This window comes from Streptomyces sp. NPDC023157 (assembly GCF_055560575.1).
Genome location: NZ_JBVHIL010000002.1, coordinates 168,999 through 284,341 on the forward strand (window position 1 = coordinate 168,999; position 115,343 = coordinate 284,341).

Below are 115,343 nucleotides of genomic sequence, written 5' to 3' on the forward strand. Positions count from 1 at the left end.
GGGGTTGAGGTGCGTGAGGAGGACCGGGATGTCCGCCGACGTGAAGTCCTGGCGCAGTGCGCCGCTCCGATGGGCGGCGCCCACCAGGTCGTCGAGAACCCGCTGGAGGCGCTGGGCGCCGGGCGTTCTTTCCCTCCGAGCGCGGATGCGGACGCTGATGACGGGGGTCACATGCAGCCGTCCGACTGTTTCACCCGGTCGTCGGCCCACCGGTGATCCGTACCTAGGCCATCCAGAAGAAGACGGCCGTCATGCGCTTGTCGTCCAGGGTGGTGCCCGTGTAGCCGGTCGCGGTGTGGATGAGGTTGGCCGAGTACAGCAGCAGACGGTTGTAGCGGGGCGGGACGCGCAGGTCCTCGGTGAAGGAGTCCTCCCGCACGAAGCGGGTGCCGAGCGCGTCGACCAGGTTGTTGTGCGGGGCGAGCACCTGGTTGCCGCCGAGGACGCCGCCGGACAGGCTCTGCCGGTAGAAGCTGGTGCCGCAGTCCTTGGGCAGGTCCGGGCTGAGGTACAGCACCGCCGCGTAGCGGCACAGGCTGCGGGAGTCGGTGTGGGGGCGCGGTTCGCACTCGTCCTTGCCGACGACCTGGACGCAGTTGTGGTTGAAGGTGCCCCCGCCGGTGGGGTCCACGGCCCAGATCCGCTGCGCTCCCGTGGTCGTGCGCACCAGCTTCTCCACATGGGCCAGTTCGGCCGGTTCGAGGCCGGGCATCGTACGCAGCCCCGGCCACGGCTCGGGCTTGTGCGGGTACCCCTCCACCCAGTCGTCCCGCTCCAGCATGCGCGCCCGAACGGCGTCGGGGTCGGGCAGGACATCGTCCAGGATCCAGTAGTCCCGGCCGCGGGTGGGCTTGCGGTACGGAAGGAGCCGGGGCGTGCCGGGGCGTGGGGGGTACGAAGGCGAAGACGGCATGACGGGAACGCTAGGCGCCAGGGCGGATGCCACCCGCCAAAGCGCCGCCAAGACTGCGGCAAGAGATCGCCATCTAGGCAAGCCGGAGGAAAAGAAGGCCTCGGGACCGGCAACGCGCTCCCGTCATGCCGCCCTGGGGGACGAGCAGAGGACGAGCGGAATTGCTCAGCGGCCGGCGTACGGCAGCAGGGCCATCTCCCGGGCGTTCTTCACGGCGGTGGCGAGGGCGCGCTGCTGCTGGGCCGTCACCCGGGTGACGCGTCGGCTGCGGATCTTGCCGCGGTCGGAGACGAACTTCCGGAGCAGGTCGGTGTCCTTGTAGTCGACGTACGTGATGCCGGCCGCGTCGAGCGGGTTCGGGCGGGACTTCGCGGGCTTGCGGGGGTCGGGGCGTCGGGCCATGTCGCGGCTCCTTCGATTGAGCGGTTCAGTGGGGTCGTACGAGGTCAGGCGGCGTCGAGAAGGGAGTCGAAGGCGGCGGGCAGGTGCTTCCAGGCCTCGCGGCCCACCTGGTACTCGGCGTCCGTCAGCAGGCAGGAGTCGAGGAGTTCCTCGAGCCCCTCCCGGTCGAGGCCGGGCGAGGTGAACACGAGGTGCTGGCAGCAGTCACCGTGCTCGGGGTGCCAGTCGAGGGCGGCGGCCGCCCGGCGTACGGGCGGGACCATCTCCCAGGCTGCGTCGGGCAGGGACGCCAGCCACGGGCCGGCGTTCTCCACGCACAGCGCTCCGCCGGCCGCGTCCCAGGCGAGCAGGGCGTCGGGACGGTCGGCGAGCCAGAACCGCCCGCGGCTGCGGGCGGCGGCGCAGCACAGGTCTTCGAGCGCCTGGTAGAGCCGTTCCGGGTGGAACGGCCTGTGGCGGCGCCAGACGAAGGTGGTGACACCGGCCTCGTCGGCGTCCTGGGGCAGCAGCGCGCACGCGGGGTGCTGGGCGGCGGCCGCCGCCTCGACGTCGAAGCCCGCGAACGCGGCTTCGACGAGCTCGCCGGAGTCGGCCGGCACGCGCCGGGCGGTGGGATGGAGCTGTGCCAGGAGGGCGTGGTCCTCGTCGTCGGCCACGGCGCTGTCGACGACGGCGAGGACGGGTGCGTACTCCAGCTGGCGGGCCCAGGTGTCGCCGACGGTCCGCCGGTCGGTGGGGGCGGCGGCCAGGCCGGCGTCGGCGAGGTCGTCGCCGTTGCCCAGGCAGGGCAGGACGAGCGCCGGGTCCACGGCGGTGATCACGTTCGTCAGGGCCAGGCGGGTGCCGCCGTGGGCGGCGATGACCTCGGCCATGCCCTTCGGTTCGACCGACTCCCACAGCTCGACCACGGCGAGCCGGGTCAGCCCGCCGTCCGCCAGCCGCTCCAGCTCCGGGACGAGGTCTTCGCGGAGCGCGCAGCAGGCGCAGTCGTTGACCAGGGGCGTGGTGCCGGAGGAGAGGGTGCCGGAGGCGTCGCGGATCAACCGCAGGACACTGCCGCCGGGCGCTCCGGCGAGGTCGTGGTGCAGGGCCACGCTGCCGGGAACGGTCTTCAGGAGTCGTTCGACGACCTCCCTGCGGGCGTCGGCGTGGAGCCCGGCGACGATCACGACGGGCATCGGGTGTCCCTGGTGCATCAACGGGCTCCGTAGCGGCGCTGGAACTTCTCGACGCGGCCGGCCGTGTCGAGGACGCGAGCGGTGCCCGTGTAGAAGGGGTGGCTCGCCGAGGAGATCTCGACGTCGACGACCGGGTAGGTGTTGCCGTCCTCCCACTCGACGATCTTGTCACTGGTCATCGTGGAGCGGGTGAGGAAAGCGGTGCCGGAGGCGGAGTCGCGGAAGACGACGGGCTCGTAGGCGGGGTGGATTCCGGGCTTCATGGCAGGACCTTTCGATGGTCGGGGGCGGGGGGGAGGCGGAGTGGTCAGCGCTCTTCGCGGAAGTCAACGTGTCGGCCGACCACGGGGTCGTACTTGCGGAGCACCAGGCGGTCGGGGTCGTTGCGCCGGTTCTTGCGCGTCACATAGGTGAACCCGGTGCCCGCCGTGGAGCGGAGCTTGATGATCGGGCGGATCTCGTTGCGTGCCATGCCGAGGAGTATATGGGAACGATTTTCATTTCCAATACTGTACCGTGACCATCACTCCAAGCCAGCAGGAAAGGTGGCCACAGCCATGTCAGCCCACTGCCAACTCACCGGCGCCCAGCCGGGATTCGGCAACACCATCTCCCACTCCCACCGACGCACCTCGCGTCGCTTCGACCCGAACATCCAGCGCAAGCGCTACTGGCTGCCCGGTGAGGGCCGGTACGTCCGCCTCACGCTCAGCGCCAAGGCGATCAAGACGGTGGACGCGATCGGCATCGAGGCCGCCGTGGCACGCATCCGCGCACGAGGCGGGAAGGTCTGATGGCCAAGCGCAGCAAGATCGCGAAGAACGAGAAGCGCAGGGAGATCGTCGAGCGGTACGCCGCCCGGCGGGCCGAACTCAAGGGGATCATCCGCCGCCCGTCCTCCGCGACGGCCGAACGGGACGCCGCACTCGCCGAGTTGCGACGCCAGCCGCGTGACGCGAGTGCCACGCGGGTACGCAACCGCGACAGCGTGGACGGCCGCCCCCGCGGCTACCTGCGCAAGTTCGGCCTCTCCCGCGTACGGGCACGCCAACAGGCGCACGCCGGGTTCCTGCCAGGAGTCACCAAGTCCTCCTGGTAGGAAGCCGGCGCGGCGGGCTAGCGGTCAGCGGGCCGTCCGGGCGAGCGCCGCGAGCACCGGCACGACACCGTCCTCCGCGGCCAGGCGGTCGGCCAGCGCGCGGGCGCGCGCACGGTGGGAGCCGTCCCCCGTCGCCCGGCGCAGGGCCACGGCCAGGGCCTCGGAGGTGAGGCGGCGCAGCGGCACCACCCCGGGAGCGGTGCCCAGCGCGGTCAGCCGGGCCGCCCAGAACGCCGCGTCGAACTGGACCGGCACCGGAACGCTGGGCACCCCGGCCCGCAGGACGGCGCCGGTCGTGCCCGCTCCCGCGTGGTGGACGACGGCGGCCGTACGGGGGAACAGCAGGGAATGCGGCACCTCGTCGACGGTCAGGATGTCGTCGCCCCGGGCCTCCAGCCCCGCCCAGCCCCGCTGGACGATCCCGCGCACCTTCGCCGCGCGCAGCGCCGCGACGATCTCACGGCTCACCCGCTCGGGATCGGGGACGGTGGCGCTGCCCAGACCGACGAAGACCGGCGGGGGCCCGGCGGCGAGGAAGTCCTCCAGTTCCGGGGACAGCTGCCCGGTCTCGTGCGGCCACCAGTACCCGGACACCTCCAGCCCCGCGGGCCAGTCCCGGGGCCGGGGGACGACCAGCTCGCTGTAGCCGTGCAGCACCGGCCACGTCCGGGACCGGCCCGCCGTCGCGAGCCCGTGCCGCCGCAGCGACCGTACGGCGTCGGAGAACAGCAGCTCCACCGACGCCATCACGGCCCGCCCGCTCAGCCGGTTCCCCAGCCTGCCCAGGGACCGCGTCCCCAGGACCGGGGCGGGAAACTCCCGGGTCGGATGCAGGGGCTGGAGGTGCAGGCCCAGGGCGGGCACCGACAGGCCCTCGGCGATGGCGTACCCGAGCGGCCCCAACGCCCCGCCGACCAGCAGGACCTCGCCCTCCCGCGCCGCCTCCACCAGAGCGGCCGTCATCTCGTCGGCCGCCCCCCGGGCCATGGACGCCAGCCGTACGAGTTTCCCCGCGCCGGTCCTCGCGTCATGGAGCCGCCGGCCCCGCGCTGAACGCAGCTCGGCACGCGGATCCACCGGCAGCGGCCGGAACCGCACCCCCGAGCCCGCCACCAGCGGCTCGAACACCCCGTGCGCCGCCAACGTCACCTCATGCCCGGCCCGTACGAGGCCGGCACCCAGACCCGTGTACGGCGCGACGTCACCCCGCGACCCCGCCGTCATCATCACGATGCGCACCCCGCCAGTGTGCCCCACCCGGACGTGGCACCACGGCGGACACCCGGATGACGGAAGTCTTACGGTCCGGCGTGGACGCCACCTGGTCGAGGCGTCGGTCCGTAGCGTCGTCTCCATGCGTGTACTCGTCACCGGAGGAGCCGGATTCATCGGCTCGCACATCGTCAGCGCCCTCACGGAGGCCCGGCACGAGGTGGTGGTGCTCGACGCTCTGCTGCCCAGTGCGCACCGGGTGGCCCCCGAGGTGCCGCCCGTGGAGTTCCTCCACGCGGACGTCAGGGATCCGGTGGCGGTCGGCGCGGCGCTGCGCGGTGTCGACGCGGTGTGCCACCAGGCCGCCATGGTCGGGCTCGGGAAGGACTTCGCCGACGCCCCCGAGTACGTGGGCTGCAACGACCTCGGCACGGCCGTCCTGCTCGCCGCCATGGCGGAGGCCGGGCTGCGGCGACTCGTCCTCGCCGGGTCGATGGTCGTCTACGGAGAGGGCCGGTACGAGTGCCCCGCGCACGGTGTCGTGCGCCCCGGCGCCCGGCTCTCCCGGGACCTCGCCGCCGGGCGGTTCGAACCGCGCTGCCCCGCCTGCGAGACCGAGCTCGCACCCGGTCTTGTCGTTGAGGACGCCCCCGCCGACCCCCGCAACGTGTACGCCACGACGAAGCTGGCGCAGGAGCACCTGGCGGCGGCGTGGGCTCGTGCGGTCGGGGGCACGGCGGTCTCGTTGCGCTACCACAACGTGTACGGGCCCGGAATGCCCCGCGACACCCCGTACGCGGGCGTGGCGTCGTTCTTCCGCTCGGCCCTCGCCCGGGGCGAGGCGCCCCGCGTGTTCGAGGACGGGGGGCAGCGGCGGGACTTCGTGCACGTACGGGATGTGGCGGCGGCCAACCGGGTCGCGCTGGAGGCCGCGGACGGGCTGCCGGCCGGCGCGCTCACGGCGTACAACACCGGCAGCGGCGAGCCGCGCACCGTGGGCGAGATGGCCACCGCGCTGGCGCGGGCGTGCGGCGGTCCCGAGCCCGTGGTGACGGGCGAGTACCGGCTCGGCGACGTCCGGCACGTCACCGCCGACTCGTCCCTGCTGCGCAGGGAGCTGGGCTGGCGACCGGAGGTCGGCTTCACCGAGGGCATGACGGAGTTCGCCGGTGCAGGGCAGCGGGCGTCGGCGGCTGTCGTCTGATCGCGGTCAGCTCACCGCCTCCGGCAAGGTGACCTCGAAGCGGCAGCCGCCCGGGACGTTGCGGACTTCGGCGCGGCCCGCGTGGGCCTCGACGATGCCTCGGACGATGGCGAGTCCGAGCCCGGCGCCGGCCGGCGGGGTGCGGGCTTCGGTGCCGCGCCAGCCGGTGTCGAAGACGCGGGTGAGGTTCTCGTCGGGGATGCCGCCGCAGCCGTCGGTGACGGACAGGACGACGGCGTCGTCCCGGCGTTCGGCCGCGACCGCGACGGTGCCGTCGGCCGGGGTGTGGCGGATGGCGTTGACGAGGAGGTTGGCGAGGACCCGGGTCATCTCCTTGCCGTCGACCTCGACGGGGATCGCCGCGACCTCCTCCCCCACGAGGCGCACGCCGTGCTCGCGCGCGAGCGGGTCGGCGCCGCTCAGGGCGTCGCCGACCAGGTCGTACACGGACATGCGGCTCGGGCTGAGGGTCAGGGCGCCGGCGTGGATGCGGGAGAGTTCGAAGAGGTCGGTGACCATGGCCGTCAGGCGTTCGACCTCGGTGCGGATCTGCCGGTGGTAGCGGGCGGGGTCGGCGGCCATGCCGTCCTCCAGGGCCTCGGCCATGGCCCGCAGCCCCGCCAGCGGGGTGCGCAGGTCGTGGGAGATCCAGGCGACGAGCTCGCGGCGGGAGGCTTCCAGGGAGAGTTCGCGTGTGCGGGAGGCGTCGAGTTTGGCGCTGGTCGCCGCCAGTTCGCGGCTGAGCGCGGCGAGTTCGGCGGTGGCGGCGCCGTCGGGGGCGGAGAAGCTGCCGTCGTCGCCGAAGTCGCGGGCGGCGCGGGCGAGGGCCCGGCTGCGGGCCACGACCCAGCGGCCGAGGACGAGGGCGGTGCCGAGTGAGACGAGGGACGCCATGGCGACGACGAGGGTCACCACCCACAGGTCGTGCGCGGACAGGAACATCGCCCGCGCGACGGCGAGCGTCCCGGCGAGCATCGCGGTCACCGTGACGGCCGCGACCACGGTCAGGGAGACCGCGACGGAACGGTGCCGTACGAGGCGGAGGACGAGCGCCCCGGCAAGACCGGCGCACACGGCTCCCGCCAGGGCGAAAACGGCGATCAGCAGGATGTCTCTCATGCCGCTCCCCCACCCGTGCCCTCGCAGTCGGGTGCGAAGCGGTAGCCGACGCCCCAGACCGTCCGGATGAGCCGGGGGTGCGCCGGGTCGTCCTCGATCTTGGCGCGCAGGCGCCGGACATGGACCGTGACGGTGGACAGGTCGCCGAAGTCCCAGCCCCACACGCGGCGCATCAGGTCTTCTCTGCTGTGGGCGGCGTCGGGGCGCTCCATGAAGTACGCCAGGAGGTCGAACTCCCTCAGCGTGAGAGCTAGTTCTGTGCCCGCGCGGGTTGCTGTCCGGGTGACCGGGTCGACGGTGAGGCCCGCGCTGCGCAGGACCGTCCGGGTGGCCGTCGGCCCGGTGGCGGCGCGGCTGCGGCGCAGCACGGACTCGACGCGCAGGACGAGTTCGCGTGGACTGAAGGGCTTGGTGACGTAGTCGTCGGCACCCACCTCCAGGCCTGTGATCCGGTCCTCCTCGTCGCCCCGCGCGGTCAGCATGATCACTGGCACGGGCCTGGTCTCCCGCAGGCGCCGGCACACCTCAAGACCGTCCGGACCGGGCAGCATCAGGTCGAGCACGACGAGGTCCGGCGGCCGCTCCCCCGCCCGCAGGAGGGCGTCGGAGCCGTCCGCCGCGTGCTCCACGGCGAACCCGGATCTGCCGAGGTATCCGGCCACCACCTCGGCCACGGTCGGATCGTCGTCCACCACCAGGATCCGGGCCGGGGGCGGCGGGGCGCTGTGCTCGTTCATGCCGCACAGCGTGGCATCCGTCCCGGCGGGCGGTCACGGCCACTCGGGCGTACGCCGGAGGACGTCCGCGATTCGTAAGGAGTGCAGCGCCCCCGGGAGGCCCTTCGGTTCCTACGGTGAGACATGTGACCTCCCTGACCGTAGATGTCGTCCTTCCCTGTCTCGACGAGGCGGATGCCCTGCCCTGGGTCCTGGCCCGTGTGCCGGCCGGATGGCGGGCGATCGTCGTCGACAACGGCTCCTCCGACGGCTCGGCGGCCCTGGCCGCCTCGCTCGGCGCCACCGTCGTCCACGAGCCGAGGCGCGGCTTCGGCGCCGCCTGCCATGCCGGACTGCTCGCCTCCGACGCCGAGTTCGTGTGCTTCTGCGACTGTGACGCCTCCCTGGACCCCGGCCTGCTGACCGGTCTCGTCGGGGCGGTGGCCGACGGCTCCGCCGATCTCCGGCTGGGCCGCCGGCGCCCCACCGGGCGCGGCGCGTGGCCGGCCCACGCGAGGGCAGGGAACCTCGCCCTGTCCTGGCTGCTGCGCCGGCGCACCGGGCTGCGGCTGCGCGATCTCGGCCCCATGCGGGCGGCCCGCCGCGAGGCGCTGCTCGGTCTCGCCCTCGACGACCGGCGCAGCGGCTACCCGCTGCAGATGGTCGTCCGGGCGGCCGACGCCGGCTGGCGGGTGTCCGAGGTCGACGTCCCGTACCTGCCCCGGACGGGCCGGTCCAAGGTCACGGGTACGTGGAAGGGCACCTGGCAGGCGGTCCACGACATGCGCAGGGTGCTCGACGAGCCGGCGCCGGCGGGCGGTGGCCGCGCGTGACCACCCTCCTCGTCATCGCCAAGGAGCCCTGTCCCGGCCGGGTGAAGACCCGGCTCACTCCTCCCTTCACCCCCGAGGAGGCCGCCGCGCTCGCCGAGGCCGCCCTCGCCGACACGCTCGCGGTCGCGGCCCGCGTCCCCGCGGACCGGCACGTCCTCGTGCTCGACGGGCGGCCGGGGCCCTGGCTTCCCCCGGGCTTCGAGATCGTTACCCAGGTGAGCGGCGGGCTGGACGTGCGGCTGGCCGCCGCGTTCGCCGGCTGCGGGGGACCGGCCCTGCTCATCGGCATGGACACCCCGCACGTGACACCGCAGCTCCTGGCCCCCGCGTTGCGCTGGGACGCGTACGACGCCTGGTTCGGCGCCGCCGCCGACGGCGGGTTCTGGGCCCTCGGCCTCGCCCGCCCCGCCCCTTCCCTCCTGCTCGGGGTGCCCATGTCCACGCCCGACACCGGCGCCGTCCAGTACGCCCGGCTGCGCGCGGCCGGGCTGCGCGTCGGCGAGCTGCCCGTCCTGCGGGACGTGGACACCGCGTCGGACGCCCGGCAGGTGGCCGCCGCCGCGCCCGGGACCCGCTTCGCCGCCCGGTACACCCGGCTCACCGCCGCGGCCGCGGGAACGGGCCGTTGACCGCGACCACGGCGTGGCGGGCCGACCCGTACGACTGCGCCCTGCGCACCGGTAGGGGCCCGCTCTTCCTGCGCCGGCACGACGGCTGGCTCCTGCCCCTGGAGATCGAGCGCTGGTGCAGGGCACCCGACCGGGGCGACCTCTCCGTGCTCGACCGCTGCCGGGGCACCGTCCTCGACATCGGCTGCGGACCGGGGCGGCTCGTCGCCGCGCTGGCCGCCGAGGGCCGGCGGGCGCTGGGCATCGACATCAGCCCCGAGGCCGTCGCCCGCACCCTGCGGCTGGGCGGGGCGGCCCTGTGCCGGTCCGTCTTCGAGCCGCTGCCCGCCGAAGGGCGCTGGGACACCGCGCTGCTGATCGACGGCAACATAGGGATCGGGGGCGACCCGGCCGCCCTGCTGCGCCGGCTGCGCCAGGTCGTGTCGCCGGCCGGGCGGCTCCTCGTGGAGTGCGCGCCCGTGGACATCGACGAGTGCTGCGAGGTACGGGTCGACGACGGCCGGGGCGGACGCGGGACGCCGTTCCCCTGGGCCCGGGTCGGCGTCCGTGCGCTGGCCGGATACGCGGACGGCGCCGGGTGGGACGTCGCCGACCGGTGGGACCTGGAGGGGCGTCCGTTCCTGTCCCTCGCCTCTCAGTCACCTCCTGCGACAGGGCCCTGACTGTCCCTTCCGGCCTTCCCGGCCCTCCCGTCCTTTCCGGCCCTCCCGTCCGTCCCGGCCCGCCCGTCCGTCCCGGCCTTCCGGTCGCTCCCGGCCCTCCCGTCCCTCCCCGCCCTCCACCGTCGTACGGCGGCCAGCCCAACCGTCACGACCGCCACCGCCGCCAGCACGATCGCGAGGTTCCGCCCGTACGGGAGGGGCAGCGCCGACGGGTTGGGCGGCTCTCCCGGGCGTACGAGGAGGGGGAGCGTCACCAGCACCACGCTGCCCGCCACCGTCAACGCCCCGCGCAGCACACCCCGCTGCCGCCGTCCCACCAGGAGCAGCCCCACGGCCAGCACCAGCGGGGCGAGGATCCCGTCGTGCAGGACGAGCGCGCCGGCGAACCACAGCGCCACCCCCAGCGGTTCGGGCTCGGTCACCACCAGCCAGGTCCCCAGTCCCACGAGGGCGACTCCGAGCGCCCCGACTCCGTACCGCAGCACATCGGCCGTCCTCACAGCACCTCCAGCCGGTGGACCCACTTGGTCTGCAGGACGCCCGGCCGGCCGGGGGCGATGATCCGGGCCGGGAAGCCGTGGTCGAGCGTGAGCGGCTGCCCGTTGAGGGCCAGGGCGAGGAGGGTCAGCGGATCCTCCGCGTACCGCGCGCCCATCTCCATCACCCGGTAGGCGCCGTTCGTCTCCAGCGACGTCACCCGCACCGCGTCCCGGCCCGGCCGTCCTCCGGCCCGTTCGACCAGGTCCCGGACGCGCACGCCACCCCAGTCGGCGTCGACGGACCAGCCCTCGACGCAGGCGATCGGCAGGCGTGCCGCGACCTGCGGCAGTCCCCGCAAGGCATCGAGCGTGAGGACGTACGGACGGGGGCCGGTGACCTCCAGCCGCCAGTCCCGCAGGGCCGGCACCGTCACACCCGCCGCGGCGGCCGTGCGGTTCACCGGCAGCCCCTGCGGGCCGTGGTCCGGGTGACGGGGTGCGAGCAGGTCGAACGCCTTCAACGGGGTGAAGGCCTGCCCGACGGTCGTCAGCGTCACCACGCCCACGGCCACGCCCGTGCCGAGGAGCAGGGAACGCCGGTCGACGGCGTCCTCGGCCGGCAGCGTGAGCGTTCCGGCCGAGCGGCGGCTCCAGTGCGCCCCGATCTCGGGGGCCTTGACCGCGACGTGGAGCAGCAGGGAACCGGTCACCACCCAGGCCACGGCGAAGTGGGTCTGCACGAAGCCGAAGGGCCACGGGTACCACTCGACGATGTTCAGCAGCCCCGTCAGCACCTCGAAGACCGCCGAGGCCACGAGCAGCGCGACCGACAGCCGCTCAAGGGCGTGCCGGGGCGAGGTCACCGGCGGCCACACGAACAGGCGCGGGTAGACGGCCCACAGCTTGACCAGGAGCAGCACGATCGCCGCGAGCCCGGTGGCGACGTGCAGGCCCTGGGTGAACGCGTAGACCCACACCGGCCGGGTGGGCAGGCGGGTGGCCAGCCAGTCCGGCGGCTGTTGCAGGTAGTGGCTGATGAGGCCGGTCACCAGGCACACGGCGAACGCGGCGCCGAGCCACCGGCCGACGGCGGTGGCCGTTCTCGGGTCGTGGAGCCGGCCACGGAACGCGGGGGGCCGGAACGCGGGCCGGGCGGGTCCTGCCCGCTTGGGCGTAGGGGAAGCCATACCGTCCATGACACCGTCACGAGGGGCCGCGCGGACGATCCGACACCTTACGAAACCCGAACGCCCCGCCCGGACTCCCCCTCGTCCGGCAGACGCGCTGCCAGGCTGCGCCCATGACCCGCCACCGCCGCCTCCCGCCACCCGTCGTCGTCATCACCTCACTCCTGCTCTCGCTCCTGACCGCCGCGCTGACCCTCCTGCTCCGCGCGGGCGCGCAGGGGTCCGGCTTCCTGGCCGGGTACGCGGGCGTGTGGGCGGTGTTCGCGGCGGCAGCGGTCGCCCTGTGGCGGGTCCCCCGCCGGTACGTCGTCCCGCTCGTCCTCGCCGGGACGGTCGCGGTGACGGCGACGGGCCTGGTGGCGGCCCCGCGGACGAGCACGGACTCCTACCGGTACGCGTGGGACGGGCGCGTGCAGGCCTCCGGGTTCTCTCCGTACGACCACGCCCCCGCGGACCCGGCGCTCGCCGGACTCCGGGACGACTGGCTCTTTCCCCGTGGCGCGGACTGCGCGCGGGACGGCGCCGGTCTCGCGCCGCTCGGCGACGGCCGGTGCACCCGCATCAACCGGCCCGCTGTGCACACGATCTACCCTCCGGTGGCGGAGGGCTGGTTCGTCGTCGTCCACGCCCTGTCGCCGGAAGGCGTCCGGCACAAGGGGCTTCAGGTGGGTGCGGCCGTTCTCGCGCTCGCCGTCACCGGCCTCCTGCTCGGCGTGCTGCGCCGGCGGGGGGACCCGCGCCAGGCCGCCCTGTGGGCGTGGTGCCCGGCCGTGCCCGTCGAGGCGGTCGACAACGCCCACGTCGACGTCCTTGCGGTGCTCCTGTCGGTCGGCGCGCTCGCGCTCGTGGCCCGCCGCCGCCACGTGACGGGCGGGGTGGTGCTCGGTCTCGCGGTCGCCGCCAAGCTGCTGCCGGTCGTGCTCCTGCCCGGCGCGCTGTCCGGCGTCCGGCGGCCTCGCACCGTCGTGGCCGTGACGCTGCCGGCCGCGGCGACGGTGGCACTGACGTACCTGCCGTACGTCCTCCTCTCCGACCGGTCCGTCCTCGGCTACCTGAGCGGATACGCCCGGGAGGAGGGCTACGACGACGCGGGCGCGGGCGGCCGCTACGCCCTGCTCCGCCTGGTGCTGCCCGACACCTGGGCACTGCCGGCGGCGATGCTGGGCCTGGCGGGGGTGTCGGTGGCGGTGTGGTGGCGCGGGGACCCCGAACGCCCGTGGCGTGGGGCCCTGTCGACCACCGGCGCGGCGTTCCTGCTGCTGACGCCGGGCTACTCCTGGTACGCCCTGCTGCTGATCGCCCTGGTCGCCCTGGACGGGCGCTGGGAGTGGCTCGGAGTCGCCCTGGCCGGTGCGGTGGCGTATCTCGTCGGTCCGGTCGTCGGCACCGAGGGGGTGACCGCCGCCTACGGCGCGGCGGGGGGCGTGGTCTGCGCGATGGGGTGGGCGCGGCGATGGCGCGGCGCGCGATCCGCCGGGACGTGGAGGGACCTCACCGCCCGGACGAGAGCAACTGGCGAAGCCGACACGTGAGGAGAGCGTTCTACGCGCGTCCGTATCGGCGCCGGTATATCGGAAAACACCATGCGGAATACGCCTCATTGGATCTATGCCCATAACTCACCAGTAGGGGGCGCGATATTCCCCCGGGCCAGGAGAGAATTCCGGACGCACTGTCCAAAAAGATCCAGAGGAAAACTCCGTGCGACCACGACTCTTCGGCATGACCGCCTCCATGGCCGCATTCGGACTACTGGGATCCCTCGTCACCGCCTGTGGCTCGTCCGGGAGCGAAGGGACGACGCTCCGCATGGTGGTCCCCGAGTACGGCGACAGCCGGGCGACGAGCTCCAAGGCGTACTGGGACAAGCTGACCGCCGCCTTCACCGCCGCCCACCCCGGGAAGACGGTCGAGGTGACGCTCTACCCCTGGGCCGACGTCGACCGCGAGGTCACGCGCATGGTCAGGGAGAACCGCGCCCCGGACGTGGCCCTGATGGGCGCGTACTCCGACTTCGCCGCGCAGGACCTCCTGTATTCCGCCGACGAGGTGCTGTCGGTCCGGTCGGAGGCGAACTTCCTTCCTCCGCTCCGGGAGGCGGGCTCGGTCGACTACACCCTCTACGGCCTGCCTTTCGTGGCCAGCAGCCGCCTGCTCTTCTACAACAAGGAGCTGTTCGACAAGGCCGGAACGGAACCCCCCAGGACCTGGTCGGAGCTGAAGGACTCGGCCAGGGCGCTGAAGAAGGAGGGCGTGCTCTACCCGTACGCCCTGCCGCTCGGTCCTGAGGAGGCGCACGCCGAAGCGCTGATCTGGGAGCTGAGCAACGGCGGCGGGTACACCGACAACAGCGGCAGCTACAGCATCGCGTCCGCGCAGAACACGCAGACGTTCCGCTGGATCAGGGACAACCTGGTCGAGCCGGCCCTCACCGGCCCGGTCCCGCCCGCCCGGCTCGACCGGCGGGACGCCTTCGCCGCCTTCCTCCGGGGCGACGTCGGCATGGTCAACGGCTACCCGTCCCTTCTCCACGAGGCGAGGGCGAAGGGCATGAAGGTCGGCACGCTGACCATGCCGGTGTCGGACGCGCTGAGCGACCGGGAGACCCCGCCGTCAGTGGGGGTCGCCGACTGGATGATGGCGTTCAAGCACGACGGCAACCGCGAACTGGTGGGCTCCTTCCTGGACTTCGTCTACGAGGACAAGAACCTCAACGAGTTCGCCGGGCGCTACCACCTGCTGCCCTCGACGGTGTCCGCCACCCAGACCTCCCGGGACGCCGCGACGGACCCCAGCGCCGAGCAGTTCCTGACCGCACTGCGCACCGCCCGGCTCTACCCGGTCGACGACCCCTCCTGGCTGCGGGCCAGCGACGCCATCAAGCGGAACATCGGCAAGGCCGTCGCGCCGTCCGCCGACCCGAAGGCCGTGCTGGAGGACATCGCCGAGCAGGTCCGGGACGCGGCGCAACAGAGGTGACGGCCTCCCCCGGCGCGTACGCGCCCATGGACCCGCCGTCTGCTCCCCCTGGGATAAATCCGCGTGCGCCCGAGCGCGCCCCGTTATGATCGATCGCATGAACGTCATCGGCCGAATCACCACCGCGACCGCGCGAGCGACCAGCTCGCCGGTTGCCGCCGCCTGACCTTCTCTTCTCCCACCGGCGACCGGAAACGGTCCGCCGGTGTTCTCCTGTGGTGTCCCAGCCCCGGGTGCGACGCCCGAGCCGGTCCGTTCTCCGGTGCCTCCCTCGCCCGCACGCGCAGGAGTCATCCCATGAAGACCGAACACATCGTCCGTACCTTCGTCGAGTACTTCGAGGAGCGCGGCCATCGCCGCGTCACCGGCTCGACGCTGCTGCCGCCACCCGGTGACCCCGTGCTGTTCACCACCTCCGGGATGCATCCGCTCACCCCGTACCTGGAGGGGCGCCCTCATCCGCTGGGCGGGCGGCTGGTCAACGTACAGCGCTGTCTGCGCACGACGGATCTGGAGGAGGTCGGCGATCCCACCCATCTGACCGTCTTCGAGATGCTGGGCACGTGGTCGCTCGGCGACTACGAGGGCCCACAGAGCCTCGACTGGGGGTACGGGCTGCTCACCGAGGGGCTCGGCGTCGACCCGGGGCTCCTGCACGCCACGGTCCACGGAGGGGACGACCGGACCGGCCCGGACACAACCTCCCTGGAGTTCTGGCAGAGCCGGGGCGTCCCGGTGGAGCTCACCGTGGAGGACAACTGGTGGTCCAACGGGCCGACCGGCCCGTGCGGCCCCGACTCGGAGATCTTCCTGTGGAGCGGCGACACCCCGCCCCGGTCGACACCCACCCGGGACGACCGCTGGGTCGAGGTGTGGAACCACGTGATGATGCGTCACCGGCGCCTCGACGACGGCTCCCTCGTGCCGCTGCCCCAGCGCAACATCGACACGGGGCTCGGTCTGGAGCGGCTGGCCTCGTTGCTCCAGGGCGGATCGTCCGTGTACGAGGGCGACGTCTTCGACCCCTGGCGCCGCCTCGTGCCCCCGATGTGGCCCTTGGAGGAGTCCTCGCTGCGCCTGGTCTACGACCACCTGCGCTCGGCCGTGGTGATCCTCGGCGACGGGGTGCGCCCGAGCAACACCGGGCAGGGGTACGTGCCGCGCCGCCTGCTGCGCAGGGTGCTCACCGTGCTCTGGCGGGGCGATCCGTCACGGAGCCTGGAGGAGCTGCCGGTCGAGCTGGTCGAGCACACCCTCGACCACTTCCGTCAGCCGATGGACCCCGGCGAAGTCCGTGGCGTGCTGCTCGACGAGCAGCGGCGGTTCGGGCGGCTCCTCGACCGCGGCCGGCAGGTGCTGACCCGCCCCCGCTTCCGGGGCCCGCTCGGCGAGGACGACTTCCACTACCTCCACGACACCCACGGCCTGCCCCGGGAACTCGTCATGAGCCTGCGGCAGGAGCAGCGGGGGTGATGCCCCCGGGCGTCCGGGGCGCCCCCTGAGGTCAGGGCGCCCCGGACAGCCGTCCGGCGGGGAGGCGGGAAGCGGTCAGTCCCGGTCCAGGACCGCCGTGAGGACCTGCCGCAGGGCCTCTTCGGGATCCGCGACCGCGCCTTCGGACCGCCAGGCGACGAATCCGTCGGGGCGGACGAGGACCGCGCCGTCCGTGGTCACGCCGTGGAGTGCCGCCCAGTCCGTCTCGCCCTCCGGGGAGAGCTCCGCGTCGGGACCGGCGCCGATGCGGTACGTGTCGACCGGTACGGCGAGCCGCGCCGCGACGTTCCGCGCCGCGGTGTGCCAGCTTCCGGCGCCGTCCGCGGTGCCGTCCGCGGAGCTCAGGAGCACCATCGACCGCTCGTACAGGTCGAGGGTGGAGACCCGGTCTCCGCCGCGGTGCAGCCACAGGTGGGGTGCCCGGGTGCCGGGCTCGCCGGTCAGCCGCAGGCCGTCGGGGACGACCGGAACCTGCTGGTCGGCGCCCTGGACCGCGCCCCGGGGGTAGCGGTAGCCGAGCGCCGCGTTGAGGATCCCGCCCTTGCGTCCCCCGGCGCCGGGGCCGGCGGCTTCGGGAGCGGGGGTGTATCCGGGGTGGCTGTGCTCGACCGAGCGTGCCGAGGCGCGGGAGCTGGTCGCCTCGGCGACGGGCCGGCGCTCCGCGTCGTAGGTCTCCAGCAGGCCGGGGCCGGCCCATCCGCCGAGGACGGCGGCCAGTTTCCAGGCCAGGTTGTGCGCGTCCTGGATACCGGTGTTGGAGCCGAACGCCCCGGTGGGCGACATCTCGTGGGCCGAGTCGCCGGCGAGGAACACCCGGCCGTCCGCGTACCGTTCGGCGACCCGCTCGGCCGCGTGCCAGGGCGCTCGGCCCGTGATCTCCACGTCGAGATCGGGCACTCCCACGGCCCGCCGGATGTGGTCCCGGCAGCGTTCGTCGGTGAACGCCTCCTCGGACTCGCCGTTCTCGGGGTGCCAGGGCGCGTGGAACACCCAGCGCTCCTGGTTGTCGACCGGCAGCAGGGCCCCGTCGGCGTCCGGGTTCGTCAGGTAGCAGACGACGAATCGCCGGTCGCCGACGACGTCCGCGAGGCCCCGGGACACGAAGGTGACGCTCACGTTGTGGAACAGGTCGCCCGGGCCGTTGTGCCCGATGCCGAGCCGTTCGCGGACGGGGCTGCGCGGACCGTCCGCCGCGACGAGGTAGTCCGCGCGGATCGTGTGGTGCTCGCCCGTGTCACGGCTCTTGACCTGGGCGGTCACCCCCTCGGCGTCCTGCTCGAACGACATCAGCTCGGTGGAGTACCGCAGGTCTCCGCCGAGCTCGCGGGCGCTGTCGAGGAGTACCGGTTCGAGGTCGTTCTGGCTGCAGAGGCACCATCCGGCGGGGCTGAACCGGGCGACCCCGCCACCGGGGTCGATCTCCTTGAACAGCCACTCGCCCACGTCGCCCACCAGGCTCGGGGTCTGCAGGATGCCGTTGTTGCGCGCCAGGACGGCCGCGGCGTCGTGGATGCGCTCCTCGACACCGGCGCCGCGGAACAGTTCCATCGTGCGCACGTTGTTGCCGCGCCCGCGGGGGTGGAACGAGGTGCCCCGATGCCGTTCGACGAGCGTGTGCGGCACCCCGAGACGCCCCAGGAACAGGGAGGTGGCGAGGCCCACCAGCGAGCCGCCGACGATGAGGACGGGCGTGCGGTGACCGGCGTCGCCGGCCTTTTCGATTCGGTTCATTGAGCGCCTCCAGCGTCGCCTGCGACGCAAGCCAGGGGTGGACTGCAGATGCCTGCCCTCTACGGGCCGGATCGCGCCTCCGGGGCACCTGAATGAACCAGGAGTTCACTCAGGTGCCCCGTGGGGCTCGCGCGGATCGCGCCCTCACCCAACGATCGGCACATGACGACTCCGGGCCTTCGGGCCCGACGGTCCTCCCCGCCCCTCCCCCGCGGAAGAGAAAGTGGTGCGCTGGATGTCCATCCCCGGACGTATTTCGCAGTCGGCGTTCGACGGCTCGAGGCTGCGGGTGATCCTGCTGCTCGATCTGTACGAAGGTGCTCAGCAGCAGTTCCTGGACGCGTACGAGCTCATGTGCAAGCAGGTCGCGTCCGTACCCGGTCACATCAGTGACCAGCTCTGCCAGTCGATCGAGAACCCCTCGCAGTGGCTCATCACCAGCGAGTGGGAGAGCGCTCCGCCGTTCCTCGCCTGGGTGAACAGCGAAGAGCACGTGGAAACCGTCAAGCCGATGCACAGCTGCGTCCGGGACACCCGGTCGATGCGCTACAGCATCCTCAGGGAGACCGGCCCCAGCCAGCCGCTCAAGCCCGAGTCTGCGGCGTCGCGCCGACAGGTGTCCGCCCGCGTCGGTGACGGGGCGGCGCGCCACGCCCTCACGTTCACCGTCAAGCCGGGCTCCGAGTCGAAGGTCGCGGAGCTCCTGGCCGGGTACGAGTCGCCCGAGGCGCAGGTCGACGAGAACACCCGGCTGCGCCGCACCTCGCTGTTCATGCACGGCAACCGCGTCGTGCGGGCCGTGGAGGTGGAGGGCGACCTCCTGGCGGCGCTGCGCCACGTCGCCCGCCAGCCCGAGGTGCGCGCGGTCGAGGAGGCGATCAACCCGTACCTGGAGCAGGACCGGGACCTCACCGACCCCGAGTCGGCGCGCGTCTTCTTCACCCGGGCCGCGCTCCCGGCCGTGCACCACGTGGTGTCCGGCCGGCCGGCGCCGGGCGACGTGCGGCGTCACGCGCTGTACTACCCGGCCAAAGAAGGCCTCGGGATGGAGCTGGCCAGGCTGCTCGCCCATCAGGACGCGGCCGCCGCGGACGACCCGACGAGCCCGGTGTACGGCAGCACCGTCTTCCAGCGCGACGACATCGTGGTGCGCCTCGTCGACCTCACCGGCGAGCTCGACGCCGACCCGGTCGCCTCGCTGGGCCTCAAGGGCCCCGGGACCGCCGCCGAGCTGGAACGACTCCTCGACGGTGCCGCGATCGGCGTCGAGGGCTCCCTGGAGACGGAGCGCAACATCAACCGTCTCCTGTCGCACGCCGACATGCTGCCCGTCACCGACCGCAGCTCGGCGGTTTCCTGACGTGCGGCCCCGGCCGCGGCCCCGGCCGCGGCCGTTCACCCCGCACGCCACTTCCCCACCGGAGGTAACAACCATGCTCAAGCAGCGTCCTCGCATCGTTTCCCTGAGCGAGACGGAACCCAACCGCAGGCGCGGGGGTGACCTGCGGGCCATGCTCACGCCGGCCACCGTGGGTTCCACCAGCGGCTTCATGGGCCTGGCGATCGTCGCGCCCGGAGAGCGCATCGGTGAGCACTACCACCCGTACTCCGAGGAGTTCGTGTACGTCGTCTCGGGCGCGCTCGAAGTGGACCTGGACGGCGAGACGTTCGGGCTGCAGACCGACCAGGGCCTCCTGATCCCCATCGACATGCGGCACCGGTTCCGCAACGTCGGTGACGTGGAGGCCCGCATGGTCTTCCACCTGGGCCCGCTCGCCCCACGGCCGAGCCTCGGCCACGTCGACACCGAGGTCGCCGAGGACGGCGAGCTCGCCGCGGCGGGGCCGCACCTGACCGTGCACGACCCGGTCCAGGTGTCCGAGCGAAGCGGGGCCATCGAGTGACCCGGCGAGTGGCCGTCACCGGCATCGGTGTGGTCGCTCCGGGCGGCACCGGAGCGAAGGCGTTCTGGGACCTCCTCGCCGCCGGCCGCACCTCGACCCGCGGCATCACCCTGTTCGACCCGGCCGGCCTGCGCTCACGCATAGCCGCCGAGTGCGACTTCGATCCGGCGGCCCACGGCCTGGACCCGGAGGTGAGCCGGCACGCCGACCGGTACATCCAGTTCGCCCTGGTCGCCGCCGGGGAAGCCGTACAGGACTCCGGGCTCGACACCGACACGGAGGACCCCTGGCGCGTCGCCGTCTCCCTGGGCAGCGCCGTCGGCGGCACCACCCGGCTCGAACACGACTACGTGCTGGTCAGCGAGGGCGGGCAGCGGTGGGACGTGGACCACCGCGCTGCCGAGCCGAAGCTGCACATGGCGTTCTCGCCGAGCACGCTCGCCTCGCTCGTGGCCGAACAGTTCGGCGCCCGAGGCCCGGTGCAGACCGTCTCCACCGGCTGCACCTCCGGCCTCGACGCCGTCGGCTACGCCTTCCACACCATCCAGGAGGGCCGGGCGGACGTCTGCATCGCCGGCGCGTCGGACTCTCCGATATCCCCGATCACCATGGCCTGCTTCGACGCCATCAAGGCGACGTCGCCCGACAACGACGACCCCGAGCACGCCTCCCGGCCCTTCGACGACCGCCGCAACGGGTTCGTCATGGGCGAGGGCGCGGCGGTCCTCGTCCTGGAGGAGTACGAACACGCCAGGGCCCGCGGTGCGCACATCTACTGCGAGATCGGCGGCTACGCCACCTTCGGCAACGCGTACCACATGACCGGGCTGACCGGTGAGGGGCTGGAGATGGCCCGGGCGATCGACTCCGCGCTCGACCAGTCCCGGCTCGACCCGACGCTGATCGACTACGTCAACGCGCACGGCTCGGGCACCCGGCAGAACGACCGGCACGAGACCGCCGCCGTGAAGCGCTCCCTGGGCGCCCACGCCTACGACACCCCCATGAGCTCCATCAAGTCCATGGTGGGGCACTCGCTCGGCGCGATCGGCGCGATAGAGGTCGTCGCCTGCGTCCTGGCGCTGAAGCACCAGGTGGTGCCGCCGACGGCGAACTACGAGACCCCCGACCCCGAGTGCGACCTGGACTACGTGCCGCGCACCGCCCGCTCGCGGAAGCTGAGGAACGTGCTCTCCGTGGGCAGCGGATTCGGCGGCTTCCAGTCCGCGGTCCTCCTGACCGGGCCGGGAGGGAGGTCACGATGAGCAGTCACCGACCACGGCGCGCGGTCGTCACCGGCATCGGTGTGATCGCCCCCAACGGGCTGAGCTCCGAGGCGTACTGGAAGTCGGTACGGGAAGGGGTCGGCGTTCTGGACCGGATCACCCGCGAGGGGTGCGAGCACCTGCCCCTGAAGGTCGCGGGCGAGGTCCGGGGCTTCGAGGCCGCGTCCCTCATCGAGGAGCGCTTCGTCGTCCAGACCGACCGGTTCAGCCACTACGCGATGGCCGCGGCCTCGATGGCCCTCGACGACGCCGGCCTCGGCGACGACCCCGAGGAGCCCTTCGACGTCGGGGTGGTCACGGCCGCCGGGTCCGGCGGCGGCGAGTTCGGCCAGCGCGAGCTGCAGAAGCTGTGGGGGCAGGGGTCCAAGTTCGTCGGCCCCTACCAGTCCATCGCCTGGTTCTACGCCGCGAGCACGGGCCAGATCTCCATCCGGAGCGGCTTCAAGGGGCCGTGCGGAGTGGTCGCCAGCGACGAGGCGGGCGGTCTGGACGCCGTCGCCCACGCGGCCCGTGCCGTACGGCGCGGCACGGGCGCGGTGATCGTCGGCGCCGCCGAGGCACCCCTCGCGCCGTACTCGATGGTCTGCCAGCTCGGATACCCCGAGCTCAGCACCGTGGAGGACCCGGACCGCGCCTACCGCCCCTTCACCACCGGGGCCTGCGGCTTCGTCCCGGCGGAGGGCGGCGCCATGCTCGTCGTGGAGGACGAGACCCGGGCCCGTGACCGGGGAGCGGCCGTCCAGGCCTTCGTGGCCGGCCATGGCGCCACGTTCACCGGCGCCTCCCGCTGGGAGGAGTCCCGCGAGGGACTGGCCCGCGCCGTCCGTGACGCCCTCGACGAGGCCGGGTGCGCCCCGGAGGAGATCGACGTGGTCTTCGCCGACGCCCTGGGCGTACCGGCGGCGGACCGCGCCGAAGCACTGGCGATCGCCGACGCCCTGGGCGCCCACGCCGGCCGCGTGCCGGTCACCGCGCCCAAGACCGGGATCGGCCGGGCCTACTGCGGGGCGCCCGTCCTCGACGTCGCGGCGGCCGTCTTCGCGATGGAACAGGGCCTGGTACCCCCCACCCCCAACGTGTTCGACATCAGCCACGACCTCGATCTGGTGATGTCCCGCGCTCGCCCCGCCGAGTTGCGCACGGCCCTCGTCCTCAGCAGGGGACTCATGGGATCCAACGCGGCGCTGGTCGTGCGCCGCGGTGACGAATCCGCCCGGTAGGACCGGGCGGGGAGGAGAAGCACCCACATGATGAGCACCGCACTGACCTTCGAAGAGCTGGCCAGGCTGATGAAGACGGCCGGAGTCACCGTCACTCCCGAGGAGCTCGAGAAGGCGCCCGACACGCCCTTCAGCAACCACGGCCTCGACTCGCTCGGCCTGCTCGGCATCGTCGGCGAGCTGGAGAACGAGTACAGCATCTCGCTGCCCACCGACGCGGAGCGCTGCAAGACGCCCGGAGCGTTCGTCACCCTCGTCAACAACGCACTCAAGACGGGAGTCTGACGTGTCCGGACACACCGACAACGCCATCACCATCGACGCCCCGCTCGACCTCGTCTGGGACATCACCAACGACATCGAGAACTGGCCGAGCCTCTTCAGCGAGTACGCCGCCCTGGAGGTGCTCTCCCGCGAGGGCGACACCACCACCTTCCGCCTGACGATGCACCCGGACGACGCGGGCAAGGTCTGGAGCTGGGTGTCGGAGCGCACCGTCGACCGGCGCGGGCGGACCGTCCGCGCCCGCCGCGTCGAGACCGGGCCCTTCGCGCACATGGACATCCGGTGGGAGTACGAGGAGACACCGGCCGGCGTCCGCATGCGCTGGGTGCAGGACTTCGCGATGAAGCCCGACGCTCCGGTCGACGACGCCTGGATGACGGACAACATCAACAACAACTCCCGCACCCAGATGGCCCTCATCCGGGACCGCATCGAGCAGGTCGCCCGCGACCGCCGGGGCGCTCCGGTCCTGCCCGGCTGACACGCACCCGCACGGTCCGGAGCCACCGGCCCGTACACCCGTACACCCAGGAAGGACGCTCGATGCACCACGCCTTGATCGTCGCCCGCATGGCACCCGATTCGGCGCCGGCGATCGCCGACGTGTTCGCCGCATCCGACCGCGGCGAACTCCCCCACCTGGTCGGCGTCACCCGGCGCAGCCTCTTCCAGTTCGGGGACGTCTATCTGCACCTGATCGAGTCCGAGCGGGACCCGGCGCCCGCCATCGCGAAGCTGACGGGGCACCCGGAGTTCCGGGACACCAGCGAGAAGCTGTCGGCGTACGTCAGCGCGTACGACCCGGAGACCTGGCGCAGTCCCAAGGACGCCATGGCGCACTGCTTCTACCGCTGGGAGCGGGACGCCCGTCCCTGACCTCCCTCCCGTGCGCAGGCACGGCAGCGGAACCCGAGGCCGCCCGCCCCGCGACAGACGCGGAGCGGGCGGCCTCGGGTCGCGCTGCCGTCAGGCGGGGACGGTGCACTCGAAGGCGTGGAGGTACGCGTTGACCGGGCGGATCTCGCCGATGGCCAGACCGGCGTCCGTGAGCCGGTCGACCATGCTCTGCCGGGTGTGCTTCGCACCGCCGACGTTGAGGAGCAGCAGCAGGTCCATGGCCGTCGTGAACCGCATCGACGGCGTGTCGTCGACGAGGTTCTCGATCACGACGACACGGGCGCCGGGCAGCGCCGCCTTGCGGACGTTGGCCAGCGCCCTGCGGGTGCTGTCGTCGTCCCATTCCAGGATGTTCTTGATGATGTAGAGGTCCGCCTGGACCGGGATGTCGACGCGGCAGTCCCCGGGCACGATGCGGACCCGGGGGGCCAGCGCGCCGCCCGCCCGCAGGCGTGGATCTGCGTTCTCCACCACCCTCGGCAGGTCGAGCAGGGTGCCGTGCAGACCGGGGTGCTTCTCCAGCAGGCTCGCCAGGACGTGCCCCTGGCCGCCCCCGATGTCCACGACCGACGACACGCCGTGGAGGTCGAGCAGGTCGGCGACGTCCTGGGCCGACTGCCGGCTGGACGTCGTCATGGCCCGGTTGAAGACGTACGCGGACTCGGGCGCGTCCTCGTTGAGATAGGCGAAGAACTCCCGCTCGTACACGTCCTCGAAGACGTTGCGGCCGGAGCGCACCGCCTCGTCCAGCTTCGGCCACACGTCCCAGGTCCACGGCTCGGTGCACCACAGCGCGATGTACCGTAGGCTCTGCGGGTCGTCCTCGCGCAGCAGCCGGGACATCTCCGTGTGCGCGAAGGTCCCGTCGGGGTGCTCGGTGAACACGCCCTGGCAGGACAGTGCGCGCAGCAGGCGCCGCAGTGTCCGCGGCTGGGTCTTCACCGCCGCCGCCAGGTCCTCCACGGTCATGGGTGTGTCTCCGAGGGCGTCCGCCACGCCCAGGCGGGCGGCCGCCCGTACGGCGGCGGCGCAGGCCGCCCCGAAGACGAGCTCCCGCAGCCGCATGGGCGGTGGGGTGGCCGGTTCGACGGTCGCCGGATCAACAGTCGTCATCTGTCGCCTTGTCTGTGCGGTGGTGCCGTGGGTGGGGGGAGGGGGGCCGGCCGGTCAGCACAGGCCCGCGGGTTCCGAGACTCCGCAGGTGTTGCCGCGGAAGGTGTTGCCCTTGCCGGTGTCCCGGTTGGCCAGGTCGGCCGAGCCGTTGCGCAGCACGACGTTGTCGCGGATGTCGTTGCGTTCGTTGAGGGCGCCGACGAAGCTCTTGAACAGCACGATGCCGCCGGAGAGCGGCGAGGTGCCCACGTTGTCCTCGATCCGGTTCTGCGTCACCAGCGTCTCCTCGGCGCCGGTGAGGACGATTCCCGAGCCTTGCAGGAAGGGCAGCCGGGGGGTCTTGGGGCAGTGTTTGTTGTTGGAGTGGACGTAGTTGCGGCGCAGGCTCATCGCGCCGGCGCGCGGGGTGGACTCGTCGCCCACGACGAAGACCGCGGCGCAGTTCCCGGTGGCCTCGTTGTGGTCGACGGTCAGGTTCCGCAGGCGCCGCACGGTGAGGCCGACCCGGTTGCCGGAGAGCCGGTTGTGGCTGATCCGGGTCCCCTCGGTGTCGACGGCCCCGGCCTCGGAGTCGACGGTGTTGGACACGAACAGTCCGGCGTCCGCGTTGTCCCGGGCGGTGTTGCGGGTCAGCACACCGCGGACGGACCGCTCCAGGGCGATGCCCCAGTTGCCGTTCTTCTCGGCGGTCACCCGGTCGACCTTGAGGCGGTCGGTCCGCGACGCCCACAGGCCGTTCTTGGCGAAGCCCTGGAGCGTCAGCGAGCGCACGGTGACGCCCTTGACGGGAGCGCCGTCCTTTCCGGTCACGCAGATGCCGTGGCCGGCCCGGGCACAGGTGCCGTCGGCGGCCTTGCCGGGCGTGAGGACGGTGGGGAAGACGGTCGAGCCCCGCAGGGTCAGGTTCGAGGTGGTGATGTGGACGCTCTCGCGGTAGGTGCCGGGCGAGAGGACGACGGTGTCCCCCGGCTCGGCGGCGTCCACGGCCTTCTGGATCGACTCGCCCGGCTTCACCCGGTGCACCGTCGGACTGCCGGCCGCCACAGGGGCGGCGGCGCCCAGGCCGGAGCCCGCGAGAGTCACGGCGCAGGCGAGGCTGGCGATCTGTCGCTTTGTCATATGGCGAAGTTATGAGGGGGTGTTCCGGTCTGCCACCGCTGATCCCCCGGGTGGGCCGCATGTCCCCCGGAAGGTCCCAGTGCGCCCTCGCGCACCGGGCGGGCGCTAACCCGTTCGCCGCTCCGGCGCCCTCGCGTGTGCGGCGGCGCATGATCCACTGTGACCTGCGGCGACGTCAGCGGACGGGAGGGAGCGCAACCCTACCGGCGGACACCGGTTCGCGCCTCTCGTGTTGCGGTGATCACCGGCGGGCGTTTGCCTCGTGCACGGAGCACAGCACAGGCGCCGCGCAGACAGGCCGGCCGGGAAAGCTCCGCAGAAAGAGAGAATCATGCGTCTCGCACGTGGCGGTCTGCCGGTCGCCCTGGTCGTCCTCGCCCTCGCCCTCTCCACCCCCTCCGCCCTGGCCGTCGACGGGAGCTCCGACTGGGACGCCGGCGCCGCGGGCCCGGCCACCACCGTGGATGCCGCCGGCACGGTCCGGATCAACCCGCGGAGGGCCTTCCCCGGTTCCACCGTCACCGTCACCACGACCGCCTGCGGCAAGGAGACCTACGGCAAGGGCGAGTCGGAGGTGGGCGGCAAGTTCCACCTCCTGCCGGGTGACCGGAAGGGCGTCCTGGTGGGCGAGTTCCAGGTACCCGAGGGCGCCGCCTCGGGCACGGACACCGTCACCCTCAAGTGCCCGCCGCGGATCAAGCAGACGGTCACGTACCAGATCTCCGGCCGTCCGCACGGTGCCGTCGAGGCGGGCTTCGGCTGGGCCGCCGGGGCCGAGGAGAGCAGCGGCAACCCCACCCAGCTCGCCCTGGGCGCACTGCTGCTGGGCGGAGCCGTGGCCGGCGGGGTGGTCCGCCTGCGCCGGCGCTCCGCACGGTCGGGAACCTCGGCCTGACGGTACGTCCGCCCCGGCCCGCGCCCCCGGCCCCCGGCACCCCTCGAGGTGGCCGGGGGCCGGCGGGCTCCCGGCCCGAGCAAAGGCATCACCACCATGAGGCAAGGTTCCAGGCCCGAGACCCCCGGCGAGCCGCCCCGGCGCGCCCCTTCGTTCAGGACGCTCGCCTGGATCGCGTTCTTCGGATTCCTGCTGATGGCCGGCGCGCTGCGGGACCACGACCCGCCACGGCCCACGGCGGCCCAGGCCGGCGCGCCGGCCGGGGCACGGCCGGCTCCCGGCACCGCCCGGAACGGTCCCCGCCCCGGGCCGTTGCCCGCGTCGGACCCGGTACGGATCCGGATCCCGGCCATCGCGGTCGACGCCTTCCTGGCGCGCCTGGAGCTGGACGCGGACGGCGCCCTGCGACCGCCACCCGCGACGGCCCCCGCCCTGGCCGGCTGGTACGCCGACGGCACCGCCCCGGGCTCGCGGGGGACGGCCGTCGTGGCCGGGCACGTGGACACTCCTACGGGCCCGGCCGTCTTCCACCGGCTCGGCGCCCTGGAGAAGGGCGCCGAGATCGCGGTCGACCGCCAGGACGGCCGTACGGCCCTCTTCACGGTCGACGCGGTGGAGGTCCACGCGAAGGACGACTTCCCCGACGACAAGGTCTACGCCGGCTCCACCCGCCCCGAACTGCGTCTGATCACCTGCGGCGGCAGCTGGTCCAGGACCACCGGCTACCGGGCCAACACCGTCGTCTACGCGACGCTGAGCGCGGTGCGGTAGCCCTTCGGAGGGATCCGTTGCCCAGCCTTCGTGGCCGCCCCGCCGCGGCGGGGTGTCAGACCACGGCGAGCCGGTCCACCAGCAGCTCCACCCTCCGCTCGGTGTCCTCCGGCGGGAGTCGTCGTGCCCGGGTCAGGGTGGCCAGCCCGTGCAGGGCCGCCCAGAACAGCTCGGTGAACAAGGCCGGGTGGACGCCCTCCCCCGCGACCTCGCCGAGGCTTTCCAGCAGGGCGGCGAAGGCGTCCTTCAACGGCTCCGGGGTGTCCTCGTGCGCGAACGCCAGGCCTCCGTCGAGCTGGAACATGGCGTCGTAGACCGCCGGGTTGTCCTCGGCGAAGCCGAGGTACGCGCGGGCGAGGGCCGCGACGCGGGCGCGCGGGCCGTCCGCTGAGGCTGTCGCGGCCCGCACCGCCGCGGCCATCTCGGCGGCGCCTTCGAGGGCGACGGCGCCGATGATCTCGCGCTTGCCGCGGAAGTGGCTGTAGAGGACGGGCTGGCTGTACTCGATGCGCTCGGCGAGCCGACGGGTGGTGACCGCGTCCCAGCCCTGCTGCTCGGCGAGTTCGCGGGCCGTCGCCACGATGAGGCGTTCGCGGTCCGCCCGTTCGCGCTGCTTGCGTTCTTGTACCGACATGCCGCGATCCTAGCACCGCTAGACAATCGAGCGGCAGCAGTACTAGCGTTGCCTCATCACCTAGCACTGCTAGATCCTCGGAGGGGTCATCATGCTCAACGCACTCGAGGTCTTCACCACCGTGATCGTCGGCCTGATGGTGGGAGTCGAGTTCTCCGTCGCCTTCGTCCTCAACCCGATCTTCAACGCGCTCCCCGAGGACAGCGGCCTGCTCGGCCGCGCCCACGGGGGCCGGATGCTCGGCGCGCTGATGCCGTTCTGGTACATCACGTCGCTCGTCCTCAGCGCCGTCTGGGCCGTCGCCGGATGGGACCGCCCCGGCGCCGGCCTCGTCGTCATCGCCGCCGCGCTGCTGATCGTGAGCGTGCTCATCTCGGTCCTGATCCTCGTCCCGATCAACAACCGCGGTAAGACCTGGACCCCCGAGAACCGGCCCGCCGACTGGAAGGAGCAGTCGAACCGCTGGGACCGCTTCCACTACGTCCGCGTCGCCGTCATCATCGGCGCCTTCACCCTCCTGGTCACCTCCCTCACCTGAGCCCACGGACGGCGATCCTCGGACGCCGACCCGCGGACGGACCCCGCGGACGGACCCACGCGTCGCCCTGCCCGTCGACCTGCGCCGATGAGCTGACAGAGTCATGACCACCGCCCCGGAGTCGGGGCGGGGGGAGGAGCGGACCCCCACAGGTCCGCCGGTAAGAGACGACTCATGAGAAGAATCGCGGCCCACGGGCTGCACATCATGGCGACGGTCCTCGCGGCCGTCGTCCTGCTCACGGGACAGGCGGCGCCCGCCGCCGCCGTCACGACGGTCCCGGGGGACGCGGGCGGCACGGCCACCACCCGGGAGTCGGTCCGGGCGATGACCTGGAACATCTGCGGCGAGGCGGGCGGCCGGATCGCCACGGACGACGGCTACTGCCCGTACCGCAACGTGCCCGGCAAGAAGATCGAGGGCATCGCCCAGCTGGTCGAGGAGCGGGACCTCAACGTGGTCATGCTCCAGGAGGTGTGCTCGGTCAGCCACCTCGTCCCGCTGGAGGCGAAGCTGGAGGCCGACGACCCGGGCTCCGACTGGACGTTCGCGCTCGCCGGCGGGACGCGCCCGGGCGACACGTACGAACCGGACGTGCCGGGAGTCGAGTTCATCGACGCGCAGGGCTCGAAGTGCCGCGGCTCGCTGTCCGGCACGCTGGGGGTGGCCATCGGCGTCAAGGGCCGGATGACGTGGAAGACCGAGACGGACTTCACCACTCCGCTCGGTCTGGCGATGGGGCGCGGCAGCGTGCTGTGCGTGGAGGTGGCCGGCTGGGAGAACCACGTGTGCACGACGCACGTGTCCAACTTCGGGGCCGACGTCCCGCTCAAGCTGACGCAGGCGCAGGCCGACCAGTACTACGCCGACCAGATCGCGACGGTCGCGGACGTGGTCGGGAAGTTCCCGTCCGTCGTCCTCGGCGGCGACTTCAACACCCGGCTCCAGGACCGGCTCCAGCCGCTCTACCGCCTGATGTCGGAGTGCGACCAGCGGGCGTACGGCACCGGCGACGCCTCCGACGAGCCGACCAAGTTCACCCTCGACGGCGTGACGAAGGACGCGAACGGCGGGATCCTGTCGTACGCCGGGTACACGACCTCGAAGATCGACTACCTCTTCGCCACCGGCGGCTTCACCGGCTGCGACTCCCGGACCGACTTCGCGGACCAGACGGACTACCGGATCTCCGTCCAGCCGGCCTGCACGAGGACGACGCCGTCGAGCGTCCCCGACCCGTGCAAGCCGGGCGCGACCGGCTACTCCGACCACACGCCGCTGTACGGCCACACGCAGGGCGGCGGCAAGCCGTCCTGGCGGCTCGACGGCAGCGCCGCCGGATTCGACGGCACGCTGACCGGCGGCGCCTCCTGGGCGCCGGGCGAGCACGGCGGAGCGCTGGCGCTCGACGGTTCCACCGGTACGGCCGGCGCGGCCGGGCCCGTCGTGGACACCACCCGCAGCTTCACCGTCTCCGCCTGGGCGAAGGTGAACCCGGGCGCGGGCACGTCGGTCGTGCTGTCCCAGGACGGGACGACGATCAGCGGCATGATGCTCTTCTACAACCCGGGCGACAGCAGCTGGCGCTTCGCCCTGCCGAAGGCCGACAGCGCGACGTGGAGCGTCGACCAGGCCATCGCCCCCGGCGCCACGGCCGGCACCTGGACCCATCTCACGGGCGTGTACGACGCCACCTCCGGCGCGGTCTCCCTCTACGTCGACGGCGTGAAGAAGGCCACGGCCGTCCACGCCGACGCCGACCGCTGGGCGGCCACGGGCCCGTTCGTCGTCGGTCGCGACAAGGTGAAGGGCGCCTCCAACGCCTACTTCAACGGCTCCGTGCAGCGCGTGGCCGCCTTCGGCTATCCGCTGCGCGACGACCAGATCGCCTCGTACGCCGGCAGGCTGACGGCGCCGACCGGCCGGAACACGGCGCTGCGCGAGGTCGCGGGCGAGCCGCTGTCCCAGGGCTGCCACCAGAACCTCGACCCCTTCGGCGCCGACTACGGCACGGCGACCACCCTCACGCCGACGCTGACGGCGACGGTCACCCACCCCGACCCGTCGAAGGAGGTGTGGGCCGAGTTCTCGATCTGGGACAACACGGACCAGAGCCTGCCGCAGCCGATCACCATGGGCGCGGCCGGCTCGGCCAGCACCAAGGTCCGCGGCCAGGGCACCGTCTCCGTCCCGGTCCCCCAGCTCGTCCCCGGCCACGCGTACGGCTGGCGCGTCCGCACCACCGACGGCACGACCACCTCGCCCATCTCCACGAACTGCCACTTCAGGGCCCCCGCGGCCTGAGCCCCGCCGACGGGCCGTGCACCCCTGACCACCAAGAGGAAGGGCGGGGCCCCGCGGCGCGGGGTCCCGCCCTCAGGGGCCGGTCAGGGCGCCGTCAGAAGCGGTCCTGCCCGATCGGGAGGCGCTGAGGGAGGGTCGGCAGCGGGAGCGGGGCGGAGCGGTGGGCCTGGTCGGCCGGGGTCCGGCAGGTGACGTCGGTGGCGGGCAGGCGGCCCGTGACCAGGTAGGCGGTGGCGGTCGCGTCGGCGCAGGATCCCAGTCCGTAGACGCCGTGGCCCTGGCCGCCGAGGACGGTGACCATCCGGGCCCCCTTCATCACCCGGCGCAGCCCCTGCCCGCTGGCCAGCGGCGTCTGGGAGTCCCACTCGTTCTGCAGGACGAGGGCGGGGACGGAGTTGTTCACCTTGGTGGCGGGCTCGGCCCCGCCCCGCCAGAACGCGCACGGTTTGATGTTGGACGCGAAGTCCCCGTACAGCGGGTACCTGCGCTTGTCGCGGATCGCGTCGCGCCGGTACTGCTCCGGGTCGCGCGGCCAGGCGCGGGTGTCGGCGCACACCACGGACCAGAAGGCCGCGTCCATGTTGTCCGCCGGGACGGCGGGAGCCGCGGCCGGGGAGCCGGCGGCGCTCGCGAAGGCCGGCGGTACGGGGGCGGGCGGCGTGCCGCGCCGGGCCGGTGCCGGAGTCCGGCCCTCGGCGGCGTCCTTGAGCCGTACGACCGCCTCGGCGGCGTACGCCACGTCGAAGAACACGGCCCGCGACCCGAGGCGGATGTCATCGCCCGTCAGGGCGACGCCGTCGAGTTCGATCGGCTCGCGGTCCGCCCGGGCGACCAGCGCCCAGAAGGTCGCACCGACCTCGGCCGGGGTGGCACCGAGCCCGTACGTCGCGTTCCGCTCGGCGGCCCAGGCGGTCCAGCGCGCGAACGCCGGTTCCGCCCCCTCGGCCCATATCTGGATCATGCCGCGCCAGATCCGCTCCGGGTCGACCGCGCTGTCGAGCACGAACCGGTCGGCGCGCTTCGGGAACATCTGCGTGTAGACGGCTCCCAGATAGGTGCCGTAGGAGTAACCGAGGTACGAGATCTTCTTCTCGCCGAGCACGGCACGGATGACGTCCATGTCGCGTGCGGTGTCGCGGGTGGTGAGGTGCGACAGGACGACGCCGTTCCGCGCCCGGCACTTCTCCGCGACGGTCCGGGCCCACTGGACGTCCTTCGTGAACGTCGCCGCCCGGTACGGGCGTTGCCACTCCCTCTCGGCGTCGTTCAGCCCGCAGCTCACCGGGCTGCTCCGGCCGACACCCCGGGGGTCGAAGCCGATCAGGTCGTACCGCTTCTTCACGTCGTCCGACAGCATCGGCGCCATCCAGACCGGCATGTCGAGGCCCGGTCCGCCGGGCCCGCCGGGGTTCAGCAGCAGCACACCGCGCCGGTCACGGGCGCTGGTCGCCTTCGTCCGGGACACGGCCAGGTCGAGCGTGCGGCCGTTCGGACGGGCGTAGTCGAGGGGCACCTTGATCGTGGCGCACTCGTACTCCGCCGGTCCTTCGGCGTCGCAGCGGCTCCAGCGCGGTTTCTGGTGCCCGTAGCGCGCGAGCGGATCGGGTGAAGGGATAGCGGGGGTGGCGGCGGCGGTCCGGGGTGCCGGTGCGGCCGCCGAGGCCACGGCGGGGGTGAGTACGGGAAGGAGCGTCGCGATGGCGCCGAGGGCCACGGTGGACGCCGTTCGTCTGCTTCGCACGGTGATGGAGATCCTCGCGGGAGGTGGACGTTCTGGCCCAAGAACCCTTGCTCAGAAGGGACGTGCCCGAATCCCCCCGAAGGACGGCATCCTCTCCCTCTGAAGGAGGACCCGACCCTGACCGATGGCACAGAACCAGCCACTCCCACAAGGCCCTTGATCCCGTGGGGCCTGTCGTGACGTGAACTCCGGCGTTCCCGTGCCGACTTCACCCGCCGGCCGGCGTGGCCCGTGGTCTAGAGTGAGAGCGCAGCTGGTTCGCCCCGTCCGCCAGGCGGGATGCGTCGTAAGAGGGAACCCGGTGGGAATCCGGGACTGCCCCGCAGCGGTGAGCGGGAACGACCGCCGTCACACAGCACTGGGTCCGACGTACCGGATCTGGGAAGCGACGGCCAGTAGGAGTCTCGTACGACGAGACGTGCCCGCGAGTCCGAAGACCTGCCCGTTGCCCGCACGCGGACGATTCCGTGTGTGGCCATCCGGTGACCTCGAGGGCGGGTCGGCGACCATACAGGCGGACGAGCGTGTCGTGCTGCGCGCGTGCGCATCCGCCTGTCCCCGGTCTCTCTTCGCCCCTCGTCAGGTCCCCGGACCTCAGGGATTCATCTCGCGAAGGAGATCTCCGTGACCACGAAGTCCGCAGCAGCGGCAGCACGGGCCACCGTGTACGGCTACCCCCGTCAGGGGCCGAACCGCGAACTCAAGAAGGCGATCGAGGGTTACTGGAAGGGCCGCGTCACCACGGACGCCCTCCGGAACACCGCCGCCGCACTGCGCCGGAAGAACTGGTCGCAGCTCGCCGACGCCGGCATCACCGAAGTGCCGACCGGCGACTTCTCGTACTACGACCACGTCCTCGACACCACCGTCATGGTGGGCGCGATCCCGGGCCGCCATCGCGACGCCGTCGCCGCCGACGCGCTGGACGGCTACTTCGCCATGGCCCGAGGCACCCAGGACACCGCCCCGCTGGAGATGACGAAGTGGTTCGACACCAACTACCACTACCTCGTCCCCGAACTGGGTCCTGACACCGTCTTCTCGACGGACTCGGCCAAACAGGTCGCGGAGCTGCGCGAGGCCCTCGCGCTGGGCCTGACCGCCCGACCCGTCCTGGTGGGACCGGTCACCTACCTCCTGCTGGCGAAGCCCGCCCCCGGCGTGGCGGCGGAGTTCGAGCCGCTGACCCTGCTGGACCGCCTGCTGCCCGTCTACGCCGAGGTCCTCGCCGACCTCCGGGCCGCCGGCGCGGAGTGGGTGCAGATCGACGAACCGGCCCTGGTACAGGACCGCAGGCCCGCCGAACTCGCCGCCGCCGCACGGGCCTACCGCGATCTCGGCGCCGCACGAGACCGGCCGAAGCTGCTCGTCGCCTCCTACTTCGACCGGCTGGGCGACGCCCTCCCGGTGCTCGCCAAGGCTCCGGTCGAAGGACTCGCCCTCGACTTCACCGGGCCCGCCGCCGCGAACCTCGACGGACTCGCGGCCGTCGGCGGCCTGCCCGGCAAGCGGCTCGTCGCCGGCGTGGTCGACGGGCGCAACGTGTGGGTCAACGACCTGAAGAGCTCCCTCGCCACCCTCGGCACCCTCCTCGGTCTCGCGGGCCACGTGGACGTGTCGGCCTCGTGCTCGCTGCTCCACGTCCCGCTCGACGCCGCGGCCGAGACGGACGTCGACCCGCAGGTCCTGGGCTGGCTCGCCTTCGCCCGGCAGAAGGCGGACGAGGTCGTCGCCCTGGCCAGGGGCCTGTCCCTGGGCACCGACGCCATCAGCGGCGAGCTGGCCGCCAACCGGAGTGCGCGCTCCGCCCGCGCCGCCTCCCCCCTCACCCGCGATCCCGCCGTGCGGGCCCGGGTCCGGGCCGTCACCGAGGCGGACCTGCGCCGCTCGCAGTCCTACGCACAGCGTGCCGCGGCCCAGCGGGCCCACCTCGGGCTTCCGCTGCTCCCGACGACCACCATCGGGTCCTTCCCGCAGACGGCCGAACTGCGGGCCGCACGCGCGGACCTGCGAAGCGGCCGGATCGACACCGTCGCCTATGAGGAGCGCATCAAGACGGAGATCCAGGAGGTCGTCTCCTTCCAGGAGAAGACCGGACTCGACGTCCTGGTGCACGGCGAGCCCGAACGCAACGACATGGTGCAGTACTTCGCCGAGCAGCTCGCCGGCTACCTCGCCACCCGGCACGGCTGGGTCCAGTCGTACGGCACCCGCTACGTCCGCCCGCCGATCCTCGCCGGCGACATCTCCCGCCCCGCGCCGATGACCGTGCGCTGGACCGCGTACGCGCAGTCCCTCACCGCCAAGCCGGTCAAGGGCATGCTCACCGGCCCGGTCACCATGCTCGCCTGGTCCTTCGTCCGCGACGACCAGCCGCTCGCCGACACCGCCCGGCAGGTGGCTCTCGCGCTGCGCGACGAGGTGCACGACCTGGAGGCCGCCGGGACCTCCGTCATCCAGGTCGACGAGCCCGCGCTGCGCGAGACCCTGCCGCTGCGGGCCGCCGACCACCCCGAGTACCTGGCCTGGGCCACCGAAGCCTTCCGGCTCAGCACCGGCGGCGTGCGGCCGGACACCCAGATCCACACCCACATGTGCTACGCCGAGTTCGGCGACGTCGTCCAGGCCATCGACGACCTCGACGCCGATGTCATCAGCCTGGAGGCGGCCCGGTCCCACATGCAGGTCGCCCGCGAACTCGCCGCCCACGGCTACCCGCGCGAGGCCGGACCCGGCGTCTGGGACATCCACTCCCCGCGCGTCCCGTCCGCCCAGGAGGCCGCCGCCCTGCTCCGCACGGGACTCGACGCGATCCCCGCCGAGCGGCTCTGGGTCAACCCCGACTGCGGCCTGAAGACGCGCGGCTGGCCCGAGACCCGCGCCTCCCTGGAGAACCTCGTGGCGGCGGCCCGTACGGTCCGCGACGAGGTGTCCCTTACCGGGTTCTCCTCCTGACGGACGACCCGTCAGGAGGAAAAAGGTGCCTGTGGTAACTTGCCCGGGCCAGTCGTACCTCTGTACGTATCGCCACGGTATGTGCACGGGTCAGGGAATCCGGTGGGAATCCGGAGCTGACGCGCAGCGGTGAGGGTGACGGGCGGAGCATCGGCCACTGGGTCCCGAGGGGTCCGGGAAGGCGCTCCGTCCGGACGACCCCGAGTCCGAAGACCTGCTGGCGGCCCTGGCGTCGCGCGCCGTCGCCCGGGGAGCACCGTACGACAGGCTCCGCGCATGAGCCGTGACGCAGAGGACTCCTTCCGTGCCCTTCGCACACTCCGTCCGTTCCGCCGTGCTGTTCGTGGCCGGTGCCGTTCTCGTCGCCGGGTGCGGCACCGGCACCGGCACCGAGGCGGGTTCGCCCGAGGCCAAGGGGGCGGGCTATCCGGTGCGGCTCGACAACTGCGGGCAGCGGGTCGAGGTCGACCGCGCGCCCCGCCGTGCCGTCGCCCTCGACCAGGGATCGGCGGAGATCCTGCTCTCCCTCGGCCTGGGCGACCGCATGGTGGGCACCGCCACCTGGACCGACCCGGTCCTCAAGGGACTGGAGAAGGCGAACGCCGGCGTTCCCCGGCTAGCCGACCGCTACCCGTCCTTCGAGAAGGTCCTCGACACCGAGCCCGACTTCGTCAGCGCCTCCTTCCTCTACACCCTGGGCAAGGGCGGGGTGGCCCCCCGGGAGCAGTTCGCGAAGCTCGGCGTCCCCACCTACCTCTCCCCCACCGACTGCGTCGGCAAGGACAACAGCGGTGACGGCGACGGCGTGCGGACGAGGCCGCTGACCATGGACACCGTGTACGGGGAGATCCGCGACCTCGCCCGGGTGTTCGGCGTGCCGGAGCGCGGCGAGAAGCTGGTCGGACAGCTCCGCGCCCGGGTCGGGAAGGCCACGGCCGGAGCCGACTTCGGCGACGCGTCGGTCCTCTACTGGTTCTCCGACTCCCAGGGCCCGTACATGGCCGGGTGCTGCGGCGCACCGGGCATCGTCAGCGGGGCGCTCGGGGTGAGGAACGTCTTCGACGACACGAAGGAGGAGTGGCCGCAGATCAACTGGGAGACCGTCGCCGACCGCGATCCCGACGTGCTGGTGATCGCCGATCTGACCCGCAAGGCGCAGTCGGCCGAGAGCGCCGCGAAGAAGATCGAGTTCCTGGAGAGCCACCCCGTCACCCGGAACATGACGGCGGTGAGGCACAAGCGGTACGTGATCCTCAGCGGACAGGCCATGAACCCCACGATCCGCACCGTCGAGGGCATCGAGAAGGTGGCCGCCGCGCTGAAGACGTACGGACTCGCGAAGTGACCCGGCCGGGAGCGGAGACGGTGACCGCGTCGAGCCGGAGCACCGCCGGCCGCCCGGCGGCGGTGACCCCGTCCGTACGGACCGCCGTCCGTTCCTCCCGGGCACTCGCACCGGTCGCCGTGGTGGGCGGGATCGTCCTCCTGTGCGCGTCGGTCGCGCTGGCCCTGACGATCGGTCCGGCCGACATCCGCGTCGCGGACTCCTGGTCGGTGGTCGCCTCCCGCCTCGGCGGCGGCCCGTCCGGTCTGAGCGCGATACGCGACGGCATCGTCTGGGACCTGCGACTGCCCCGGACGCTGCTCGCGGCCGTGTGCGGAGCCGGTCTCGCGGTGTGCGGGGCGGTGATGCAGTCCCTGCTGCGCAATCCGCTCGCCGACCCGTTCGTCCTCGGTGTCTCCTCCGGCGCGTCGACGGGGGCGGTCGCGGTCGTGGTCCTCGGGGCGGGCGGGGGCCTGCTGTCCGTCACCGGGGGCGCGTTCCTCGGCGCGCTCTGCTCCTTCGCCCTGGTCCTGGTCCTCAGCCACCTGCTGGGCGGGTCGACCGACCGCGTCGTGCTGGCGGGGGTGGCGGCGATGCAGCTCTTCTCGGCGCTCACCTCGTTCGTGGTGATGACCGCCGCCGACGCCGAGACGACCCGGGGCATCCTCTTCTGGCTGCTCGGCTCGCTCGGCGGCGCGGGCTGGACCGACGTCGGGGTGTGCGCCGCCGTCCTGGCCGTCGGGCTGACGGTCTGCCTCGGGCACGCCCGTACCCTGGACGCGTTCGCGTTCGGTGAGGACGCGGCGGCGGCGCTCGGCGTCTCCGTGGGCCGGACCCGCCTGGTCCTCCTCTCGGTCACGGCCCTGCTGACCGCGGTCCTGGTCTCCTCCGCGGGCGCGATCGGCTTCGTCGGCCTGGTCCTGCCGCACGCGATCCGGGCCCTCGCGGGCCCCGGTCATGCCCGGCTGCTGCCCCTGTCCGCCCTGGCGGGGGCGGTCTTCCTGGTGTGGGCCGACACCCTCGCCCGTACGGTGCTCGACCCGCAGGAAGTCCCGGTCGGTGTGGTCACCTCGCTCATCGGCGTCCCCGCGTTCGTCCTCGTCCTGTACCGCACCAGGAGCACGCGATGACCGACGCGGCGATCCGCCCCGGCGGGGTTACGGGGCTGCGTGCCGAGGGTGTCTCGCGTACCGCCGGCGGCGCCCTCGTCCTGGACGGCGTGACGCTCGCGCCGAGCCCCGGCACGCTCACCGGCCTCCTCGGCCCGAACGGTTCGGGGAAGTCCACCCTGTTGCGGCTGCTGGCCGGTGTCCTCGCGCCGGACGCCGGGGTGGTGACCCTGGACGGCGACCCGCTGGCCGGCGTCCCGCGCCGTGCTCTGGCCCGGCGTGTCGCCGTCGTCGAGCAGAACGCCGACACCCAGGTCGACCTGACGGTGGCCGACGCCGTACGACTCGGCCGCGTCCCGCACCGCCGGGCCTGGTCGCCGACGACGGCCGCCGACGAGGAGGCCGTACGGTCCGCGCTCGCCCGCACCGGGCTGACCGGGCTCGCGCACCGCACCTGGCGCACCCTGTCCGGCGGCGAACGCCAGCGCGTCCACCTCGCCCGCGCCCTCGCCCAGGAGCCCCGCGAGCTCCTCCTCGACGAGCCGACGAACCACCTCGACATCCAGCACCAGTTGGACCTCCTGGCCCTGATATCGGGTCTCCGCCTCACCTGCGTCGTGGCTCTGCACGACCTCAACCTCGCGGCGATGTACTGCGCCCACGTGGTGGTCCTGAGCGAGGGCGGGGTGGTGGCGGCCGGCCCGGTCGAGGAGGTCCTCACGGAACAGCTCGTCGCCGACGTCTACGGCGTCCGGGCCTCCGTGACCCGCCCCGGCCCGGACGGCCGCCCCCACATCCGCTTCCTCGGCACGCTCCCCAGGGGTGAGTGAACGGCCTTGGCGCCCGGCCCGCGCTTCCGGTCAGCGCAGATGCCGGGCGAAGAACCGGGCCCCGGGTTCGAGCTCGAACTGCGGGACGCCGGTGTGTCCGCCCATGTTGGCGTGCAGGGTCTTCTCCTTGGTGGCGAAGGCGTCGAACAGGTCCAGGGCGGCCTGCCGGTCGTTCCCTTCGTCGTCCCACTGGAGGAGGACGTGCAACGGGATGGTGACCTGACGGGCCTCCTCGAACATGGCGCCGGGCACGAGGCTCCCCGCGAAGAGGCCGGCGGCCACGATGCGCGGTTCGACGACCGCCAGCCGGATGCCGATGGAGATCACCCCTCCCTCGTACCCGACCGGGCCGTCGATCTCGGGCAGCGACAGGAGGGCGTCCAGGGCGGCCCGCTATTCCGGGACGGCCTTTTCGACCAGCGGGAGGACGAGCGCGTCGACGATCTCGTCGCCGACGGGCCCGCCGGCCTCCATCGCCCGCCGCAGGTCGGCACGGGCCTGCTCGGCGGCGGGCCAACGGGGCCGGTCGCCGCTCCCGGGGAGCTCGATGGTGGCCGAGGCGAAGCCGTACTCCGCCGCGTAATAACGGGCGCGTCCCGCGAGGCGCGGGTACATGCGGCTCAGTCCGAGCGGGGGGTGGCCGATCAGGATCAGCGGTGTCGGCGTGGTGGCGGATGCGGGCGTCCACAGGATGCCGGGGATCTCGCCGAGGGTGAAGGCGCGCTCGATGACGCCGTCGTCGAGGCGGTTCTCAGAAGTGAAGTGCACGGTCGTGCCTTTCGGGAGTGCGCGGAACGGCGCTCCCGGACGACCTGCCTAGCGTCCGACCGTGACCCCGGAGGGGAGCACCCATGTCGTTACTGCGTTCACGGGTACCACCTCCTCGTTTTCTCGCACGGCCGATCGAAGGCTAGCAGAGGAGCCGGCCGATGCCACGTGCTCCGGAGGCCGACGTCCTCGGTAGCGTGATCGTCCACCGCGTGGAGGGTCCATGGGGCCGGTTGCCGCACGAAGGTCTCGGGCGACGAGCGACGAGCCATGAGTGACGGATGACGAGTGACGAGAGTGATGAGGCTGCTATGAGCGAACTGACGAAGCCCGAGGTCCATGTCCCGGAGGGTGACGCTCCCACCGAGCTGACCGTCCGGGACCTGGTCGTCGGGGACGGCGCCGAGGCGAAGCCGGGCAACGTGGTCCGGGTGCATTACGTCGGGGTCACCTTCGCGTCCGGGAAGGAGTTCGACGCCTCCTGGGACCGGGGCCAGCCGTACAAGTTCGCCCTGGGCGGCGGCAAGGTCATCAAGGGCTGGGACCGGGGGGTGCGGGGGATGAGGGTCGGCGGGCGGCGCGAGATCGTCGTTCCCCCGCGTCTCGGCTACGGCAAGCAGTCGCCTTCACCGTTGATCCCGGCGGGCTCGACCCTGGTGTTCGTGGTGGACCTGCTCTCGGTCGCGGTCTGAGGCACCGCCCGTGCGTCCCGACGCACGGCGGCGGGCACGCCCCGACCGCCCACGGTTGTCGATCTTGGATGGGTCCCTGACAATCGGTCGGGGCCCAAGGGGGCTCAGGGGACAGGTGGGGGTTTGTGATGTTGAACCGGCGGAACGTGCTGCGCGGACTGGCGGCCGTACCGGGCGCGGCGGCGCTGACGGGCCTGAGCGCGGGAACGGCGAGGGCCGACTTCGCGACGGTCGTCGACCCCACCGCCGACTGGGGCAGGTGGGAGGGCTGGGGCACCTCGCTGAGCTGGTGGGCCAAGGCGGTGGGCCCGGATCCGAAGCTGGCGGACGCCCTGTTCGGGCGGGGTACGGTGCAGCTGCTCGGGCAGACGGTGCCCGGGCTCGGCATGAACATCGTGCGCTACAACGCCGGGGCGTCGGGGACGAACAGCATCAACGGCCGCACGATGAAGCCCGCGCCGAGCATCGACGGGTACAAGCAGATCGAGGGCTACCAGCTCGACTGGTTCGACGCCGATCCCTCCTCCGCCAGCTGGAACTGGTACGCGGACGCGAACCAGCGCGACATGATGTGGCTGGCCAGGGACCGCGGGGCCGACACCTTCGAGCTGTTCTCCAACTCGCCCATGTGGTGGATGCTGCGGAACGACGACCCGCGCGGCTACGACGCGGGGTGGACCAGCAACCTCCAGGACGGCAACTACGGGCGCCACGCGGCCTATCTGGCCACCATCGCCCGGTACGCCCACGACCACTGGGGCATCGACTTCCGCTCGGTGCAGCCGGTGAACGAGCCGTGCCTGCCGTGGACGCCGGAGATGGGCCGCGGCCAGGAGGGCTGCTTCTTCGATCCCGCCCAGCAGGCGCGGCTCATCAAGGAGACCCGCGCTCAGCTCGACGCCCTTGACCTGGCCTGGATGGAGATCCCGGCCATGGACGAGAACGGCTACGACTACGCGCTGACCGCGTGGAACGAGTTCGGCTCCGACACCCGGCAGGCGGTCGGGCGGATCAACGTCCACGGCTACCGCTCCGACACCCGGCGCGACCTGCTGTACGCCGCGGCGGCGGCGTCGGGGAAGCGGATCTGGATGTCGGAGTACACCGACGGCGACGCCAGCGGGATGACCATCGCCCGGAGCATCGGCTACGACATGCGCTGGCTCCACCCCACGGCGTGGATCCACTGGCAGATCGTCGACAACAGCAACGGTGGCGGCTGGGGCCCCGTCGAACTCGTCGACGGCCGGCTCGGCCTCGTCAACACGAAGTACTACGTCCTGGCCCACTACATGCGTCACATCCGGCCCGGCATGCGGATCATCGAGTCCGGTCACCCCGACGTGGTCACCGCCTACGACCGCACCGCGCGCAAGCTGGTCATCGTGGCCGCCAACCACGGCGGGGGGCAGTACATCGACTTCGACCTCTCGCGCTTCACCACCGTGGCGACCGACGGAGCCCCCGTGGAACGCTGGTACACGTCGACCGCCGGCACGCAGCGGTACGCCTACCGCAACGACGACACGTTCCTGCACGGCAAGCGGTTCTGGTCGTGGTTCGACACGCAGAGCGTGCAGACCTTCGAAGTCGGAGGCGTCGACATCTGAGCGGTCGCGGGGGAACGGCGCCGCCGCTCCCCCGCCCCGCCCCCCCCTCAGGGCGTGACGCGGTCCGCCAGGGCCGTCTGCCAGGCCGGGGGCGGGGCGCTCGGGGTGGTCTCGGGGCGCCGGCCGCCGCGGGCGAAGAAGTCCGCGAGGGGGAGGAGGGCGGCGCCGACGGTGACCGCCTCGGGGCCCAGGGTGCCCAGGGTCACGCGGGTGCGGCTCGCCGGGTACCGCAGCGCGTACCGGGTGGCGTACCGGGTGACGGTGTCGAGGAAGCGGGTGCCGAGCTGGAGGCCGGCCCAGCCGCCGACGAGGATGCGTTCGGGCTGGAAGAGGTTGATGAGGTCGGAGAAGCCGGCGCCGAGGTATTCGGCGGTCTCCTCCAGGACGGCGAGGGCCGTGGGGTCGGGGGCGGCCTCCGAGCCGTCGGGCGGGTAGGCGGCGGCGAGCATCGCGGTGAGGGCGGTCTCCTCGTCGGTGCCCGCGGGCGGCCGGCCGCCCGCTTCGGCCCAGCGCTCCAGGAGCGCTTCGGCGCCCGCGTACGCTTCGAGGCAGCCCTGGGATCCGCAACGGCAGCGGCGGCCCCGGACGCTGACGGTGAGGTGGCCCCATTCGAGGGCGCGGCCTGATCCGAGGGGGTCGGTGACGACGCAGGCGCCGACGCCGGAGCCGAAGAGGACGGTGACGGCGCTGCGGGCGCCGCGTCCCGCGCCGAACCACATCTCGGCCTGGCCGAGGGTCTTGGCGCCGTTGTCGATCCAGTAGGGGACGCTGTCGGGGAGGTCGACGGCCTGGCGCAGCAGGCGTTCGAAGGGGACGGCGTCCCAGCCGACGGTCTGCCCGTGGACGACGGCGCCCTCCTCGGGGGTGTAGGCGATGATGCCGGGGACGCCGACGCCCACGCCGAGGAGCTGTTCGGGAGGGACGCCCGCCGCCCGCAGGACCTCGGCGATGCCGTCCCGGACGTGACGGACCACCAGATCGACGTCGTAGCGGGCGGTTCGCGGGCCCGAGGTGGGCAACGCCCGCTCGGTGCGGGCGAGTTCGTTGAGGGTGAGGTCGAACAGCTCGACCCTGACGCGGGTTTCGCCGACGTCGACACCGATCATGCAGCCGCTGCCGGGGCTGATCCGGAGCAGGGTCTGGGGGCGTCCGCCGGCCGAGTCGACGCTGCCGGCCTCCTCGACCAGGCCCTCCGCGACGAGCTCGGCGACCACGTTGCTGACCGATCCGGAGCTCAACCCGACCGCGGGCCCGAGCATCAGACGGCTCATCGGTCCGTCGAAGTACAGCCTTCGCAGCACCGCGGTGCGGTTCTCGCGCCGCAGGTCACGCACCGTACGGCCATGTGTCGCGTGCACGTGGGTTCCCGTCTCTGAAGTCCTTGGGTGCAAGATACCCGGATTCCAGACCTTGACGCGCCCTTACCGTGAGGCTTAACTCACATTCTAAATTAAGCCGATGCCACGAAGGCGGCCGGGCCCGCCCCACCGCTTCGGTCCTCCCGTCGTCCCTGAAGGGTCCTGGAGCATGCGCACAAGCAGAGCCGCCGTCACCGGAGCCGTCACCCTCTCCCTCGTCCTCGCCGCCACCGCCTGCGGCGGCGGCACCGCCGACGGCTCGGGTGGCTCCGACTCCCGGCCGAGGACGCTCACTTACTGGGCCACGAACCAGGGACCCGGCCTGGAGGCCGACAAGAAGGTCCTCCGGCCCGAACTCGACAAGTTCGAGAAGCGCACCGGGATCAAGGTCGAGCTGGAGGTCATCCCCTGGTCCGACCTGCTCAACCGCATCCTCACCGCCACCACCTCCGGCCAGGGCCCCGACGTCCTGAACATCGGCAACACCTGGAGCGCCTCGCTCCAGTCCACCGGCGCCCTGCTGCCCTGGGACGCGAAGAACTTCGGCGCGATCGGCGGCAGGGACCGCTTCGTCGACTCCGCGCTGGGCTCCACCGGTGCTCCTGGCCAGGACCCGGCCGCCGTGCCGCTGTACTCCATGGCCTACGCGCTCTACTACAACAAGAAGATGTTCGCCGACGCCGGCATAGCGAAGCCGCCGGCCACCTGGGCCGAGGTCGACGCCGCGGGCAGGAAGCTGAGCAGGGACGGAAAGTGGGGCATCGGGGTCGAGGGCTCCAACCTCTCCAACAACATCCACCAGGTGTTCGTCCTCGGCAAGCAGCACGGCGCCGACTTCTTCACCCCCGACGGCAAGCCCGACTTCACCTCCGACGGCGCCGTCGCCGCGGTCAAACAGTACGTCGACCTGATGGGCGCCTCGAAGATCGTCGCGCCCGGCAACGCCGAGTACGCGCAGAACCAGTCGCTCTCCGACTTCGCCAAGAACCGCACCGGCATGGTCCTGTGGCAGACGCCCTCCCAGACCTTCGCCGCCCAGGGCATGAAGCCCGAGGAGTGGGGCGTCGTCCCGGCCCCCGTCCCCTCCGGCGCGCCCGGCCGGGGCACCCGGACCAACTCGATGGTCGCCGGCATCAACATCTCCGTGTTCAAGAACACCAGGAACCTCGACGGCGCCCTGAAGTTCGTGAAGTTCATGACCGGTGACGAGGAGCAGATCCTCCTCAACAAGGCGTACGGCTCCGTCCCGCCGGTGAAGACCGCGCAGGCCGACCCCGCCTTCGGCACGGCCTCGCTCGCGGTCATCCGCGACACCCTCGCCCGGAGCGCCTCCGCGCTGCCTCAGGTCCCGGAGGAGTCCCAGTTCGAGACCGTCGTCGGCACCGCGGTGAAGGAGCTCTTCGCCGACGCCGCCGCCGGCCGCCCGGTCACCGCCGAGTCCGTACGGGCCAAGCTGGACAAGGCCCAGCAGCAGATGCCGAAGAAGTAGGCAGGGCCGCCATGACCCAGACCGCCGTCACTCGGCGCGGTGAGCGCGCGGTGCGCGAGGCCGCACCCGGCGAGGCACCCGCACCGCGGCGCTCCGGGCGCCGCCGCATCGCCCTCCCGTACCTGCTGCTGATTCCCGCACTCGTCCTCGAACTCCTCGTGCACCTCGTCCCGATGCTCATGGGCATCGGCATGAGCTTCAAGGAACTCACCCAGTTCTTCGTCCGGGACTGGTCGGCCGCGCCCTGGGCCGGCCTCGACAACTACGGCGTCTCGCTCGACTTCGACGCGCCGGTCGGCCAGGCGCTCCTCAAGTCCTTCGTCACCACCTGCCTGTTCACCCTGGCATCGGTCGCCCTGTGCTGGCTCCTGGGCACGGCCGCCGCCGTCTTCCTCCAGGAGAACTTCCGCGGCCGCGGCTTCCTGCGGACCCTCTTCCTCGTGCCGTACGCCCTGCCGGTCTACGCGGCGGTCATCACCTGGGCGTTCATGTTCCAGCGGGACAACGGCCTGATCAACCACGTGCTGCACGACCAGCTCGGCCTGGGCGACAGCCCCCCGTTCTGGCTCATCGGCGACAACAGCTTCTGGGCCCTGCTCGCCGTCTCCGTCTGGAAGGGCTGGCCGTTCGCCTTCCTCACCGTCATGGCCGGTCTGCAGAACATCCCCCGGGACCTGTACGAGGCGGCCGCCCTCGACGGCGCCGGCGTGTGGAGGCAGGTCCGTCACCTCACCCTGCCGTCGCTGCGGCAGGTCAACCAGGTCCTCGTCCTGGTCCTGTTCCTGTGGACGTTCAACGACTTCAACACGCCGTTCGTGCTCTTCGGCAGGGCGGCGCCGGAAGCGGCCGACCTGATCTCCCTGCACATCTACCAGTCGTCCTTCCAGACGTGGAACTTCGGCACCGGATCGGCGATGTCCGTGCTGCTCCTGCTCTTCCTCCTCCTCGTCACCGGTGTCTACCTCCTGCTCACCACCAGGGGAAGGAAGCCCTCCGATGCCTGAGCCCGCCCACGGCGGCACGGCGCTCGCCGCCGCCCCGGCACCCGGCCCCCGCGAGCGCGCCCCCCGCCGGCGCGCCCCCCGCTCCCCCATGGCCGCCCCGCGCTCCTTCCTCTGGACCCGCCGGATCTTCCTCACCCTGCTCACCGGCTTCGTGCTGCTGCCGGTGTACGTGATGATCTCCAGCTCCCTGAAGCCCCTCGCGGACGTGTCCGGGGAGTTCCGGTGGCTGCCCTCCGGGCTCACGCTCCGCCCGTACCTCGACATCTGGGACACCGTCCCGCTCGCCGACTACTTCATGAACTCGCTGGCCGTGGCGAGCGCGGCGACCGTGCTCTCCGTCGCCGTGGCGATCCTCGCCGCGTACGCCCTCAGCCGCTACGACTTCCGCGGCAAGCGGGTCTTCGCCGTCACCGTCCTGTCGACGCAGATGTTCCCCGGCATCCTCTTCCTGCTGCCGCTCTTCCTCCTCTACGTCAACATCGGCAACGCCACCGGCCTCGCGCTCTTCGGCTCGCGCGAAGGCCTGATCCTCACCTATCTGACCTTCTCGCTGCCCTTCTCCGTCTGGATGCTCACCGGGTACTTCGACTCGATCCCCCGGGAGCTCGACGAGGCCGCAAAGGTCGACGGCTGCGGGCCGGTCGGCGCCCTGTTCCGGGTGATCGTCCCCGCCGCGGCCCCCGGCATCGTCGCGGTCGGCGTCTACGCCTTCATGACCGCCTGGGGCGAAGTCCTCTTCGCCTCCGTCATGACCGACGACACCACCAGGACCCTCGCTGTCGGCCTCCAGGGCTACGCCACCCAGAACGACGTCTACTGGAACCAGGTCATGGCCGCCTCCCTCGTGGTGAGCGTGCCCGTCGTCGCCGGGTTCCTCCTCCTGCAGCGCTACCTCGTCACCGGCCTCACGGCGGGCGCGGTCAAGTGACCCGCCCCGCCGCGCCCGCCGTCCGCGTCGCTCCCCCCGCCGTGCTCCGGCCCGTCACGAAAAGGTGCTCCGTGTCCGCATCCACCCACCACCGCACGCTCGACCTGGGGGCCTTCCCCGCCGACTTCGCCTGGGGCACCGCCACCTCCGCCTACCAGATCGAGGGCGCCGTCGCCGAGGACGGGCGGGCCCCCTCCATCTGGGACACCTTCAGCCACACCCCCGGCACGACCGACAACGCCGACCACGGCGACACGGCCTGCGACCACTACCACCGCTGGCCCGAGGACATCGCCCTCATGCGGGAGCTCGGCACCGACGCGTACCGGATGTCGATCGCCTGGCCCCGCGTCCTGCCCGGCGGCGACGGCCCCGTGAACACGGCCGGGCTCGACTTCTACGACCGGCTCGTCGACGCCCTCCTCGGCGCCGGCATCACCCCCAACGTCACCCTCTACCACTGGGACCTGCCCCAGGCCCTCCAGGACCGCGGCGGGTGGACCGAGCGCGCCACCGCCGAGCACTTCGCCGCCTACGCCTCCGTCGTCGCCGGCCGCCTCGGCGACCGGGTCACCCGGTGGGCCACCCTCAACGAGCCGCTCTGCTCGGCCTGGATCGGGCATCTGGAGGGCCGGATGGCGCCGGGCCTGACCGACCTGACCGCCGCCGTCCGCGCCTCCTACCACCTGCTCCTCGGCCACGGTCTCGCCACCGCGGCCGTCCGCGCCGCCGCCCCCGGCGCCCGGGTCGGTCTCGTCACCAACCACTCCACCATCGCCCCCGCCTCCACCCGCCCCGAGGACGTCGCCGCGGCCCGCCGCGCCGACGGGCACACCAACCGCTGGTGGCTCGACCCGGTCCACGGGCGCGGCTTCCCCGCCGACATGCGCGAGCTGTACGGCGTCGACCTCCCCGAGCGCCCCGGCGACCTGGAGCTGATCTCGGCCCCGCTCGACTGGCACGGCCTCAACTACTACTTCCCGGAGACCGTCGCCGACGACCCGGCGGGCCCCGTCCCGTACGCCCGCGCGGTACGCCTCCCCGACGTGCCGCGGACCGGCATGGACTGGCCGATCGACGCCGGGGGCCTGGAGGCCTTCCTGCTGCGCCTCACCGAGGAGTACGGCGTGCGCGAGCTGTACGTCACGGAGAACGGCTGCGCGTTCCCCGACGCCGTCGGCCCCGACGGGCAGGTGCACGACCCGGACCGCACCCGGTACCTGGAGCAGCACCTCGCGGCCTGCGCCCGCGCCCTGCGCAAGGGCGCCCCGCTGGCCGGCTACTACGCCTGGTCCCTGCTCGACAACTTCGAGTGGGCCTACGGCTACGACAAGCGCTTCGGCCTGGTGCACGTGGACTACGCGACCCAGCGCCGGACGGTCAAGACGAGCGGCCGATGGTACGCGGACCTCATCCGCGCCCACCGCGCCGGCAACGGCTGACCACGCTCGCCCCCCTCTCTCCCCCACCTCTCCCCAGGAGCCGCCATGTCTTCCGTCGGGTCCCCGCCGGCCTTCCGGCGCCCCGCCCCCACCGTCCGACGGGCCACCGTCGGCGCCCTCGTCGCCTCGCTCGCCGGCGGCCTGCTCGCGGTCGTCCCCGCCGCGACGGCCTCCGCCGCCCCCGCCCTGCTCTCCCAGGGCAAGACGGCCACCGCCTCCTCCACCGAAGGCCCGTTCACGGCGGGCGGCGCCGTCGACGGCGACCTCACCGGCACCCGGTGGGCGAGCGACTGGACCGACGCCCAGTGGTTCCAGGTCGACCTGGGCCGGAGCGCCACGCTCAGCGGCGCCGTCCTGACCTGGGAGGCCGCCTACGGCAGGAGCTACCAGATCCAGGCCTCGGACAACGGCACCGACTGGCGCACCGTCACCACGGTGACCGGCGGCGACGGCGGCACCGACGACGTCGCCCTTTCCGGCACCGGCCGCTACGTCCGGATGAACGGCCTGGCCCGGGGCACCGCCTGGGGCTACTCCCTGTGGGAGTTCCAGGTGTACGGCACCCCCGCCGGCGGCGGCACGCCCCTGCCGGGCGGCGGCGACCTCGGCCCGAACGTGCACGTCGTCGATCCGTCCACACCGAACGTCCAGGGCCAGTTGGACGAGGTGTTCCGGCAGCAGGAGTCGGCCCAGTTCGGCAGCGGCCGGCACGCCTTCCTCTTCAAACCGGGCACCTACAACGGCCTCAACGCCCAGATCGGCTTCTACACGCAGATCGCCGGACTCGGTGTGCGGCCCGACGACACCACCATCAACGGCGACGTCACCGTCGACGCGGGCTGGTTCAACGGCAACGCCACCCAGAACTTCTGGCGCGGCGCCGAGGGCCTCGCCCTGAACCCGGTGAACGGCACGGACCGCTGGGCCGTCGCCCAGGCCTCGTCGTTCCGCCGCATGCACGTCAAGGGCGGGCTGAACCTGGCCCCCGACGGCTACGGCTGGGCCAGCGGCGGCTACATCGCCGACTCGAAGATCGACGGCCAGGTCGGCAACTACTCGCAGCAGCAGTGGTACACCCGCGACAGCTCCATCGGCGGCTGGTCCAACTCCGTCTGGAACCAGGTCTTCTCCGGCACCGAGGGCGCCCCCGCCCAGGCCTTCCCCGAGCCGAAGTACACCACCCTCGACACCACCCCGGTCTCCCGCGAGAAGCCGTACCTGATCTGGGAGGACAACCAGTACAAGGTGTTCTCCCCGGCCAAGCGGACCAACGCCCGCGGCACCACCTGGGCGAACGGCACCCCGCAGGGCGAGAAGATCCCGCTGAGCCAGTTCTACGTGGTCAGGCCCGGCGCCACCGCCGCCACCCTCAACCAGGCACTCGCCCAGGGCCTGCACCTGCTGTTCACGCCCGGGGTCTACCACGTCGACCGGACGATCGAGGTGAACCGGGCGAACACGATCGTCCTCGGCCTGGGCCTGGCCACGCTCGTCCCGGACAACGGCGTCACCGCGATGCGCGTCGCCGACGTCGACGGCGTCCGCCTCGCGGGCTTCCTGCTCGACGCGGGCCCGGTCAACTCGCCGTCCCTCCTGGAGGTCGGCCCGCAGAACGCCGCCGTCGACCACGGCGCCAACCCGACCACCGTGCAGGACGTCTACGTCCGGGTCGGCGGCGCGGGCGCCGGCAAGGCCACCGTCGGCATCGTCGTCAACAACGACGACACGATCGTGGACCACACCTGGGTCTGGCGCGCCGACCACGGCGCGGGCGTCGGCTGGGAGACCAACCGGGCCGACTACGGCGTCCGCGTCAACGGCGACGACGTCCTCGCCACCGGCCTGTTCGTGGAGCACTTCAACAAGTACGACGTCGAGTGGTACGGCGACCGCGGACGCACGATCTTCTTCCAGAACGAGAAGGCCTACGACGCCCCGACCCAGGCCGCCGTCCAGAACGGCGCCACCCAGGGGTACGCCGCCTACCGCGTCGACGACTCGGTGACCACCCACGAGGGCTGGGGCCTCGGCAGCTACTGCTACTACAACGTCGACCCGACGATCCGCCAGGACCACGGCTTCAAGGCCCCCGTGAAGCCCGGCGTGAGGTTCCACGGCCTGCTGACCGTCTCGCTCGGCGGCAACGGGCAGTTCAAGCACGTCATCAACGACACCGGCGCCCCCACGGAAGGCACCGCGACCGTCCCGTCGACCGTCGTCAGCTTCCCCTGACGGTCCGTGCCGGGCTCCGCGCCCCGGGTCCGGCCCGGGGCGCGGAGCCCGGCCGACCCTGCCGACCCGGCCGGACTCGCCTCCCGCGATCAGGCCCCCGCGCCGGCCGTGATCCGTACGCACTCCCGCACGACCTCGCCGAGATCGAGGCCGTCCCGGTGGAGTGCGCGCTGTCGTTGCGCGCCGCTGCCCCGGGCGATCAGGGCCGCCAGGGACCGACGGGCCCGGTCGCGGTCGCCGCAGTCGCGCAGGGCCGCGTCGGTGTGGTCAAGCAGGACCTCCAAGGCCGCCTCGGCGGGCGTCTCGCGCAGGGTGCGGGGGTCGAGAAGCGGCCCGCCGAGCCCGGATCGGGCGGCCCGCCAGGACGCGAGCCGCAGCAATCCCGCCGGGACCCGGGCGGGCGGCGCGCCGTCGCGCCAGGCCCGGGCGGCGGTCTCCACGAGCCCCCGGGCCAGCGTCGCCACCAGCACCGTGGTGTCCGGCTCCAGACAGACGTCGGCGACGCGGATCTCCACCGTCGGGTAGCTGTGGGACAGCCGGGCGTCGAAATAGATCATGCCCTTGTCGCGCAGGACGCTGGTGGCCAGCATGTCGCGCACCCGCTCGTGGTAGCCCTCGGCGCTGCCGAAGGGCTCGTACGGCCCGGCGGACGGCCACCGGTTCCACACACGGCTCCGGTAACTGCTGTACCCGCTGTCCTGGCCGTCCCAGAACGGCGAGTTGCCGCTGATCGCGTTCAGGAGGTACAGCCAGGGCCGGATCCGGTCCAGCACGGCGACGCCCTCCTCGTCGGACTCCACGGAGACGTGGACGTGACACCCGCAGGTCAGCTGTTCCTGCGTGGTGAGGGCGAACTGCTCCGCCATCCACCGGTACCGGCTGCCGAGGTTCCGTGACGGCTCCACGGGCAGCGGCGAGGTCGCCAGCGCGGCCACCTCCGCGCCGACCTCCTTCGCGTGGCGGGCCGCCGCCCCCCGCCACCGGACGATCTCCGCGGCCAGTTCGCGCATGTCGCCCAGGGGGCGGGTGGCGAACTCCAGCTGCTCCTGATACAGCTCCTTCTCGAAGACGCCCTGCTCTTCGCCGCCGCCCTCCACGGCGGCCAGCACCGCGGACGAGACGGCGAGCGGCTCCCCGGTCGTGGCGCTGACGAGCAGCAGCTCCTCTTCGACTCCTACCGTGCGCATCGATGCTCCTGTACGACAGGGGGCGGGGCGGCGCCGTCGGCCCCGCCACCGGATGCCTTGCCGTCCGGGTGGGGAACGGGGTGGTGTCAGCGGATCCCCGGGTCACCCGGCTCCGGCGGGAGCTCCCAGGTGTCGGGCGCGGGGCGGGACCCGGGCTGTCCCATCGTGCCACCGCCCATGGGGTCCCCGTCCCGCAGCCGGTCCGAGGACCTCCCTCCGGGCGACGTCCCACCGGGCGACGCCCCGTCGGACGGGCGGATGCGGCCGCGCCACTGGCCGGTCGCGTGCCCGTGTTCCTCGATGAAGCCCTTGAACCGCTTGAGGTCGCCCTTGACGCGGCGGTCCAGGAGGCCGAGCGCGTCGGCGGCCTTCTCGGTCAGGCCCTGCGGCTCCATGTCCATGGCCAGCCGTACCCGCGTGTGGTCCGGGTCGAGGGACAGGAAGGTGACGACGCCCTTCTGCCTGACGTCACCGCCCACCGTGCGCCAGGCGATGCGCTCGTCCGGCAGCTGGTCGACGATCTCGGTGTCGAACTCGCGCCGGACGCCGGCGACCTTGGTGCTCCAGTGACAGTGGCGGTCGTCGATCTGGCGGACGGCCTCCACGCCCTCCATGAAGTTCGGGAAGTCCTCGAACTGGGTCCACTGGTCGTAGACGTTCCGCAGCGGGACGTCCACGTCGATCGTCTGCTCCACCATGCTCACGATCATTTCCTCCTCGGCTTCGTAAGGGACCAATCGGGATCTCTGCGCGCATACCCGTCGGCGTGCGGATCAATCACGTGATCACTTCGTGCCGGGAGGCCGGTCGGATTCCCGGTCCGCCGGAGGGGACCGATCGGGCGATCTGCCGTGGCGTCGTGTGCCGGGTCGGCCGACTCGCCGGTCCATCCGGGGAAGGTGGTCCCGGTGCCCGGCCTCCACGGGCCGTCTGCAGGACGTAGGGAACGGACATGGACGCGGCCGACGCACAGGTCGGGGCGAGGACGACCGCCGCCGGCTCTCCTTCCCCGGGCCGCGCGGCCCGGCGCACGGCGGCGGCTCTGGCCGTGGCCGCGGCGGCCGTGCTGTCGTCCGGGTGCGGGGCCGACGCGGCACGGGTGGACGGTGCGCGACGGGCCGCCTCCGCCTTCGAGGCGAGCCTCGCGCGCGCCGACTACGCGGGGGCGTGCGCGCTGCTGGCCCCGGAGACCCGTCGGCAGCTCGAGGACGACACCGGCCGGCGGTGCGGGCCGGCCCTGGCGGGCGAGAAGCCGCCGGCCGCCGGGATGGTGCGCGGGACACAGGTCTACGGGCGCCAGGCCCTGCTGACCCTGGAGAGGGACACGTTGTTCCTCTCGCAGTTCGACGACGGGTGGAAGGTCGCGGCGGCGGGCTGCGCACGGGAGTCCGGACGGCCCTACCGGTGCTCGTTGAAGGGCGGCTGACATGCGCTTCCTGTTCTTCGCCTGCCTGGCGGTCATCCTGGGCGGGCTGGGCTACTTCATGGCGATCGGGGCGATGCACCGGTGAGCGGCGGGCAGCGGGGGGCCCGGGGCGGCTTCTGGTGGGACAACAGCCTCACGCTCGCCTTCGGCGGGGCGTTCCTCCTCGTCCTGGCCGGGCAGGCGCTCGCCGGGCACGCCGGGTTCAACGAGGACCTGGCCGTCGACGGGATGCAGCAGCTGACGCTCGGCGAGTACCTGATGTCCTCGGACTTCGCCGTCGACGTCACCGAGAACTGGCAGTCGGAGTTCCTGCAGTTCTTCCTCTACGTCTTCGGGACCGTCTGGCTCGTCCAGCGGGGCTCGCCCGAGTCCAAGGAGCCCCACAAGGCCGGTACGGAGAGCGACCGGGAACAGAAGGTCGGCGACCACGCCCGCCCCGACTCGCCGCGCTGGGCCAGGACCAAGGACTGGCGGCAGCACGTGTACGCGCGGTCCCTGGGGATCGTGATGGCCCTGCTGTTCCTGCTCTCCTGGCTCGCCCAGTCCATCTCCGGCACCGCCGCCTACAACGAGCGGCAGCTGCGTGACCTCCTCCCGCCCGTCTCGTGGACCGGCTATCTGGTGAGTGCCGACTTCTGGAACCGGTCGCTCCAGAACTGGCAGTCCGAACTGCTGGCCGTGGCCGCCATGGCCGTCCTCTCCGTCTATCTGCGCCAGCGCGGTTCCCCGGAGTCCAAGCCCGTCGGCGCCTCCCACGACGCCACCGGGGTCGAGGGCTGAACCACCGAGCGGGCCGGGCGCGTCAGCTCGCCGCGTGGATGCCGGTGGCGTCAGTCGAGGTCGAGGCGTTTGTTGGGGGCCTGGCCCGAGGGCAGCGGGTCGATGAAGTCGTGCAGGAACGTGAGCATGGCGTCGGTGTCCAGGCCCTCGGAGGCGGCTTCCATGGAGCTGTAGAGGTACTCCTCGATCTCGGCGCCGTGGGGTTTGAGGGCCTGGATCAGCAGCCGGTTGCCTTCGCGTTGGGCTGCCAGGATCGCGAACCTCAGGTGTTCGGCCTTACGCACGTGCGCCCTGCCGGTCGGTCGGGAGGGCGGCGAGGAAGTCCTCGACCGCGGTGGCGTAGGTGACCGGGTGGGAGAAGCGGAACATGTGGCCGGTGCGCGGCAGCGTGACCTCCCGGGCGTCGGGGGCGCGCAGGCCCTTCGGGCGGCGGGTGGAACTACACGACACATGTGTCGTGACACAGGTTGTCGGGGTCATAGGTTCGCCGTGCCGTCCGTGAATCGTCATCTACCCGGCCACACCAGGGCATTGGGGCGCGGCCACCCATGATTCCGAGAAAGGAATCCGGCCAGAGGGCTTCCAGAACAATGCGACATGTGAAATTTTACACGTCACATGTCGACCGCCCGTGTTTCCCAGCACGTGGCCTCAACGGCCCCGGAGGCCCCCACAGATGCATCCCTTCCGGATAGCGAAGACCCGCGCGCGAAGACTTCCGGTCCTCGGCGCAGCCGTCTTCATCACGCTCGGCCTGTTCGCGCCGCAGGGCCAGGCCGCCGCCCTCGGCGACACCGCTCCGGCCGGTGCGCGGGCGCACGGCGCCGCCGCCTCGGCGCCGCGGGCGATCCCGGTCCCCAAGTCGCCGCACGCCATCAGCAAGAACCCGCGCTTCCGGCTCTCCTCGCAGGACGGCGCCGAGGAGTCCGGCCCGGCCGCGGCGCCCTCCCCCAAGGCGGGCAAGTCGGCGTCGGTCGCCGCCGCGGACGCGTGCGGTGACCTCTCCGGCGTCATCAACTCCACGGGCGGCGCGCTGGTCCAGCAGCTCAAGGCGCTCCCGCAGATCACCTGTACGTACCCCCTGTTCAGCCTCACCGGTGAGGACGCGCGGAAGACCTTCCGCGAGGCCCAGATGGTGACCGTCGCCAACGCGCTGCGCGACAGCTCCGCCACGTACACGGGCGACAACAGCGCCTCCGTCGGGCAGCTGGTCCTGTTCCTGCGCGCCGGCTACTACGTGCAGGACAACAACGCGGCCGTCGTCGGCGACTACGGCACCGCGCTCCAGGGCGCGGCGCGCGGCGCGCTCGACGCGTTCTTCGCCGCCCCGCGCAGCAAGGACGTCACCGACGCCAACGGCGCGATCCTCAACGAGGTCGTCACGCTGATCGACAGCACCCACGAGGCCGGCCGGTACGCCGGTGTCGTGAAGTGGCTGCTCGGCGGCTACAACGGCACGTGGCCGAGCCAGATGAACCTCACCATGCAGCACGTCGAGTGGGTCGTCGAGAACGGCTTCAAGGCCAAGAACGACGACCGCGGCTGGCGGGCCGCCCTCAAGGCCGACCCCGCCATCCTCGACACCTGGGCCGGTTTCATCACGCGCAACGAGGCGCAGCTGAACCGTCTCGACGTCGTCAGCAACGTCGGCCGCTTCCTCGGCTACGCCCTCGACGTCCCCGAGCTCAAGGACAAGGTCCGGCCGCTCCTGAAGGACCTGATCAACCGGTACCCGAACGTGGGTCCCACCGCGCCGATCACCATGAACCTGGGCTGGTACACGCGCCAGTACGACAAGGGCAACTGCGCCGCCTACGCCATCTGCGACCTGGGCGAGCGGGTCCTCCCGCAGGTCCTGCCGATCCAGCACACCTGCGGCCCGGAGCTCAAGATCCGCGCCCAGGACATGTCGCCCGCCCAGCTGGCGAGCACCTGCACGAGCCTGACCAACCAGGACGCCTACTTCCACCGGATCATCGGTGACAAGGGCGCGATCCCCGGTGACGTGAACACCAACCTGGAGGTCGTCGCCTTCGACGACTACACCCAGTACGCGCTGTACGCGTGGGCGATCTACAACATCGACGTCGACAACGGCGGCATGTACGAGGAGGGCAACCCGGCCGTCCCCGGCAACCAGGCCCGCTTCATCGCCCACGAGGCCAGCTGGCTGCGCCCGGACTTCCAGATCTGGAACCTCAACCACGAGTACACCCACTACCTCGACGGCCGCTACAACATGTACGGCGACTTCGAGGCCGGCATGGTCACGCCGACGATCTGGTGGGTCGAGGGCATCGCCGAGAACATCTCGTACGGCTACCGCAACGAGCGCAACGCCGACGCGATCGCCGAGGCCGCCAAGAACACGTACAAGCTCAGCGACCTCTTCGACACCGTCTACGGCCAGGAGGAGGACCCCGAGGTCAACTCGAACCGGGTCTACCGCTGGGGCTGGCTCGCGGTCCGCTACATGATGCAGAAGCACCCCGCGGACATCCAGACCGTGCTCGGCAAGTACCGCGCCGGTGACTGGACGGGGGCCCGTGCCGTCCTGAAGCAGACCATCGGCACCCGCTACGACGCCGACTTCGCGACCTGGCTGTCGACGGACTGCGCGACCAAGGACTGCGGAACGCTGCCGGACGCCTCGACGGCCGCTCCCGTCGCGCTCTGCACCATCGCCGACACCCGTCAGTTCGACCAGAACTGCCGCCGGGACGGCCTCGCCGCCGCCGCCGGGAACTACAGCTACCACTTCGTGTACCTGCCGGCCGGCGTGAAGCAGCTGACGATCACCAGCAGCGGCGGCACCGGCAACGCCGACCTCTACTACGGCGGCAGCAGCTGGGCCACCACCACCGCCTACCAGGCGAAGTCCACCAACGCCGGGAACGGCGAGACGCTGACGATCGACAACCCGCCCGCCGGGTGGGTCTACTTCAGCCTCGCCGCCGCGCAGGACTTCAGCGGTGTGAGCCTCTCCACGCAGTCCAAGTGAAACCGGTTCGCCGGTGCCCGGCCGGGCACCGGCGAACATCACCCCCGGGTACGGGTCAGGCTGCGGCGGCCGGTGCGCCCGGCAGGTCCCGCAGGCCGCGCAGCGGCCCCACGACCAGGAATCCGCCGGCCGCCAGCAGCACGGCGGTGACCGCCCACAGCGTGGCGCGGGCGCCGACGAGGGAGGCGAGGGAGCCGCCCAGGAGGGCGCCGAGCGGAATGGTGCTGTAGTTGAGGAACAGGGTCGTCGCCGTGACCCGGCCCAGCAGCCCGGGCGGGCAGTACGCCTGCCGGAAGCTGACGATGATGACGTTGCAGGCCACGACCCCCGCGAACATCACGCCCGTGCCGACCACGAAGAACCCCAGCCTCGGCCCGGGTCCGGCGAGCGCGGCGAGCAGCCCGAACGGCGCGGCGGCGAACTGCACGGCCAGCAGGGCACGGGCCGTGCCCAGGCGCCGGGCGAGCCGCCCCGCCACGAGACCGCCGAGCACCCCGCCGAGACCACCGCAGGAGACGAGCCACCCGAGCGTGTCGGAGCCGACGCCGACGGTCCGGACGAGAAAGACGATCTGCACGGCCTGGAAGCCCGCCATCGCCAGGTTGACCGCCGCGCCGAACGCGGTGACGGCCCGCACCCACGGATCCCCGACGACGAACCGCAGGCCGTCGGCGATCTCCCGGCCCAGCCGCCGCCGGGGCGCCGGGTCGGGGCCCGGCCCCTCGGAGCGGATGGCCGTGAGACAGAGCGTCGACACGAGGAAGGACACCGCGTCGAGCAGCAGCCCCGGCACGCCGCCGACGGTCTGGGCGATCAGCCCGCCGAGCCCGGGGCCCGCCACCCGAGCGGCCTGGTCCCCCGCCTGGAGTTGCGCGTTCCGTCCCATCAGGGCGTCCGTCGGGACCAGCCGGGGCAGATAGGACGAGTAGGCGGTGGAGAAGAAGACGGAGGCGGCGCCGGAGACCAGGGCGGCCGCCAGGACGTGCCCCAGGGTGAGCGCGCCCAGCCACCAGGTGAGCGGCACGCTCACGAACACCGCCGCGGAGACGCCGTTGCACACGAGCATCACCCGCCGCGGGGCGAGCCGGTCGACCCACGCGCCGGCGGGCAGGCCGATGAGCAGCCACGGCAGCCACGGCGCGGCGGTGAGCACGCCCATCATGAACGGCGAGGCGTGGAGGGTGGTGACGGCCACGAGCGGCAGCAGCACGGACGTCACGCTGGTGCCCAGTTTGCTGGTGGTCTCGCCGACGAGCAGCAACCGGAAGTTCCGCCGCGGGCGGTGGCCGTGGCCTGGCGCGGACCGCGCGGCAGTGGGCGGGGCGGACACCGGCACGGCCTCCGGACTTCGGTAACACGCCGAGGAAACCGACGCGACGGATGTTCGAACGCGCCTCAGCGTACGTGCGGGGAACCCGAGTTGGTGCTGGATCGTACAAGTTCCCCGCCGTGGAAACCAGAGTGGCCATATCCCGCTGGTGCCGCTTAGGCTCGACGACGTCCAGCTCGCGCCCGCGCCCGGTCACCCCGGCTGCACCCGCACCGGCACCACCCCCTTTCCCGTGCAAGGAGCTGTCCGTGGTCACCAGCGCGCCCGAACACCCGTTACCTCCCGAGGGCGCGCCCCACCACGGCGCGAACACCACGGCGCGCCCGCTGCTCGACCTCTTCGAGGAGCGGGCCGCGAGCGCCCCGGACGCCACCGCCGTGGTCTTCGAGGAGGACGCGGTCAGCTACGCCGAACTCGACGCGCGCGCCGACCGGCTGGCCCACGTGCTGGCCGCGCGGGGCGCCGGACCGGGAACGGTGGTCGCCTCGGCGCTCGACCGCTCCGTGGAGCTGGTCGTCGCCGTCCTCGCGGTGCTGAAGGCCGGGGCCGCCCACCTCCCGGTGGACCCCGGCTACCCGCAGGAACGTATCGCCCACATCCTGGGCGACGCGGCCCCCGCGCTCCTCCTCGCCCGGTCCGGCACGGCCCTCCCGGCCGGCGGGGCGGTGCCCCGTACCGATCTGGACGCTCCGGAGACCCGCGCGGCACTGCGGCGGGCCCCGGCGTCCGGCCCGCCGGCCGGTGCCCGGCGCGCCGAGGGCGACCTGCCCGCGTACGTCATCTACACCTCGGGCTCCACGGGCCTGCCCAAGGGCGTGGTCGTCACCCGCGCCGGGCTCGCCAACCTGACCGCCCACCAGCTCGCCACCCTCGCCGTGGACGCCGACAGCCGGGTCCTGCAGTTCGCCTCACCCGGCTTCGACGCGTTCTTCTGGGAGCTGGCGATGGCGCTGTCCGCCGGAGCGGCACTCGTCCTGGCGCCCGCCCGCAGCCTGCTGCCCGGCCCCGGCCTGAGCCGTCTCGCCGAGGCGCGGCGCATCACCCACGCGACCCTGCCGCCGTCGGTGCTGCGCGTCCTGCCGTCCGACGCCCTCCCGGGCGTACGCGTGCTGGTCGCCGCCGGTGAGGCCCTGGACGCGGAGCAGCGGCGGCGCTGGGCTCCCGGCCGGACCCTGATCAACGCGTACGGGCCGACGGAGACCACGGTCTGCGCCACCATGAGCCGGCCGCTCACAGACAGCGCCACCACGCCGCCGATCGGCGGGGCGATCCGGGGCACCCGGCTGCACGTCCTCGACGCGGAGCTGCGGCCGGTGCCCGCCGGAGCGGTGGGCGAGCTGTACGTCGCGGGGGCCGGGCTGGCCCGCGGCTACCTCGGCCGGCCCGGCCTGACGGCGCGGCGTTTCGTCGCGGACCCGTACGGGCCCGCCGGGACGCGGATGTACCGCACCGGCGACCTGGCCCGCTGGACGACCTCCGGCGAACTGGAGTTCGCGGGTCGCGCGGACGACCAGGTCAAGGTGCGCGGGCACCGGATCGAGCCCGGCGAGATCGAGGCGCGGCTGGCCGCCCACCCCCGGGTGTCGGCCGCCGCGGTGACCGTGCGCGAGGACCAGGACGGCGACCGGCGGCTCGTCGCCTACGTACGCCGTGGGCCGAGCACGCCGGCGGACGCCGGTGGCCCGGGCGACGCGGACCGCGTGGCCGCGTGGCGGCGGGTCCACGACGCCGTACCGGCCGACGCGTCAGCGCCCTTCGGCGAGGACTTCACCGGCTGGAACAGCGCGTACGACGGCAGCCCGCTGCCGCTGGAGCAGCTGCGGGAGTGGCGCGACGGGACGGTACGGAGCATCCGCGCCCTGCGGCCCCGTCGCATCCTCGAACTCGGCGTGGGCAACGGCCTGTTGCTGTCCCGCCTCGCCCCCGAACTCACCGAGGCGGAGTCCTACTGGGGGCTCGACCTCTCGCCCCGGGTGATCGAACGGCTGCGGCGCCAGGTGGACGGGCGGCCGGACCTGGCCGGGCGGGTCGTTCTCCACAGCCGGCCGGCCGACGACCACGAGGGCGTGCCCCGCGGGTACTTCGACGTGGTCGTCCTCAACTCCGTCGCCCAGTACTTCCCCAGCGGGCGGCACCTGGCGCGGGTCCTCGGGCTCGCGGCGGGCGCGCTGCGGCCCGGTGGCTCGGTGTTCGTCGGCGACGTCCGGCACCTGGGGCTCGCGGAGACCTTCCACGGCGCGGTCGCGGCCCGCGCGGCGGGTGACGCGCCCGGCGGTCCGGAACATCGCCGGGCGACGGCGCGCGGCCTCGCCACGGAGCCGGAACTGCTGGTCGACCCGGAGTTCTTCCGGTCCCTGACGGTCGCGGCCGAGGGGGCCGAGCCACTGTTCGCCGGCTGCGACGTGCGGCTGAAGCGGGGAACCCACCACAACGAGCTGACCCGCTACCGCTACGACGTCGTCCTGCGCCGCCCCGACGACGCACGGCCCCCCACCGGTACGCCCGCCGGGCCCGGCACGGTGACGGAACTCCTGTGGGGAGCGGACGTCCGTACCCTCGACGCCCTCGCCGACACGCTGCGCGACCACGCCCGGGACACCTTCCCCGTCCGGCTCGCCGGCGTGCCGAACGCGCGCCTCGCCGAGGATCTGCACGCATCGGGCACGACACCCGGCGCCGGCGCGGACCCGGAGGAGCTGACGCGGCTCGGGGAACGGCTCGGGTTCCGCGTCGTGGTGCGGTGGTCCGCGAAGGCGGGAGCCGACCACTTCGACGCCGAATTCGGCACGGGGGAAGGGGACTTCCCGTCGGAGACCGGGGACGGGGGGACCGGGGAGGCCGGGACCGGAGGGTCTGTGCCGTCGGAGGATCCCGAGCGGTACGTCAACGTGCCCTTCGCCGCCGCCGACGACACGGAGCTCGTCCGGGAGATCACCGCGTGGGCGGCCGGGTACCTCCCCGGGTACATGATGCCGTCCGCGGTCGTCGTCCTCGACGAGTTCCCGCTCACCCCGCACGGCAAGCTGGACCGGGCCGCCCTGCCCGCCCCGCGCGCCGCCCGGCGCGGCACCGGCCGCCCGCCGCGGACCCCGCAGGAGGCGGCGCTGTGCCGGATGTACGCGGAGGTCCTCGGGCTCGGCACGGCGGGACCGCCCGAGGGACCGGGCACGCGGGGAGGGCCGGACGCGCTGGAGGCGGCGCAAGACGCGCACGGGGTGGGCATCGACGACGACTTCTTCGAGCTCGGCGGCCATTCGCTGCTCGTGACCCGGCTGGTGAGCCGCGTCCGTGCCGAGCTGGGGGTGGAGGTCCAGGTGGCCACGGTCTTCGAGGCGCCCACGGTGGCCGGCCTCGCGGCCCGGCTGGCGGGTGCCCGCAGGGCGAGACCGGCGCTGCGGAGGATGCCCCGCCCCGACTGACGGCGGTACGGGCCCGGGCACACGACCTGATCACGACCAGTGTTATCGAGGGATCCCTGATGGACTTCAGCCTCTTCTACTTCGCCGACGACAGCACCTCGGACGGGGACGCCGGACGGTACGAGCTGCTGCTCGAAGGCGCCCGCTTCGCCGACCGGAACGGCTTCCGCGCGGTGTGGACGCCCGAACGCCACTTCCACCCCTTCGGCGGGCTCTACCCGAACCCGTCCGTGGTGGGCGCCGCCCTGGCGATGATCACCAGCAGGGTCGCCCTCCGTGCCGGGAGCGTCGTCGCGCCCCTCCACCATCCTCTGCGGATCGCCGAGGAGTGGGCGGTCGTGGACAACCTCTCCGGCGGGCGGGCCGGGGTGTCCCTCGCCTCCGGATGGCACCCGGTGGACTTCGCGCTGAGCCGGGCACCGTACGAGGACCGCAAACGCCTCCTGGCCGACAGCGTCGAGCAGCTCCGCCGGCTGTGGCGCGGGGACGGCGTCGAGGTCGTGGACGGCAACGGCGCCCCGGCGACCGTGCGGGCCTTCCCGCCGCCGGTGCAGCGGGAGTTGCCGCTCTGGGTGACCAGCGCGGGCGACGCGGAGACCTTCCGTACCGCCGCGAGCGCGCGGGCCGGGGTCCTGACGCATCTGCTGCACCAGGACGTGGACGAACTCGCCGGGAAGATCGCCGAGTACCGGCGGGCGGCGCGCGCGGCGCACGACGGCTGGGACGGGCACGTCGTCCTGATGCTGCACACCTTCCTGGGCGCCGACCGGGACGAGGTGCGCGCCACCGTCGAAGCGCCGCTGCGCGCCTACCTCAGGAGCTCGGTCCACCTCCTGGCCCGCTCGTTCGGCGCCCTCGATCCGGACTTCGACATCGACGCGCTGGAGGACGAGGACCTCGACTTCCTCGTCGACCAGTCCCTCGACACGTACGTCGAGCAGCGGGGGCTGTTCGGGACGGTGGCGGACGCGTCGGCGACGGCCGAGCGGCTGCGGGGCATCGGTGTGGACGAGATCGCCTGCCTGATCGACTTCGGCATCGAGACCAAGACCGTGCTGGACGGGCTGAACCATCTGAACGCCCTGCGCGCGGCCTTCGACGCGCACTGACCCGAGCGGACCGAGAGACCCGAGCGGACCGAGAGCGCCGAGCGGACCGAGACCCGAGAGACCCGAAAGGCCGAGACCACCGTGATCCCTCTGTCGTTTTCGCAGCTGCGGTTCTGGTTCCAGGAAGAGCTGGACCGCGACGGCGCCTGGCCCAACGCCTCGATGGCGCTCCGGCTGACGGGCCGCCTGGACGAGGTGGCGCTGCGCGACGCGCTGCGGGACGTGGTGGCGCGGCACGAGAGCCTGCGCACCGTGTTCCCGGTCACCGACGGCGTACCGGGGCAGCGGATCCTGGAGGCGGTGGACGTCGAGCTGCCCGTGCGGCAGGTCCCGGAGCGGGACGTCGAGGCGGCCGTGGCCGAAGCGGCCGGGCATGTCTTCGACCTGGGGCGCGAACTCCCGCTGCGGGCCGTCCTGTTCGGCGTCGGGGAGCCCGACCGGCATGTGCTGGCGGTCACCGTGCACCACATCGCCTTCGATGGCTGGTCCGTCGGCCCGTTCCTCCGCGACCTCGCCGACGCCTACACCGCGCGCCTCGAAGGCCGACCGCCGACCTGGGAGGAACTTCCCTTCCAGTACGCGGACTTCACCCTGTGGCAGCGGAAGGAACTCGGCGCGCCCGACGACCCCGGCAGCCTCTTCGCCGAGCAGCTCGCCCACTGGACCGGCGTCCTCGCCGACGCGCCGGCCGAACTCCCCCTGCCCGCCGACCGGCCGCGCCCCGCCACCGCCACCCACCGGGCCGGAGCCGTCCCTTTCCACCTGCCGCCCGACACCTTCCGCGACCTGTCCCGGCTCGCCCTCCGGCACGGCGCCAGCACCTTCATGGTGCTCCACGCGGCCCTCGCGGGGCTCCTGCGGCGGCTGGGGGCCGGTACGGACATCCTGGTCGGCAGCCCGGTCGCCGGCCGCACCGACGTCGGCCTCGACGACCTCGTGGGCTGCTTCGTCAACACCGTCGTCGTCCGCACCGACGTCTCCGGCGACCCCGACTTCCACGACCTGGTCCGCAAGGCCCGAACCGGTGTCATGGCCGCGCTCGACCATCAGGACGTGCCGTTCGAGCAGGTCGTCGAGGCCGTCAACCCGGCGCGGTCGGCGGCCCGGCACCCCCTCTTCCAGGTCATGCTGAGCCTGCAGAACAACGCGGACGCCGCCGTACGGCTCCCCCGCCTCGACGCCCGCGTCCTCGACCCGGCCCCGCACCGGACGATCGCCTTCGACCTGCTCCTCGACCTCACCGAGACCGACGGGGCGCTCGGCGGCAGCCTGCTCTACGCGCGCGACCTCTTCGACCACGCCACCGCCGAGCGCCTGGTCCGCCGCTTCACCGCCTTCCTCACCCAGGCGGTCGCCGCACCGGAGCGCCCCACGAGCGGCCTGGAGCTCCTCTCCCCCGACGAGCGCCGCACGGTGCTGGAGACATGGAACGGCCTGGACACCCCGCTCCCCGACGGCTCCGTGCCGGAGCTGTTCCGGCGCCGCGCGGCCGCCACCCCCGACGCCCTCGCCGTGCTGTGCGGCGCCTCCCGGCTCACCTACGCGGAACTCGACGCCCGGTCCGACCGCCTCGCCCACCACCTGCGCCACCAGGGCGCGGGCCCGGAACAGCTGGTCGCCGTGGCCATGGACCGCTCGGCCGACCTGGTCGTCGCGCTGCTCGCCGTACTGAAGACGGGAGCCGCCTACCTGCCCCTGGACCCGCGCAACCCGGCGGAACGGCAGCACGCGGTCCTGGCGGAGGCGCGGCCCCGCCTCCTCCTGGCCGACGCGTCCATGAAGGAGCGGGCCGAGGCGCTCGCGGGCGCGGCGCTGGGCGGGCCGATGGGTGGGGCACTGGACGTGCTGGTCCTGGCCGAGGGGGCCGTGGGCGCCGATCCGGTCGGGGCGGGTGGGGGCGCGGGCGCCTGGCCGGCGATCGACGCCGAGCGGGCCGCGTACGTGATGTACACCTCCGGCTCCACCGGGCGCCCGAAGGGCGTCCTGGTGACGCACCGGAACATCGTCGCGCTCGCCGCCGACCCCTGCTGGGCGGCGGACGGCGGCCACGCGCGGGTGCTCGCCCATTCGCCGCACTCCTTCGACGCCTCGACGTACGAGCTGTGGGTCCCGCTGCTGGGCGGCGGCACGGTCGTGGTGGTGCCGCCCGGCGACCCCTCGCCGCGGGCGCTGGAGCGGACCGTGGCGGACGGGGGCGCGACGAGCGTGTTCCTCACCACGTCGCTCTTCAACCTGCTGGTAACGGAAGGGAGTTCGCTGCTCGGCCGGGTCGGGCAGGTCTGGACGGGCGGCGAGCAGCCCTCGGCGGGGGCCGTGCGCAGGATGCTGGCGGAGTTCCCCGGGACCGCGCTGACCCATGTCTACGGGCCGACCGAGAACACGACGTTCAGCACGTTCGGGCGCGTGGACCCGGCCCGGGACGGGGACGGCGGGAAGCCGCCGATCGGCCGGCCGATGGCGAACACCCGGGTGTACGTGCTGGACCCGTGGCTGCGGCCGGTGCCTGTGGGGGTGCCGGGCGAGCTGTACCTCGCGGGCGCCGGGCTGGCCCGCGGCTACCTAGGCCGTCCGGGCCTGACGGCGGGGCTCTTCGTCGCCGATCCGTACGGTCCGCCGGGGGCCCGCATGTACCGCACCGGGGACGTGGTGCGGTGGACCGCCGACGGCGAGCTGGACTTCCTCGCCCGCACCGACGACCAGGTGAAGATACGCGGCTTCCGCATCGAACCCGGCGAGATCGAGGCCGTCCTGGAGCGCCACCCGGCGGTCGCCCGCGCCGCCGTGCTCGTACGGGAGGAGCGCCCCGGGGAGCGTGACCTGGTCGCCTACGTCGTTCCCGCGCCGCGCGTCGACGCCGATCTCGCCCCGCAGCTCCCTGCCGATCCCGCGCAACACGTCGACGCCGCACCCGCCCCACCCGTCGACGCCGATCTCGTACCGGAACTCGCCGCGTACGCGCGGCGGGTCCTGCCCGACTACATGGTCCCCGTCGTCGTGGTGCTCCCTGACGGGCTGCCGCTGACGCCCAACGGGAAGCTGGACCGGGCCGCGCTGCCCGACCCCGTGCGGAGTTCCGGCTCCCGCCCGCCCGCGACGCCGGCCGAGCGGCTGCTGTGCGGGCTGTTCGCCGAGGTCCTGGGGGTGCCGGAGGTCGGTGCGGACGCCGACTTCTTCGCGCTCGGCGGGCACTCCCTGCTGGCGATCCGGCTGGTGAACCGGCTGCGCGAGGTGCTGGACGCCGGGATCGGGATGCGTGCGGTCTTCGAGTCGCCGACGCCCGCCGGGCTCGCCGAGAGGTTCGGGGCGGCGGATGCCGGGCGCGGGCCGCTGCGGCCCGGGCCGCGCGGCGAGGTGCTGCCTCCGTCCTTCTCGCAGCTGCGGTTCTGGCTCCAGGGCGAGCTGGCGGAGGGCGCGGCCGCGCTGAGCGTCACGACCGCCCTGCGGCTCACGGGCCGGCTGGACGCCGGGGCGCTGGCGGCGGCCCTGCGGGACGTGGTGGCGCGGCACGAGAGCCTGCGCACCGTGTTCCCGGTGACCGACGGCGTTCCGCACCAACTGGTCCTGGAGGAGGTGGAGTTCGGTCTGCCGGTGCGGGAGGTGTCCCGGGTGGACGTCGAGGCGGCGGTGGCCGCGGCCTCGGAGCGCGGCTTCGACCTGGCGCGGGAGATACCCGTGCGGGCCGAACTCTTCGCCTGCGGCCCCGAAGAGCACGTCCTCGCCGTCACGGTCCACCACATCGCCTTCGATGGCTGGTCGGCCGCTCCCTTCCTCCGCGACCTCTCCGCGTCCTACGCCGCCCGACTCCGCGGGCAGGCCCACGAACTGCCGGAACTGCCGGTGCAGTACGCCGACTTCACTCTGTGGCAGCGCGCGGCGCTCGGGGAGCCCGACGACCCGGCGAGCCTCTTCGCCCGGCAACTCGCCCACTGGACCGGGGCCCTGGCCGACGCGCCCGACGAGATCCCGCTGCCCGCCGACCGGCCGCGCCCCGCCACCGCCACACTGCGCGCGGGCGAAGTGCCCTTCCGGGTCGGCCCCGAGGACCTCGTGGGCCTCACCGCCCTGGCGCGGGAGCACGGCGCGAGCGTGTTCATGGTGCTGCACGCCGCGCTCGCGGGCCTGCTGCGGCAGCTCGGCGCGGGGACGGACATCCTGGTCGGCAGCCCGGTCGCCGGGCGGGCCGACAGCGGCCTCGACGAGCTGGTCGGCTGCTTCGTGAACACCGTGGTGGTACGGACCGACGCCTCCGGGGATCCCGGCTTCAGCGACCTGGTCGCCCGGGTCCGCCCCGGTGTCCTGGCCGCCCTGGAGAACCAGGACGTGCCCTTCGACCGGGTCGTCGACGCCGTCGCCCCGGCGCGGTCGGCGGCCCGGCATCCGCTGTTCCAGGTGATGCTGAGCCTGCAGAACAACGCGACCGGCACCGTGGACCTGCCCGGCCTCCGCGTCGACACGCCGGCCCATGACCGGTACCGCACCGTCCCCTTCGACCTCCTCTTCGACCTCACTGAGTCCCACGGCGGGCTGGACGGCACCCTCGTCTACGCCCGCGACCTCTTCGACCCCGCCACCGCCGAGCGCCTCGCCCGCTGCTTCACCACCTTCCTCGCGGACGGCGTCGCCCGTCCCGCCCGCCCGGTGCGGCAGCTGGACCTCGTCTCCCCCGCCGAGCGGCACGCCCTGCTCACGGAGTGGGGCGGACCGGCGCCCGGTGCGGCAGAGCTGCCGGACCGGCTGGTGCCGGAGTGGTTCCGGGAGCAGGCCGCGAGGACGCCCGGCGCGCCGGCGGTGCTCCACGGGTCCCGGCGGATCACGTACGGGGATCTCGACGCGCGGGTGGAGCTGCTGGCCGGGCGGCTGCGTGGGCTCGGCGCCGGTCCCGAGCGGCTGGTCGCCGTGGCGATGGGCCGCACGCCCGACCTTCTGGTCGCGCTCCTCGCCGTACACCGCACCGGCGCCGGGTACCTCCCGGTCGATCCGCACCATCCCAAGGACCGGGTGGCGTCGGTGCTGTCCGAGGCCGCGCCGCTCCTGGTGCTCACGGACCCCGCCACCCGCGACGCGCTCGGAACCGACGCCTGGCTGACGGTGGACGACCCCCGGTTCGACTCCGAGGGGCCGGGGCAGGAGGCGGTGATCCCGGCCGACGGCACGGCGTACGTCCTCTACACCTCCGGTTCGACGGGCCGGCCGAAGGGCGTCACGGTCACCCACCGCAATCTCGCCCATCTGCTCGCCGCCATGCGGCACCGGCTGCCACTCGGCCCGGCCGACCGCCTGCTCGCCGTGACGACCGTGGCCTTCGACATCGCCCACCTGGAGCTTCTGCTGCCGCTGCTCGACGGCGCCGCGGTCGTCCTCGCCTCCCCCGACGAGGTGCGTGATCCGCAGGCCCTCGGCCGGCTCGTCGCACGGCACAAGGTCACCGCCGTCCAGGCGACGCCCTCCCTGTGGTCCGGGCTCGTGGCCGAGGTCCCCGAGGCCGTCCGTGGCCTGCGCGTCCTCGTCGGCGGCGAGGCCCTGCCGCCCGCCCTGGCCGCCGGGCTCGTCGCCCTGGCCTCGGAGGTCACCAACGTGTACGGGCCGACCGAGACGACCATCTGGTCCCTCGCCGGCCCGATAGGCCCGCACAACGTAGAGCGCCCGCCGCTCGGCTCCCCGCTGGGCGACACCCGGGTGTACGTCCTGAACGAGGCGCTGCGGCCGGTGCCGGTCGGAGTGCCGGGCGAGTTGTACATCGGGGGCGCGGGAGTGGCCCGGGGCTACTTCGCGCGGCCCGGGCTGACCGCCGAGCGGTTCGTCGCCGATCCGTACGGGCCGCCCGGTGGCCGCCTTTATCGCACCGGTGACCGGGTCCGCTGGACCGCCGAGGGGGAGCTCGCGTTCCTCGGGCGCACCGACGCCCAGGTGAAACTGCGCGGCTTCCGGATCGAACCACGCGAGATCGAAGCGGTCCTGGACCGGCACCACCGGGTCACGCGCAGTGCCGTCGTGGTGCGCGAGGACCGGCCGGGCGAGCGTCGGCTCGTCGGCTACGTGGCTCCCGTACGGGCCACCGAGGGTACGGACGGGACGGACGGCCTCGTCGCCGAACTCACCGAGCGGGCGCGGCGGGTGCTGCCGCCGTACATGGTCCCCACCGTCGTCGTGCTGCCGGACGGACTGCCGCTCACGCCCAACGGCAAGCTGGACCGTTCCGCGCTGCCCGCCCCGCAGGCGCCCGCCGCCCGGGTGGTCCGGGAGCCGGGCACCCCCGCCGAGGAGATCCTCTGCGAACTGTTCGCCGCCGTCCTCGGACGCCCCTCCGTCGGCGTCGAGGACGACTTCTTCGCGCTCGGCGGCGACAGCATCGTGTCGATCCGGCTGGTGTCCCGGGCCCGCTCCCGCGGTCTGGCGCTCTCCACGCGGGACGTCTTCCGGTACCGCACCGTCGCCGAACTGGCCGCCCACGCGAAGGTGCGGCCACCCAAGGGGGGTAAGGCAGCGCGTCCGGCGTCGGTGGCGTCTTCATCTCCGGCTACGTCTGCGTCTGCGTCTGCGTCTGCGGGCGAGGTGCCGCTCACCCCGATCGTGCACTGGCAGCGTGAGCGGGGCGGTCCCGTCGACGGCTTCCATCAGTCCGTGCTCGTCCGGACTCCGGCCGACCTGTCCTCGGAGCGCCTGCGGGGGCTGCTCCAGGCGCTGTTGGACCGGCACGACGCCCTGCGGATGCGTCTGACGCGCACCCCCGCGTGGCGCTTTGAGGTGCTGCCGCGCGAGGCGGTCGACGCGGCCGGGCGTCTCGTCCGGGTCGACGCGGCCGGGCTCGCGGCCGGGGAGCTCGCGGAGCGGGTCCGCGCCGAGGCGGACGCGGCACGGCGGCGGCTGGCCCCGGAGGACGGGAACATGCTCCAGGCGGTCTGGTTCGACGCGGGTCCCGGCCGGCCCGGCCGACTGCTCCTGATGATCAACCACCTGGTCGTGGACGGCGTCTCGTGGCGGATCCTCCTGGAGGAGCTGAGCAGCGGCGCCGCCCCACGGCCGGCGGGGTCGTCGGGGACGGCGGGGCCGGACTTCGCGCCCGTGTCGTTCGCCGACTGGGGGCGGCACCTGCACCGCGAGGTGCGGGGACGGACGGCCGAACTCCCCTTCTGGATCGGCCTCCTCGACGGGGCGCGCGAACTCGTCCCCGGTGCGGAGCTCGTGGCCGCCCGCGATGTGGAGGGCGCGAAGCACGCCGTGACCCGGGTCCTCCCCGCCGACCGGACGGAACCGCTCCTGGCACACGTGCCCGCCCGGCTCGGCGTCGGCGTGAACGCGGTGCTGCTGGGCGCCCTCAGCAGGGCGGCGGGGCTCTGGCGGGCGCGTCTCGGCCCCGAAGACGCTTCCGACAGCTCTTCCGCCGGCGCGCCGTTCCTCGTGGACGTGGAGGGGCACGGACGCGAGGAGATCGTCGACGGCCTCGACCTGTCGGCGACCGTGGGCTGGTTCACCAGCATGTTCCCCGTACGGCTCGGGGGGCGACCCGGTGATCCGGTCGATCCGGTCGGCTCCGTGCGGGCCGTGGACGAGCAACTGAAGAGCATGCCGGACAAGGGGCTCGGGTTCGGCCTGCTGCGCCATCTGCATCCGGAGGCCGGGCCCGAACTCAAGGCCCGCCCCACCGCACAGATCCTCTTCAACTACCTGGGCCGCTTCGACCGGTCGGACGGCACCGACTGGGGTCTGGCGCCGGAGGCCGGTGCGGTCGCCGGCGGGGGCGACCCCGAGATGCCCCTGACGCACCTCCTGGAGGTGTCCGCCGTGGTCCACGACCGCGGGGACCGGCCGGAACTCCATGTCACCTGGATGTATCCGAAGGACCTGCTGGAGCGGGACCGGGTGGAGGCCCTGGCCGACGCCTGGTTCGAGGCCCTGGAGACCCTGACCGACCTGACCGACCTGACCGCACGCACCGGCGAACCGGGAGACACGGCGTGAGCACACCCGACCGCACCCACCCCGAAGAGCCGGCGTCGAGGCCCTCGCCGCTCCAGCAAGGGCTGTTCTTCCACACGGCGTTCGACGCGGACGGCCAGGACATCTACACCATCCAACTGGCGCTGGACTTCGAGGGTCCGCTCGACCCGGCGGTCCTGCGCGAGGTCTGCCAGGTCCTCCAGGACCGGCACGACAGCCTGCGTTCCGGGTTCCGTACGGATGCGTCGGGCGCCCCCGTACGGTTCGTGCCGTCCCGGGTCCCGCTGGAGTGGCGGCAGGCCGACCTCACCGGGACCGCGCCGGCCGACCGGGACGCCGAGGCGGCGCGGCTGGTCGAGGAGGAGCGGCGGCGGCGCTTCGACGTCGCCCGGCCGCCGCTGCTCCGCTTCCTGCTGATCCGACTGGGCGACACCCGGTGGCGGTTCGCGCTGACGAACCATCACATCATCTTGGACGGCTGGTCGACGTCGATCCTCCTCGACGAGCTGTTCCAGCTGTACGACGCCTACGACGCGGGTGCCGGTGCCGCTGCCGCGATGGCGGACCCGCTCCCGCCCGCCCCCTCGTACGGCTCCTACCTGGACTGGCTCGGCGAGACCGACCCGGAGTGGTCCGGGGAGGCCTGGGCGGACGCGCTCGCCGGGGTCGAGGGGCCGACGCTGGTCGCACCGCGGGCCCGGGCGGCGGGCACGGTGGTCCCCGAACGGGTGGTGCGCGCGCTGCCCGCCGAGGCCACGGCCGCGCTGACGGAACGGGCGCGGGAGGCGGGGGTCACGCTCGGCACGGTGATGCAGGTGGCGTGGGGGCTGGTGCTGCGGCAGCTGACCGGGCAGGGCGACGTGCTGTTCGGGATGACGGTGTCGGGGCGGGCCGCCGACGTCGACGGCGTCGAGTCGATGGTGGGGCTGCTCATCAACACCGTTCCGGCGCGCGTGCGGACGGACCCGCAGGACACGCTGCTCGACCTGCTGGAACGGGTTCAGGACGAGCAGCTCGACCTGTTGGAGCACCACCACGTCGGGCTGACGGAGATCCAGAGTCAGGCGGGTCTCGGGGCCCTTTTCGACACCACGGCCGTCTTCGACAACTACCCGATGGGCGCGGGCCGGCGCCGGCTCGGCGAGGCCCTGCTCGTCGACGTCGCGGGCTTCGACGCCACCCACTATCCGCTCTCCCTGATCTGCACGCCGGCCGAGGAGTTGGGCATCCGGCTCGACTTCCGGCCCGATCTGCTCGGGCGCGGGACCGTGGAGGGGATCGCCGAGCGGCTCGTCCGGATCCTGGAGGCGATCGCCGAGGATCCGTACCGCCCGGTCGTCGGTCTGCCGGTCCTGTCGGACGCCGAGCGGCGGCGGACGCTGGAGGAGTGGAACGCCACCGCCCGCCCGGTGCCGCCGGCCACGCTGCCCGCCCTGATCGAGGCGCGGGCCGCGCGGGACCCGCGGGGGCCCGCGCTCTCGCACCAGGGGCGGACCGTCGACCACGCGGAGCTGAACCGGCGGGCGAACCGGCTGGCGCGCGTGCTGCTCGCGGAGGGCGCGGGGCCGGAGACCCTGGTGGCCCTGGCGCTGCCGAGGACGCCGGACATGGTGGTCGCGCTGCTCGCCGTGCTCAAGTCGGGGGCCGCGTACGTGCCGGTCGACGTGCGCTATCCGGCGGACCGGGTGGCGCGGATGCTCGGCGACGCCCGGCCCCGGCTCGCGGTGGTCACCGACGCGACCCGGGGTGTGCTGCCCGAGGGGACGGCCGCGCTCGTCCTGGACGATCCGGCCGTGACCCGGCGTGTCGAGGCGAAGGACGACACGGACGTCCTGGACGCGGAGCGGCCGGGGCCGCTCCTCCCCCGGCATCCCGCCTACGTCATCTACACCTCGGGCACCACCGGCGTCCCCAAGGGAGTGGTGGTCGAGCACACGAACGCCGTCAACTTCGTGGCGACGGTCGAGGACCACTTCGGCGCCGACGGCATGGCGCGGGTGCCGGCGTCCACCTCGCTCAGCTTCGACGTGTCGGTCTTCGAGATCGTGGCGACCCTGGCGCTCGGCGGGCATCTGGAGCTCTTCGACGACCTGTTCGCGCTGCTCGAACGGGACGGCTGGGAGGGGAGCCTGGTCAGCGGCGTTCCCTCGGCGATGGCGAGCCTGCTGGCGGGCGGCTCCTTCGATGTGTCGGCACCCCATGTGGTGCTCGGCGGGGAGGCCGTGCCGCACGCGCTGCTGCGCGAGCTGCGGGAGCGGGTGCCGGGCTGTGCGGTCACCAACATCTACGGTCCCACCGAGGCGACGACGTACTCGACCTGGTGGCGCAGTGCCGGTGCCGACCCCGATACCGGCACCGGCCCGGGCACGGGCGCCGACGCCGACGCCGACGCCTCCGAAGGTGATCCGCCGATCGGGCGGCCGGTGCCCAACGCCCGCGTGTACGTGCTGGATCCGTGGCTCCAGCCGGTCGGGGTGGGGCAGCCGGGTGAGCTGTACATCGCGGGAGCGGGCGTCACCCGTGGCTATCTGAACCGGCCGGGGCTGACCTCGGAGCGGTTCGTGGCCTGCCCGTTCGGTGTGCCCGGCGGGCGGATGTACCGCACGGGCGACCAGGTTCGGTGGCGGGCCGACGGGCAGCTGGAGTATCTGGGGCGGCTCGACGGCCAGGTGAAGGTACGCGGCTTCCGGATCGAACTCGGCGACGTGGAGGCCGCCCTGCTGCGGCACGAGCGGGTGGCGCGGGCCGTCGCGGTCGTGCGCGAGGACCGGCCGGGCGACCGCAGGCTGGTCGGGTACGTCGTGCCGGCCGGGCCCGGGGTGCCGGTCGACGGCGCGGAGCTGCGGCGCTTCACCCGGCACATGGTGCCGGACCACATGGTGCCGTCGGCTGTGGTGCCGCTGGAGCGGCTTCCGCTGATGCCGAACGGCAAGCTGGACCGGGCGGCGCTGCCCGCTCCCGCGTACGGCGCCGCCGTCCGCCGCGAGGCGGCCCACGCGCACGAGGAGCCGCTGTGCACGCTGTTCGCCGAGGTCCTCGGGGTGGACCGGGTCGGCCCCGACGACGGCTTCTTCGACCTGGGCGGGCACTCCCTGCTCGCGACCCGGCTGGTGAGCCGGGTGCGTGCGGTCCTGGGCACCGGGCTGACCGTCCGGGCCCTGTTCGAGGCGCCGACGCCGGCGGCCCTGGCGCGTCGGCTCGACGGTGAGGGCGGCGGCTCCGGCCTGGACGTACTGCTGCCGCTGCGGACGGGAGGACGCCTGAGGCCGTTGTTCGCGGTGCACGCGGCGAGCGGCCTCGCCTGGCCGTACGCCCGGCTGCTGCCGCATCTGGATCCGGACGTGCCGCTGTACGGGCTGCAGGCGCCGAGCCTCGCCGATCCGGCGGGCGGGGCGCGCAAGCCGGAGGAGCTGGTACGGGAGTACGCGCGGCGGATCCGGGAGGTGCAGCCGCGGGGGCCGTACCGGCTGCTGGGCTGGTCGGTCGGCGGGGTCCTCGCGTACGGGGTGGCGGCGGAGCTGGTGGAGGCGGGGCAGGCCGTGGAGTTCGTGGCCCTGCTCGACTCGTATCCGGCGCCCGAGGAAGGGCTGCCCGGCTGGGAGGAGACGCACCGGCACGTGGCCGGGTCGGCCGGATTCGGCGCGGACGGGGCGCCGCCGGAGCAGATCGCGCTGCTCGGGCAGCGGGCCGTAAAGGGCGCGCGGCTCGCGGTGCGGTCGGCGGTGGAAGCGCTGCGGACGCCTCCGGCACGGACGCGCGGGGTGGACGTGCTCCACTTCCGGGCCGCGTCGGACCACGCGCCCGCCTCGCCCGCCGCCCCGGACGCCTGGCGGGCGTACGGCGGCGGGCGGGTCACGGCCGTCGACGTCGCGTGCGGCCACTACGAGATGCTGGATCCCGCTCCGCTCGCCACGATCGGCGCGACACTGTCCGCCCGGGCCACGGAGGACCCGGCCGGGGAGGAGCGGACCAGGCAGGACCGGGCCACGGAGGACCGGGCCCGGCAGGACCGGCCCGCCGAGGACCGGGCCACGGAAGGAAGCGCGCCGGGCTGAGCGGCGTCAGAAGTCCCAGCCGTCGGCATCGGCGTCGGGTCCGGTGGCCGTGCCGGCGGTGCTGCCCTTGACCGGTGCGGTGGTGACGAAGGAGTCGCCGACCATGCCCGCGGTGAGGGTGGTGCCGTCGCCGGGGTCGATCAGGATGAACGAGCCGGTGCGGCGCGAGTCGGCGTAGGGGTCGACGGGCAGCGGCTCGGCGGTCCTGATCCTGACGCGGCCGATGTCGTTGGCCGCCAGCCGGTCGCCGTGGGGGCGCAGGGACAGGTCGTCGAGGGCGAGCCGGGAGGGGATGGACTCCACGATGGCCTTGACCGTGCGGGTGCCGTGCTTGAGCAGCACCCGGTGTCCGACGGTCAGTTCCTGGTCGGCGACGTGGCAGACGGTCGCCTCGATGTCCTGGGTGGGTGCCGGGGCGTGCCTCGTCGGCACGATCAGGTCGCCGCGCGAGACGTCGAGGTCGTCCGCCAGGAGGACGGTGACCGACTGCCCGGTCCTGGCGGTGTCGACCGGCCGGCCCAGGAGGTCGATGGCGGAGATCCGGGTCGTACGGCCGGACGGCAGGACGGTGACGGGTTCGCCGACGTGGAGGGTGCCGGCCGCGATCTGTCCGGCGTAGCCGCGGTAGTCGGGGTGCGCGGCGGTCTGGGGGCGGATGACGTACTGCACGGGCAGCCGGGCGTGCCGGTGGGCCGGGCCGCGGCTGACCGGGACGGTCTCCAGGTGTTCGAGGACGGTGGGGCCGCTGTACCAGTCCATGACCGCCGACGGCTCGACGACGTTGTCCCCGGCGAGTGCCGAGATCGGGATCGCGGTGACCCCGGGGACGCCGAGTTCGGCCGCGTACGCGGTGAACTCGGCGACGATCGTGGCGAACACGGGCTCGCGGTATCCGACCAGGTCCATCTTGTTGACGGCGAGGACGACCTGCGGGACGCGCAGCAGCGCGGCGATGGCGGCGTGCCGGCGGGTCTGCTCGACGACGCCCTTGCGGGCGTCGACCAGGATGACGGTCAGTTCGGCGGTGGAGGCGCCGGTGACCATGTTGCGGGTGTACTGCACGTGCCCGGGGGTGTCGGCGAGGATGAACCGGCGCTTCGGCGTGGCGAAGTAGCGGTAGGCGACGTCGATCGTGATGCCCTGTTCGCGTTCGGCGCGCAGGCCGTCGGTGAGCAGGGCGAGGTCGGGGGCCTCCTGGCCGCGCCCGGCCGACGCGCGCTCCACGGCCTCCAGCTGGTCGGCGAGGACCGACTTGGAGTCGTGGAGCAGCCGGCCCACCAGGGTGGACTTGCCGTCGTCGACGGAGCCGGCGGTGGCGAACCGCAGCAGGGTGGTGGCGGGGAGTTCGGCGGTCGTTGTCCTGGTCCTGGTGCTGGTCGTCATGGTCAGAAGTACCCCTCGCGTTTGCGGTCCTCCATGGAGGCCTCGGAGAGCTTGTCGTCGGCGCGGGTCGCGCCCCGCTCGGACAGCCGGGACGCGGTGATCTCGGCGATCACCTGGTCCAGGGTCGACGCGTCGGAGTCGACCGCGCCGGTGCAGGACATGTCGCCGACGGTGCGGTAGCGGACGCGCCGCTTCTCGACGGTCTCGCCGTCCTTGGGGGCGCCCCAGTCGCCGGTGGGCAGCCACATGCCGGAGCGGCGGAAGACCTCGCGCTCGTGGGCGAAGTAGATCTCCGGCAGTTCGATGCCCTCGCGGGCGACGTACTGCCACACGTCGAGCTCGGCCCAGTCGGACAGCGGGAAGACCCGTACGTGTTCGCCGGGGGCGTGCCGGCCGTTGTAGAGCTGCCAGAGTTCGGGGCGCTGGCGGCGCGGGTCCCACTGGGAGAACTGGTCCCGGAGGCTGAACACGCGTTCCTTGGCGCGGGCCTTCTCCTCGTCGCGCCGTCCGCCGCCGAAGACCGCGTCGAACCCCTCCGACCGGATGCGGTCCGTGAGCGGCAGTGTCTGGAGCGGGTTGCGGGTGCCGTCGGGGCGTTCCTTGAGCACACCGCGGTCGAGGTAGTCCTGTACGGAGGCCACATGGAGGCGCAGGCCGTGTGCCGCGACCACACGGTCCCGGTAGGCCAGGACCTCGGGGAAGTTGTGTCCGGTGTCCACGTGGAGCAGCGCGAAGGGCAGGGGGGCGGGGGCGAAGGCCTTGAGGGCGAGGTGCAGCATGACGACGGAGTCCTTGCCGCCGGAGAAGAGGAGCACCGGCCGTTCGAACTCGCCCGCCACCTCACGGATGATGTGCACGGCCTCCGACTCCAGGAGGTCCGCGTGAGTCAGGGTGTCCGGGTCGTCGGTGCGCTCGGACCAGGTCGTCAACGTCGTCATGCCAACCCCTTCTCCCGGAGCAGCGCGACGAGCGCCTCCGCCGACTCCGCCCCGGTCTGCTCGTGGGCCGGGATCCGCAGCTCCGGTGCGACCGGCGGTTCGTACGGGTCGTCGACCCCGGTCAGTCCGGACAGTTCGCCGCGGGCCTGCCGGGCGTAGAGGCCCTTCACGTCGCGTGCGGCGCACACGTCGACCGGGGTCGCGACGTGCACCTCGACGTAGGCGGTGCCGGCGGCCTCGTGCCGCGCGCGGACCGCCGCGCGGGCGTCGGCGTAGGGGGCGATGACCGGGACGAGCACCGTCACCCCGTGGGAGGCGAGCAGCTCCGCGACGTAGCCGACGCGGCGCACGTTCGTGTCGCGGTCCTCGCGGGAGTAGCCGAGGTCGGAGGTCAGGTGGGTGCGCAGTTCGTCGCCGTCGAGGATGTGCGTGCGGCGTCCGGCGGACCGCAGCCGGGCGGCGGCGGTCCGGGCGATGGTGGTCTTGCCGGCGCTGGGCAGTCCGGTGAGCCAGACCGTCGCGCCGGCGGCGGCGTCGCCGCGCGGGGCGGGCATCACGAGCCGTCCGAGGTGCGGGTGTCCGCCGTCCCGGCCTCGGCCTGGATCTCGACCGCTGCCTCGGCCCCGGTCCCGACCCCTGCCTCGGCCCGGGTCTCGGTCTCGATCTCGATGGCGGTGACGGCGATGAGCTGCCCGGTCGCGGTGTCGCGCAGGGCCATGTCGGCCACCTCGATGTCCGGGTCGGCGGTGCTGCGCCATCTGCGGACCGTGACCTCGAAGACGGTGCCGGGGTCGGCGTTGCCGAAGTAGCCGATCTTCTGGTCGACGACCTTGCGCCGCAGGAACTGTTCGTCGGTGCGGCCCAGGGAGCGCCACAGGCGCAGCAGCATGGTGTCGAAGACGGCGAAGTACGAGGCGAAGTACATGAGCCCGGCGCCGTTGAGGTCGCGTACGACGTCCAGGGTGTACGTGTGGGTCTGGGGCTGCCCCGCCTCGTGGAAGCCGGGTGGCCCCGAGGGGTGGAAGCTGCCGGTGGCCCGGGCCCGGCCGACGAGGGAGCGGGGCGAGTGGGCGTTGGGGAGCTGCGGCAGGTCCTGGTAGGCGAAGTCCGGGGGTGTCACCTGGGCGAGTCCGCGGTTGCTGCCGGCGGTGGTGCGGGCGATCCAGCGGTTGAAGTTCTCCGCGTAGAGGCACTGCGGGTGCGGGTGTTCGTACACCTCCGCCGGGTCGAGGGGCCCGTCGGGCAGCTCCAGGCCGGCGGGGGCCAGCCGGTGCAGGGTGATGACGGACTGGCTGCCGAACTGGAACGAGCGGGAGTCGACGCGGAGTTCGTCGCCGAAGGTGAGCCCGTGGGGGTGGACGACGTCGCCGCCGCGTACGTGGAAGTAGTAGAAGGACAGGTAGGCGGGGTCGCCGTCGGCGGTGCGGGCGGCGTGCACGTTGATCCGGCACGACTCGGCGACCACCTCCCAGGTCCAGTCGCCGATCCGGCCGAACACCAGGGAGCCGCCGCTGCACATGCCGGGGGCGACGACGACATGGCGGGAGACGCCGGCGTCGTCCCGTACCGGCGCGTCGGGCGCGGTGTGAAGTGTGGTCATGCCTCCGCCGCCTTTCGTACGTGCTGGGTCTGCCCGGCTCCGGCCGTGGCCGGCCGTCCGGTGGAGCGCCACGCGTCGGCGGCGGCGAGGAACTGGTCGTTGTCGTCGGCGGAGCCGATGGACACGCGGACGCCGACGTCGGCGAACGCCCGTACCGCGACGCCCTGTCGCGCACACCAGGCGCCGAAGTCGGCGGCGTGCGGGCCCAGGGGCAGCCAGAGGAAGTTGGTGAGGCTGTCCGGGACGGGCAGGCCGATGCGGAGCAGGGTGTCCCGGACGCGGGTGCGTTCCGCGACGGTCTCGTCGACGCGGCGCAGTAGTTGTTCCTCGAGTCCGAGGGCGGCGACGGCCGCGTGCTGGGCCACGGTGCTCACCGCGTAGGGGAGGCAGGCCTTGCGCAGCTTCTCGACGACCCGGGCGTCCCCGACCAGGTATCCGGTCCGCAGTCCGGCAAGTCCGTAGGCCTTCGAGAAGGTGCGCAGGACGACCAGGTTGGGGTGGTCGGCGCACAGGCGCAGGGCGCTGGGTGCGGCCGGTCCGCGGGCGTACTCGTGGTAGGCCTCGTCGACGGCGACGAGGCAGGTGGGCGGTACGGACGCGAGGAACGCGCGGAGCGCGCCGGGATCGACGCCGGTGCCGGTCGGGTTGTTCGGGTTGCAGACGATCACGAGCCGGGTCAGGGGGGTGATGCGGTCGGCCATGGCCGGCAGGTCGTGGGTCTCGTCGGTCAGCGGCACCTGGACGGAGGTCACGCCGGCGAGGGCGGCGAGGGTGGGGTAGACCTCGAACGACGGCCAGGCGTAGACGGCTTCGGCGCCGGGGTCGGCGACGGAGTCGAACAGGGTGTGGAGGAGGGCCAGGGAGCCGGCGCCGACCGCGATCCGGTCCTCGGCGATCCCGTGGTGCCGGGCGAGGGCGCGGATCAGCGGTCCGCAGCCGGGGTCGGGGTAGCGGTTGACCGTGGCACCGGCCCGTGCGACGGCCTCGACGATGCCGGGCAGCGGGGGGTGCGGCGACTCGTTCGCCGACAGCGGGCGGGGGCGGGCGGTCGTGCCGTGGACGCCTTCGGACGGCTTGTAGGCGGCGACGGTGTCGAGCACCGCGCGCAGGGATGGAGTGGACATGGGGCTCCCGGTGGAGGGGACACCGCCGCGCTCGGTGGTGCGGTCGGCGCCCGGGTCGACGGTGGGGCTCAGCCTTCCGGCCGCCGCTCCGCCATCAGGCGGGCCACGTCGGCGAGGGTCCCGGCGTCCAGCAGTTCGTAGTCCTGGACCTCGATGCCGAGCCGCTCGTTCAGCGCGGCGGCGAGTTCCACGACGGCCAGCGAGTCGAGGCCGACCTCTTCACGGGTGGCGGTGGGCACGACGTCCTCCTCGCGTACGTGGAGGTCGGCGACCAGGATGTCCTTGAGTACGTCGTACACGGCTGGCTCTTCCCTCGTTGTTCTCGCCCGGACGGAAGCCGCGGGATTGCGGCGTTCACGCACCACGGGCCGCCTTCAGGGCGAGGGCCACCTCGATGATGAGGTCCTCCTGGCCCGCGACGGCCTGTCTCCTGCCCAGTTCGAAGAAGACGTCGCGCGGATCGACGTCCTCGCGCCGCGAGACGTCCAGGACGCGGGTCTTGAACCCGGAGAACACCCCGGCCAGACCGCTGACGACGCTCACCGAGTCGATGGTGGGCGGGGCCGGCATGAGCTCGCGCTCGGCGAGGTCGGCCGCGTCCAGGAGACCGTACAGATCGATGCCCGTCGGGAAGCCCATCCGTTCGAGGACGGGCACGAGGACTTCGAGCTGGGTGTTCCCGGCGCCCGCGCCGAAACCGCGGGCGCAGGCGTCGAGGATGTCGGCGCCCGCCTCGACGGCGGCGATCGAGTTCGCGACCGCCATGCCGAGGTTGTTGTGGGCGTGGAACATCACCGGGACGTCGACGGCTTCGCGCATGGCGGTGACGCGTTCGGTGACGTCGGCCGGCAGGTAGTGGCCGGAGGAGTCCATGATGCCGACGGCGGTCGCGCCGAACTCCACGAGCCGGGCGCATTCCCGTGCCAGGCGCTCGGCGCTCGCCATGTGGCTCATCAGCAGGACGGCCTGGGCCTGGACGCCGTTCTCGCGGAGGAAGCCCAGGTGCCGTTCGGCGAGGTCGCCTTCGGTGCAGTGGGTGCCGACGCGGACGATGTCCACCTCGTGGGCGATGGCCCGTTCGAGGTCCGCGGTCGTGCCCCAGCCCGGCAGCATGAACACGGCCATCGTGCTGCGGGTCAGGGCCTCCCGCACGATCGACAGCATCTCGTCGTCGCCGAGCCGGGACTGCCCGACCTGGAGGGACGAGGCCCCCAGCCCGTTGCCGTGCCCCACCTCGACGACCGGGATGCCGGCGGCGTCCGCCGCCCGCGCGTAGGCGCGCAGTTGTTCGCGGTCCAGCTGGTGGCGGACGGCGTGGTGGCCGTCGCGCAGGGACGCGTCGTGGATGACGACCGGCTTGCGGGCGCCGTCGGGAGAGGGTGCTGTGCTCATGACGTCTCCGTACCGATGCTCGCCAGGCCGACCGCCGCACATCGTTCGGCGATGTGCACGGCGGCGGAGTTGATGATGTCGAGGTTGCCGGCGTACCGGGGGATGCGTCCGCCGGACGAGGTGACCTCGGCGGCGACGAACACCTTGTCCTCGTCGACGACGCAGGCGGTGATCCGGTAGCCGCCGACGAAGGAGCGGACCTGTTCGGCCGCGGTCCGCACGGCCGCGTTCACCGATGCCGTGCCGAACCCTTCGCCCAGCATCGACATGGCGACGCGGAAGGTGGCCGGCGGCCGGGCCGGGCTGATGTTGAGGATCGCCTTGACGTCCTTGACGCCGGTGAAGTCCCGTACGGCGTCCTGAGTGGTCTCGATGTACTCGTCGAGGTTGAGCCGGGTGGAGCGCCCGACGCTCGGGCTGGCGGCCGTCGTGACGACCTCGACGTAGTCGACGCGGTGGCTCTGGGTGATCGCGTGGAGGATCGGTATGGAGGCCTGGCCGCCGCAGCTGATCATGTTGATGTCGTCGGAGTTCAGGACCTCCTCGCCGTTCACGCTCGGGATGACCATCCGCCCGACCTTACTGGGCGTCAGGTCCACCAGCTTGGTGCCCGACAGAGTGAGGCGCTCGGCGTGCTCGGCGTGCGCCATGGCGTTGGTCGCGTCGAAGACGATGCCGAAGGGCTCCGGGGCCTCCAGGAGGGACTCGATTCCGCGCGTCCCGATGGGGAGTCCGAGGTCGGCCGCCTGCCGCAGGCCGGGCGTCTTCTCGTCGCGTCCCACGACCAGGCCGCATTCGAGGTACTCGGAACGCATGATCTTCTCGGCCAGATCGACACCGATGAGGCCGGCGCCGAGGACGGCCACGGGCAGGCGCCCGTTTCGCTTCATGACTGCATCGCCCTTCCCTGTCTGGAGGTTCGCCGTGGGGGCGCGACCATGGTCTAGGCGTCGCCCATGTGAAGAGTGACGGTGCCCAGCCGGTCGAACTCGGCCGTGAAGTGGTCGCCGGGTTCCATCGGGACCGCGGCGTGGAGGGCGCCCGTCATGATCAGCTGGCCCGCTTCGAGGGTCACGCCGTGCTCGCCGAGGACGTTCGCCAGCCAGGCGACCACCGCGGCCGGATCCCCCAGCGCGGCGGCTCCGGCCCCGGTGGCCACGAGTGCGCCGTTGCGGGAGAAGGCCATGCCGATGAGGCGCACGTCGCAGTCGTCGGGGAGGGCGACCGGGGGGCCGAGCACGATCGCGCCGTTCGACGCGAGGTCGGCGACCGTGTCCGCGAGCCGGATCCGCCAGCCCTCGATCCGGGAGTCGACGATCTCCAGGCCCGCCATCACCTCGGCGATGGCTTCCCGTGCGGCGGCGACGGTGACTCCGGGCCCCCGCAGGGGCGTTCCCAGCCGGAAGACGATCTCCGCCTCGACCTTGGGCGCGATGAACGCCCCGCTCGGGGTGGTGGCCCCGTTCTCGTACACGGTCGAGGCCAGCACCGGTCCGTAGTCCGGGGTGTCGACCCCGAGCATCTGCTGCATCGGGACGGAGGTCAGTCCCGCCTTGTAGCCCACGACCGTGTCGCCGGCCGCCGTCAGCAGCCCGACCAGTTCACGCTGGACGGCGTAGCCGTCGTGCATGTCCAGCTCCGGCTGCGCGTCGGTGAAGGGAGGGATGGGGCAGCCCGTCGCACGGGCCTCGTAGAGCGCCTTGGCCTTGACTCTCGCGTCGTCCACCGAGATGTTCACGCTGCTCCTGTCAGAACACATCGCACCTGCCACATGGGCCTGCCCCCTCGATTCGCGGCTCACCGTAACGACGAAGTGGTCGCCGCAGAAGATTTCACCAATGCTTACGAATCCGACCATGCAAGATATTCACTGAAATACCCCCCGTACAAAGGGAGTCAAGACGCCACGAACCGCCCGTCAAACGTGAGCTTCGTCACCGACCGCCCCTGGAAAGCCCGGACTGCTGCATCCCGGCGGCCAGCCGCTCCCACTCCCGGGCGTAATGACTCATCACCTCGGTGAGCGCCCGCGCGCAGTGCGGCGGTACGGCGGCCAGCAACTGCTCGCCCGCCGCGAGGCCCTGGGCCTGTCCGTTGAGCCAGCGCAGCAGGGCCCGGCCGCTGTCGGTGAAGCGGATCGACGGGTCGTTGGCCAGGCTGTCCAGGGCCCGCACCCGGAGGCGCACGGCCACCGCCGTCGGCGCCCGCTCGCCCCCGTCGGGGCCGGCCGGGCAGGACCGCAGCTCCTGCCGGAGGCGGTGCGCGGTGCTGACCGAGACGCCGGCCTCCTGGGCCACTTCGCGCAGGGTCGCGCGGGGCCGCTGCGCGAGCAGGGAGCGGGCCTTCTCCCGCCGCTCCGGCATGTCGGCCGGGCGGACCCGGCCGTCCCTGCCGACCCGGGGGACCGGGCGGTTCGACTGAGGAGATTCCTCAGTCGAACGTCTCCCCCGTACGCCCCCTACGGTCTTCGGCGACACCCCTGTGACGGCGGCGATCGCCCGGTCCGACCAGTGCGGATGGGTCGTGAGGATGCGCAGGACCGCCGCCTTGCGGTCCCCCAGCGTCAGGGGGAGCCCGTGGCTGATGTTGGCCTGCACCGCCCGGATGAACAGATCCGCCGAGGCGCCGTCGACATGCCGGACCGTGATGCGGTGTTCGCCGCGCAGGACCGCGGCCCGGAGCCGGTGCATGCCGTCGACCACGCGTCCCGTGTCCCGGTGGACGAGGATCGGTTCGAACGCGGTGCCGCTCTCCGCCAGGGCCCGGGCATGGCCCTCGTTCAGACCCTCCAGACGCGGCGAGTCCGCCGGCAGCAGGGACTCGACCGGCACTGTGTGAATCGCCGACTGCGATGCGTCAAACAACTGTTCCACCCCTTCCGCTTGGCGGCACGGCCGCGTTGTGGAGTTGTTCGAACGGGGTGCCGCCCGGCCTCACACCTTCTCGGCCGGCACCGTCCAGGGGAGGTGTCCCCGATAGGTGGTGTACGAGAAGGGGCTGAGCTGCAGCTGGAGGTGCAGGTCGTTCGGATCGCCCTGGTAGTGGAGCGAGAGGATGACCTCCGCGTACAGACTGTCGACCGCCCGCTCGGCGAAGTACGCACCGGTCTCGAAGACCAGCCGGTACGCCCCGTGCGGCAGGGCGGCCGGGCCGCTCAGCGAGCCGACCGTTCCCACGGCGTCGGTCCGCGACCGGGCCACCACGGGCCATGCGTCGTGCTGCCGGGAGTACAGGGTGACGGCCAGATCCGCCACGGGGCGGCCGCTGGTGGAGTCGACGACCCGAACCGAGATGCTCATGAAGGTCAGCCCCAGATCGTGTCGTCCGCGGTGAAGAAGCCCGCGAATCCGGCCAGGGTGGTGAGCAGAGCCATCATGTCGATCTCCCTTGCGGAAACTCGTGACCCGGGGATCCGGGTGGACGACTCCTTTCTAGTGAGTTCCCTTTTCGTCCTCCTACTGGATCGCTAAGTCCTCGCTAAGCGTCCCGCACGGGAGGGAGAACACTCTGGCACCGCGGTCATCGGCGCAGGTCAGCGCGGTGACCTCGCGGACGGGCCGCACGCTCGGCGGGGTGCAAGCTCGGCGGGGTGCGCGGTCGGCGGCGTGCGCGGGGAAGGGATCGCCTTCGCCCGCGGCCGCGCCGGCGCGAGGGAGGCGGCCGGGGTGGGGCCGCCTGGCGTCGTGCGTCGCTCGTGGGCCGCGGCTACTGGCCGACGGCGCACACCGCGTATCCGTGGGGGGCGATCACGATCGGGATCTCCTGGTCCGCCTCCCACTCGGCGAACGCGACCGCGATGTGACTGTAGAACGGGCGCATCCCGAGCGTCGTGAAGTACCGGTCGGTCTCCAGGACCAGCCGGAACGGCCCGGGAGCGTCCTCCGGGAGGGACGGGCGGTCCAGCCGTCCGTCCCTCCCGGTCAGCCCGTGCCACACGGTCTGCCACTCGTCCAGGCGAGGGCGCTCGATGCGGATCATCAGCCCGTCGACGGGCCGCCCATTGGTTCCATCAGAGACACACACTCCGAGTTTCACGTGACACCGGCCTCATCGATTGCGTCCTTTGTGGGACGGGACACCGGATGCGCCCCGTCTGCGAACATCAGCCCCGCCGCGATCGCGACGCCTTTCCTCGTGTTCCACCGCCCGCGCGAAGCCGTCGGGGCGGAGCTTGCCGCCGAGTCGCGCATCCTGCCACGCGGCCGCAGGTGACGGGGGAGTTTTCGTGCCCCGCTGGCCGGTTCCGGTGCCGGGTCCGCGGCCCGGCCGCCGGCCGGGGACGCCCCGGGCGCGACCCGAGGACAGCCTGCGGACGGCTTGCGGAGGGTGGATCACCGTCCGCCGCCGGCCGGGTCCGGGGCCCGGGTGTCAGCCCGCGTGCGCCTGTGCGTACGGGGCGGCCGGGGTCGCGGCGTCGGCGGCCGCGCAGACCTCGCCCATCAGGCGCGTCGTCTGTTTCTCCCACCGGGTGGCCTGCATCCGTCTGAAGATGTCCAGTGCGGCGGCGAGATGCTCCTTGGCGCGTTCATGACTGCCCCGGTCGGCGGCCACCTCGCCGAGCGAGAGCAGGACCCGGCCGAGGGCCAGGTACTCGCGCGCCTGGGAGGCGATCCCCATGGCCTGCTCCAGCATCTCGTAGGCCGCGTCGTGGCTCCCCTGGCACGCCCGCACCATGGCCAGACCGCGCAGCGCGTAGCACTCCCCCACCGGGTCGCCGACCGAACGGACGGTGTCCAGGGCCTGGGTGTACACGTACTCGGCCTCGGTCACCTCGTCGATCTGGAGATGCGCCTCGCCCAGGCGGACCAGGATCTGCGCGCGCACCCGCCGGTTCCCCGAGCGCTCCACCGCCGCCAGACCGGCCGCCATGGTCCGCTTCCCCTCCGCGATCAGGCCGCGGTCCAGATGGATCTGCGCCATGTTGCTCAGCACATGCGCCTCGGCCGTCGAGTCGTTCACCTCGGAGAGCATGGCCAGCGCCTTCTCGTACCCCTCCATCGCCTCGTCAAGGCGGCCCTGGATCCGGTCGACGAACGCGAGGTTGCGCAGCGCGAGCGCCTCGCCGTGCACGTCACCGACCTGCTGGAACAGCTCGCGGGCGGGCCCCAGCCGGCCGCGCGCCTCGTCCAGCTTGTACTCGAACATGTGCAGGGCGCCGAGGGAGTACAGCATCGCCGCCTGGCCGCGCCGGTTGTCGTTGTGCCGGGTGACGGCGAGCGCGATCTCGTGCGTCGTGCGCCAGTCGTCGAAGTAGCCGTACATCTCGAAGAGGGTGACCAGGGTCAGCGCCAGGTCCCAGCAGAGCTCGTCGAGACCCGCGCCGGCCGCCTGTCTGACCGCCGTGATCAGGCCGGCCCGCTCGTCCTCGAACCACCCGAGCGGGTCGGCGAGTTCACGGTCGAGCACCGACGGTTCCAGGGACAGCCGCGGGGCCTGCCCGTGGATCAGCGTGTGGTCCCCGCCGTACGCACGCCGGTGCGCCTCCTCCACCAGGAGCAGCCAGGTGCTGAGCACCCGGCCGAGCACGACCGACCGCTCGGCGGTGCTCTCGTGCTGGGCCAGGCACTCCTGGGAGTAGACCCGGACCAGGTCGTGCAGGCGATAGCGGGGGCGGCGGCCCTTGACCATCTCGACGTCGACGAGCTGGGCGTCCACGAGGAACTCCAGGACGTCCTCGGCCTCCGTGACGGCGAGGTCGAGCAGGGGGGCGGCGACCCAGCTGGAGAACTCGGCCGCCTCCAGCATGGACAGGCGCCGGAAGAGGCGCTGCGCGTCGGCGGGCAGGCCCTGGTAGACCATGGCGAGGCCGGCCCGGACGCCGACGCCGCCGTGGGTCAGCTCGTCCAGGCGCTGGCTCTCGTCGCGGAGCCGGGCCACCATCTTGCTCAGCGGCCAGTGCGGGCGGCCGACCAGTCGCGCGGCGACGATCCGCAGCGCCAGCGCGAGGTTGCCGCACAGGGTGATCAGCTGGAGGGCGCTGGGGAGTTCGCTGTGGATCCGCTCGGCGCCGAGGATGCGGCTGAGCAGTTGCAGCGCCTGGTCGGTGGAGAACACGTCGATCTGGACGGAGCTGGCGCCCTCCAGGCCGGCGAGCCGGGAGCGGCTCGTGACGAGGACCGGGCAGTTGGACGATCCGGGCAGCAGCCAGCGGACCTGTTCCTCGTCGATCGCGTCGTCGAGGACGATGAGCATGCGCCGGTCGGCGACGAGGTTGCGGAAGAGTTCGGCCCGTTCCTCGATGGTCGAGGGCATGGCCGAGCCGGGTATGCCCAGGCTGCGCAGGAAGCGCTCCAGAATGCGCGTCGGCAGGATCGGCTGGGCCGAGGGGCCGCGCAGCTTGGCGAACATCTGGCCGTCGGGGAATCGTTTCGCCAGGGAGTGTCCGAGGTGCACCGCGAGGGTGGTCTTGCCGACGCCGCCTCTGCCGGTGATCGAGACGATCCGCAGGGCGTACGAGTTCTCCGGGTCCTCTTCCAGGGCCTTCTGGATGGCGGCGAGCAGCTCGTCGCGTCCGGTGAAGTCGGCGATGGCGCCCGGGAGCAGACGGGGCACCGCCGGCGGCTCGACACCCGTCGCGGGCACCGCGGAGGTTCCGTGGGGCGCCTGGGGTGCCGGGGCCGCCTGTGGCGCTCGTGACAAGGGGGGCGTCGACCCCGCCGCCGGTGCCGTCCGCGCCGCCGAGGCCGCGCCCGGCTGCGGCGGGCCGTCCAGCCGGCCGGACAGGATCGACTCCTGGAGGCGGCGCAGCTCCTCCCCCGGCTCGATGCCGAGTTCGTCGATCAGCTCGCGCCGGCCGCGCCGGTAGACCTCCAGTGCCTCGGCCTGACGGCCCGACCGGGACAGCGCCACCATGAGCTGGGCCCGCAGGTGTTCGCGCAGCGGGTTCTGCATCACGAGGTCGATCAGCCGGGCGACGAGCTGCTGGTGCAGCCCGAGGGCCAGCCGGGCGTCCACCCACTGTTCCACGACGGCGAGGCGCTGTTCGTCGAGGCGGGCGGCCGGTGCCTGGAGCACGGTGCTGGTGATGCCGCCGCCGAAGCACGCGGAGCCGCGCCAGAGCCCGAGCGCGGTCTCGAAGGCGGAGGCCGCCTCCTCGAAGCGGCCGGCTTCCGCCGCGGTGCGTCCGGCGGCCGCGGCCCGCTCGAAGACATGCAGGTCCAGCTCTTCGTCCTCGACCTCGACGAAGTAGCCGGGCGACCTGGTCTGGATGACGTCGGGCAGTCCGGCCTTGGCCATGCTGGCGCGGACGATGGAGACGCAGATCTGGATCTGGGCGCGCGCGGTGGGCGGCGGGGCCGAGCCCCAGACCGCGTCGACGAGCCGGCCCATCGGGACGATCCGGTTCGGTTCGAGGAGGAGGACCGCCAGGACGATGCGCTGACGCTCGGCGGTGATCAGCGCCGGGCCACCGGGGCCGACGACTTCCAACGGCCCGAGTAATCGAAAGCGCATGACCGTCCTTCACATCCACGACACAGTTTCCGCCGGTCAGCTACGCAGCACCTCAATATCTACCTAACGCTGTCGGCTCTGTCCAGTGAGCGGTGGTGCGGATGTGGCCGGGGATGCCGGGGCGGGAAGCGACGCCGTGAAGGAGTGCGGGCGGCGGGGTGTGGGCTGGGCGATGTGTCCGGTTTTCCGTGCTCACCGCCTCCGTGCCTCGGTGAGGTCCCCCGTCACCGGTCCGCCGAGGAGGGGCGGCAGGTCCGCGCGCCGGCTGATCCGCAGCTTCCGGTAGGTGCGGGTCAGATGCTGCTCGACGGTGCTGACGGTGACGTGCAGGCCCTCGGCGATCTCCCGGTTGGAACAGCCGACGGCGGCCATCGAGGCCACCCGGCGCTCCGCCTCGGTGAGGCCGTCGCCGCCGTCGGCCGGTGTCGGCAGGGCGGTGGCGCTCTCCACCGCGAGGCCGCGGACCAGTGCCTCGGCGTGGCAGTCGGCGGCCACGATGACGGCGCGGCGCTCGGCCGCGGCGGCCCGCCGGAACTCGCCCAGGGTGCGGTAGGCGCGGGCCAGGTCGGCGAAGGTCAGGGCGAGTTCGTAACGGTCGCCGTCGTCGGACTGGAGCAGCTCGGCCGCCTGGCGCAGCAGCGTGGGCCGGTGCGCCGGGGCGCCGGCACCGGCGAGGACCCGGCTCGCGGCGCCGCGGACCCGGTTCGGCATGAAGGTGAACCTGGCGGACTGCTCCGCGAGGATCCGCCGGGCGTCGTCCGGGCGTCCGAGGCCCAGGTACACCTCGGCGACGTCGGTGCGCCACGGGATCAGGCCGGGCGTGTCCATCCCCCACTGGGACAGTTTGGCGCCGCACCGGCGCAGGTCCTCCAGGGCCATCTCCAGGTAGCCGGTGGCGAGTCCGAACCGTGCCCGGGCGTGGAGGTAGTGCATGCCGTAGCGGGTCTCGAACATCGCCTCCGGGACGCGGTGGTCCAGGTAGGTCTGTGCCTCGTCGTAGCGGCCCATGGCGGTGGTGGCCAGGATCAGGGTGCTCAGGGGCGCGCCGACGGTCACGCCCCAGCTGATGGCGGGCAGGGTGGCGAGCGCGTCGCTCGCGTACCGCCGGGCGTCGGTCAGGTCGCCGCGGCGCAGGGCGATCTCGGCCCGTACCGCGGCGAGCCTCGCCCGCCTGCTCGGCGTGTGCCGGGCCTGCATCCGGTCGAGGAAGACGTCGCACCAGGCGGTGGCGCGCTCGGCCCGGCCGCTGTAGGCGAGGGCGAGCAGGGCGCTCTCGACGGTCTCGGTGGACAGCTCGTCGGGCCGGGTGCCGTGGAGGACCCGCTGGGCCACGCCGACGGCTTCCTGGTGGGGGCCTTCGCCGAGCACGGCGGCCAGCGCGGAGACCGCCTGGAGGCGCCGGTCGGCGCTCACCGAGTGGGTGGGGGGCCGGCCGGCGCCGGACCTCGGGCCGAGCGCGGCCAGGAACGAGGGGTAGGTGTGCCGCAGTCGGCGCCGGGTGATCTGCAGCTCGGTGGCGGTCTCCGGGTCGGTCGGCTGTCCTGATCCGGCCAGTTGGCCGAGGACTTCCTGGGCCTGGTCGAAGCGTCCGTGCCAGAGCAGCGCCCGGGCCAGGGTGAGCGCGTCGGCCCCCCGCAGGCAGCCCTTGCGCATCGCCTCGACGAGTTCGCCGAGGCGGCCGCTGGAGACGCCGGGGTTGATGCTCCACTCGGCCCGTATCAGGGCGGCGGTGAGGCGGGACCGCCGGTGGGCGTCCGCGCAGACGAGCCGGGCCAGTCGGAGGCAGGCCACCGCGCGGTCGGCGGCGCCGTCGCGCAGGGCGTGCGCCGCCGCGTCCTCCAGCGCCGGCAGCGCCCACGGCTCCTCCAGGACACCGCCGTCGGCCGGTCCGCCGGCGTGGAGCAGATGGCCGGCGATCACCGCGGTGCCCGCGCCGCGCTCGTGGGCGAGGACCGCCGCGCGGGCGTGGAGGGCGGCGAGCTCGTCGGCGTCGACCGCGCCGGCGACGGCGTCGCGGGCCGCCTCGTGCCGGAAGCCGTCCATGGTGAGCAGTCCACCGGCGATCAGCGCGTGCACGGCCTCGGTGGTACGGGCCGGGCTCAGGTCCAGCAGTCCGTCCAGGTGGTCGAGTTCGCCGAGCGCCAGATAGCCGGTGAGGGCGCGGACCATGTCCGGGCAGCTGCGGCGCAGGCAGGAGAGGACCGCCTCGCGGTAGCGCGGTCCGGCCTCGCCGCCGCCCAGGTGGTCGCGGACCAGGGCTTCGACCAGCAGCGGGTTGCCCCCGCTGTAGGCGTGCCAGTCGGCGGACCGCTCGTCGGCGATCGCCTCGCCCAGGTGCTGGGCCGTGAGCTGACGTACGCCCGCCGGGGAGAGCGGGGTGACCTCCACGCGGTGCCCGTTGGGCTGGCGCAGCAGGTCGGCCCCGAAGCGGAACTCGGTGTCGCAGCCGTGGCCGCTGTGGGTGAACACGGCGAGCACCCGGGCGTTGTTGAGGCGCCGCGCCAGGTAGGCCAGGCAGGTCAGCGAGGCCTGGTCGGCCTGTTCGACGTCGTCGACGGCGAGGTACAGCGGGCAGCTCTCGGCCAGTTCGAGGAGGACGGTGCAGAGTCCGTGGACGATGCCGGCGTCCATCTGCTCGCCGCCCCGGGTGCGGGCGGCGCGGACGCCGTCCTCGATGAGTGCCACGGCCCGTGCCCGGTCCTCGGGGTCCAGCGGCGCGTCGTCCACGAGTTGCCGCATCACGCCCAGGGTCAGGTGCCGCTCGTCCTCGGAGCCCAGCGCCGACAGCGGCAGCATGCCGCGTCTGAGGGCGTGATCGGCGAAGTTGTGTACCAGTACGCTCTTGCCCGCCGCCACCGGTCCGGAGACCAGTACGGCCCTTCCGTGTCCGTCCCGGGCCTGTTCGGCCACTGCGGTCAGCAGCGCCAACGGTGCTTCGCGCTCCACCAGTTCCACCGCGAACTCCTCCCCTGCCGGTCGCCGACCCGGCCCATGGTTCCCGCCGGGCTCATCGACCGGCTATCAGCCCGCTATCGATGAATCGGGGAGGGTACGGGGAATCCGGCCCGCGGGCTCCGGTACGGGAAAGGAACGGGGAAAGGAACAAGGGAAAGCGGGGGAACCCGAGGGAACGCGGCCAGGGACCACGCGGCCTGGCCGTGTGGTCCCTGGCGGTTCGGGGCGGGCGCGTCAGCCGGCCTGGCGCATCGCCTCGACGAGGCTCTTGGGGCGCATGTCGACCCAGTGTTCGTTCACGTAGTCCAGGCAGGCCTGCCGGGTCGTGCTCGGCAGGGCGACGGTCCAGCCGTCCGGGACCTCCGCGAAATCCGGCCACAGCGAATACTGCTCCTCCGCATTGACCAGCACGCGGTAGGAGGCGTTTTCGTCCTCGAACGGATTGCTCATGAGCCTTCGCACTCCTCAATTGCCGACGTAATAAAGAGCCGCCCGAATTCTGGCCGCGCGACACCCTCCTGACAACCCCTATGTCCCCGTACGCGGGGGCCGTTCACCGCACGTCCATCGAGGTCAGCACCGCGTCCAGGGCGGCGACTCCCTTGTCCAGCTCGTCGGGCCCGATGGTCAGCGCCGGGCGGAACCGTACGGCGCGCGGCCCGCCGGGCAGCAGCAGCACCCGGTGACGGCGGCGCAGGCGGTCCAGGACCTCGTTGCGCCGTGCCGTGTCGGGCAGGTCGAAGGCCCACATCAGGCCGAGGCCCCGCACGTCGCTCACCAGGGCCGGGTGGGCCTCGGCCAGGTCGGCGAGGCGGCGGCCCAGGTGGGCGCCCGTGGTCTCGGCCGCGTCGACCAGTCCGTCCCGCTCGACGATCTCCAGGATCCGGGTGGCCCGCACCATGTCCGCGGTGTTGCCGCCCCAGGTCGAGCCGAGCCGGTCCGGCACGGCGAGGGCGCCCTCGGGCACCTCGTCCACCCGGCCGCCCGCCATCAGCCCGCAGACCTGGGTCTTCTTCCCGAAGGCCACCACGTCCGGGGCGAGTCCGAGCCGCTGGTACGTCCACGGCGCGCCGGACAGGCCGCAGCCGGTCTGCACCTCGTCGAGCACGAACAGCACGTCGTACGCGTGGCACTGCTCCTGCATGCGCAGCAGGAACTCCCGGCCGAGGTGCCGGTCGCCGCCGGCGCCCTGGACGGGTTCGGCGAGGAAGCAGGCGATCCGGTCGCCGCGCTCGGCCAGGTGCCGTCGCGCGACCTCGACCGCCGCCCGCTCCTCGCCGGGCGCGGGGACGGGCACGCGCGGCCAGCTCCACGCCGGGTACCGCGCGGTCACCGTCGGGGAGGTGTTGGTGAGGCTGAGGGTGTAGCCGCTGCGTCCGTGGAAGGCGCCCTCCATGTGGAGGACTTCGAGGGGGGCCGCCGGGTCGGTGCCGCGTCGCTGCGCCTGCCAGTCGAAGGCCACCTTGAGCGCGTTCTCCACGGCCAGGGCGCCGCCGTCGATGAAGAAGAGGTGCGGCAGCCGCGGGTCGCCGAGCACCCGGCGGAACGTCGCCGCGAACCGGGCGTACTGCACGGTGTAGATGTCGGAGTTGGTGACCTTGTGCAGGGCGGCCCGGGTGAGTTCGGCGAGGAACGCCGGGTCCTCGGTCATGCCGGGGTGGTTCATGCCGAGGGGCAGCGAGCCGTAGAAGGTGAGCAGGTCCAGGTACTCCTCGCCGCCGCGCGCGTCGACCAGGGTGCTGCCGTGGCTGCGTTCCAGGTCGAGCACGAGGTCCAGGCCGTCCATCAGGACGTGCCGGGACAGTTCCTCCAGGGCGTTGTCCGCCGTGATCTCCATGTCACCCCTCGTCGCGCTGATAGCGCCGCAGGTCCAGCTCGTTCAGGCTGGGCAGCACCGCGTCGGCACCGGCCAGGCCGGTCGCCCCGGCGGGCTCCCAGGGCACGGCCACGCAGCGCAGACCGGCGGCCCGGGCGGCGCGGACCCCGGCCGGGGAGTCCTCGACGGCCAGCGCGTCACCGGCGCCCACCCCGGCGCGTTCCAGCGCGAGCAGGTACAGGTCGGGTTCGGGTTTGTGCCGGTCGGTGTCGTCGCCGGTCACCAGGAAGGCGAAGTGGTGCCGCAGCCCGAGCCGCCGCAGGTGTTCCTCCACCCAGGCGGCCGGGCTGCTGGACACGATCGCCGCCCCGTCGGTGGTGCGCAGCAGCCGCTCCACGCCGGGCCGGACCGGCGCGGCGGCGCACCGGGCGGTCCGCCGCTCCCGCTGCCAGGCCCACTCGCCGTCCGTGACCGGCCGGCCGAGCCGGGTCGCCAGGTCGTCCAGCGCGACCTTCGCTCCGGCCGAGTTGCCGAGCATCCCGGCCCGGGTGGCGGTGCTCAGGGGCACCTGGAGCCGGTCGTAGAGGTCCTGCCAGGCGAGCAGCGCGGTTCGTTCGGTGTCGCAGACGACACCGTCGAAGTCCAGCAGCAGGAACGGCGGGCGCATCAGTGGTTCACCGGCCCTCGGTCGCCCGCGGTGAGCAGGGCGCAGTAGCGGGAGAGGGCGTCGGTCCAGTGGGGCATCGCGTGGACGAAGGCCGCCGCGCGGGTGCTGTCCAGGCGGGAGTCGCGCGGCCGGCCGCCGACGAAGCCCGCTTCGGCCATGGACATCGGCACCGGGTGGGCGGTGCCGAGGCGTTCGGCGAGCGCGAGGCCCACCTGGTACCAGCTCGCCCTGCCCCGGTTGGCGATGTGCAGCAGGCCGCGGACGGCGAGTGCGCCGGGCAGCAGCCGTACCAGCGCGGACGCCAGGTCGGGGATGTAGGTCGGGCTGCTGAACTGGTCGTCGATCAGGCGCGGCCGGCCGCCGTCGAGGAACTCCCGGGCGGCGGCGAGCACCTGGTCGAGACGCGGGTCGGTACCGCCGTACAGCCAGGACGTGCGCACCACGAGGTGGTCGGGCACCGCCTCGACGATCCGCTCGCCGGCCAGTTTGCTCAGGCCGTAGACGCTGAGCGGGGCGGGGATGTCGTCCTCGTTGTACCCGGCCGGGCCGGGTGCCCGGCCGTCGAAGACGTAGTCGCTGGAGATGTAGATCAGCCGGCTGCCGTGCCGGCGGCAGGCCTCCGCGACGTGGTGGGTGCCGCCCACGTTGACGCGCAGGGCCAGTGCCGGGTCGCGTTCGCAGGAGTCGACCACCGCGTTCGCGGCGGTGTGCACCACGACGTCGGGCCGGAATCCGTCGATCGAGTCCCGTACGGCGGCCGCGTCGCCGATGTCGAAGTCGGCGAGGGACACCCCGAGGACGGGCCAGTCGGCGGTCTCCGGGCGCGCCGCGAGCTCCTGGCGCAGCGCCGTGCCGAGCATGCCGTCCGCGCCGGTGAGGTAGACCCGCATCACAGGTGCCCGAACTCGGCGATCAGTTCGGCGACGGAGAGGCCGGAGCTGATCTTCTCGCGGATGACCCGCTCCCGGTCGATGTTCATGCGGGTGCGCTCGAGCACGGTCCCGGCCTGGTCCTGGGGGACGACCGCGATGCCGTTCTCGTCGGCGACCACGATGTCCCCGGGGTTGATGACCTGGCCGTCGATCACGACCGGCACGTTCACCTGGACGGGCTCGGTGCGGTCGTGCACGGCGGTCGGGGAGGGCCTCGGGACGGTGCTGCGGTACCAGACGGGGAAGTCCAGGTCGCGGATCTCGTCGACGTCGCGGACGGCGCCGTCGACGATGCCCGCGGCGATCCCGATCTGCTTCGACAGGGTGGACATGAGGCCGCCCCACATCGCGGTGCGGGTGGTCTCGTGGCAGGCGACGACGATGACGTCGCCCGGCTGCGCCTGGACGAGAACCGGCATGCAGTCGACGAGGTCGTCGATCGAGAGGTTGACCGTGAGGGCCGGCCCGGCGATCTTGTGGTGGTGCTTCACCGGCAGCAGCCCGCCGATGGCGCCGACCCGGCGCCGCGCGTCGGTGACCAGGCAGCTGGGGCTGTACTCGGCGAGCACGGCGCGGAAGCCCTCGACGATCTCCTCGGGCGGGCGGTTCAGCTCGTTGCGGACAGTTTCCACGATGTGTCTCCCATGAGTCGGGTGGTACGGGTGGGGTCCTGGACGTCCGTGCCGATCAGCTGCGCCAGGTGGGCCGCGTCCATGCCGTGGGCGGCGAGCACTTCCGCGTCGGTGCCGCAGCGCGGCACGTCGGTGAGGCCGACGCCGCGGAAGGCGATGCCGTCCCCGGTGCCCGTCTCCAGGAGGTGCCGGGCGATCAGGTCGGCCTGGCCGCCGCTGCCGTACTGGTGCTCGACGACGAACACGTGCCGGGTGCCGGAGAGCAGCCCGGCCAGCCACTCCGGGTCGATCCGGTTGTGCCAGGGCAGGTCCACCACGGTCAGCGCGATGCCCTGGGCGGCGAGCAGGTCGGCGGCGTCCAGCAGCTGTCCGAGGACCACCGGACCGGCGCCGAAGGCGACCGCCGGGCCGCCGGCCCGCAGGACCTGCCCCCGGCCGACGGCCAGCGGGACCGGCGGCAGGTCGGCGAGTGCGGCGGGGACGACCTGGCTGGACAGGCGCAGGTAGACGCTGTCCGGGGTGGTCCGGCAGTGGTGCAGGGCGGCGGCGAGCTGGGCGGGGTGGGACGGCTCCAGGATGGCCAGTCCGGGGACGGCGCACAGCGCCGACACGTCACGGACCGCCTGGTGCGAGTGGCCGGGCCCGGCGGGCAGCAGCCCGGCGAGCGAGCCGACGTAGACCACCGGGCGCCGCTCGGTGGCGTTGTTGTAGATGTGCTCGTTGGGGCGGGCGTGCAGGAAGCAGGAGAAGGAGTGCACGAACGGGCGCAGTCCGCCCGCCGCCAGTCCCCCGGCCATCGAGACCATGTCCTGCTCGGCGATGCCGCATTCGACGAACCGGTCCGGGTGGGTCTCGCGGAACGGGATGAGGCCCGTGTCGAGCACCAGGTCACCGTCGAGCGCGACGATCCGCGGATCGTCGTGCGCCGCCTCGGTGAGCAGCCGCCCGTACACCTCGGGCAGCCTGACCCCGGACGGCTTCACCGGCAGGTCCACGGTGCGCTCGACCGGCCGCAGCGGCGGCAGGCCCCGTCCGCGCAGGATCCCGTCGGCGGTGTCGAGCAGCTCCCGGTACGCGGAGTCGTGGTCCTGTCTGCTGGGCGCGCCGCTGTGGTGGAGGTAGCGCCATGCGCCGGGAGCCATGCTGGTCGCGGCGAAGGTGGGGCACCCGCCGCCCTTCACCGTGTCCGCGATGATCACCACGGGCCGCTCCGGGTGGTCCGCGGCCCGGCGGGCGAACGCCTCCTGCAGCCGGCGGGGGTCGTGTCCGTCGCAGCGCAGCACGCCCCAGCCGGCGGCGGTGAACTTGCCCGTCAGGTCGCCGAGGTCGCTGACGTCGGTGACGAAGGTGTCGGACTGGAGGCGGTTGTGGTCGACCACCACGGTCAGCTCGCCCATGCCGTACCGCGCGGCGCTGGGCAGCGCCTCCCAGTTCTGGCCCTCCTGCAGTTCGCCGTCCCCGGTCATCACCACCACCCGGGAGCTCCGGCCGGTCAGGCGGTGGGCGAGGATCAGGCCCTTGGCCTTGGAGATGCCCATACCGAGGGAGCCGGTGTTGAAGGGCATGCCGGGGGTGCCGACGTCGGGGTGTCCGGGGAGCCCGTCGATGCGCCGCAGCCGGTGCAGCAGGTCCTCGTCGAGGAGTCCGAGCCCGATCATCGCCGCGTACAGACCGGGCGCGTCGTGTCCCTTGGAGGAGAAGTACACGTCTCCGTCGGCCTCGAAGGGCCGGTCGAGCTCCTCCAGGACCAGCCAGCTGACCACGTCGGCGGCGCTGAAGCTGGAGCCGATGTGGCCCGAGCCGGCGCGGGTGATCATGTAGAGGGTGTTGATCCGGCTCATCGCCGCGAAGGCGAGGGCCCGCTCGTGCGGATCGGCGACGTCGCCCAGGACGCGCTCGAACTCGGCGCGCGGTATCCAGGCCAGCGGCCTGTCCATGGCTTCTCCTCGGGGAGGGGTCGGTGTCACCAGCACCCGAACCCGCCGTCCACGGCGAGTTCGGTTCCGGTGACGTAGCGGCTCAGGTCGGACGCGAGGAACAGCAGCGGTCCGGTCAGGTCCTCGGCGCGGGCCATCCGCCGCAGCGGGACCCGCGCGTCGAACTTCTCCCGGAACACCGGGTCCTGCGCGCCGAGCACCCCGCCCGGCGACAGGGTGTTGACGCGCACCCCGGCCGGGCCCCACAGCGCCGCGAGGTACCGGGTGAGCGCGGCGACGCCGGCCTTGGACATGCCGTACGCGGGCGGTTTCAGGAACGGCGGGTCCACCGGCAGGTGTTCGTACATCCGCGGGTCGGGTGCGAGCCCGCCGTACATCGAGCCGATGTTGACGACGGATCCGCGCCCGTTGCGGACCATCCGCGAGCCGAACACCTGGCACATCCGCAGCGTGCCCCGGGCGTTGACGTCGAGGACGCCGCCGGACACCTCGTCCGGGATGTCCTCGAAGCGCCAGCCGGTGCCGTCGGCCGACGGCGGGCTGTCGATGCCGGCGTTGTTGACGAGGATGTCCGGCTCGCCGGCCTCTTCGAGGCAGGCGTCGAGCGCCCGGCGCAGGCTGCCGGTGTCGGTGACGTCGGCGACCAGCGTCCGGAACCGCTTCGGGTCGTGGGCGTCCACCACCGCCCGCAGCTCCGGCCCGACGGTGTCCCGTACGTCCAGGCCCACCACGTCGGCGCCGGCGCCCAGCAGGGCGTCCACCCACACCGCGCCGAGCCGTCCGCAGACGCCGGTCACGACGGCGACCGATCCGGTCAGGTCAATCGCGGCCGGCATCGGTGTCCACCAGGTCGTCCAGGACGATGTCGGCGTCGGCCGCCAGCGGCCGGGTGAGGCTGCGGCCGACCACGTCGGCGAGCCGGTCGGGGGTGAGCCCGTCGCCCGGCGACTTGATCGCCACGTCCTCCAGGGTGAGGCGGTGCCCGGCGGGCAGGTCCCGGTGGGCCACCAGCTTCTTGCCCATCTTGGTGATCGCGGGCCGTTCGGCCGGCAGGACCTGCTTGTCCGGGCTGCCGAGCGAGAGCCGCACCCGGCGCAGTCCGTCGACCAGTTCGGCGATGTCCGCCTGCTCCAGCGAGAACTTGTGGTCGCTGCCGGGGCGGGTGCGGTCGAGGGTGACGTGCTTCTCCACCACCCGGGCGCCCAGCGCGTACGCGGTCCAGGCGGCCCACGGGCCGAGGTCGTGCCCGGAGTAGCCGACCACCGTGTCGGGGAACTCGGCCCGGTAGCTGCCCAGCACCGACAGGTTCAGCTCCTCCTGCTGGGCCGGGTAGGTCGCCGTGCACTGGAGCAGGGCGAGGTCCGGGTTGATCGGCAGGACGGTGCCGCAGGCGCGCCGCACGGTCTCCATGTCGGCGCCGCCGGTGCTGACGATCAGCGGCTTGCCGACCTTCGCCGCGTAGGCGAGGAGCGGGGTGTTCCTGATGTCCCCGGACGCGATCTTGATGGCCGGCACGTCGAGCTCGGCCAGGAAGTCCACGCTGCCGAAGTCGAAGGCGGTGGCGAGGAAGTCCACGCCCAGTTCGGCGGAGAGCCGCTGGAGGTGCGTGTACTCGTGGGTGCCGAACTCCAGGAACTCGCGGTGGGCTCCGTACGTCGGGCCGAAGCTGTTCCGCCCGGTGTACGGGGAGTCGTACATCGCCCGGGTGTAGAGCGAGCGGTTGTCCCGCTTCTGCAGTTTGACCGCACTGGCGCCGGCCGCGGCGGCCTGGCGTATCAGCTCCTCGGCCTTGCCCAGGTCGCCCTCGTGGTTGTGGCCGATCTCCGCGATCACGTAGGCGTCGGTGTCGTCCGAGACGAGCCGCTCGTTTACCGTCAGCGCTCTCATGGTTGTCAGGTCCTCTCCAGAAGATCGGTCACCAGCGAAGCGAACCGGTCGAGACCGAGGTCGATCTTCTCCGGCGTGAGCGAGCTGCAGGACAGCCGCAGCTGCCGCTGTCCGCCCCCTGCCGCGTAGAAGTGGTGCATCGGCGTCCAGATGACCTTGTGCCGCTTGGCCGAGTAGGCGAGCAGGTCGTCGTCGGCGATGAACGGCACCGTGACGACCAGGAAGAATCCGCCGTCCGGTCGGTTCCAGGTGACCGGCGACGTTGTCGGGAACCGGGCGGCCAGCCCGTCGAGCAGATGGCGCAGGCGCTGCCCGTACCGCGCGGTGGCGTCCCGGTTCGCCTCGCGCAGGGAGAAACCGCTCTCCAGCAGCTTGCCGCCGATGACCGCCTGCGCGATCGGCGGGGTGTTGACCGTGATCATGCTCTTGATCTTCGAGAGCTCGTCGGCGAGGGTGCCGGCGGGCTCACCGCCGCGGGCGACCGGCTGGTCCGCCACGACGAACCCGATCCGGGCGCCGGGCAGGGCGGTCTTGGCGTACGAGCCGAGGTAGACGACCCGATGGCCCGTGTCCAGGGACTTGAGCGTCGGCTTCGGGGCGACGCCGTCGCCGAAGAAGCCGTACGGGTTGTCCTCGATGATCAGGATGTCCAGCTCGGCGGCGAGTGCGAGCAGCCGGCGCCGGGCCGGGACGTCGAGGCTGAGCCCGGTCGGATTGGCGAAGTCGGGCACCAGGTAGCAGGCCCGGGGCCGCAGACCGGCCTCGCGGGCGCCCCGCACCTTGGCCGCCAGGTCGTCCAGGTCGATGCCGCCGCTGCCGCTGTCGACCGGCACGACCGGCAGGTCGACCAGGCGGGCGGCGCCGGTGATGCCCACGTAGCTCGGCGAGGTGGCCAGGAGCACGTCACGGTCGGTGGCGCGCAGCGCGCGCAGCACCAGGACCATGGCCTCCTGGCAGCCGACGGTCACCAGGATCGACTCCGGGTCGACGTGGATGTTCTCGTCGGCGGCGAGGTTGCGGGCCACCAGGTCCTGGATGACCCCCTTCGTCCTGCCGTACTGGTAGAGCCGGTTGCGGGCCGTCTCGGCGCCCCCGGCCGTGCCACCGGCGACGTGGGCGGTCCAGGTGCGCAGATACCGGTGCACGTCCTCGGTCTCGAACCCGCCCGGGTCCGGCCGTCCCGGCGCGAAGGAGACCGCCTCCGGGTACCGGTCCGACACCTCGTTCAGCAGGTTCATGGACAGCAGCGCCGGATCGGACAGCGACCCGTGCAGGTCGGCCAGGTCCAGCACCGTCCCCGGCCGTGCCGTCGAGGCGTGGGACGCCTCGGTCATGACCCCTCCCGTTCGTTCGTCGCGGGTTCCCGGCGCACGCCCAGGCGGCCGGCGGCGGCCACGTCCGGCGCACCGGCGAGGGCCATCGACACCGCGAGTTCGGCCCGCAGCAGTTCCAGCACCCCGGTCACGCCGGGTTCGCCGCCGGAGGCCAGTCCCCACAGGACCGGCCGGCCGAGCAGCACCCCGGACGCGCCGAGGGCCAGCGCGCGCAGCACGTCGGTGCCGCCGCGCACCCCGCTGTCGAGCAGGAGCTCGCAGGCGTCGCCGACCTCGTCCCGGATCGCCGGGAGGGCGAGCAGGCTCGGTACGGCGCCGTCCAGTTGCCGGCCGCCGTGGTTGGACACCACCAGGCCGTCCGCGCCGAGGTCCACCGCGCGCCGGGCGTCCGCCGGGTCGAGAACTCCCTTGAGCACCAGCGGCAGGCGGGTCCTGCGCCGCAGCCATTCGACGTCGGACCAGGACAGCGTGGGGTCGATGACCGTCGCCGCGTGCGCGCCGACGCTCTGGCCGGCGCCGCGCTGGCCGACGGCCAGGTTCACCGGCGCGGCGTGCGCCGGCACGGTGAACCCGTTGCGCAGGTCGCGCAGCCGCCGTCCCATGAACGGCACGTCCACGGTGAGCATCAGGGCGCGGGCGCCGAGCCGTTCGGCCTCGTCGATCAGCCATTCGGTACGGGCCCGGTCGCGCAGCCAGTACAGCTGGAGGAACAGGTCGCCGCCCGCGGCGGCCGGCTCGTCCAGCGGGCAGCCGGCCAGGGTCGCCGCCGTGAACGGGATGCCGGCCGTGGCCGCCGCACGGGCGACCGCCGGTTCGCCGTCCGGGTGCACCACCGCGTGGAACGCCATCGGCGCCACCGCGACGGGCATCGACGCCGGGACCCCCAGCAGGGTCGTCGTGGTGTCGGCGGTCGCCACCCCGGACAGGACCCGGGGGACGAGGTGGCACCGGTCGAACGCGGTCCGGTTGGCGTTCAGCGTCTCCTCGCGCCCGCTGCCGCCGGCCACGAAGTCGTACACCTCGGGCGCCAGGACGGCGCGGGCGCGGTCCTCGACGTCGGCGAGGGTGAGCGGGTCCGCCGCCAGGGCGCCGGGTCCGCCCGTCACGCCAGGTCCTGTCGTTCGACCGCCTCGTACAGCTTGCGGATGTTGTTGCTGCCGAACGTGGTCGCGCCCCGGCGTTCGATGATCTCCATGAAGAGGGTGCGGCGCGGGTGCTCGGACCGGGTGAAGATCTGGAACAGCTCCCCGTCGTGGTCCCGGTCGGCGAGCACGCTGTACTTGCGCAGCTCGGCCACCGGATAGCCGGACGACTCGATCCGCTGCTCGAAGTCCTCGTAGTACGAGTCGGGCGTCGACAGGAACCGCACGCCGGCGGTGCCGAGGTCGGCGACCGCGTCCACGATGCTCGGCACCGCGAAGGCCAGGTGCTGCACCCCGCTGCCGCCGTGCTTCTTCAGGAAGTCGTCTATCTGGCCCGGGGCGGCGCCGGTCATGGGCTGCAGCAGCGTCAGCGTCACGCCGCCGCCGGGGCTCTGCACCACCTTGGACTGCATGGCCTGCGCGCCGACGTGGATGTCCTCCTCGAACACCACGCCCCAGCCGAGCTCCCGCCGGTAGGACTCGACGGTCCGGTCCAGCTCGCCGTTCTCCAGGCAGACCGCGATGTGGTCGACGTGGAGCAGGTGGTGCTGCGTGGCGTCCGTGGACGTCGCGGCCGTGACGGTCGCGTCGGTCGTGTCGGTCGCCTCGGTGTGCTCGGGTCGCACCGGGGCGATGCCGGGCAGCGACCAGGGTTCGCCGGCGGTGCGGCTCACGAAGGAGTGCGTCACGTCGCCGAAGGCGTGGAGCGCCGGGCGGAGCGGCGTGTCCACCCGCAGGGCGATGTCGCTCACGCCGTCGCCGTGCCGGGCGGTGTAGAGGGTGGCCGGATGGGTGTCGGTGCGGCCCTGCAGCAGCACCAGGACGGTGTCGCGCTGGCCCACCGCGACGGCGGTGAACTCCGGGGTGTCCCCTGCGGCGATCACCTCGAAGCCGTAGCGCTCGACGAACTCGGCGGCACGGGCGTGGGCGTCCGTGACGGAGAGCGTGATGTGGTCGATCCCGGCGTCGACAGCCTGCTGATTTCTGGTCTGGGGTACGGACGACATGAATTCCCCCAAGGCTCGATAATCGGTTTCAACGGCGGGAATCAAGAATTGTCAGATCCCGGTACCGCGACGGAAAAAACGCTACGGACGGGCCCGGAAGAATGTCAACGGACTCCGCCACCACCCGCCGAACAGTGCGGAACCCCCCTTCCGGCGCTTGGGTGTCGGGGTGCCCGCTATGGGGTTCGTAGGGGTTGCGCACGCCCTGGTGGCAGGTGAGTATGCGACCGATCGAAGCTGCGGACAAGGAGCGGTACGTGCTGATTCATCAGGCACTCGACGAGCGCGCGGCAGAATATGGCGACCATATTGCGCTGATTGACGACAACGGCCCGGTCACCTATTCCCAACTGGTTTCGACGGCCGATTCGTATGCGGCCGCACTGGTCGCGGAAGGGGTGGGACCGGGCTGTCTGGTGCCGGTGCGCGTCGCGCGCTCGGCCCGGATGGTGACCTTCCTGCTGGCGGTGCTGAAGACCGGCGCGGCGTACTGCCCCATCGACGTGAAGTGGCCGGACGAGCGGGTCCGGGAACTGCTGCGCCTGCTGGACGCGCCGTTGTTCCTCACGGACACCCCGCTCGCCGGCACCCGGTGCTGGACACCCCCGTCCGCGCCGCCGGCCCAGCCCGCGCTCCGGACGGTCCGCGCCGGCATCGGGCCGGACGACCCTGCCTGCGTCTTCTTCACCTCCGGCAGCACGGGCACCCCCAAGGGCGTGGTGACCCCGCACCGGGCGGTGCTGCGCCTCTTCGACAGCGGCCCCCTCGCGGTCTTCGGGCCCGGGCGGGTGCTGCCGCAGCTCGCCCCGGTCGGCTGGGACGCCTGCGGCCTCGAAGTGTGGGGCATGCTCAGCCGGGGCGGCACCGTGGTCCTCCCCGACGAGGACCATCTGCTCCCGGACACCCTGCGCGACCTGATCACGCGGCACGGCGTGAACACCCTCGTCCTGGTCGCCTCCGTGGTGAACCTGCTGGTGCGGCTGGACCCCGACTGCTTCCGCGGGGTCGACCAGATGTTCATCGGCGGCGAGCGCCTCGCGCCCGACCCGGTGCGCGAGCTGCTGCTGAGCCACCCGGCCACGACCGTCCACAACTGTTACGGCCCGGTGGAGAGTTTCGCCTTCGCCACCATGCATCACATCCGGCCCGAGGACTGCGACCGGGAACACGGGGTGCCCATCGGGCGGCCGGTGCCCGGCACCGAGATCCACCTGATCGACGGTGAACTGTGCGTCGCGGGCGCGGGGCTGGCCCAGGGGTACCTGCACGACCCGGAGCGCACCGCCGAGGTGTTCGTGACGGCCGACGTCGGCGGTGTGCCGACGCGGGTCTACCGCACCGGTGACCGCGCGGTGCGCGACGCCGACGGAGTGCTGCACTTCCTGGGCCGGGCGGACCGGCAGGTGAAGATCCGCGGCTACCGGGTGGAGCTGGGCGAGGTGGAGAGCCACGCCGCCGACCGCACGGGCGTCCGCGACTGCGTGGCCGTGGCGCTGGCCGGCCGGAGCGGCGCGTACGAACGTCTGGCGTTGGCCTTCACCGGGGACGCGGACCCGGACCGGGTACGCGCGGAGCTGCGCGACCGGCTCCCCGGCCACCTGGTGCCCGATCTGGTGCGCCGCCTCGACGAACTCCCCCACAACGCCAACGGCAAGGTCGACCACCGAGCCGTCACCGAACTGCTGCGCGTCCCGACCCCCGGAAAAGGGCTGACGATGACCCCGTACACAGAGACGACCCAGACCATCGCGACGACCGAGACCATCGACGCGATCGAGACCATCGAGCCGATCGAGGTCCGTGCGACGACCGAGGTCCCTGAGACGACCGAGGTCAGCGCGCGGGCCGAGGTCGGCGCGAGAGCCGGGAGAACCGGCACGGTGCGGAGAACCGAGGCGGCCGCACCGGCGGAACCGGCCGGGACCGCCCCCGCCGAGGCCACCGACCCGATCGTGCGGGACTACCTCACGCTCGTCGACGACAGCATGGTCGCGGTGCTGCCGCACGCCCTGCGGATCGCCGTCGAACTCGGCGTCGCCGACGTGCTCGACCCCTCGACCGCCCAGCCCGTCGTGAAGGCGGCGGAGCTGATCGACGCCGACCCCGACGCCCTGGGCCGGCTGCTGGCCGCCCTCGCCGCGGCCGGGTTCTTCGCGGGCGACCAGGCGACCGGCTTCCGGCTGACCGCGCTCGGCGCGCGGCTGCGCCGGGACCACCCGGACAGCCTCGCCGCCTCGCTGGTCAACGCCGAGAGCCCGTTGGCGTGGCTGCGGGCCACGGACACGTTCCGCACCGGTACGGCGTCGTTCGGCGACGGTGAGAACAACGCGGGCGACGGCGGCTTCTTCGGCGTGAAGAACACCCGGCGCGGCGAGAACCTCGCGTTCCTGCGCCGGATGCGGGAGCGCACCGGCCGGCTGTACCGGCAGGCGGCCGAGGCCGTCGACTGGTCGGAGTCGAAGGTCATCCTGGACATCGGCGGCGCCGACGGCTTCCTCCTCGGCGAGATCCTCGCGGTCGCCCCGCACGCGAGCGGCGTCCTCTTCGACCGCCCGTCGGTGATCGACGAGGTCAACCTCCGCGGGGGCGTCCCCGGTTGCCGCGCGGTGCCCGGCGACTTCTTCGCGTCGGTGCCCACCGGCGCGGACACCCACCTGCTGTGCAGCGTCCTGCACGACTGGACCGACGAGCAGGCCGTGGACATCCTGCGGTCGAGCCGCCGCGCGCTGCCGTCCGGCGGACGGCTGCTCGTGATCGAGATGCTGGTGCCGGAGGACGGCGGCCGGCACGTCAGCCGCTGGAGCGACCTCGGCATGATGGTCCTCACCGGCGGCCGGGAGCGCGACCGGAGCGGGTTCGCCCGGATCCTGGAGGCGGCCGGCTACCGCGTCGACCGGGTCCTGCCGGTCCCGGGCTCGCCGTTCTCGGTGATCGAGGCGCGCTGACCGGCGATGGACCTCGACCTGCTCACTCCGGAGGTCTTCTCCGGACACCGGTTCCTCGACCAGCTGGCGGCCGTCCGCGCGCGCCCCGGCCTGACCTGGCACCCGGAGCCGGACGGCCCCGGGTTCTGGGTGGCCGCCCGGTACGACGACGTCGCGACGGTCCTGGGTGATCCGGCCGGCTTCAGTTCCCGCGCCGGCATCCGGATCGGCGGATCGGGCGACGCCGCCGATCTCGTCGCCGACCGGATGATGGTGGTCAGCGATCCGCCGCGGCACGGACGCATCCGCCGGGTGGTGGGTGCGCCGTTCACGCCGGCGGCGATACGTCTCTGGCACGACCGGATCGTCGCCGGGGTCACCGACCTGGTGGACGAGGTGGTCGCCCCGGGCGCCGGCGGGCCGCAGGTCCTGGACGCCGTCCAGGACCTGGCGCGGCGGCTGCCCAACCAGGTCATCTGCGCCATGATGAACCTGCCCCGGGCGGACTGGCCGCTGATCGGCCGCCTCACCACCGACGGCCTGGACTCCCCCGACCCGATCGACCGGCTCGACGCCAACGCCGAGATCTTCGGCTACTTCGCCGACCTCATCGCCGAGCGCCGTGCCCGCCCCGGCGACGACCTGATCAGCGCGCTGCTCGCGGCCGGCGGCGAGCTGACCGACGACGAGCTGATCCTCAACTGCTCGGGCGTACTGACCGGTGCCAGCGAGACCGTCCGCTACTCGGCGGCCGGTGCGCTGCTGGAGTTCGCCGCCCGGCCCGAGCTGTGGGCGGCGCTGCGCGCGGCGCCGGAGCTGCTGCCGACCACCGTCGAGGAGATCCTGCGCTGGACCAGCCCGGGGCTGCACGCGCTGCGTACGGTGACCCGGCCGGTGACGGTGGCCGGCACTCCCCTGGCCCCCGGCGAGCGGGTGACGGCCTGGCTCTGCTCGGCCAACCGCGACCCGGCCGTCTTCGCCGACCCGGACACCTTCCGGCCCGACCGCACGCCCAACCGGCACCTCGCGTTCGGCTGGGGGCCGCACGTCTGCGTCGGGTCCCGGGTCGCGCGGCTGGAGCTGACGGCGCTGCTGACCGCGCTGACCGGCCGCGTGCGCACGCTGGCCCCGGCCGGCGAACCGGTGTGGAGCACCGGCAACTTCATTCATGGACTGACCAGTCTGCCGGTGCGGCTGAGCCCGGCGTGAGCCCGTCAAGGAGCTGATGGACGATGGACACCGCCGATATCGCCGAGATCTGGCAGGAGGTGCTGGGCGTCCCGGTCACGGAGCACGACGACTTCTTCGCCCTGGGCGGTCAGTCGCTGGCCGCGATGGAGGTGATGGCCGCGGTGCGCCGGCGCCTCGGCGTCACGGTCCGGGTCCGGGTGCTCCTTGAGCACCCCGTGCTGACGGACTTCGCCGCCCGGCTGGCCGAGTACGGGGAGGGTCCGGCCCGCCCCTGACATCTCTGGCCACAGGCGCACAGCACGTACAGGACGGCGGGAGCGGATGTACTCGCTCCCGCCGTCCTGTACGTGCTGTGCGCGCATGCGGGGAGGCACCGGCCACGGCCGCCGCCCCGGCCCCGTCGTCCGTGGGGACTACGGCGCCGGGGCGGCGGTCCGTCACTTCCGGACCAGCCGGTCCAGGACCCCGCGCAGGCTCTCCGCCAGCGCGGTCAGGTGGGGCTGGCGCAGCATGCTGTGGTGGTCGCCGGGGACGGTGTGGAGTTCGAAGCCGTCCCGGGCGAGGACGCGCCAGGGACGGGTCTTCGGCCGGCGCGGCTGGTGCTGCGCCGACAGGAGCACGAGGCGGGCGTCGACCGGGCCCGGGCGGTGCCGCAGCAGGGCGAGGGTGTTGGCCTCGAAGACCCGTATCCGGTCCCGCATGTCCTCCCGGATGCCCTCCGGGACGAGGGCGGCGCGCTCCAGGAGGTCGAGCAGTGCCTCGTCCTGGCGGTCCGGCGGCAGGGTCCGGAGCGCGGCCGCGTCGTACGGCGGTGCCGGTACGCCGGCCTGGCCGGCCAGGTCGTGGACGAAGCCGCCGAGGAGGGTGGCGCGGTCCGGGAGTTCCTTGCCCAGGTAGGGCGGCATTCCGGTGTCGAGCATGACGACCAGGGCGACCGGTTCGCCCGCGGCGGTGAGTTGGGCGGTCATCTCGGCGGCGACCATGCCGCCCAGGGACCAGCCGCCGAGGTGGTAGGGGCCGTGCGGCTGGACGGCGCGGACGGCGTCGACGTACCGCGCGGCCAGGGCGGTGAGGGAGGTGGTGAGCGGGCCGCCGTCGAGCCCCGGGTCCTCCAGGCCGTAGAGCGGCTGGTCGGGGTCGATGAGGCGGGCCAGCGGCAGGTAGGGGACGACGGAGCCGCCGACGGCGTGGACCAGGAAGAGCGGGGGCCGGCCGCCGGTGGGTTTGATCGGCACCAGCGGCGACGGCTGGGTGCGGGTGCGGCGGGACGGTTCGAGCAGCATGGCGGTCATCTCCACGGTCGGAGCCGAGTACAGGTCGCGCATGTCCAGTTCGACGCCGAGCTCGCGGCGGATCTCGGCGCGCAGCCGGGTGAGGTCGAGGGAGGTGCCCCCGAGGTCGAAGAAGCTGTCGTGGACGCCGATCCGTTCGGTGCCCAGCAGGGCGGCCCAGATCCGGGCGACCGCCCGCTCGGTGGCGTCGCGCGGCCCGACGGACGTGTCGGCGCGGCTCGGTTCGGGTGCGGGCAGCGCGGCCCGGTCCACCTTGCCGTTGCCGGTGAGCGCGATGCGTTCCACGGGCACCAGGGCGGAGGGCACCATGTAGTCGGGCAGGCGGGCCGCCAGGTGCGCGCGGAGCTCGCCGAGGTCGGCCGCCTCCTTGGACACGACGTAGCCGACGAGCCGGTCGTCGCGGACGGTCACGCAGGCGTCGTCGACGCGGGGGTGGGCGGCGAGTACGGCTTCGATCTCGCCGAGTTCGATGCGGAAGCCGCGGATCTTGACCTGGTGGTCGATGCGGCCCAGGTACTCCAGGCCGCCGTCGGCGCGGCGCCGTGCCAGGTCGCCGGAGCGGTACAGCCGGGCGCCGGGCGGGCCGCCGAACCGGTCGGCGACGAAGCGGCGGGCGGTCAGGTCGGGCCGGTGCAGATAGCCCCAGGACAACCCGGCGCCGCCGACGAGGAGTTCGCCCGGCACGCCGATGGGGGCAGGCTGCCCGGCCCGGTCGACGACCCACAGCGACAGGTCGGGGATCGGCTCGCCGATGGGGCTGCTGTTGTCCCGCAGCAGCTCCCGGGTGAGCGGGCAGTAGGTGACGTGGACGGTGGTCTCGGTGATGCCGTACATGTTGACGAGGCGCGGGTGCTCCTCGCCGTGCCGGTCGAACCAGCGCCGTACGGAGTCGGTGTCCAGCGCGTCGCCGCCGAAGATCACGTACCGGAGGGAGAGCTCCGCCGGGCGTTCCTCGTCGACGGCGACGAGCTGCCGGAAGGCGGCCGGGGTCTGGTTGAGCACCGTGACCCGCTCGCGGACGAGCAGCCGCTGGAAGTCCTCGGGCGAGCGGGTCTGCCACTGCGGGACGACGACCAGCCGGCCGCCGTGGGCGAGGGCGCCCCACAGTTCCCAGACGGAGAAGTCGAAGGCGGACGAGTGGAACAGCGTCCACACGTCCCGCTCGTCGAACCGGAACCGGTCCTGGGTGGCCCGCAGCAGCCGCACGACCTGGCCGTGCGGCACGGTGACGGCCTTCGGTTCGCCGGTCGAGCCCGAGGTGTAGATCAGGTACGCCAGGTCGGCGGCGGTCATGGTGGCCTCCGGCACCGGGAGGTCGCCGTCGGTGTCCTCGTCGAGGGGCAGCGCGGTCGCGGGCACGTCGGTCCCCCGCTGGGTGACGACTACCTTCAGGCCCGCGTCGGCGGCCATGTACGCCAGCCGCTGCGCCGGAAGGCCGGGATCCAGGGGTACGTACGCGGCCCCGGCGCGCAGGATGCCCAGGATGCCGACGACGAGGTCCGTGTCCCGGCCGGTGCACAGGCCGACCAGGCTCCCCCGGGTGACGCCGCGGGCGGCCAGCCGGGCGGCCAGCCGTTCGGCGCGGCGGGCGAGTTCGCGGTAGGTGGTCCGCTCCTCTCCGGCGACGACCGCGACCGCGTCGGGGCGCAGCCGGACCTGGGCGGCGAACAGCTCCCACAGGGAGGCGTCGGCCGGGACCTCGCGCCGGGCGGCGCTCCAGCGGTGCAGCAGCGCCGCCTCGTCCGGCCCGGGGAGGACGAAGGTGCCGAGTGTCGCGTCCGGGGCGGCGGCCGCCTGGGTCAGGACCCTGCCCAGGTGGGTGAGGAGCCGGGTGATCCGGTCGGCGTCGTACAGGTCGGTGGCGTACTCGGCCTGGAGCCGCAGTCCGCCGTCGGCGGTGACGGTGGCGTGCGCGGCCAGGTCGAAGCGGGCGACCCGGCCGGCGACCGGCAGCGGTTCGACGGTGACGGGGCCGAAGGCCGGTGCTCCCGTGGCGACTTCGTCGGCGTGCAGGGTGAGGCTGATCTGGAAGAGCGGGTTGCGGCCCGCTTCCCGGGCCGGCCGCAGCTCCTCGACGAGGGTGCTGAACGGGAGGTCCTGGTGTTCGGTGGCGCCCCGGACGGCCTGTTCGCAGCGGCGCACCAGTTCACGGAAGGCCGGGTCGCCCGCGACGTCGGCGCGGAGTACGACGGTGTTGGCGAAGTAGCCGACCAGCGGTTCGAGTTCGGGGCGGTCGCGGCCGTAGAGGACCGAGCCGATGCCGATGTCGTCCTGTCCGGTGTGCCGGGAGAGCACCAGCAGGAATCCGGCCATGACGACGGAGAGCAGCGAGGCGCGTTCGGTGTCGGCCAGGCCGCGCAGGGAGGTGCCGAGGCCGCCTTGGAGGTGCAGTTCGGCGGTGGCCCCGGGGTGTCCGGAGCCGGTGCCGCGCGGGCGGTCGGCCGGGAAGTCCAGCTGCGGCAGCGCGTGGAGCTGTTCGCGCCAGTAGCCGAGCTGTTTGTCCAGCACGTCGTCGGCGAGCCGGGCGCGCTGCCAGACGGCGTGGTCGGCCGGCTGGATGTCCAGGGCGGGGAGGGTGCCGTCCGGGTCGGTGTAGAGGGTGGCCAGCTCGTCGAGGAGGACGCCCGCGGACCAGCCGTCGGCGATGATGTGGTGGGCGCACAGCACCAGGACGTGCTCGGTCGGGCCGAGCCGCAGCAGTTCGCTGCGCAGGAGCCGGTCCTCGGCCAGGTCGAAGGGGCGGGTGGCGGCCTCGGCGAGTACCTCGGGGACGGCGTCCGGGTGCGTCGGGGTCACCGCGAGCGGCCAGGCCGTCGGTGCGGGGTCGGTCACCTGGACGGGGACGCCGTCCACCGCGACGAACCGGGTGCGCAGGCTCTCGTGCCGGGCGACGAGCCGGCCCAGGGCGTCGGCGAGCCGGTCCGGGTCGAGGTGGCCGCGCAGGCGCAGCGCGAGCGGCACGTTGTAGACCGGGGAGGCCGGGTCGAGCTGGTGCAGGAACCACAGGCCTTCCTGCTGGTGCGACAGTGGCAGCGCGGCGGTGCGCGGGGCGGCGGGGATGCGCCGGGCGGCGTCCGGTTCGACGAGCCGGGCGGCGAGTTCGGCGACGGTGGGCGCCTGGAACAGGGTCGCCACGCCGAGGTCCACGCCGAGCGTGGTGCGGATCCGGTTGACCAGGCGGATGGCGAGGAGCGAGTGCCCGCCGAGTGTGAAGAAGCCGTCGTGGACGCCGACCCGCGCCACCTGGAGCACCTCGGCGAACAGGGCGCACAGGGCGCGTTCCCGGTCGTCGCGGGGGGCCACGTGGTCCGTGCCGGGGGCGGCCGGGTCGGGGGCGGGCAGCAGCCTCCGATCGATCTTGCCGTTGGGGGTGAGCGGCAGCTGTGCGAGCAGGAGCAGGGCGGAGGGCAGCATGTACGGCGGCAGCACCGCGGCGGCCGCGGCGCGGATCCCGGCGAGGTCCGGCGACGGCACGGCGGGCACCAGGTAGCCGACGAGGCGCTTGTCGCCCGGCCGGTCCTCGCGGGCGTGCACGTGTGCCTGGGCGACGTGCGGGTGACGGGCCAGCACGCTCTCCACCTCGCCGGGTTCGACCCGGAAGCCGCGGATCTTCACCTGGGTGTCGACGCGGCCGCCGAATTCGAGGGTGCCGTCGGCGCGCCACCGGGCGAGGTCGCCGGTGCGGTACATCCGGGTGCCGGGCGGGCCGAACGGGTCGGCGACGAAGCGTTCGGCGCTCAGCCCGGCGCGGCCGGCGTACCCGCGCGCGAGACCGGCTCCGGCCGCGTAGAGCTCGCCGACCACCCCGGCCGGGACCGGCCGCAGCCGGTCGTCGAGGACGTAGACGGCGGTGTTGTCCATGGGCCGGCCCAGCGGCACGCTGTCCGGGACCGTGTCCGGGTCGTAGAACGACATCTGCACGGAGCACATGGTGAGTTCGGTGGGGCCGTAGGTGGCGCGGATCCTGAGGCCGGGGTGGCGGCGCAGGACCGCGCGGACGGCGGTGGAGCTGATGACGTCGCCGCCGGTCATCACCTCGCGCACGCCGGCGAAGCAGTCCGGGTCCTCCTCCGCGATGACCTGGAAGAGGCCGGAGACCAGCAGGACGTCGGTGAGTCCCGCGGCGCGTACGACGCCGCCGTCGACGTCGCCGACGGGTGCCACGACGACCTCTCCGCCGGACAGCAGCGGCACCCAGATCTCGCAGGTCGAGGCGTCGAAGGCGTGCGGTGAGTGCAGCAGCGCGCGGCGCGGCCGGTCGTCCTGCCAGCAGCGGTCGTGGGCGAAGGCGAGCACGCCGCGCTGGGTGGTGACGACGCCCTTGGGCGCGCCGGTCGAGCCCGAGGTGTACATGATGTACGCGGCCTGCTCGGGGTGCGCGGTGCCGGCCGGTACGGCGGCGCGGTCGTCGGCGGTGGGCGCGAATCCGGTCACCGTCAGGGTCTCCACCCCGGCGCCGGTGGCCAGCTCGTGGTCGCGGTACGCGGTGTCGACGAGCAGCAGTTCCGCGCCGGAACCGGTCAGGATGTCGCGCAGCCGTTCGGTGGGCGCGGTGAGCGGCAGCGGTACGAAGCAGCCGCCGGCCTTGAGCACCGCGAGCATCGACACGAGGAGGTCGGCGGAGCGCTGCTGGAGGATCGCGACCCGGGTCTCGGCCGTCACGCCGAGCCGGGCGAGGCGGCCGGCCAGCAGGTCGCCGCGCCGGTCGAGTTCGGCGTAGCTCAGGGTGCCGTCCTGGTCGGACACGGCGGGTGCGGCGGGGGTCAGGGCGGCCTGCCGGGTGACGGCCTCGGCGAGTCCGGTCGGCTGTTCGGGCCGGGTCGTGCCGTTCCACCCGTGGAGCAGGGTGTCGCGTTCGCCGGGGCCCAGCAGGTCAATGTCGCCCAGGGCCCGGTCCGGGTCGTCCGCCACTGCTTCGAGCAGCCGTACCAGGCGGTGCGCGAGTCCGGTGACGGTGTCCCGGTCGAAGAGTTCGGTGCGGTGGACGAGCTGGGCGGTGAGCCCGAGCGGTGTGCCGTCCTCGGCGTACCGGTCGGTGAAGCTGACCGACAGGTCGAAGTGGGCCGCGATGGTCCGGTTCCGCAGCTCGGTGACGGTGAGGCCGTCCAGGGTGTACCGCGCGGCGGCGTTGTTCTGCAGCACGAGCGCGACCTGGAAGAGGGGGTGCCGGTTGAGCGTCCGGCTCGGGTTGAGCGCCTCGACGAGCCGGTCGAACGGCAGCTCGGGGTGGGCGAGGGCGGCGAGGTCGGCCTCCCGGGCCCGGGCGAGCAGCTGCCGGAACGTCGGGTCGCCGTCGGTGTCGAGCCGCAGCACCAGCGTGTTCACGAAGAACCCGATCAGGTCCTCCAGGTCCTCCTCGGAGCGGCCGGCGTCCATGGTGCCGAGCGGGATGTCGGTGCCGGCGCCCAGTCGGGTCAGCAGGCCCGCGAGGGCCGCGTGCACGACCATGAACAGCGACGCGTCGGCCTCACGCGCGAGCCGCAGCAGACGCGTGTGCAGGGCCGCCGGCAGGTCGAGGACCACTTCCGCGCCGTCGTCGCCGGAGACCTCCGGCCGGGGCCGGTCCAGGGGCAGCGGCAGCTCGTCGGGCAGGTCGGCGAGCCGCCCGGTCCAGTGGTCGAGGAGCTCCGCGCCGTCGGGGCCGTCGAGGAGTTCGCGCTGCCAGAGCGCGTAGTCGGCGTACTGGACGGGCAGCGGCTCCCAGTCCGGCGCGGCACCGGCCAGGCGGGCGGCGTAGGCGGTGCCCAGGTCGCGGCCGAGCAGGGCCGTCGACCAGCCGTCGCCGACGATGTGGTGGAGCACGAGGTACAGCGTGTGGTTCCGCTCGTCGGCCCGCAGCAGCCATACCTTCAGCGGCAGGTCCGTCGTGAGGTCGAACGCGTGCCGGGCCAGCCGGTCGAGCACGGCGGGCAGTTCGGCGGGGGTGACGTCCAGTTCGGTGACGAACTCGGTGACGTCCACGGAGTCGCGCACCTGTTGCCGCGGCTCGCCGTCGAGCTCGGGGAACACGGTGCGCAGGCTCTCGTGCCGGGCCACCACGTCACCGAGGGCGGCCCGCAGGGCCGCGGTGTGCAGCGGGCCCTCCAGGCGCAGCGCGAGGGGCAGGTTGTAGGTCCACGCGCCCGTCCCCAGTCGGTTCAGAAACCACAGGCGTTGCTGCGCGAAAGACAACGGGAACACGGATCCTCCTGCGCCTGCGAGGCATCGACGGTCGTCGGCCGCACGATAGGACGGTTCCCCCGGAGGCGAGCGCCCCGCTGGGTCAAAAGGCCTTGTCCCAAGGGGTTTTGGCGGCCCCTAGTAGGGGTTGTCGGGCCGCTCGGCGTCCGCCCATCATGAGCCAGCCCGCATGGGACCACCGGCACACATCGATCATGGAGAGCCGCGATGCCGTTTTCGCCGGAGCGCTTGCCGTCGGCCGATACTGACCCGCCCCAGTCCTTGCACGGAATGGTGGCCCGGCACGCGGCGCGTCGCGGTGACGCACCGGCATTGCGCTGCGGCCCGGTCGAGTTGCGTTACACCGAGCTGGATGTCCGGGCCAATCAGCTGGCCCACGTGCTGCGTGCCCGCGGCATCGGCGCCGACGACGTGGTGGCCCTCGCGCTGCCCCGCTCGGCCGAGCTGATCGTCGCGATGCTCGCGGTCGGGAAGGCCGGCGGCGCGTTCCTGCCGGTCGACCTCCATCACCCGGCCGAGCGGATCGCCTTCATGTGCGCGGACGGCGCGCCCCGCGCCCTGCTGACCACCGAGGCGGCACGGCCCGGACTGCCCGACACCCCGGGCACCCCCCAGTGGGTGCTGCCGGAGCTGCTCGCCGAGGCGGCGACGGCGCCGGTGACCGCCCCGGAGGCGGTGGACCAGGCCCTGTCGCTGGAGTACGTCATCTACACGTCCGGTTCGACGGGCCGGCCCAAGGGGGTCGCCGTACCGCACCGGGGGGTGCCGCCGTTCGCCGCGGACCTGGCGGACCGGATGGCGGCGGGCCCCGACGCGGTGGTGTCCCAGCTCGCCTCGCCCAGCTTCGACGCCATGATCATCGAGGTGCTGCTGGCGTTCGGGCCGGGCGGCACCCTCGTCGTCTCGCCCCCCGAGACGCTGGCCGGCGAGGAGCTGGCCGCGTTCCTCGCGGAGCACGGGATCACCCACGCGTTCACCCCGCCGTCGGTCCTCGCGACCGTCCCGCCCGCCGAACTCCCGGCGCTGCG

Annotated in this window: 87 protein-coding genes, 3 pseudogenes and 2 riboswitches (1 of these 92 only partly in view); of the genes and pseudogenes, 42 read left to right on the forward strand and 48 right to left on the reverse strand. The window is 73.1% G+C overall.

Annotated elements, in window-relative coordinates; all coding sequences use genetic code 11:
* Positions 1 to 223: 223 nt before the first annotated feature.
* The 5 genes from ACZ3ZE_RS06550 to rpmG all read right to left on the reverse strand — a co-directional run bounded on the left by ACZ3ZE_RS06550 (position 224) and on the right by rpmG (position 2,965).
* The gene (locus ACZ3ZE_RS06550) at positions 224 to 913 is read right to left on the reverse strand and encodes a DUF6445 family protein (RefSeq protein WP_361170900.1); all 690 of its coding nucleotides are present in this window, start codon (positions 911 to 913) and stop codon (positions 224 to 226) included.
* A 165-nt stretch (positions 914 to 1,078) separates the two neighbouring features.
* Positions 1,079 to 1,315 (reverse strand): 30S ribosomal protein S18, encoded by a 237-nt coding sequence (gene rpsR / locus ACZ3ZE_RS06555; protein WP_361170897.1) that lies wholly within the window; start codon positions 1,313 to 1,315, stop codon positions 1,079 to 1,081.
* A gap of 44 nt (positions 1,316 to 1,359) precedes the next feature.
* The gene (locus tag ACZ3ZE_RS06560) at positions 1,360 to 2,511 is read right to left on the reverse strand and encodes a CobW family GTP-binding protein (protein WP_467257713.1); all 1,152 of its coding nucleotides are present in this window, start codon (positions 2,509 to 2,511) and stop codon (positions 1,360 to 1,362) included.
* Positions 2,511 to 2,756 carry a type B 50S ribosomal protein L31 gene (locus tag ACZ3ZE_RS06565; RefSeq protein ID WP_467257716.1) on the reverse strand — a complete coding sequence of 82 codons (246 nt, stop codon included), beginning with the start codon at positions 2,754 to 2,756 and terminating at the stop codon, positions 2,511 to 2,513. Before ACZ3ZE_RS06565 ends, ACZ3ZE_RS06560 begins: the two co-directional genes overlap by 1 nt.
* Before the next feature lie 44 nt (positions 2,757 to 2,800).
* On the reverse strand, positions 2,801 to 2,965 hold the full coding sequence (gene rpmG, locus ACZ3ZE_RS06570; RefSeq protein WP_363291279.1) for a 50S ribosomal protein L33: 165 nt from the start codon (positions 2,963 to 2,965) through the stop codon (positions 2,801 to 2,803).
* 85 nt (positions 2,966 to 3,050) lie between these two features.
* On the opposite strand from rpmG, the gene rpmB reads away from it, so the two are divergent.
* The gene (rpmB, locus tag ACZ3ZE_RS06575; RefSeq protein WP_361170887.1) at positions 3,051 to 3,287 is read left to right on the forward strand and encodes a 50S ribosomal protein L28; all 237 of its coding nucleotides are present in this window, start codon (positions 3,051 to 3,053) and stop codon (positions 3,285 to 3,287) included.
* Positions 3,287 to 3,592, forward strand: a complete 306-nt coding sequence (gene rpsN / locus ACZ3ZE_RS06580) for a 30S ribosomal protein S14 (RefSeq protein WP_361170884.1) — start codon at positions 3,287 to 3,289, stop codon at positions 3,590 to 3,592. The genes rpmB and rpsN overlap by 1 nt, the downstream gene beginning before the upstream one ends.
* A 24-nt stretch (positions 3,593 to 3,616) precedes the next feature.
* Here rpsN and ACZ3ZE_RS06585 read toward each other — a convergent pair whose 3' ends face one another.
* Entirely contained in the window at positions 3,617 to 4,831 is a 1,215-nt protein-coding gene (locus ACZ3ZE_RS06585; protein ID WP_361628043.1) for a glycosyltransferase, read from the reverse strand.
* Positions 4,832 to 4,946: 115 nt separating this feature from the next.
* Here ACZ3ZE_RS06585 and ACZ3ZE_RS06590 point away from each other — a divergent pair, with 115 nt between their 5' ends.
* On the forward strand, positions 4,947 to 6,008 hold the full coding sequence (locus tag ACZ3ZE_RS06590; protein ID WP_361170878.1) for an NAD-dependent epimerase/dehydratase family protein: 1,062 nt from the start codon (positions 4,947 to 4,949) through the stop codon (positions 6,006 to 6,008).
* Positions 6,009 to 6,014: 6 nt separating this feature from the next.
* Here the strand turns inward: ACZ3ZE_RS06590 and ACZ3ZE_RS06595 are convergent, their stop codons facing one another.
* Complete coding sequence (locus tag ACZ3ZE_RS06595) at positions 6,015 to 7,127, reverse strand: sensor histidine kinase (RefSeq protein WP_361628049.1); 1,113 nt, start codon at positions 7,125 to 7,127, stop codon at positions 6,015 to 6,017.
* Positions 7,124 to 7,864: a response regulator transcription factor gene (locus ACZ3ZE_RS06600; RefSeq protein ID WP_361628052.1), complete on the reverse strand. Its 741-nt coding sequence runs from the start codon at positions 7,862 to 7,864 to the stop codon at positions 7,124 to 7,126. Before ACZ3ZE_RS06600 ends, ACZ3ZE_RS06595 begins: the two co-directional genes overlap by 4 nt.
* 116 nt (positions 7,865 to 7,980) lie before the next feature.
* On the opposite strand from ACZ3ZE_RS06600, the gene ACZ3ZE_RS06605 reads away from it, so the two are divergent.
* Genes ACZ3ZE_RS06605 through ACZ3ZE_RS06615 form a run of 3 tightly spaced genes read left to right on the forward strand, consistent with a single transcriptional unit; the run spans position 7,981 to position 9,967 of the window.
* A complete protein-coding gene (locus tag ACZ3ZE_RS06605) occupies positions 7,981 to 8,676 on the forward strand; it encodes a glycosyltransferase family 2 protein (protein WP_361170869.1) in 696 nt (231 codons plus the stop codon).
* Entirely contained in the window at positions 8,673 to 9,305 is a 633-nt protein-coding gene (locus ACZ3ZE_RS06610) for a TIGR04282 family arsenosugar biosynthesis glycosyltransferase (RefSeq protein ID WP_467257718.1), read from the forward strand. The genes ACZ3ZE_RS06605 and ACZ3ZE_RS06610 overlap by 4 nt, the downstream gene beginning before the upstream one ends.
* A complete protein-coding gene (locus ACZ3ZE_RS06615; RefSeq protein WP_467257721.1) occupies positions 9,302 to 9,967 on the forward strand; it encodes a class I SAM-dependent methyltransferase in 666 nt (221 codons plus the stop codon). The genes ACZ3ZE_RS06610 and ACZ3ZE_RS06615 overlap by 4 nt, the downstream gene beginning before the upstream one ends.
* Here ACZ3ZE_RS06615 and ACZ3ZE_RS06620 read toward each other — a convergent pair.
* A complete protein-coding gene (locus ACZ3ZE_RS06620) occupies positions 9,940 to 10,467 on the reverse strand; it encodes a hypothetical protein (RefSeq protein ID WP_467257724.1) in 528 nt (175 codons plus the stop codon). The genes ACZ3ZE_RS06615 and ACZ3ZE_RS06620 overlap by 28 nt on opposite strands.
* Entirely contained in the window at positions 10,464 to 11,633 is a 1,170-nt protein-coding gene (locus ACZ3ZE_RS06625; RefSeq protein WP_467257726.1) for a molybdopterin-dependent oxidoreductase, read from the reverse strand. Before ACZ3ZE_RS06625 ends, ACZ3ZE_RS06620 begins: the two co-directional genes overlap by 4 nt.
* 113 nt (positions 11,634 to 11,746) lie before the next feature.
* Here ACZ3ZE_RS06625 and ACZ3ZE_RS06630 point away from each other — a divergent pair, with 113 nt between their 5' ends.
* The 3 genes from ACZ3ZE_RS06630 to ACZ3ZE_RS06640 all read left to right on the forward strand — a co-directional run bounded on the left by ACZ3ZE_RS06630 (position 11,747) and on the right by ACZ3ZE_RS06640 (position 16,085).
* Positions 11,747 to 13,165: a glycosyltransferase 87 family protein gene (locus ACZ3ZE_RS06630; protein WP_467257729.1), complete on the forward strand. Its 1,419-nt coding sequence runs from the start codon at positions 11,747 to 11,749 to the stop codon at positions 13,163 to 13,165.
* A 169-nt stretch (positions 13,166 to 13,334) separates the two neighbouring features.
* The gene (locus ACZ3ZE_RS06635) at positions 13,335 to 14,612 is read left to right on the forward strand and encodes an extracellular solute-binding protein (RefSeq protein ID WP_442304319.1); all 1,278 of its coding nucleotides are present in this window, start codon (positions 13,335 to 13,337) and stop codon (positions 14,610 to 14,612) included.
* A 297-nt stretch (positions 14,613 to 14,909) separates the two neighbouring features.
* Positions 14,910 to 16,085 carry an alanine--tRNA ligase-related protein gene (locus ACZ3ZE_RS06640; protein WP_467257731.1) on the forward strand — a complete coding sequence of 392 codons (1,176 nt, stop codon included), beginning with the start codon at positions 14,910 to 14,912 and terminating at the stop codon, positions 16,083 to 16,085.
* A 75-nt stretch (positions 16,086 to 16,160) separates the two neighbouring features.
* Here the strand turns inward: ACZ3ZE_RS06640 and ACZ3ZE_RS06645 are convergent, their stop codons facing one another.
* Positions 16,161 to 17,837 carry an FAD-dependent oxidoreductase gene (locus ACZ3ZE_RS06645; RefSeq protein WP_467257733.1) on the reverse strand — a complete coding sequence of 559 codons (1,677 nt, stop codon included), beginning with the start codon at positions 17,835 to 17,837 and terminating at the stop codon, positions 16,161 to 16,163.
* Between the two features lie 235 nt (positions 17,838 to 18,072).
* Between ACZ3ZE_RS06645 and ACZ3ZE_RS06650 the strand changes: the two genes are divergently transcribed.
* The 7 genes from ACZ3ZE_RS06650 to ACZ3ZE_RS06680 all read left to right on the forward strand — a co-directional run bounded on the left by ACZ3ZE_RS06650 (position 18,073) and on the right by ACZ3ZE_RS06680 (position 23,408).
* Positions 18,073 to 19,197, forward strand: coding sequence for a SchA/CurD-like domain-containing protein (locus tag ACZ3ZE_RS06650; protein WP_361170845.1), 1,125 nt, complete (start codon positions 18,073 to 18,075; stop codon positions 19,195 to 19,197).
* Positions 19,198 to 19,270: 73 nt separating this feature from the next.
* Positions 19,271 to 19,741, forward strand: a complete 471-nt coding sequence (locus ACZ3ZE_RS06655; protein ID WP_361170842.1) for a cupin domain-containing protein — start codon at positions 19,271 to 19,273, stop codon at positions 19,739 to 19,741.
* Complete coding sequence (locus ACZ3ZE_RS06660; protein ID WP_361170839.1) at positions 19,738 to 21,006, forward strand: beta-ketoacyl-[acyl-carrier-protein] synthase family protein; 1,269 nt, start codon at positions 19,738 to 19,740, stop codon at positions 21,004 to 21,006. The genes ACZ3ZE_RS06655 and ACZ3ZE_RS06660 overlap by 4 nt, the downstream gene beginning before the upstream one ends.
* Complete coding sequence (locus ACZ3ZE_RS06665; RefSeq protein ID WP_361170836.1) at positions 21,003 to 22,247, forward strand: ketosynthase chain-length factor; 1,245 nt, start codon at positions 21,003 to 21,005, stop codon at positions 22,245 to 22,247. Before ACZ3ZE_RS06660 ends, ACZ3ZE_RS06665 begins: the two co-directional genes overlap by 4 nt.
* Before the next feature lie 27 nt (positions 22,248 to 22,274).
* A complete protein-coding gene (locus ACZ3ZE_RS06670; protein WP_361170833.1) occupies positions 22,275 to 22,532 on the forward strand; it encodes an acyl carrier protein in 258 nt (85 codons plus the stop codon).
* Between the two features lies 1 nt (position 22,533).
* A complete protein-coding gene (locus tag ACZ3ZE_RS06675; protein WP_361170830.1) occupies positions 22,534 to 23,013 on the forward strand; it encodes an SRPBCC family protein in 480 nt (159 codons plus the stop codon).
* A 62-nt stretch (positions 23,014 to 23,075) separates the two neighbouring features.
* Complete coding sequence (locus ACZ3ZE_RS06680; RefSeq protein WP_361170827.1) at positions 23,076 to 23,408, forward strand: TcmI family type II polyketide cyclase; 333 nt, start codon at positions 23,076 to 23,078, stop codon at positions 23,406 to 23,408.
* Between the two features lie 90 nt (positions 23,409 to 23,498).
* On the opposite strand, the gene ACZ3ZE_RS06685 is transcribed toward ACZ3ZE_RS06680, so the two are convergent.
* Positions 23,499 to 24,542, reverse strand: coding sequence for a methyltransferase (locus ACZ3ZE_RS06685; protein ID WP_361170824.1), 1,044 nt, complete (start codon positions 24,540 to 24,542; stop codon positions 23,499 to 23,501).
* Positions 24,543 to 24,596: 54 nt separating this feature from the next.
* Positions 24,597 to 25,661, reverse strand: a complete 1,065-nt coding sequence (locus ACZ3ZE_RS06690; RefSeq protein ID WP_467257735.1) for a right-handed parallel beta-helix repeat-containing protein — start codon at positions 25,659 to 25,661, stop codon at positions 24,597 to 24,599.
* 331 nt (positions 25,662 to 25,992) lie between these two features.
* Between ACZ3ZE_RS06690 and ACZ3ZE_RS06695 the strand changes: the two genes are divergently transcribed.
* Positions 25,993 to 26,556 (forward strand): sortase, encoded by a 564-nt coding sequence (locus ACZ3ZE_RS06695; protein ID WP_467257737.1) that lies wholly within the window; start codon positions 25,993 to 25,995, stop codon positions 26,554 to 26,556.
* A 96-nt stretch (positions 26,557 to 26,652) separates the two neighbouring features.
* Complete coding sequence (locus ACZ3ZE_RS06700) at positions 26,653 to 27,327, forward strand: class F sortase (RefSeq protein WP_467257739.1); 675 nt, start codon at positions 26,653 to 26,655, stop codon at positions 27,325 to 27,327.
* Between the two features lie 55 nt (positions 27,328 to 27,382).
* On the opposite strand, the gene ACZ3ZE_RS06705 is transcribed toward ACZ3ZE_RS06700, so the two are convergent.
* Positions 27,383 to 27,961: a TetR/AcrR family transcriptional regulator gene (locus ACZ3ZE_RS06705; protein ID WP_361628079.1), complete on the reverse strand. Its 579-nt coding sequence runs from the start codon at positions 27,959 to 27,961 to the stop codon at positions 27,383 to 27,385.
* Positions 27,962 to 28,052: 91 nt separating this feature from the next.
* Between ACZ3ZE_RS06705 and ACZ3ZE_RS06710 the strand changes: the two genes are divergently transcribed.
* Together ACZ3ZE_RS06710 and ACZ3ZE_RS06715 are read left to right on the forward strand one after the other, a co-directional pair.
* Positions 28,053 to 28,499 (forward strand): DUF1772 domain-containing protein, encoded by a 447-nt coding sequence (locus ACZ3ZE_RS06710; RefSeq protein ID WP_361628082.1) that lies wholly within the window; start codon positions 28,053 to 28,055, stop codon positions 28,497 to 28,499.
* A 174-nt stretch (positions 28,500 to 28,673) separates the two neighbouring features.
* Positions 28,674 to 30,803 (forward strand): LamG-like jellyroll fold domain-containing protein, encoded by a 2,130-nt coding sequence (locus ACZ3ZE_RS06715; RefSeq protein WP_467257742.1) that lies wholly within the window; start codon positions 28,674 to 28,676, stop codon positions 30,801 to 30,803.
* A gap of 94 nt (positions 30,804 to 30,897) precedes the next feature.
* Here ACZ3ZE_RS06715 and ACZ3ZE_RS06720 read toward each other — a convergent pair whose 3' ends face one another.
* Complete coding sequence (locus tag ACZ3ZE_RS06720; protein WP_467257745.1) at positions 30,898 to 32,544, reverse strand: alpha/beta hydrolase; 1,647 nt, start codon at positions 32,542 to 32,544, stop codon at positions 30,898 to 30,900.
* A 237-nt stretch (positions 32,545 to 32,781) separates the two neighbouring features.
* A riboswitch (cobalamin riboswitch) is annotated at positions 32,782 to 33,004 on the forward strand.
* A 164-nt stretch (positions 33,005 to 33,168) separates the two neighbouring features.
* Between ACZ3ZE_RS06720 and metE the strand changes: the two genes are divergently transcribed.
* From metE to ACZ3ZE_RS06740, 4 genes are all read left to right on the forward strand, one after another.
* The gene (gene metE / locus ACZ3ZE_RS06725) at positions 33,169 to 35,499 is read left to right on the forward strand and encodes a 5-methyltetrahydropteroyltriglutamate--homocysteine S-methyltransferase (protein ID WP_467257747.1); all 2,331 of its coding nucleotides are present in this window, start codon (positions 33,169 to 33,171) and stop codon (positions 35,497 to 35,499) included.
* Between the two features lie 35 nt (positions 35,500 to 35,534).
* Positions 35,535 to 35,735: riboswitch (cobalamin riboswitch) on the forward strand.
* Between the two features lie 68 nt (positions 35,736 to 35,803).
* Positions 35,804 to 36,844, forward strand: a complete 1,041-nt coding sequence (locus tag ACZ3ZE_RS06730) for an ABC transporter substrate-binding protein (RefSeq protein ID WP_361170801.1) — start codon at positions 35,804 to 35,806, stop codon at positions 36,842 to 36,844.
* Positions 36,845 to 36,963: 119 nt separating this feature from the next.
* Entirely contained in the window at positions 36,964 to 37,953 is a 990-nt protein-coding gene (locus tag ACZ3ZE_RS06735) for a FecCD family ABC transporter permease (RefSeq protein WP_467258538.1), read from the forward strand.
* Positions 37,950 to 38,762 (forward strand): ABC transporter ATP-binding protein, encoded by an 813-nt coding sequence (locus ACZ3ZE_RS06740; protein ID WP_467257749.1) that lies wholly within the window; start codon positions 37,950 to 37,952, stop codon positions 38,760 to 38,762. The genes ACZ3ZE_RS06735 and ACZ3ZE_RS06740 overlap by 4 nt, the downstream gene beginning before the upstream one ends.
* Positions 38,763 to 38,792: 30 nt before the next feature.
* On the opposite strand, the pseudogene ACZ3ZE_RS06745 reads toward ACZ3ZE_RS06740, so the two are convergent.
* Positions 38,793 to 39,530 (reverse strand): annotated as a pseudogene (locus ACZ3ZE_RS06745) (alpha/beta hydrolase).
* A gap of 311 nt (positions 39,531 to 39,841) precedes the next feature.
* Here ACZ3ZE_RS06745 and ACZ3ZE_RS06750 point away from each other — a divergent pair.
* Positions 39,842 to 40,222, forward strand: a complete 381-nt coding sequence (locus ACZ3ZE_RS06750) for an FKBP-type peptidyl-prolyl cis-trans isomerase (RefSeq protein WP_361170792.1) — start codon at positions 39,842 to 39,844, stop codon at positions 40,220 to 40,222.
* Positions 40,223 to 40,350: 128 nt separating this feature from the next.
* A complete protein-coding gene (locus ACZ3ZE_RS06755) occupies positions 40,351 to 41,832 on the forward strand; it encodes a glycoside hydrolase (protein ID WP_467257752.1) in 1,482 nt (493 codons plus the stop codon).
* Positions 41,833 to 41,879: 47 nt separating this feature from the next.
* Here ACZ3ZE_RS06755 and ACZ3ZE_RS06760 read toward each other — a convergent pair whose 3' ends face one another.
* On the reverse strand, positions 41,880 to 43,190 hold the full coding sequence (locus ACZ3ZE_RS06760) for an ROK family transcriptional regulator (protein ID WP_361170786.1): 1,311 nt from the start codon (positions 43,188 to 43,190) through the stop codon (positions 41,880 to 41,882).
* Positions 43,191 to 43,359: 169 nt separating this feature from the next.
* Between ACZ3ZE_RS06760 and ACZ3ZE_RS06765 the strand changes: the two genes are divergently transcribed.
* The 5 genes from ACZ3ZE_RS06765 (at position 43,360) to ACZ3ZE_RS06785 (ending at position 50,285) form a co-directional block, all read left to right on the forward strand.
* Positions 43,360 to 44,679: an ABC transporter substrate-binding protein gene (locus ACZ3ZE_RS06765; protein WP_361170783.1), complete on the forward strand. Its 1,320-nt coding sequence runs from the start codon at positions 43,360 to 43,362 to the stop codon at positions 44,677 to 44,679.
* Positions 44,680 to 44,690: 11 nt separating this feature from the next.
* Entirely contained in the window at positions 44,691 to 45,683 is a 993-nt protein-coding gene (locus tag ACZ3ZE_RS06770) for a carbohydrate ABC transporter permease (RefSeq protein WP_363291263.1), read from the forward strand.
* A gap of 88 nt (positions 45,684 to 45,771) precedes the next feature.
* Positions 45,772 to 46,611, forward strand: a complete 840-nt coding sequence (locus tag ACZ3ZE_RS06775) for a carbohydrate ABC transporter permease (RefSeq protein ID WP_361171224.1) — start codon at positions 45,772 to 45,774, stop codon at positions 46,609 to 46,611.
* Between the two features lie 71 nt (positions 46,612 to 46,682).
* The gene (locus tag ACZ3ZE_RS06780; protein WP_361170777.1) at positions 46,683 to 48,053 is read left to right on the forward strand and encodes a GH1 family beta-glucosidase; all 1,371 of its coding nucleotides are present in this window, start codon (positions 46,683 to 46,685) and stop codon (positions 48,051 to 48,053) included.
* A 45-nt stretch (positions 48,054 to 48,098) separates the two neighbouring features.
* Entirely contained in the window at positions 48,099 to 50,285 is a 2,187-nt protein-coding gene (locus ACZ3ZE_RS06785) for a discoidin domain-containing protein (RefSeq protein ID WP_467257755.1), read from the forward strand.
* 89 nt (positions 50,286 to 50,374) lie between these two features.
* Here ACZ3ZE_RS06785 and ACZ3ZE_RS06790 read toward each other — a convergent pair whose 3' ends face one another.
* Complete coding sequence (locus tag ACZ3ZE_RS06790) at positions 50,375 to 51,472, reverse strand: glutamate--cysteine ligase (protein ID WP_467257758.1); 1,098 nt, start codon at positions 51,470 to 51,472, stop codon at positions 50,375 to 50,377.
* A gap of 233 nt (positions 51,473 to 51,705) precedes the next feature.
* Positions 51,706 to 52,182 (reverse strand): annotated as a pseudogene (locus tag ACZ3ZE_RS06795) (SRPBCC family protein); the annotation flags it as partial.
* 242 nt (positions 52,183 to 52,424) lie between these two features.
* On the opposite strand from ACZ3ZE_RS06795, the gene ACZ3ZE_RS06800 reads away from it, so the two are divergent.
* Complete coding sequence (locus tag ACZ3ZE_RS06800; protein ID WP_467257760.1) at positions 52,425 to 52,898, forward strand: hypothetical protein; 474 nt, start codon at positions 52,425 to 52,427, stop codon at positions 52,896 to 52,898.
* Between the two features lie 81 nt (positions 52,899 to 52,979).
* Positions 52,980 to 53,678, forward strand: a complete 699-nt coding sequence (locus ACZ3ZE_RS06805) for a DUF6766 family protein (RefSeq protein ID WP_467257762.1) — start codon at positions 52,980 to 52,982, stop codon at positions 53,676 to 53,678.
* Positions 53,679 to 53,728: 50 nt separating this feature from the next.
* Here ACZ3ZE_RS06805 and ACZ3ZE_RS06810 read toward each other — a convergent pair whose 3' ends face one another.
* On the reverse strand, positions 53,729 to 53,962 hold the full coding sequence (locus tag ACZ3ZE_RS06810; RefSeq protein ID WP_361628121.1) for a hypothetical protein: 234 nt from the start codon (positions 53,960 to 53,962) through the stop codon (positions 53,729 to 53,731).
* Entirely contained in the window at positions 53,955 to 54,128 is a 174-nt protein-coding gene (locus ACZ3ZE_RS06815; protein WP_361170759.1) for an alpha/beta fold hydrolase, read from the reverse strand. Before ACZ3ZE_RS06815 ends, ACZ3ZE_RS06810 begins: the two co-directional genes overlap by 8 nt.
* 226 nt (positions 54,129 to 54,354) lie before the next feature.
* On the opposite strand from ACZ3ZE_RS06815, the gene ACZ3ZE_RS06820 reads away from it, so the two are divergent.
* Positions 54,355 to 56,679 (forward strand): M9 family metallopeptidase, encoded by a 2,325-nt coding sequence (locus ACZ3ZE_RS06820; RefSeq protein ID WP_361170756.1) that lies wholly within the window; start codon positions 54,355 to 54,357, stop codon positions 56,677 to 56,679.
* Between the two features lie 55 nt (positions 56,680 to 56,734).
* On the opposite strand, the gene ACZ3ZE_RS06825 is transcribed toward ACZ3ZE_RS06820, so the two are convergent.
* On the reverse strand, positions 56,735 to 57,940 hold the full coding sequence (locus ACZ3ZE_RS06825) for an MFS transporter (protein WP_467257765.1): 1,206 nt from the start codon (positions 57,938 to 57,940) through the stop codon (positions 56,735 to 56,737).
* A 386-nt stretch (positions 57,941 to 58,326) separates the two neighbouring features.
* Between ACZ3ZE_RS06825 and ACZ3ZE_RS06830 the strand changes: the two are divergent.
* The 4 genes and pseudogenes from ACZ3ZE_RS06830 to ACZ3ZE_RS06845 form a co-directional block, all read left to right on the forward strand.
* Positions 58,327 to 61,428, forward strand: a pseudogene (locus ACZ3ZE_RS06830) (amino acid adenylation domain-containing protein); the annotation flags it as partial.
* A 59-nt stretch (positions 61,429 to 61,487) separates the two neighbouring features.
* Positions 61,488 to 62,537: a MupA/Atu3671 family FMN-dependent luciferase-like monooxygenase gene (locus ACZ3ZE_RS06835; RefSeq protein WP_467257767.1), complete on the forward strand. Its 1,050-nt coding sequence runs from the start codon at positions 61,488 to 61,490 to the stop codon at positions 62,535 to 62,537.
* Positions 62,538 to 62,618: 81 nt separating this feature from the next.
* On the forward strand, positions 62,619 to 70,496 hold the full coding sequence (locus tag ACZ3ZE_RS06840; RefSeq protein ID WP_467257769.1) for an amino acid adenylation domain-containing protein: 7,878 nt from the start codon (positions 62,619 to 62,621) through the stop codon (positions 70,494 to 70,496).
* Entirely contained in the window at positions 70,493 to 74,530 is a 4,038-nt protein-coding gene (locus ACZ3ZE_RS06845; protein WP_467257772.1) for an amino acid adenylation domain-containing protein, read from the forward strand. Before ACZ3ZE_RS06840 ends, ACZ3ZE_RS06845 begins: the two co-directional genes overlap by 4 nt.
* Before the next feature lie 6 nt (positions 74,531 to 74,536).
* Here the strand turns inward: ACZ3ZE_RS06845 and ACZ3ZE_RS06850 are convergent, their stop codons facing one another.
* The 25 genes from ACZ3ZE_RS06850 to ACZ3ZE_RS06970 form a co-directional block, all read right to left on the reverse strand.
* Positions 74,537 to 75,913 carry a sulfate adenylyltransferase subunit 1 gene (locus ACZ3ZE_RS06850; protein WP_363291254.1) on the reverse strand — a complete coding sequence of 459 codons (1,377 nt, stop codon included), beginning with the start codon at positions 75,911 to 75,913 and terminating at the stop codon, positions 74,537 to 74,539.
* Positions 75,914 to 75,915: 2 nt separating this feature from the next.
* Complete coding sequence (gene cysD, locus ACZ3ZE_RS06855) at positions 75,916 to 76,851, reverse strand: sulfate adenylyltransferase subunit CysD (RefSeq protein WP_467257775.1); 936 nt, start codon at positions 76,849 to 76,851, stop codon at positions 75,916 to 75,918.
* A complete protein-coding gene (cysC, locus tag ACZ3ZE_RS06860; protein WP_361170731.1) occupies positions 76,848 to 77,405 on the reverse strand; it encodes an adenylyl-sulfate kinase in 558 nt (185 codons plus the stop codon). The genes cysD and cysC overlap by 4 nt, the downstream gene beginning before the upstream one ends.
* Positions 77,405 to 78,451: an LnmK family bifunctional acyltransferase/decarboxylase gene (locus ACZ3ZE_RS06865; RefSeq protein ID WP_363291252.1), complete on the reverse strand. Its 1,047-nt coding sequence runs from the start codon at positions 78,449 to 78,451 to the stop codon at positions 77,405 to 77,407. The genes cysC and ACZ3ZE_RS06865 overlap by 1 nt, the downstream gene beginning before the upstream one ends.
* Positions 78,448 to 79,575 carry a histidinol-phosphate transaminase gene (locus tag ACZ3ZE_RS06870; RefSeq protein ID WP_361630171.1) on the reverse strand — a complete coding sequence of 376 codons (1,128 nt, stop codon included), beginning with the start codon at positions 79,573 to 79,575 and terminating at the stop codon, positions 78,448 to 78,450. Before ACZ3ZE_RS06870 ends, ACZ3ZE_RS06865 begins: the two co-directional genes overlap by 4 nt.
* A 68-nt stretch (positions 79,576 to 79,643) precedes the next feature.
* Positions 79,644 to 79,874, reverse strand: a complete 231-nt coding sequence (locus ACZ3ZE_RS06875; protein ID WP_361170722.1) for an acyl carrier protein — start codon at positions 79,872 to 79,874, stop codon at positions 79,644 to 79,646.
* Positions 79,875 to 79,929: 55 nt separating this feature from the next.
* On the reverse strand, positions 79,930 to 80,967 hold the full coding sequence (gene dmpG / locus ACZ3ZE_RS06880) for a 4-hydroxy-2-oxovalerate aldolase (protein WP_361170719.1): 1,038 nt from the start codon (positions 80,965 to 80,967) through the stop codon (positions 79,930 to 79,932).
* Entirely contained in the window at positions 80,964 to 81,857 is an 894-nt protein-coding gene (locus ACZ3ZE_RS06885; RefSeq protein ID WP_361170716.1) for an acetaldehyde dehydrogenase (acetylating), read from the reverse strand. The genes dmpG and ACZ3ZE_RS06885 overlap by 4 nt, the downstream gene beginning before the upstream one ends.
* Positions 81,858 to 81,910: 53 nt before the next feature.
* Positions 81,911 to 82,705, reverse strand: coding sequence for a 2-keto-4-pentenoate hydratase (locus ACZ3ZE_RS06890; RefSeq protein ID WP_361170713.1), 795 nt, complete (start codon positions 82,703 to 82,705; stop codon positions 81,911 to 81,913).
* A gap of 196 nt (positions 82,706 to 82,901) precedes the next feature.
* Positions 82,902 to 83,798: a helix-turn-helix domain-containing protein gene (locus tag ACZ3ZE_RS06895; protein WP_361170710.1), complete on the reverse strand. Its 897-nt coding sequence runs from the start codon at positions 83,796 to 83,798 to the stop codon at positions 82,902 to 82,904.
* A gap of 102 nt (positions 83,799 to 83,900) precedes the next feature.
* Complete coding sequence (locus ACZ3ZE_RS06900; protein ID WP_361170707.1) at positions 83,901 to 84,266, reverse strand: hydroxyisourate hydrolase; 366 nt, start codon at positions 84,264 to 84,266, stop codon at positions 83,901 to 83,903.
* Between the two features lie 406 nt (positions 84,267 to 84,672).
* On the reverse strand, positions 84,673 to 85,002 hold the full coding sequence (locus ACZ3ZE_RS06905; RefSeq protein WP_361630174.1) for a hydroxyisourate hydrolase: 330 nt from the start codon (positions 85,000 to 85,002) through the stop codon (positions 84,673 to 84,675).
* A 333-nt stretch (positions 85,003 to 85,335) separates the two neighbouring features.
* On the reverse strand, positions 85,336 to 88,419 hold the full coding sequence (locus ACZ3ZE_RS06910; protein ID WP_361170704.1) for an AfsR/SARP family transcriptional regulator: 3,084 nt from the start codon (positions 88,417 to 88,419) through the stop codon (positions 85,336 to 85,338).
* A 192-nt stretch (positions 88,420 to 88,611) separates the two neighbouring features.
* On the reverse strand, positions 88,612 to 91,374 hold the full coding sequence (locus ACZ3ZE_RS06915) for a helix-turn-helix transcriptional regulator (RefSeq protein ID WP_361170701.1): 2,763 nt from the start codon (positions 91,372 to 91,374) through the stop codon (positions 88,612 to 88,614).
* A 234-nt stretch (positions 91,375 to 91,608) separates the two neighbouring features.
* A complete protein-coding gene (locus ACZ3ZE_RS06920; protein WP_361170698.1) occupies positions 91,609 to 91,824 on the reverse strand; it encodes an MbtH family protein in 216 nt (71 codons plus the stop codon).
* Between the two features lie 103 nt (positions 91,825 to 91,927).
* Entirely contained in the window at positions 91,928 to 93,211 is a 1,284-nt protein-coding gene (gene lat, locus ACZ3ZE_RS06925) for an L-lysine 6-transaminase (protein WP_467257776.1), read from the reverse strand.
* A 1-nt stretch (position 93,212) separates the two neighbouring features.
* Positions 93,213 to 93,857 carry an HAD family hydrolase gene (locus ACZ3ZE_RS06930; protein WP_467257779.1) on the reverse strand — a complete coding sequence of 215 codons (645 nt, stop codon included), beginning with the start codon at positions 93,855 to 93,857 and terminating at the stop codon, positions 93,213 to 93,215.
* The gene (rfbD, locus tag ACZ3ZE_RS06935) at positions 93,857 to 94,747 is read right to left on the reverse strand and encodes a dTDP-4-dehydrorhamnose reductase (RefSeq protein ID WP_361170689.1); all 891 of its coding nucleotides are present in this window, start codon (positions 94,745 to 94,747) and stop codon (positions 93,857 to 93,859) included. The genes ACZ3ZE_RS06930 and rfbD overlap by 1 nt, the downstream gene beginning before the upstream one ends.
* Positions 94,747 to 95,421 carry an RraA family protein gene (locus tag ACZ3ZE_RS06940; RefSeq protein ID WP_361170686.1) on the reverse strand — a complete coding sequence of 225 codons (675 nt, stop codon included), beginning with the start codon at positions 95,419 to 95,421 and terminating at the stop codon, positions 94,747 to 94,749. Before ACZ3ZE_RS06940 ends, rfbD begins: the two co-directional genes overlap by 1 nt.
* Positions 95,397 to 97,358: a transketolase C-terminal domain-containing protein gene (locus tag ACZ3ZE_RS06945; protein ID WP_467257781.1), complete on the reverse strand. Its 1,962-nt coding sequence runs from the start codon at positions 97,356 to 97,358 to the stop codon at positions 95,397 to 95,399. The genes ACZ3ZE_RS06940 and ACZ3ZE_RS06945 overlap by 25 nt, the downstream gene beginning before the upstream one ends.
* A 26-nt stretch (positions 97,359 to 97,384) precedes the next feature.
* On the reverse strand, positions 97,385 to 98,194 hold the full coding sequence (locus ACZ3ZE_RS06950) for an SDR family oxidoreductase (RefSeq protein ID WP_361629949.1): 810 nt from the start codon (positions 98,192 to 98,194) through the stop codon (positions 97,385 to 97,387).
* A complete protein-coding gene (locus ACZ3ZE_RS06955) occupies positions 98,178 to 99,245 on the reverse strand; it encodes an N-acetylneuraminate synthase family protein (protein ID WP_361170677.1) in 1,068 nt (355 codons plus the stop codon). Before ACZ3ZE_RS06955 ends, ACZ3ZE_RS06950 begins: the two co-directional genes overlap by 17 nt.
* A gap of 5 nt (positions 99,246 to 99,250) precedes the next feature.
* Positions 99,251 to 100,579 carry an aminotransferase-like domain-containing protein gene (locus tag ACZ3ZE_RS06960; RefSeq protein ID WP_467257783.1) on the reverse strand — a complete coding sequence of 443 codons (1,329 nt, stop codon included), beginning with the start codon at positions 100,577 to 100,579 and terminating at the stop codon, positions 99,251 to 99,253.
* Entirely contained in the window at positions 100,576 to 101,685 is a 1,110-nt protein-coding gene (locus ACZ3ZE_RS06965) for an alpha-hydroxy acid oxidase (protein WP_361170671.1), read from the reverse strand. The genes ACZ3ZE_RS06960 and ACZ3ZE_RS06965 overlap by 4 nt, the downstream gene beginning before the upstream one ends.
* Positions 101,682 to 102,728, reverse strand: coding sequence for a VOC family protein (locus tag ACZ3ZE_RS06970; RefSeq protein WP_467257785.1), 1,047 nt, complete (start codon positions 102,726 to 102,728; stop codon positions 101,682 to 101,684). The genes ACZ3ZE_RS06965 and ACZ3ZE_RS06970 overlap by 4 nt, the downstream gene beginning before the upstream one ends.
* A 257-nt stretch (positions 102,729 to 102,985) precedes the next feature.
* Between ACZ3ZE_RS06970 and ACZ3ZE_RS06975 the strand changes: the two genes are divergently transcribed.
* The 3 genes from ACZ3ZE_RS06975 to ACZ3ZE_RS06985 are packed head-to-tail and all read left to right on the forward strand — an operon-like array spanning position 102,986 to position 107,118.
* Positions 102,986 to 105,673, forward strand: a complete 2,688-nt coding sequence (locus ACZ3ZE_RS06975) for an AMP-binding protein (protein WP_467257787.1) — start codon at positions 102,986 to 102,988, stop codon at positions 105,671 to 105,673.
* A 6-nt stretch (positions 105,674 to 105,679) separates the two neighbouring features.
* The gene (locus ACZ3ZE_RS06980) at positions 105,680 to 106,861 is read left to right on the forward strand and encodes a cytochrome P450 (RefSeq protein WP_467257790.1); all 1,182 of its coding nucleotides are present in this window, start codon (positions 105,680 to 105,682) and stop codon (positions 106,859 to 106,861) included.
* A gap of 23 nt (positions 106,862 to 106,884) precedes the next feature.
* Positions 106,885 to 107,118 (forward strand): phosphopantetheine-binding protein, encoded by a 234-nt coding sequence (locus tag ACZ3ZE_RS06985; RefSeq protein WP_361170659.1) that lies wholly within the window; start codon positions 106,885 to 106,887, stop codon positions 107,116 to 107,118.
* A 162-nt stretch (positions 107,119 to 107,280) separates the two neighbouring features.
* On the opposite strand, the gene ACZ3ZE_RS06990 is transcribed toward ACZ3ZE_RS06985, so the two are convergent.
* A complete protein-coding gene (locus ACZ3ZE_RS06990; protein WP_467257792.1) occupies positions 107,281 to 114,315 on the reverse strand; it encodes an amino acid adenylation domain-containing protein in 7,035 nt (2,344 codons plus the stop codon).
* Between the two features lie 270 nt (positions 114,316 to 114,585).
* Here ACZ3ZE_RS06990 and ACZ3ZE_RS06995 point away from each other — a divergent pair, with 270 nt between their 5' ends.
* Positions 114,586 to 115,343 carry the 5' end (the start) of an amino acid adenylation domain-containing protein gene (locus ACZ3ZE_RS06995; RefSeq protein ID WP_467257794.1) on the forward strand. It continues 8,611 nt past the right edge of the window, so the window shows 758 of its 9,369 coding nt (coding positions 1-758); the start codon lies at positions 114,586 to 114,588; its stop codon lies off the right edge, out of view.

Bases quoted from the DNA above. Each gene is read 5' to 3' on its own strand.
- ACZ3ZE_RS06645 (WP_467257733.1), bottom strand. From the start codon at position 17,837: ATGAACCGAATCGAAAAGGCCGGCGACGCCGGTCACCGCACGCCCGTC.
- ACZ3ZE_RS06560 (WP_467257713.1), bottom strand. From the start codon at position 2,511: ATGCACCAGGGACACCCGATGCCCGTCGTGATCGTCGCCGGGCTCCAC.
- rfbD (WP_361170689.1), bottom strand. From the start codon at position 94,747: ATGCGGGTCTACCTCACCGGCGCGGACGGCATGCTCGGCACGGCGCTG.
- ACZ3ZE_RS06595 (WP_361628049.1), bottom strand. From the start codon at position 7,127: ATGAGAGACATCCTGCTGATCGCCGTTTTCGCCCTGGCGGGAGCCGTG.
- ACZ3ZE_RS06920 (WP_361170698.1), bottom strand. From the start codon at position 91,824: ATGAGCAATCCGTTCGAGGACGAAAACGCCTCCTACCGCGTGCTGGTC.
- ACZ3ZE_RS06870 (WP_361630171.1), bottom strand. From the start codon at position 79,575: ATGTCCACTCCATCCCTGCGCGCGGTGCTCGACACCGTCGCCGCCTAC.
- ACZ3ZE_RS06900 (WP_361170707.1), bottom strand. From the start codon at position 84,266: ATGAGCATCTCGGTTCGGGTCGTCGACTCCACCAGCGGCCGCCCCGTG.
- ACZ3ZE_RS06740 (WP_467257749.1), top strand. From the start codon at position 37,950: ATGACCGACGCGGCGATCCGCCCCGGCGGGGTTACGGGGCTGCGTGCC.
- lat (WP_467257776.1), bottom strand. From the start codon at position 93,211: ATGGAGATCACGGCGGACAACGCCCTGGAGGAACTGTCCCGGCACGTC.
- ACZ3ZE_RS06950 (WP_361629949.1), bottom strand. From the start codon at position 98,194: ATGCCGGCCGCGATTGACCTGACCGGATCGGTCGCCGTCGTGACCGGC.
- ACZ3ZE_RS06850 (WP_363291254.1), bottom strand. From the start codon at position 75,913: ATGACGACCAGCACCAGGACCAGGACAACGACCGCCGAACTCCCCGCC.
- ACZ3ZE_RS06885 (WP_361170716.1), bottom strand. From the start codon at position 81,857: ATGAAGCGAAACGGGCGCCTGCCCGTGGCCGTCCTCGGCGCCGGCCTC.
- ACZ3ZE_RS06705 (WP_361628079.1), bottom strand. From the start codon at position 27,961: ATGTCGGTACAAGAACGCAAGCAGCGCGAACGGGCGGACCGCGAACGC.
- ACZ3ZE_RS06820 (WP_361170756.1), top strand. From the start codon at position 54,355: ATGCATCCCTTCCGGATAGCGAAGACCCGCGCGCGAAGACTTCCGGTC.
- ACZ3ZE_RS06785 (WP_467257755.1), top strand. From the start codon at position 48,099: ATGTCTTCCGTCGGGTCCCCGCCGGCCTTCCGGCGCCCCGCCCCCACC.
- ACZ3ZE_RS06550 (WP_361170900.1), bottom strand. From the start codon at position 913: ATGCCGTCTTCGCCTTCGTACCCCCCACGCCCCGGCACGCCCCGGCTC.
- ACZ3ZE_RS06865 (WP_363291252.1), bottom strand. From the start codon at position 78,451: ATGACCACACTTCACACCGCGCCCGACGCGCCGGTACGGGACGACGCC.
- ACZ3ZE_RS06670 (WP_361170833.1), top strand. From the start codon at position 22,275: ATGATGAGCACCGCACTGACCTTCGAAGAGCTGGCCAGGCTGATGAAG.
- ACZ3ZE_RS06800 (WP_467257760.1), top strand. From the start codon at position 52,425: ATGGACGCGGCCGACGCACAGGTCGGGGCGAGGACGACCGCCGCCGGC.
- ACZ3ZE_RS06590 (WP_361170878.1), top strand. From the start codon at position 4,947: ATGCGTGTACTCGTCACCGGAGGAGCCGGATTCATCGGCTCGCACATC.
- ACZ3ZE_RS06695 (WP_467257737.1), top strand. From the start codon at position 25,993: ATGCGTCTCGCACGTGGCGGTCTGCCGGTCGCCCTGGTCGTCCTCGCC.
- ACZ3ZE_RS06775 (WP_361171224.1), top strand. From the start codon at position 45,772: ATGGCCGCCCCGCGCTCCTTCCTCTGGACCCGCCGGATCTTCCTCACC.
- ACZ3ZE_RS06765 (WP_361170783.1), top strand. From the start codon at position 43,360: ATGCGCACAAGCAGAGCCGCCGTCACCGGAGCCGTCACCCTCTCCCTC.
- ACZ3ZE_RS06910 (WP_361170704.1), bottom strand. From the start codon at position 88,419: ATGCGCTTTCGATTACTCGGGCCGTTGGAAGTCGTCGGCCCCGGTGGC.
- ACZ3ZE_RS06930 (WP_467257779.1), bottom strand. From the start codon at position 93,857: ATGCGCCCGCCGTTCCTGCTGCTGGACTTCGACGGTGTCGTCTGCGAC.
- ACZ3ZE_RS06680 (WP_361170827.1), top strand. From the start codon at position 23,076: ATGCACCACGCCTTGATCGTCGCCCGCATGGCACCCGATTCGGCGCCG.
- rpsN (WP_361170884.1), top strand. From the start codon at position 3,287: ATGGCCAAGCGCAGCAAGATCGCGAAGAACGAGAAGCGCAGGGAGATC.
- ACZ3ZE_RS06955 (WP_361170677.1), bottom strand. From the start codon at position 99,245: ATGAGAGCGCTGACGGTAAACGAGCGGCTCGTCTCGGACGACACCGAC.
- ACZ3ZE_RS06770 (WP_363291263.1), top strand. From the start codon at position 44,691: ATGACCCAGACCGCCGTCACTCGGCGCGGTGAGCGCGCGGTGCGCGAG.
- ACZ3ZE_RS06665 (WP_361170836.1), top strand. From the start codon at position 21,003: ATGAGCAGTCACCGACCACGGCGCGCGGTCGTCACCGGCATCGGTGTG.
- dmpG (WP_361170719.1), bottom strand. From the start codon at position 80,967: ATGAGCACAGCACCCTCTCCCGACGGCGCCCGCAAGCCGGTCGTCATC.
- ACZ3ZE_RS06960 (WP_467257783.1), bottom strand. From the start codon at position 100,579: ATGACCGAGGCGTCCCACGCCTCGACGGCACGGCCGGGGACGGTGCTG.
- cysC (WP_361170731.1), bottom strand. From the start codon at position 77,405: ATGCCCGCCCCGCGCGGCGACGCCGCCGCCGGCGCGACGGTCTGGCTC.
- ACZ3ZE_RS06715 (WP_467257742.1), top strand. From the start codon at position 28,674: ATGAGAAGAATCGCGGCCCACGGGCTGCACATCATGGCGACGGTCCTC.
- ACZ3ZE_RS06970 (WP_467257785.1), bottom strand. From the start codon at position 102,728: ATGTCGTCCGTACCCCAGACCAGAAATCAGCAGGCTGTCGACGCCGGG.
- ACZ3ZE_RS06945 (WP_467257781.1), bottom strand. From the start codon at position 97,358: ATGGACAGGCCGCTGGCCTGGATACCGCGCGCCGAGTTCGAGCGCGTC.
- ACZ3ZE_RS06755 (WP_467257752.1), top strand. From the start codon at position 40,351: ATGTTGAACCGGCGGAACGTGCTGCGCGGACTGGCGGCCGTACCGGGC.
- ACZ3ZE_RS06565 (WP_467257716.1), bottom strand. From the start codon at position 2,756: ATGAAGCCCGGAATCCACCCCGCCTACGAGCCCGTCGTCTTCCGCGAC.
- ACZ3ZE_RS06985 (WP_361170659.1), top strand. From the start codon at position 106,885: ATGGACACCGCCGATATCGCCGAGATCTGGCAGGAGGTGCTGGGCGTC.
- ACZ3ZE_RS06625 (WP_467257726.1), bottom strand. From the start codon at position 11,633: ATGGCTTCCCCTACGCCCAAGCGGGCAGGACCCGCCCGGCCCGCGTTC.
- ACZ3ZE_RS06710 (WP_361628082.1), top strand. From the start codon at position 28,053: ATGCTCAACGCACTCGAGGTCTTCACCACCGTGATCGTCGGCCTGATG.
- ACZ3ZE_RS06750 (WP_361170792.1), top strand. From the start codon at position 39,842: ATGAGCGAACTGACGAAGCCCGAGGTCCATGTCCCGGAGGGTGACGCT.
- ACZ3ZE_RS06650 (WP_361170845.1), top strand. From the start codon at position 18,073: ATGTCCATCCCCGGACGTATTTCGCAGTCGGCGTTCGACGGCTCGAGG.
- ACZ3ZE_RS06835 (WP_467257767.1), top strand. From the start codon at position 61,488: ATGGACTTCAGCCTCTTCTACTTCGCCGACGACAGCACCTCGGACGGG.
- ACZ3ZE_RS06685 (WP_361170824.1), bottom strand. From the start codon at position 24,542: ATGACGACTGTTGATCCGGCGACCGTCGAACCGGCCACCCCACCGCCC.
- ACZ3ZE_RS06630 (WP_467257729.1), top strand. From the start codon at position 11,747: ATGACCCGCCACCGCCGCCTCCCGCCACCCGTCGTCGTCATCACCTCA.
- ACZ3ZE_RS06640 (WP_467257731.1), top strand. From the start codon at position 14,910: ATGAAGACCGAACACATCGTCCGTACCTTCGTCGAGTACTTCGAGGAG.
- ACZ3ZE_RS06790 (WP_467257758.1), bottom strand. From the start codon at position 51,472: ATGCGCACGGTAGGAGTCGAAGAGGAGCTGCTGCTCGTCAGCGCCACG.
- ACZ3ZE_RS06655 (WP_361170842.1), top strand. From the start codon at position 19,271: ATGCTCAAGCAGCGTCCTCGCATCGTTTCCCTGAGCGAGACGGAACCC.
- cysD (WP_467257775.1), bottom strand. From the start codon at position 76,851: ATGACGACGTTGACGACCTGGTCCGAGCGCACCGACGACCCGGACACC.
- rpmB (WP_361170887.1), top strand. From the start codon at position 3,051: ATGTCAGCCCACTGCCAACTCACCGGCGCCCAGCCGGGATTCGGCAAC.
- ACZ3ZE_RS06980 (WP_467257790.1), top strand. From the start codon at position 105,680: ATGGACCTCGACCTGCTCACTCCGGAGGTCTTCTCCGGACACCGGTTC.
- ACZ3ZE_RS06690 (WP_467257735.1), bottom strand. From the start codon at position 25,661: ATGACAAAGCGACAGATCGCCAGCCTCGCCTGCGCCGTGACTCTCGCG.
- ACZ3ZE_RS06600 (WP_361628052.1), bottom strand. From the start codon at position 7,864: ATGAACGAGCACAGCGCCCCGCCGCCCCCGGCCCGGATCCTGGTGGTG.
- rpmG (WP_363291279.1), bottom strand. From the start codon at position 2,965: ATGGCACGCAACGAGATCCGCCCGATCATCAAGCTCCGCTCCACGGCG.
- rpsR (WP_361170897.1), bottom strand. From the start codon at position 1,315: ATGGCCCGACGCCCCGACCCCCGCAAGCCCGCGAAGTCCCGCCCGAAC.
- ACZ3ZE_RS06700 (WP_467257739.1), top strand. From the start codon at position 26,653: ATGAGGCAAGGTTCCAGGCCCGAGACCCCCGGCGAGCCGCCCCGGCGC.